We start from the raw sequence: 112,185 nt of genomic DNA on the forward strand, positions 1-112,185 counted from the left end.
TCGAACCGGGCACGGCGGTTCTGAGCCGCAATCCGGCCCGAGACGGGCCCCGGCTGAGCCATGTTATTCCTCTACTTTCTTCTTCCTGCCACGCAGGTTGTCTTATGGCGTACCGCCGGGCATGCTCAGTTGAGCACGCCCGCCTTCACCATCGCCTCGCGCACCGCGGTCCGCGTCGCGTCCGTCACCGGAACCACCGGCAGCCTGACCTCCTCGGAGCAGAGGCCGAGCAGGCTGGCCGCGTACTTGACCGGCGCCGGGCTGGTCTCCAGGAACAGGGCGTGGTGGAGCGGCATCAGCTGGTCGCGCAGCCGCTCGACCGTCGGCCTGTCGTTCGCGGCCCAGGCGGCATGAAGCTGGCTGCACTGGGCGGGAGCGACGTTGGCGGTCACCGAGATGCACCCATGCCCGCCCTGCGCGAGGTAACCGACGACCGTGGCATCCTCGCCGCTGAGCTGGCAGAATTCAGGCCCGATTTCGACGCGGGTTCTTAACGGTCTGGTCAAGTCGGCCGTGGCATCCTTGACCCCGACGATATTGGGAAGCTTCGCGAGACGTGCCATAGTGGCGACCGTCATGTCGATCACGCTGCGACCCGGTATGTTGTAAATGATGATCGGAATTTCTACAGCATCGTGGATCGCCTTGTAATGCTGATACAGACCTTCCTGCGTGGGCTTGTTGTAATAGGGCGTGACGGTAAGCACGGCCTCCGCGCCCGCCTTCTTGGCGTGACGCGTGAAGGCGATCGCCTCCGCGGTCGAGTTGGAGCCGGCGCCGGCGATGACCGGCACCCGGCCGGCGGCCGCCTCGATGCACAGCTCGACGACGCGCATGTGCTCCTCATGGCTGAGGGTCGGGGACTCCCCGGTCGTCCCGACCGGAACCAGCCCGTTGGTGCCCTGGCCAATCTGCCAATCGACGAAGGACTGGAAGGCTTTCTCGTCGACTTTCCCGTTCTTGAAAGGCGTCAAGAGCGCGACGATGGACCCCGAAAACATACCGACCTCCGTACCGGCACAAGAAATAAGGCCGGCACATTAGCCGTAGCGGGCTGGTACGGCAAGTGCGCCCGCCCCGCCCATGCGCTGGTAGTCGGCCTGATGCTGGCCTTGTCCGTCGCGGCCGGTGCCTGGATGCCCGGGGCGGCGGCCGCCGAATTGGACGAACGCGACCTGTCCCTCTACCGCACCGCCTTCAGGGCCGCGGAGAGCGGCCGCTGGGACGAGGCGAAGGCCCTGGCCTCCCAGGCCGGGGAGCCGCTGCCGGCAAAGGCCATCCAGTGGCTCGACATGGCGCGGCCCGGAACCGACGCAAGCTTCGACTCCATCGCCGCCTTCATCAGCGGCAACCCGGAATGGCCGAACCTGAACACCCTGCGCAGGAACGCCGAACTGGCGATGCCGCTCTGGATGCCGGCCGCCGACGTGAAGGCCTGGTTCGAGACCCATCCGCCGCTGACCGGTGGCGGCACCTTGCGTTATGCCACGGTGCTGCTGAACGACGGCAAGACCGCGCAGGCCGCCGAACTGGTGCGCGAGCGCTGGGTGGCCGGCGGCTTCGGCCTGACCGAGGAGCAGGATTTCCGCTCGCGCTTCGGGGACCTGCTGCGTCCCAGGGACCATCTGGCCCGGTTCGAAAGGCTGATGTGGGACAACGAGGAGTCGGCCGCCCGCCGCATGCTCCCCCTGGTCGGCAGCGGGTATCAGGCGCTTGCCGAAGCCCGGTTCCACCTGGCCGGCATGAAACGGGGCAATGTCGACGCCCTGATCAACAAGGTGCCGCCCAGCCTGCGCAACGATCCCGGGCTGCTCTACGAGCGCGCACGCTGGCGGCGGCGGAAGGACCTGGATGCCGGCGCGCTGGAGATCCTGTTGGACAAGCCGGCCGAACTGGGGCGGCCGGCGGCGTGGTGGACCGAGATGCACATCCTGGCCCGCCGGTCGATCGAGCGCGGTGCCTACGCCGAGGCCTACCGCATCGCCTCCAGCCACGGGCAGGCGGACGGACTTCCGCTCGCGGAAGCCGAGTTCCTGTCGGGGTGGCTGGCGCTGCGCTTCCTCGACAGGCCGCAGCAGGCGCTGAAACATTTCGAGCGGCTGTACGCCGGCGTCAGCGCGCCGATCAGCCGGGCGCGAGGTGGTTACTGGGCCGGGCGCGCCGCCGAGGCGATGAAGCAGCCGGACGCGGCGCGCGGATGGTACGGACTGGCGGCCCAGCACGTGACGACCTTCTACGGTCAGCTTGCACAGCAACGCCTGCGCGCACCGTCCGCCGGCGCCCTGCCCGCGGAAGCGCGGCCATCCGCGGAAGCGGTCGCGGCGTTCGGACGGCGGGAATTGCCGAGGCTGGCCCGGATGTTGAACCGAATCGATCCGGTCGCCGACCGGGAGGGGATCTTCGTCCGACGGATGGGGTCGAACGCCAAGACGGCGGAGGAGTACGCCCTGGTCGCCGGGCTGGCGCGCGAAATCGGCCGTGCCGACCTGGCGGTGGCCGTCGCCAAGCAGGCGGTACAGGACGACATCACGCTGGCCGATGCCGGTTATCCCGTCGTCGCCATGCCGCAGCTCGGTTGGCTGGAACCCGCGCTGGTCCATTCCCTGATCCGGCAGGAAAGTACCTTCAACCAGAACGCGATCAGCTCTGCGGGCGCCCGGGGCCTGATGCAGCTGATGCCCGCGACCGCCAAGCAGGTCGCGAGCCAGTTGGGCATGGAGCACACCAACGGCCGGCTGACGGCCGACCCGGAGTACAACATCGCCCTGGGCAGCGCCTACATGAGGGAGTTGCTGGACCGCTTCAACGGCTCCTACATCCTCGCCATCGCGGGGTACAACGCCGGGCCCGGCCGGGTCCGCGAATGGCTCCAGACCAATGGCGATCCACGGGCGGAAGGCGTGGACGTGGTCGACTGGATCGAGTTGATTCCGATCTACGAGACGCGCAACTATGTCCAGCGGGTGATGGAAGCTCTCCACGTCTATCGCGCCCGCATGAACGGCGGCACGGCGAAGCTGCTGCTGGAGGAGGATCTGAGACGGTGAAACCATGCTGACCGGCATTTCGGCCTGCGTCTTCGACGCCTACGGAACCCTGCTGGACGTCCGGTCGGCGACCGGACACTTGGCGGGAGAGCTGGGAGACAAGGCCGACCAGGTCGGCGCCGTCTGGCGTACCCGACAACTCGAATACACCTGGCTGCTGAGCCTGATGGGAGAGCATCGGGACTTCTGGCAGGTCACGGGCGATGCGTTGGACTACGCGCTGGACGCCGCCGGGATCCAGGACGAAGGGCTGAAGCACCGGCTGATGGAGCGGTACCTGTCGCTCGACTGCTATCCGGACGTGGCCCCGGTCCTGACGGACCTGCGGCGGGCCGGATTGAGGACCGCCATTCTGTCGAACGGAACGCCCGGCATGCTGGCTGCGGGTGTCGCGAGCGCCGGGATCGCGGACGACCTTGATGCCGTCCTCTCGGTCGAGGAGGTCGGCATTTACAAGCCGCACCCGTCGGTCTATCAGCTCGCCTGCGACAGGCTTGGGCTGGCTCGCGAGCAGATCTGCTTCGTGTCGTCGAACGGGTGGGATGTCGCCGGGGCCGCGTATTTCGGCTTTCGGACCGTATGGCTGAACCGGCTCGGCCAGACGGGTGACCGGCTTCCCGGAACCCCGAAGCTCGTGATGCGCGGCCTGGAATCCCTGCCCGGCCTTGTCGCCCGCAGGAATACCTGAACAATCCCGCCGTCTTCCGTCACCAAGGGTTCGCCTATGTCTTCCGCATCCCCGCCCCCCGATGTCGGCCACCTGCCCGGTTATTCCGACGTCGTTGCCGCCGCCGAGCGGCTGGCCGGGCGCGCCGTCGTCACGCCGCTGCTGGAATCCCCGCTCCTGAACGATGCCTTGGGATGCAGGCTGCTGGTCAAGGCCGAGGTGCTTCAGCGCACCGGCAGTTTCAAGTTCCGGGGCGCTTTCAATCGCATCAGCCTGATCCCCGAAGCGGAACGCTTGCGGGGCGTGGTGGCCTTCTCGTCCGGCAATCATGCCCAGGGCGTGGCCGCCGCGGCCAGGTTGCTCGGTATCGCGGCGACCATCGTGATGCCATCGGATGCGCCCGCGATCAAGGTCGCAAACACCAGGGCCTGGGGCGCGCAGATCGTTCTGTACGACCGCTGGACCGAGGACAGGGAAGCGATCGGTGCGCGAATCTCGGCGGAGACGGGCGCCACGCTGGTCCGGCCGTACGACGATCTCCATGTCATGGCCGGCCAGGGCACGATCGGCCTGGAGCTGGCCGACCAGGCGGCAACTGTCGGCGCGCGGCCCGACATGGTGCTGGCGCCCTGCGGAGGCGGCGGAATGATCGGCGGAATCGCGCTGGCCTTGGCCGGAAGGCTGCCGGAAGCTGCGGTCCATGCCGTCGAGCCGGAGGGATTCGACGATACGCGGCGGTCGCTGGCGGCCGGCAGGCGCCTCTCCAACGATCCGGGCGCCGCGTCGTTCTGCGATGCGCTTCTGGCTGCCCAGCCGGGGGAGTTGACCTTTGCGGTCAATGCGGCGCATCTGGCGGGAGGGATCGCCGTCACCGATGCCGAGGTCTGCCGCGCGATGGCGGTGGCGCGGGACCATTTCAAGCTGGTCGTCGAACCTGGGGGCGCAGTGGCTCTGGCGGCGGTGCTGGCCGGCAGGATATCCGCGTCGGGCAAGACGGTCGCGGTCGTTTGCTCCGGCGGCAATGTCGACCCGCTCGTCTATGAAAGGGCCCTGGCTGCCGCCCATGGCGCTGCCGGCTGAGGATGCAGGGCGGGGACCATCGGTCTCCCGCCCCTTGCCACGGTCCTGATCCGGGAGGTCAGTCCGCGGCTTCGATCCGCTCGCGGTCGTTGGCGATGACCCAGGTCGTCACCAGGTCGGCCATCATTCCGGTCCTGCCGCATTTCGGGCATTCGGCCGCCAGCGCCGGACGACGCTGAACGAACGGACCCCCGTGGGCGCAACCGCAGTCAACCAGATAGCCGCCGGGGCGGCGTTCGATGATTTTCATTGCATTTCCTCCATCCGGGAGCACCAACGGATGAGAGATCGATTCCGATCCAATTCCCGGATGGCTAAACCGTCAGTACGTATGCTTACAGACCTAATCGCTCTCCCGTCCTGCCGGGCGAACGTCCATATTCTTCGAACCAGAACGGCTTTCCGGCAGGCGATTTGCGTCATGGACGATACCAAGAGCACGAATGTCAGCCCCTATCTGCTGCGACCGCTGCGAAAGCTCGAGGAGGTCATGGCCATGCGCCACGAGGACCAGCAGGGGAAGACCACCCGACGGCTGCCACCCATGACGCGCGACGGGCGCTATGTTCTGATCCTCGGGGGGAAAGGCTGAGCTGGGCCTCCGGTACTTCAGCAGGGCCGGACGGTATTAAAAGGTTCATTTGCCTTATGTTCCAGCACCGAGTATCCGCACCCGATCCGTTGAGACGATCTCCAGCGAAGGGTGATGGGCGGTGAGTTACGAAAAGTACGAGCGGATTGCTCCTCTTTACGACGTGCTGGACAAAGCCTACGAAGTTTCCTGGAAGCGGCGGCTGCGCAATGATGTATTCCGCGACGCCGGCGGGCTGATACTGGATGCCGGTGCCGGTACGGGATGCAACATTCCCTTCTATCCCAGGAACGCGCGGGTCATCGGCGTCGACAACAGTCCCGGCATGCTGGTCAGGGCCAGGAAGCGCGCAGCCAAGGAAGGCGTCAGCGCCGAATTCCTGGAAATGGATCTCACCAGGACCAGGTTTCCTGACGACCATTTCGACGTCATCGCGGCGACCTTCGTGTTCTGCGTCCTGCCGGAGGAGCTCCAGCTCCCGGTGCTGCGAGAGATGCACCGCATCTGCAAGCCGACCGGAACGATCCGCATCCTGGACTACACGATGTCGAAGAAGGCGCCGGTCCGCCTGATGATGCGCGTCGTCTCTCCCTGGCTGAACTTCGCCTTCGCGGCACGCTACACCGCGCAGTACGAATCCTATCTTCCGGAAGCCCGGCTGGCCCCGGTGAGGAACGACTTCGTCATGGGGGACGTCGTGAAGTTGCTGGTCCTGAGCCCGGAAGGGAAGCAGGGCGAAGACGTGTCCCAGCGGGAGTTCGCGGCCCTGCGGCGCGGGTGATACCTGCGGCATTCACTTGTCGGCTTCTGCTTTCGGGACGATCGTGCCGATCGCCCGTAAAGCGCATGGTCATCGCTCGGCCAGGGACGGAGCCGCCTGCCGGAGAATCCTGGAAACCGGCAAGTGGACCGTCACGCGCGTGCCGACACCGGGGGTGCTGGCGATCAGCAGGCGCCCGCCATGCAGCTCGACCAGCGAGTTCGTGATCGGCAGACCCAGTCCAGTCCCCTCGTATCTCCGGCTCAGGCTGGATTCGATCTGGGTGAACGGCTCCAGCGCCATGTCGATTTCGGCTTTCGTCATCCCGATCCCCGTATCGGCGACGGCGATGTCCAGACCGCCATCGGGCGCCGCAGCGGCGGAGACCGTGACGCTGCCTCCGCGCGCCGTGAACTTGACCGCGTTGGACAGCAGGTTCAGCAAGACTTGCTTCAGCTTCATGGCGTCCACCAGGACGTGGGGCAGGTTCTCCTGGATCTCCAGCGTGACCCGGACGTCGGCGCTCTCCGCCCGGCCGATGACGACCCTGATGGACGCCGCGAGGATCTCCGCGATATCGCCGATGTCCTCGTAGAGCTCCATCTTCCCGTCCTCGACCTTGGAATAGTCCAGGATGTCGTTGATCACCCTCAGGAGATGACGCCCCCCGTCGCGGATATCGCGCGCATATTCGGTGTAGAGCGGCTGTCCGGTCGGGCCGAAAGCCTCGTCGGCTATGATCTCGGAGAATCCGATGATCGCGTTCAGGGGCGTGCGCAGTTCGTGGCTCATGTTCGCCAGGAACTGGCTCCTGGTACGGTTCGCGAGTTCCGCCTGCTCCTTTGCCTGGCGCAAGGCCGCCTCGGCCCGCCGCTGATCGGAGATGTCCCGGGCGATCAGCAGGACCAGGGGATCCAGTTGGCCGCCTATCGGCACACCGCATGCCTCGACGCACACCGGGGTGCCGTCGAAACGGGCGAGCCAGATCTCGCAGGGGGCGATCTGCTCCCCGACGAGAAGCGCGGCTTCGATACGATCCCGGATCTCCTGCGACGTGACGCCGTCCACGAGATCCAGCACCGGGCGGGCGAGCAGTATATCGGCCGATGCTGCGCCCACCATGCGGATTCCGCTGCCGTTGATGTAGTCCACCCGCCCGTTGCGGCTGATCAGGATCAGTTCCGGCATGGCTGCGACGATGGAGACATAGATATCGTCAGCCGGCAGGCCCGGTTCCGGAGCGGTCGTCGCCGGGGCTGCTGCCCGGCTCATCTGCCGCCGCAGCCGGAACTGTAATGCCATGGCCGCCGTCGCGATCGCGGTCAGGATGGTGATGAGCGCGGCCGCGAAGGCATCGAGCACGCCCAGGGCCGCCAGGCCGAGCGTCGCCCCGACGGAAACGCAGAGGATCAGGACCCCATGGAGCGCTGCGCGGCGGACGGTACATCCAAGAGGGCCGACAGGAACCGTCTCCATCGAAGTGCCGTCCTTCAAGCTTCACAATGGGACCTGCCAATCCTGCGCCCGACAGGTTGATAATTTACTAAGTGTCGGAAATTTGTTTCATTTAAAGGTGGAAAGTCGTTCTATCAGCTCCCGTTTGACGATTTCCGCACGGTCGTTGGTCACTTGGCAGGTTCCGGCCGCCGCATGACCGCCGCCGCCAAATTCGAGCATGAGCGGGCCGACGACGACCGGCGACGTGCGGTCGAGGATCGACTTGCCCACCGCAAAAACGGTGTTCTGCTGCTTCACGCCCCAGAGGACATGCATGGAGATCCGGCAATCGGGATAGAGCGCGTAGACCATGAAGCGGTTCCCCGCATGGATGGTCTCCTCCGACCGCAGGTCCAGGACGACGAGATCCTGGTGAACCGCCGCGATGCGGGCGACCTGCTGCCTGAAAAGCTCCTCCTGGGCAAAGTAGAGTTCGACCCGTTCGGCGACGTCGGGCAGCGCCAGGATGCCGTCGATGCCGTGGTCCCGGCAACGGTCGATCAGTTCCATCATGAGTTGGTAGTTGGAGATCCGGAAATCCCGGAACCTTCCGAGTCCCGTCCTCGGATCCATCAGGAAGTTCAGCAGGGTCCAGCCGGTCGGGCGCAGGATGTCGTCGATCCCGTAGTCGGCCGAATCGGCTTGGTCGACCGCCGTCATCATCTCCTCGGAGATCCCGGTGAACCTCCCTGCCCCGCCGTAGTGATCGTAGACCACGCGGGCCGCCGAGGGCGCCTTGGGGTCGATGACATGGTTGGGATGCTGGCCGACGCGCCTGGTCTCGCTGAGATGGTGGTCGAACGCCAGATGGACGCCGGCCACGTACGGAAGGTTGGTCGTGATGTCCAGGGGACCGATGGAGATCACCCCGTCCTGCATGTCCTTGGGATGGACGAACTTGATGTCCTCGATCATGCCCAGTTCACGAAGGAGGACGGCGCAGACGAGACCATCGAAGTCGCTTCTGGTGACCAACCGGAACTTCCGTCCGTCCATCCTGCACCCACCCGTCAAATCCTATGGAGTTAGCCCTTATTATCACTTCCGCCGGCACGGTCAAGGCGTGGCCGGTCCTGCCCTTCCCCGATCACGTTGCAATCCCCGGGCGGCTTTGCTTCTATCGCTGGCCGCGTGGCCTTACCCTCCGTACGGATCAGCCGACACCGTGACCGCCATTTCCTCCAGATCCCCGACGCGGCCCCCAGTGCCTTTCGTGCTTTGCGCCGACGACTACGGTTTGTCCCCGGGGGTCAGCTCTGCGATCCGCGATCTGATCGACCGCGGCAGGCTGTCCGCTACCGGTTGCATGACCGTGACCCCGTTCTGGAAGGATCACGCGACTTGGCTGACCCCCTATGTCGACCAGGTGGACGTGGGGCTGCACCTGACCCTTACGGACCAGCAGCCGATCGGCGCCATGCCCCGCACCGCCCCCGGGGGCCGGCTGCCCTCTCTCGGCGCGCTGATGCGGCTGGCCTACAGCGGCCGCCTGGATGCCGGCGAGGTGGATGCCGAACTGAACCGCCAGATCGACGCCTTCGAATCCGCGCTGGGCCGGTCGCCGGCCTTCGTCGACGGCCATCAACACGTCCATCAGCTCCCCACCATTCGGGAAGCCGTGATCCGCGCCTTGACCGGACGGCTGAAGGAGAAGAAGCATTTGGTGCGCGAACCATACTTAAGATCGTGCCACGACAGCGCCTCATCTATCGCCGCGCGAGGCATAGCGATCCCTAAAACCTTTTTCGTTTCAATGTTATCTGGAGGCTTGCGGAAACTTGCGCGCAAGCATACGATTGCCACCAACAAAAGCTTTCGGGGAGTTTATGAATTCTCCAGACCCGTACCCTTCGGTACGATGATGGACCGCTTCGTCGAGGATTTGCCAGCACCTCGGGCAGGCATCGCGCTGGTGATGTGTCACCCCGGCATTCCTGATGATGCCTTGAGAGCGGTCGATCCGGTGGTCGAGCAGCGCCGGGTCGAGTACGAGTGGCTGGGCGGGCACGGATTGCCCGCTCTGTTGAGCAAGCGGAACCTGCGTCTGAGCAGGTTCCGGGAGTAGGATCCGCTTGGACTCGGCGGCAATGGCATCAAGGGGTCTTCTGGTAAAAGGGAACGCCGGTCAGTTGAAGTTGCTGTGATGCAGGGTCCAGACATGGCTCTGCAATGCGGTCCGAACCCGCCTGAACTCATCCTGGATCTGCAGCATTTTCTGGTTGCCTTCTTCCCGAAATCCACGCGTCGGCATGTCGCGACATCGGGCCAGAAGCTTGACCAGGCGAATCGCCCCTATGTGGGTGGAGCTGCTGCCCAGGGAATCGGCGTGCTCCCGGAAGCTGACCACGTCCCCTTCGTTCAATGCCTTGACCATCGCATCGATCAATTCGGCACCATCGGTGAGGAAAACGGAGATGACGTCCTCCAGAAAGCCATTGTCGGGGTCCAGCGACTGGAGCGCGTCCAGCGCATCCTCGTCGATGCAGGGCTCCGCGACGGTGGAAAACCGGGGATGGGCCGAAATCGACGCGACCACGCCGGTCTCCAAGGCCTCGCGGGCACTCAACGATGCCGCGCCGAGACGATCGACCGCTTCGAGCAGCCGGAACTCCTCGACCGGTACTGGAAGCACCTCGTTCATTCCGGCTGCGATGCAGCGCTTGCGGGCCGGATCGGTCAGCCCGGGGACCAGCCCTACGATCGGCAGATGCGCATCCTCCGACCGCATGAAGCGGTACATGCGGACGAGGTCGAGGGCATTGGGGTCCCGCAGTTGGAGGTCGAGCAGCATCACGTCGAGGCCACCCTTGTGCAGCAGGTCGAGCGCCGTGTTTCCGTCCTCGGCGATCAGCAGGGTATGCCCGGCACGTTCGAGCAGTCGGCGAAGGCTCCGCAGGCCGAACCGGCTGTTCTCGGCGAGAAGGATCCTGAACCGCCTTCTCGGGGGGCCGATGGTCCGACCGAGGAAGGAGCCGGCGATAAAGGCCGACTGGGCAGGCAGCAGCAAAAGCCCCACCGCGACTCCGACGATCAGGAACGGCGTCTCGGACAGCACGCCGGTGAAGGCCGCCACCACGGACAGCCCGGCGACGCCGCCGGCCGACGCCAGGATCAGGCCGGCCCTGCCATCGCCGAGGCCGCTGGCGAGCGCGATCCCCAGGTAGCAGAACATCCAGACCTGCATCGGCGGACCGCCCAGGCACAGCAGCGCGGTCACGCAGACAAGGTCGGCACAGGCGGCGCAGATGCGGCGCCTCCGACAGGCCTGCCTGCGTCGAAGCAGATCGATCAGGATGATCCAGCCGCCGAGAGAACCGGCCTGGAGGATCAGCATCGCGGCTTCCAGCCGCTCGACCTCCGGAACCGGCGAAACCGCCATGACGCCGGCGGCGTAAAGCATCATGACGGTGAGTCCCACGATGCGCAGGATCGCCAGGACGACCTCGTCGACGCACCGGAACATGATCTCCCGCCACGCATCGCGCAGGGCGCGCCGCCATGCGATCCATCCGGTCCCGACCGGTCCCGCCGCCAGCAACGCGACCGTCAGGATCGGCATCAGCAGGGACTCGACGCCGGAAAGGGCGTGGAACGCCAGGGCCGCGGACAAACCCAGCACGGCGGAGCCGAATGAAATCACCAGGCCCCGGACCCGGCCCGGAGGAGGCGCAGGCAGGTCGAGTTCGCCATCGGGGCCGATGGTCTGGTCCGGGATCTGCCCGGTCATGCCTTTTCTCCATCGCCGGTGCGGGCACAGGCGGTCACGTCCATCGACACGGTGACGATCCGCACGATGGTGCCGGCCCGGTCACGCACGGGTGTCTTAAGCGTAACCAGGGTGCGGCACACGCCGTCGGGCATCTCGACCTCCTCCTCGAACGGCGTCATCGGTTCGCCTCGGGCGGCCACGCGCCGATCCAGCGCCATGGCACGCGCTCCGCCGTCGCGCGGCAGCAGATCCGCAGGGGATCGCCCGACCGCCCGTTCCGCAGTAACTCCCAGTGCCGCCGCATAGGTACGGTTGACATACTGGTACCTTCCATCCGGCCCAGTAGCGGAGACCATGGCCGGCACTGTGTCCAGTACTTCGACGAGGTCGCGACAACGAGCCACGGTTGCGCGCACTCCCTGGCCACGTAGGAGCAGGTGCTGGCGTCTCAACGTCAGCAGAGTCCGCACCCTGGCGCGGAATTCCAGCGGGTCGACCGGCCCCAGGAGAAAGTCGTCCGCCCCTGCTTCCAGCGCCTGGCGGCGCAGCCTGGCATCGTCGAAGGCGGTGACGACGACGACGGGCACATGGGTGCGATCCGGCTGAGCCCGGAAACGGCGGATGAAGGCGGCGCCGTCCAGGACCGGCATCTTGAAATCGGTGATGCAAAGGTCCGGACAGTTGGATGCGGTCCAGTCCAGGGCCTCCACCGGATCGGCAAAGGCGTGGACGATGATGTCAGCGGCCAGCGATCCGGCCAGCTTTGAAAGGATCTTCAAATTGATGCGGCGATCGTCCACGACGACGACGATGGGCATAGGTGCGCAATGGGCTCGGGGCGACTCATGGAACTAGCGCGCGACACCCCATAACCGACACTGCGGCATCGCTCAGCATGCACCCTACCCAATCATTCTTGACGGGAAGTTACCAATCCGTGGACACGTAATGATAATGGAACGAACCTATAGAAGGCAGGTTCTCTCCGCTGCGCGCTCCAGTTCCAGGTCACGCAGCTTGAAACGCTGGATCTTGCCCGTTTCAGTTCGTGGCAGGGCGGTCATGAACTCGACCGCGCGCGGGTATTTGTAGCGGGCGAGATGTTTTCTCACGAAGGCCTGAAGTTCCGCTGCCAGTTCGGGGCCGCCCCGCACGCCGTCGGATGGAACGACGAAGGCCTTGGGGACGGTCCCTCGCCGATCGTCGGGAGAAGCGACCACCGCGCACTCGCGCACGGCGTGATGCTCCAGCAGCACCTCCTCGACCTCGATGCCGGAAATATTGTATCCGGAGGAAACGATCATGTCGTCGGTGCGGCCCCGGTACCAGAAATAGCCGTCGTCATCGACCAGGAAGGCATCTCCCGGCAGGTTCCAGCCATGCTGCACGTATTCGGCTTGGCGGGGATCGTCCAGGTAGCGACAGCCCACCGGGCCACGGATCGCCAAGCGCCCCACCCGCCCGGCCGGAAGCGGACGGAAAGTCTCGTCCACGACCATGGCCTGATATCCCGACAGGGGCTTGCCCGTTGCGCCGGGGCGCAGCGCATCGGGCGGGTTTGCCATGAAGGTATGCAGCATCTCGGTTGAGCCGATAGTATCGATGATGGGCAGGCCGGTTGCTTCGAACCAGGCATCGAAGGTCCGGCGGGGCAGCGCCTCTGCTGCCGAGATACAGGCGCGCAAGGTGGGAAATGCCCGTCCGCGCCCCAGGTCGGCCATGGCGCGATAGCCGGTCGGAACCGAGAAGATCAGGGAGACGCCGTGTTCGGCCATCGCGTCGAGCAGCGCCTCGGGCGTCGCTGTCTCGACCAGGACACTGACGGCCCCGAGCCTCAGCGGAAACAGGACCGCCGCACCGAGGCCGTATGTGAAAGCCAGGGAGGACCCGGCGCAGAACACGTCATCGGGTCCGGCATTCAGGATCTCGCGCGGCAGCCCTTCCGTGACGGCCATCAGGTCGCGCTGGAAATGGACGACGGCCTTGGGGCTCCCTGTGGTTCCGGACGTGAAGGCGATCAGGCAGACATCGCCGGCGTCGGTCGCGAAGGCCTCGAATCCGGGCGGCTGCTCCGCCATCCGTTCCGTCAGCTCGCCGAACGGCAGCACCACCGGCCCGGCGCCCGTCGCGGCATCCAGGGCGGCCAACTCCGGCAGTAGCCGATCGTCGCACAGCGCCAGCCGGGCTTCGGCCTTGGCGCAGATCACGCCGAGCTCGCGGCTGCGCAACAGAGGCATCGTCGGAACGACGACTCCACCGGCTTTCGCGACCGCCAGCCAGCAGGCGACCAGCATCGGCGAATTCGGAGCGCGCAGCAGGACGCGGTTGCCGGCAACGAGGCCGAAGCCGCCGGTAAGCACCGAGGCGATGCGATCGATCCGGTCAGCCAGTTCGGCATAGGTGGTCACCCGTCCCGACTCAGCTTCGATCAGGCATGGCCGGGAACCGCGCCCCTCGCGCACATGGCGGTCCACCAGTTCGACGGCGATGTTGAGCGGACCCTCGAAGCGGTATCTGGGCTGGTCGAAGAGTAATTCCGGCCACTGGTTCCGCGGCGGCAGCCGGTCGCGCGCGAACGCGTCGAACCGGCCGGCGTTGCCGCGTCCGGCATCGGGAGTGGGCGAATCGCCTCTGCCGCTCGTCTGGGACATGACTGGTCGTACCATGCAGGGATGGCGGTCGGCAACCGGACCCCGGAGCGCCGGTTGCCGCTGGCTATCTGCCCATATAGTCGTCGATTTCCGTCTGCTGCATCACGTGGGTGGTGCCATGGATGATGCCGTTCGCCACCTGCATGATCTTGTGAAGCATTTCGACGGAGGTCGAGCAATCGAAGCGCAGCCGGTCGGAATCGTCGGCGGCGATCGCCGCCTCCATTCGGCCGAGCGTGAACAGGATCACCGCATCCATCTGCGCGATCGTCGCCTCGAACGGGGAGCGGAACTTGTTCGGAACATGGTCGTAGGCCTCGATCGCCAGTTCCTTCTCGGAGAAGCCGCTGTCACGGAAATGCTGCTGATAGGACTTGGGATGCCAGGCCCGGCAGTCCTCGACCATGTCGGGCATATCCGGAACCATTTCGATCAGCATGACGATCTCGTTGAAATGGTTCAGGTAATCCGTGGCAAGCAGGGTCTTGCCGGAGATGTTCGCGTCGCGGACGCGGTCGCGCCATGCCACGAAGTCGTGAAGCTCGTGTTCCGGAATGCCCTGGAGAATCTGGGCGTCGATTTCTTCTTCAGACATAGGCAAATCCGGCTTGACAAAGAAATACTGCAAAAGCCCAAAGATACATCAACCTTGACAGGTACGCGACGGTACTAAACCCGGCGCGATCGCAATGATATCCCATGGACACTACCAGAAACCATCGGCAAACCGGTGGGATTTGCTAGCCGGAATGACAGAGGAACGACGAAAAGAGCCGCCCGCGGGCATAGGACCCGCGTGGCGGCTTCGCAGTGGCTGGCGGTTCAGGGAGGAATCACACCATTGCACTGGGAACACGCCTTTGCCTGCCAAGTTCCGAAGAATTCTTCAGCCTCGAACCGTTTCAGGATGAAGGGCATTTCGGTCTCTTCGGCTTGCAGAACACGAGCAGACTCGGTGTCCGGCAGGAAAAGAAAGGGTGCGTCGCCAGATGCCTGACGGCCGCACCCTAGGTCGGGAACACTTGCCTCACCCTCAGCTAGGGCTCATTAACCTTATTCCGCAATCCCTTGCAGTTTGGTTAACGACACCGCCGCTCCCGGCATCCCTTGCAGGCTTGCCGTCGGAGCTGCCCCCGATCCGCCGGTCAGTGGCCGTGCCCGTCCCCATCGGTCGCGGGATCCAGGAACCGGTGCATGTGGACGATGAAATAGCGCATGTGCGCGTCGTCGATGGTGGCCGCTGCGGCACCGCGCCAAGCCTTGTAGGCCTCGGCGTAGTTCGGAAAGATGCCGACGATGTGAAGCTTGTTCGGATCGACGAACTCGGTCGAGTCCGGGCTGACCAGCTGTCCGCCGAAAACCAGGTGAAGCAGTTGCTTGTTGGGCACCGAGAGCCTCCTTCTACTCAGATCGGGAGGGCGGTCCGGTCCAGTGGTCCGCCAACGGCCGCGAATCCGCCGGCAGAGCCGCCATGGCGCCCGATGACCGCCCGCTGGCCGCGCTATAGCATGGCTGAACCCGTGATGCCCGAGCTATACGAATCCCGCGGCGGCCATACGATGGAGCTGCGGCGAGATGCCGCTGAAGCTGCGCTTTCCTCGGGAGAGGGGCTGCACCTGTTTCATCCCATGGTCATCGGACGGGTCCGCTCGACACAGGGCATGGCACGCCCCTCGAGGACCGCGTCCAGCCGCGCCAGCCCCGCTTCCCAGGAATGGTATGCCTGGACCCGGGCGCGGGCGGCGCGCCCGACCGCCGTCCCCAGCGGCGGGTACAGGGCGGCAAGCACGGCCTGGGCGACGTCCGCTGGCTCCGCGGCAAGCCAGAGGTCCTGCTCGATCTGGTCACGGAAGGCGCCGAGCGCGCCCGGCGTCGCCACGACCGGCCGTCCCATCGCCATCGCCTCCAGCACCGGACGGGGATTGGGCAGGCTGAAGGGGGCGACCACGACGGCGGCGTGGGCGAGCCAGGGGCGCATGTCGCGGACACCGGTCGCAAGGGTGACGCCGGGGCAAGCCGTGGGCGGTGGAAACCCGGAGCCGAGATCCCGGGTAGCCAGGATCAGCCGGCAATCGGGCGCCGCGGCGCGTACGCGGGGCAGCACCTCGACGGCGAACCACTTCGCGGCATCGACATCGGCCGGCCCATCCAGCGCACAGGCCATCAGGATCGAGCGGCCGCCGAACGGCAGCGGCGGCGGGTAGCGGCCATCGTTGGGCGAGAAGCGGACGGTGTCGATGCCGTCGGGAACATGATGGATCCGGCCGGCGACCTCGGGCAACAGCCGTCGGAGCTTGGCGACCGCGGGTGCCGAGTTCAGAAGGCTGGCATCCCAGGAGGCAAGGCGGTGCTGGTCCAGCAGCAGCATCGCGCGCAGTTCCCGGGTCCGGAGCCAGCGCCAGATCCCCTGGGCGGGCCGCCACTGCTCCGTCGCCGACTCCCCTCCCCAGGGGTTGCCGTCGATATCCGAACGGTCGAGGACGCGCCGCGCCGGCAGGTCCGGACGCATCAGGGCGTATGGCGCCATGGCGGCACAGAGCGCCAGGACGCGGGTCGGACGGCGCTCGCTCCAGATCCGCTCTACCCAGATCGACAGCCCGGCATCCCTGCCCGGCCGCAAGGGCCGGTTGAACCCGAACAGGCCTGCCGGGCCCGGTCCCTTGGCTGCCGGTGGGCAACCGCGGGCAAAGAAGACGCTGTGGCAGAACTGGCGGACGAAACCCTCCTGCCGCCGATCGATCGAGTCGTCCGCGAAGCAGCCGAGATGGACCCGATAACGTCCCGAAAGATACCGCAGCATACGCCAGGCGCGTGGCGAGGCACCGGATTGCTCCGGGTGCGGAATGTGGGGAGTGAGAAGCAACAGGTCCTGCATCGCGATGGGATAACCCACCGCTCTGGGGCATGGTTCCGGGACTGGAACGAACACTTTCGAGCCACCGGCACACTGCTCGCAACGGCAGTCCATGGGCACGACCTTGACAACCGTTCCGCGTCCTTCGACTCTCCGCGCTGAAATCAATAAAACCCATTGCGAGGTATATCAATCATGCGGAAGAGCAGCATTGCCGCCGTTGCGGCCATCGTCGGTGCGCTCCTGGTCGGGACCGCTATCCTGTCCGCCGGCGTCCAAGCCGCCGACGATCCGGTGAAGGTCCGCAAGGAAGGCTTCGACGGCAACAAGAAGGCGATGGGAGCCATCAAGAAGATCCTGGAGGATGGTGCCGACCTGGGAGGCGCCGCCGCCCCCGCGCAGTCCCTCGCCTCCTTCGCCAAGCAGGTGCCCGGGCTGTTCCCGGCCGGGTCCGACAAGGGCGACACGAAGGCCAAGCCGGCGATCTGGACCAGCCCCGCCGACTTCACCGCGAAGGCCCAGGCGTTCGAGACGGAAAGCGCCAAGCTCGTCCAGGTGATCGCATCCGGAGAGAAGGCGGCGGTTCAGAAACAGTTCGGTGCGGTCGGCGGCACCTGCAAGGCTTGCCACGACGCATACCGGGCGGAATAGCCCCTAGTCCCGACCGGACCGCCGCCGGGGGGCTGCCTCGCGACGCTGGCCGGTCAGGCGACCGTCACCAGCGTCGCGACCAGCGCCACGGCCAGAGCGGCGATCAGGGCGGCCGGCAGCAGCCCCGCTTGACTTGGCGGGTCCACGGTGATTCCGTCCGGGACGATCTTGCGTCCCGTCAGCATCGGCCGGACGAGATTTTCCCCGCGAAGGAGCAGATATCCCGCGATGACGGCGACGTGTACCGCGATCATCGCCAGGATCAGGTTGAATGCCAGACGGTGGACCGTGCTGAGCAGTTTCACCACGGCAATTCCGGCATGGGGGACCAGCGGCCCGTCGACCAGGATGTCGTCGCTGGTGAAAAGGCCGCTCCCCGCCTGCACCGTCAGGACCAGGAGAAGCGCCGCGACCATCCATCCGCCCAAGGGGTTGTGTCCGAGAACAGGGCGGGGGTGCGTGCCGGATGACCGCAGCTCGCGCAGATGCTCGAAGGCCGCCGCCGGCCCCTTCAGGAAATCGCTGAACCGGGCGGACCTGCTGCCGACGAAGCCCCAGGCCAGACGGAACAGCAACAGCGACAGTATGAAATAGCCGCTGACGAAATGAACACGCATCCAGCCGAGTTCGCCGCTTGCCCAGGAGGTGCCGACCGCCGCCACCAGAAGCCAATGAAACAGCCGGACCGGCAGGTCCCAGACGGCCACGGAACGCGCCCGGGCGCTCTTATCATACTCCTTCATGATGACTCCCTGGCATGCTACGGTAGGTCCGTTGATGATGCGGCGCGAATGGTTGACGGCCGGCGGTGGCATTCGCCGGCCGCGCGGTTATCGGGGCGATCATAGGGCCGATCGAAATCCCGCAAAGGAAGAACAACAGCGGCCAATCGCCTCTGTCGGCAATGCAACGGCGGGCACTATCCCGAAAGACTTAACCTTTCGCGCAGCAGACAACATCGTTTGCCGCACTACTCTTTATGCTCGCTCAAAAATGAGGCCGGGGACTACACTTGCGCAGTCGGCTTGAATTCGTTCCGCGCGCGGGATAAACAGACACCATCCCTTCAAGGAACGGAAGGGGACCTGCGGAGGATATATGGAAGCGCAAGCCCGGAGACTGATGGCTCAGTTGCCGTACATGCGACGCTACGGGCGCGCGCTCACCGGCTCCACGTCGCGCGGCGACGATCTGGTTACGCGTGCGGTGGAAGCCGCGCTGGCCGACCCCGAGCGCTACCACCTGGAAGGCGACGAGGAAACGGTGACGCGGCGCCGGCTTTACGCGCTGCTCAACGATCTGTTCGATACCGAACCCGCATTGTCCGAGGCGCCGGAGCCTGGGCACCCGATCGAGGCGGCGCTGAGCAGCCTTCCGGAACTCGAGCGCCGCGTCTTCCTGCTGGTCAGCCTGGAAGAGTTGTCGACGACGCAGGCGGCGGAGGTGATCGGGGTGCCGGTGGAGCAGGTGCGGGAGGCTCTCGGCAGGGCGCAAAACGCCATGCGCGAGCAGTTGGTCGCGAACATCCTGATCGTAGAGGACGACGCGATCATCGCCTACGACCTGACCGAAACCGTTCTGGCCATGGGCCACAAGGTCTGCGGCACGGCTGCAACGATGGAAGAGGCGCTGGCGACCGCCGCTGCCAACCAGCCCAGCCTGGCGCTGATGGACCTGCGTCTGGCGCATGGCGGGAGCGGCATCACCACGGCCCAGGCCCTGCGGGAATCGCGGGCGCTGCCGATCATCTTCGTCACGGCTTTCGCCGAGGAACTCAAGCAGCGGGGCCTCGACTACCTGGGACCGGTCATCAAGAAGCCCTTCACCCGCGAGCAGATCGAGCGGGCGATCACCCAGGCGGTGTTCACGCCGCGCCCGGGCGACGCCAAGTCGACCCTGGCCGGCCGATCGGTCGGATAGCCTCACTCCGTCAGTGATCGTGATCGCACCGTTCCGGCAGCGGCGCCGGGGCCGACAATGTGCCTGCGAAGTATCCTTTCACCGCGGCGACCGGGTCGGTCTCCGACGTCAGGACGGCCTGGATACCCCGGTTCGCGCATTTCCGGATGAACTTCTCCCGGGCATTCCCCGTGATGACGACGGTGACCTCGTCCAGCGGGTGCGCACCTTCGCCCTCGAACACGTGGAAGATCTGGTCTTCCGCCAGGAACAGATCCTTGACCTTGACCGGCTCCGTTCCCGCCTCGCCCTCGTAGACGAGGAAGCTCCGGCACCGGCCGGCATGGGGAGTGATGGTCTCCAGATCGAGGCTGGTAAGGGCGAAGCGCATGCTCGGGAACTCCTGATACGACGACTGTCCCCGAACATGCGACGGCCGGCGGCCCGGCATCATTGAAGTGCCGCAACCACCGGCCTGCATGTCGATTTGCCGCAGAGGCCGGCTTACTGACGGATCATTCCGAGGATCTCGTGGGCCGCTTTCGGAATGTTGGTCCCCGGACCGTAGATCGCGGCGACACCGGACTTCAGCAGGAAATCATAATCCTGCGGCGGGATGACGCCGCCGCAGACCACGATGATGTCGTCCGATCCGGCCTTCTTCAGTTCCTCGACCAGCGCCGGGACCAGCGTCTTGTGGCCGGCTGCCTGGCTGGACACGCCGATGACGTGCACGTCGTTCTCCACCGCCTGCCGGGCCGCCTCGTCCGGGGTCTGGAACAACGGCCCGACATCGACGTCGAAGCCGATGTCGGCGAAGGCTGTGGCGATTACCTTGGCGCCGCGGTCGTGTCCGTCCTGGCCCATCTTGACCACCAGCATGCGGGGACGCCGCCCCTCCTCCTCGGCGAAGGCCTTGACCTCCTGCTGGATCGTGGCGAAGCCCTCGTCGCCCTCGTAGGCGGCGCCGTAGACGCCGCTGACAGAGCGGATCACCGCCCGGTGCCGGGTGAAGACGGATTCGAGCGCGTCGGAGATCTCGCCGACGGTCGCCCGCGCCCGGGTGGCCTTGACCGCGAGGTCGAGCAGGTTGCCGCTGCCGTCCTTCGCCGCCTGGGTCAGCGCGTCGAGCGAGGCCCGCCACGCCGCCTCGTCGCGGCTGGCCCGGATCCGCTGGAGCCGGGCGACCTGCTGCTCGCGGACCACGGTGTTGTCGATGTCCAGCACGTCGACCTTTTCGGGGTTGGCGACGCGGTACTTGTTGACGCCGACGACCACTTCCTCCGCCCGGTCGATGCGGGCCTGGCGCTTGGCGGCGGCCTCCTCGATCTTCAGCTTGGGCATGCCGCTCTCGACCGCTCGAGTCATGCCGCCCAGCCCCTCGACCTCGTCGATCAGGGCCTGGGCATGGGACGCCAGCGAATTGGTCAGCGCCTCGATATAATAGGAGCCGCCGAGCGGATCGACCACGTGGGGAATGCCGGTCTCCTCCGCGATGATCAGCTGCGTGTTGCGCGCGATCCGGGCGGAGAACGGCGTGGGCAGGCCCAGCGCCTCGTCATAGGCGTTGGTGTGCAGCGACTGGGTGCCGCCCAGCACGGCGGCCATGGCCTCCACCGTGGTGCGGATGATGTTGTTGTAGGGGTCCTGCTCGGTCAGCGACACGCCGGAAGTCTGGCAGTGGGTGCGCAGCGCCAGCGAGCGCGCATCCTTGGGCTCGAAATTCTTCTGCATCAGCCGGGCCCACAGCAGGCGGGCGGCCCGCAGCTTCGCGATCTCCATGAAGAAGTTCATGCCGATGGCGAAGAAGAACGACAGGCGCGGCGCGAACTGGTCGACCTTCAGCCCCTTGGACTTGGCCGCGCGGACATATTCCAGCCCGTCGGCCAGGGTGAAAGCCAGCTCCTGCACCGCGGTCGCCCCGGCCTCCTGCATGTGGTAGCCGCTGATCGAGATCGAGTTGAAACGCGGCATGTTCAGCGCCGTGTACTCGATGATGTCGGCGACGATCCGCATGCTGGGCGCGGGCGGGTAGATGTAGGTGTTGCGGACCATGAACTCCTTGAGGATGTCGTTCTGGATGGTCCCGGCCAGCTTGTCCTGGCTGACGCCCTGCTCCTCCGCCGCGACGATGTATCCCGCCAGGACCGGCAGCACCGCGCCGTTCATGGTCATCGAGACTGTCATCTTGTCCAGCGGGATGTCGGCGAACAGGATCTTCATGTCCTCGACGCTGTCGATCGCCACCCCGGCCTTGCCGACGTCGCCGACCACGCGCGGATGGTCGCTGTCATAGCCCCGGTGGGTCGCCAGGTCGAAGGCGACGGACAGCCCCATCTGTCCAGCCGCGAGGTTCTGCTTGTAGAACTTGTTGCTCTCTTCCGCGGTGGAGAAGCCTGCATACTGGCGGATCGTCCAGGGCCGGTGCGAATACATTGTCGCGCGCGGCCCGCGCGTGAACGGCGCGAAGCCCGGCAAGGTTTCCAGCTCCAGCCCGGCGAGGTCGTCGGCGGTATAGAGCGGCTTGACCGGGATGCCTTCCGGCGTGTCCCAGACCAGCGTGTCGGGCGAGGCGCCGCCGGTGTCCTTGGTGGCGAGCGCGGTCCAGTCGGCCAGCGTCTTCTTGGGGAAATCGACCATGGGACAATCCTCCGGGGCGGGCTAAGCGTCTTGTTCGACGGTGTCTTCGGAACGGTATCGTATCAGAACAGGCGGTGGGCCATGCGGTCACGTGCCGCAGCATGCAGGGACGCGCCCCCTGATGGAGGCGCGTCCCCGTGCCCGATCAGCCCCGGTTCTGTGACCGGCGTGCGACCACGGTCCAGGCGGCGTGCATCAGCGCGGCACCCAGGGCGGTCTTGAGAAGCGTCGCGGCGACGAAGGGCGTCAGGCCGACCGCAACGGCCTTGTCCATCCCGAACAGCACGGCGAGCCAGGCGACGCCGGGGATGAACAGCAGGGCATGCCCGATCGACATGGCGGCCACCGCCTTGACCGGGCTGCGGTCCCAGCCGCGCTCGGCCAGCCAGCCGATCAGGCCGGCGGCCATGACGAAGCCGACCAGGTAACCGGCGGTCGGTCCGGTCATGTAGGCGAATCCGGCGCCCGTGCCGGCGAACACGGGCAGGCCGGCCATGCCCTCGGCCAGGTAAAGCAGGACGGTCGCCATGGCGAGCCGGCTGCCATAGGCCATGCCGAGCATCATGATGACGAGGCTCTGCATCGTCATCGGGACCGGCCAGAACGGCACCTGGGCCTTGGCCGAAAGGGCCAGCAGCAGGCTGCCGGCAAGGGCGAACCCCGCGGCGCGGATCAGGCTTCCGCCGGGCGCCAGGGTATCGAGCAGCGTCGGGTGGGTCGGAGAGAACGACTTCATGTCACTGTCCTTCGGGGGAGCGCGTTCAGGCGAACTCGATGATGATCTGGTCCACGGCGAGGCTGCTGCCCGGAGCCGCATGGATCTTCGCCACCTTGCCGTCCTGCTCGGCGCGCAGCAGGTTCTCCATCTTCATGGCCTCGACCACCGCCAGTTCCTGGCCGGCCTTGACCTCCTGTCCCACTTCGACCGCGACGCGGGCGAGCAGGCCCGGCATGGGCGACAGCAGGAACTTGGACATGTCGGGCGGCAGCTTGACCGGCATCAGGTCGGCCAGCTGGGCAGCCCGGGGGCTCAGCACCTGCGCCTTCATCTCCGCCCCGGCATGGATCAGCCGGTAGCCGGTGCCGATCCGGTCCAGCTGGATCGACAGGGGCCGGTAGTTGACCGTGCCGGTCCACAGCGGCTGGCCGATCTCCCAGTCCGAGCGGACCTCGAACCGCTTGCCGCCGAAGACCACGTCATAACCGTCGTCGACCGGATCAACCGTGCAGGGATGGTTGGTCCGCTCGGTCCGCACCACCCAGTCCCGCGCCACCTTGTGGCGGGCTCCCGGCATCTGGCCGCTGATGGTGGCGGCCCGCTCCTCCACCTTGCGCTGGACGGAGGCGGCCACCGCCATCAGCCGCTCGTTCGTGTCGGTGTCGAGCGACAGGCCGTGGAAGCCGTCGGGGAATTCCTCGGCGATGAAGTTGGTGGTCAGCCGGCCCTCGACGAACCGCGAATGGTTCATCAGCGCCGACAGGAAGCTGATGTTGTGTGCCACGCCGCGGATCTGGAACTTGTCCAGCGCTTCCCGCATGTGGTGGATCGCGCTGTTGCGGTCGGCGCCCCGGCTGATCAGCTTGGCGATCATCGGGTCGTAGAACATGCTGATCTCGCCGCCGTCATAGACGCCGGTGTCGACGCGGGTATGCGCGTCCTCCGCCGGCGGGACGTAGCGGGTCAGGCGGCCGGTGGACGGCAGGAAGCCGCGGGTCGGGTCCTCGGCATAGACGCGGGCCTCGATCGACCAGCCGTTCAGCTCGACGTCGCTCTGCTGGAGCTTCAGCTTCTCGCCGGCGGCGACGCGGATCATCTGCTCGACGAGGTCGAGGCCGACCACCAGCTCGGTCACCGGGTGCTCGACCTGGAGCCGGGTGTTCATCTCCAGGAAGTAGAAGTTGCGGTTGGCGTCGACGATGAACTCGACCGTGCCGGCCGACTTGTATTCCACCGCCTTGGCCAGGGCCACCGCCTGCTCGCCCATCGCCTTGCGGGTCGCGGGGTCGATGAAGGGGCTCGGCGCCTCCTCGATGACCTTCTGGTGGCGGCGCTGGATCGAGCATTCGCGCTCGCCCAGGTACAGCGTATTGCCGAAGGCGTCGCCCAGCACCTGGATCTCGATGTGGCGCGGCTGCTCGATGTATTTCTCGACGAAGACGCGGTCGTCGGCGAAGCTGGAGCGCGCCTCGTTCCGGGCGGAGCGGAAACCTTCCCGCGCCTGGTCGTCGTTCCAGGCGACGCGCATCCCCTTGCCGCCGCCGCCGGCCGAGGCCTTGATCATCACCGGATAGCCGATGTCCTTGGCGATGCGGACCGCGTCGTCCTCGTCCGGGATGACGCCCAGGTAACCGGGGACGGTGCTGACGCCGGCCGCGTGGGCCAGCTTCTTCGACTCGATCTTGTCGCCCATCGCCGCGATGGCGCGGACGTCGGGGCCGATGAAGGTGATGCCGTTGGCCTTGAGCGCCTCGCAGAACTCCGCCTTCTCCGACAGGAAGCCGTAGCCGGGATGGACGGCCTGGGCGCCGGTGCGCTTGCACGCCTCGATGATGCGGTCGGCGACCAGATAGCTCTGTGCGGACGGCGCCGGTCCGATCAGGACCTTCTCGTCGGCCATCTCGACATGCAGCGCCGCGGCGTCCGCCTCGGAATAGACGGCGACGGTCTTGATGCCCATGCGCCGGGCGGTCTTGATGACGCGGCAGGCGATCTCACCACGGTTGGCGATAAGGATCTTGGAGAACATGGTGGTCGCGCCTTCAGAGCGGGAGGTTGTCGTGCTTCTTCCAGGGATTCTCGAGCTGCTTGTTCTTCAGCATGGCGAGAGCCTTGGACACGCGGCGCCGGGTTCCGTGCGGCATGATCACGTCGTCGACGTAGCCCCGGCTGCCGGCGACGAACGGGGTGGCGAACTTCTGGCGGTATTCCTCGGTCCGCTGCTCGATCTTCTCCGGGTCGCCGATGTCGGAGCGGAAGATGATCTCCACCGCGCCCTTCGGCCCCATCACCGCGATTTCGGCGGTCGGCCAAGCATAGTTGACGTCGCCGCGCAGGTGCTTGGAGGCCATGACGTCGTAGGCGCCGCCGTAGGCCTTGCGGGTGATCACGGTGACCTTGGGCACCGTCGCCTCGGCGTAGGCGAACAGCAGCTTGGCGCCGTGCTTGATGATGCCGTTGTATTCCTGGGCGGTCCCCGGCAGGAAGCCCGGAACGTCAACGAATGTCACGATCGGGATGTTGAAGGCGTCGCAGAAGCGGACGAAGCGGGCGGCCTTGATCGCGGACTGGATGTCCAGGCAGCCGGCCAGCACCATCGGCTGGTTGGCGACCACGCCGACCGTGCCGCCGTTGATGCGGCCGAAGCCGGTGAGAATGTTCTTGGCGTAGTCGGGCTGGATCTCGAAGAAGTCGCCCTCGTCCACGACCTTCAGGATCAGTTCCTTCATGTCGTAGGGCTTGTTCGGATTGGCCGGAACCAGCGTGTCCAAAGAGAAGTCGTCGCGATTGCCGGGATCGGCGGTCACGCGGACGGGCGGCTTCTCGCGGTTGGACAGCGGCAGGAAGTCGATGAAGCGGCGGGTCTGGAGCAGCGCCTCGACGTCGTTCTCGAACGCCAGGTCGGCCACGCCCGACTTGCCCGTGTGGGTCATGGCGCCGCCCAGTTCCTCCGCCGTGACGACCTCGTGGGTGACGGTCTTCACCACGTCCGGCCCGGTCACGAACATGTAGGAGCTGTCCTTCACCATGAAGATGAAGTCGGTCATGGCCGGGGAGTACACGGCGCCGCCGGCGCACGGACCCATGATCAGGGAGATCTGCGGGATTACGCCCGAGGCCATGACGTTGCGCTGGAACACCTCGGCGTAGCCGCCGAGCGAGGCGACGCCCTCCTGGATGCGGGCGCCGCCGCTGTCGTTCAGCCCGATCACGGGGGCGCCGACCTTGAGCGCCTGGTCCATCACCTTGCAGATCTTCTCGGCATGGGCTTCCGACAGGGAGCCGCCGAACACGGTGAAGTCCTGCGAGAACACGAAGACCAGCCGCCCGTTGACGGTGCCGTGGCCGGTGACGACGCCATCGCCCGGCACCTTCTGCTCCTGCATGCCGAAGTCGGCGCAGCGGTGCTCGACGAACATGTCCCATTCCTCGAACGAGCCCTCGTCGAGCAGCAGGTCGATGCGTTCGCGGGCGGTCAGCTTGCCTTTGGCATGCTGGCCTTCGACACGCCGTTCGCCACCGCCGGCCCGCGCCGCGGCGCGCATCTGTTCGAGCTTTGCAAGGACTTCCTGCATGATCCGTCGTTTCCCCCGTTCAATCCACGCCCGCGCGCCCCGGGCCGGTGCGTCGCGCAACCGCGCTCCACGCCGCCGCAACCCATGCGCCTGAGCCCCGCCTTCGGCACCCGAGAGCAGCAGCGCACCTTATTTGCATCCTTGGCAGGGTTGCAATGATTGTCCCGGAACAAAAGAGCGAACTTGCAAAAAGCTTCGCCGAAAGGGATGATAAGACTGCGAAGTTTGCGAATTTTCGGCATAGATTAGTATGCAAAAGAAGCTTTTTCTCGGCTACAAGCTGCGCCGGCTGCGCGAACAGCGCGGATTGACGCAGGCGGCACTTGCGAAACTGCTGGAACTGTCGCCGAGCTATCTGAACCAGATCGAGAACAACCAGCGTCCCTTGACGCTGCCGGTGCTGCTGCGAATCGGGACAATCTTCGAGATCGACCTCGCGACCTTCGTCGAGGACGAGGAGGCCCGGCTGGTCTCCGACCTGCGGGAGGCGCTCGCCGACCCCCTGTTCGCCGGCGGGCCGATCGGCATGTCGGAGCTACGGAACGCTGCCGCCGCCTCGCCGGAGCTGGCGCGGCGTTCGCTGGTACTCCACCAAGCCTACCAGAAGCTCCAGGAGCGGGTCCAATCGCTGGCCGAGACCCTGTCGAGCCACGAGCGCGGGCAGGCGCTGGCCGGGCCGCAGTTCCCGTACGAGGAGGTACGGGACTATTTCCATTATTCCAACAATTATGTCGGCCCGCTGGACGAGGCTGCGGAGAAGCTGTCGGAGCAGGAGGGCTTCCGCCCGGCCGACATGCAGACCGACCTGATGAACCACCTCAAGGCCCGCCACGACGTGCGGATCAGGATCGTCGCCGACCATGACGGCGAGACGGCGATGCGGCGCTACGACTCGGCGAGCGGCACGCTGTTCCTGTCGGCCCTGCTGAGCGGGCCGAGCCGGGCCTTCCACTTGGCGCACCAGATCGCGCTGCTCGGCCAGAGCGAGACCATCGAGCAACTGATCGCCGAGGCGAACTTCACCACCGAGGATGCCAAATCGATCTGCCGCGTCGGGCTCGCGAACTATTTCGCCGGCGCGCTCGTGATGCCGTACCGCGCGTTCGCCGCACAGGCCAGGGCGGTCCGCCACGACATAGAGCAGCTCCAGAGCCGCTTCGCGGTCAGCTTCGAGCAGGTCTGCCACCGGCTCAGCACGCTCCAGCGACCGGGAGCTCGCGGCGTGCCTTTCTATTTCGTCCGGGTGGACATGGCAGGCAACATCACCAAGCGGCACAGCGCCACGCGGTTCCACTTCGCGCGGTTCGGCGGCGCCTGCCCGCTGTGGAACGTCCACGAGGCCTTCGCCCAGCCGGGCAAGATCCTGGTCCAGCTCGCCCGCATGCCGGACAACGTCGCCTATATCTGCGTCGCCCGCAGCGTGACCAAGCGGGCCGGCGCCTACCTGAAGCCGAGCCGCCAGTTCGCCATCGGCCTGGGCTGCGAGGCCGCCTACGCGCCGGAAGTCGTCTATTCCGCCGGGCTCGACATCAGCAATGCCGACGCCGCCGTGCCGATCGGGGTGAGCTGCCGGATCTGCGAGCGCGAGGACTGCCAGCAACGGGCATTCCCGCCGATCGGAAGCCACCTGACGGTGAACGAGCATCACCGCAGCTTCGTCCCCTACCTGTTCACCCAGGCGGGCGAGGACGATGCGGGGGCGGTCACGGGAGCGGCGGTCGAGGGTGTGGGATGACCAGCCGGCCCGTCGGGCGGCGGCAGCGTCGGAATGGGGCTTGACCGTTCCTGGAGGGCATGTCACCGTCGTCCGCATGAACAGCTCCATCGTCACAGCAGCGCAGCGTTGGTGGTGGCCCGTGTAACCGGGCGGCCAACCCTCATGAATTGACGATCGTTGTGATCGACATCGAGGCCGCCACGGGTTCCGGGCGGCCTTCGTCTTTTCAGCGAGAGGACGTGGAAGTTCCGTTCGGTCTCCGTCGCGGCGCCTGACACCGCGAGACCAGAATGGAAGCCACGACCATGACCGAGCCCCAGAAGCCCCTCACCTACCGCACGCGCGGCGGCATACAGGTCGAGCGCCGGCTGATTCCGCAACCCTATGAGAACGCCGTCGAGCCCCTGGTCGACGCGCTGGAGCGCCGGCGCGGCGTGCTGCTTTCTTCCAGCTTCGACTATCCCGGCCGCTATACACGCTGGGACCTGGGTTTCGTCGATCCGCCGGTGATGCTGACCGCCCGCGACCGCACCGTCCGGATCGAGGCATTGAACCCGCGTGGCCGGGTGCTGCTCCGTGCCATGGCCGACGCCCTGGCTGACCTGCCGGCCCTGGAGCGGCTGGAAACGGTCCCCGGCCTGATCCTGTGCCGCGTGCGGGAAGCGGCGGCGGGGTTTCAGGAGGAGGAACGCAGCCGCCAGCCCTCCGTCTTCTCCGTGCTGCGGGCGGTCTCCCGCCTGTTCGAGTCGCCGGATGACCACAGGCTGGGCCTGTACGGCGCCTTCGGGTACGACTTGGCGTTCCAGTTCGAGCCGATCCGGCGCCGGCTGGAGCGGGCCGGCGACCAGCGCGACATGGTGCTGTACCTGCCCGACGAGGTGCTGGTGGTGGACCACGTCACGGCCACCGCGACGATCCACCATTACGAGTTCGCGGCGGCGGGGGAGCGAACCCACGGTTTGGCCCGGACGACCGCCCCGTCCCCCTATGACGGCTCGACGCCGGACGGTGCCGCCGAACAGCCGGAATGCGACCACGGGCCGAATGAATATGCGGATGCGGTGGAGCGGGCGCGCGGAGCCTTCAAACGGGGCGACCTGTTCGAAGTCGTGCTGAGCCAGGTCTTCGCGGAACCCTGCCCCAACGGCCCGGCCACCCTGTTCCGCCGGCTGCGCCGGGCCAACCCGTCGCCTTACGGGGCGCTCGTCAACTTGGGGGACGGCGAGTTCGTGGTGGCGGCGTCGCCGGAAATGTATGTCCGCGTCGAGGGACGGCGGATCGAGACCTGCCCCATCTCCGGCACCATCGCCCGGGGCGCCGACCCGATCGCCGATGCCGCGCAGATCCTGGCCTTGCTGAACTCCGCCAAGGATGCTGCCGAACTGACCATGTGCACCGACGTGGACCGCAATGATAAATCGCGGATCTGCGAGCCCGGTTCCGTGCGGGTGATCGGCCGTCGGCAGGTCGAGCTCTATTCCAGGCTGATCCATACCGTGGACCATGTCGAGGGAACCTTGCGCGAAGGGTTCGACGCGCTCGACGGCTTTCTCAGCCATACTTGGGCGGTCACGGTGACCGGTGCACCGAAGCGGCGAGCCATGCAGTTCGTCGAGGACAACGAGAAGTCTCCCCGCCGGTGGTACGGGGGCGCGATCGGCTGCCTGACCTTCGATGGCGGCATGAACACCGGGCTGACGCTGCGAACGATCAGGCTCCATCGCGGGATGGCCGAGGTCAGGGTCGGCGCCACGCTGCTGTTCGACAGCGATCCTCAGGCCGAGGACGCCGAATGCCGGCTGAAGGGCTCGGCCCTGTTCGACGCCATCCGGCGACCGGCCGGGAACGGAGCGCCCGCAGGCGCCCCCGCGACGCGGCCGGGTGCCGGGAAGCGGGTGCTGCTCGTGGACCACGAGGACAGCTTCGTCCACACCCTGGGCAACTACTTCCGGCAGACCGGCGCCGAGGTGACCACCCTGCGCGCCGATGCCGCACGGGCCGGCCTGTCGGCGCTGAGTCCCGACCTGCTGGTGCTGTCGCCCGGTCCGGGCAGGCCGGCGGACTTCGACGTCTCGGCGACCCTCGGCGCGGCCATGGATCTCGGCATACCGGTGTTCGGCGTTTGCCTGGGCCTGCAGGGCATGGTGGAGCATTTCGGCGGGCGGCTCGGCGTGCTGGATCAGCCGATGCACGGAAAGCCGTCGCGCGTGCGGGTGACGGGCGGCCGGCTGCTCGCCGGGTTGCCGGCTGAATTCGGCGTCGGGCGCTATCATTCCCTGTTCGCCGAACCGGGCGCCCTCCCCGGCGATCTCGAGGTGACGGCCGTCAGCGAGGACGGCGTCGTGATGGCGATCGAGCACCGGCACCGGCCCCTGGCCGCCGTACAGTTCCACCCGGAGTCCATCCTCTCGGTCGAGGGCGACGTGGGGCTCCGCCTGATCGGCGCGGTGATCCGGGACCTGTCCGCGGACGGGCAACACATGGATAAAAACTCAACCGATAGGCATACACCTTCTGGACTAGAGGAAAGGATGGCCTGTACAGTCTGACGGACCGCGGCGGCGGGACCGTCCCCGCCCCACGTTCGATACCCCGAGGATCGGCCCAGGCAGGATCTACGACGTGAGCAGGCAGGCGGTACAATTCGCCCCGTCGACTTTCGAGGAGCGGGGCACGGCGGTGTCCTTCACCACCCCGATGCTGTCCCAGACCAGGATCAGGAAGGACGATCGGGACCGGCTGGAAATCCTTGTGCCGAGCTTTTCCGCCGGCAAGGGCATCTATGTGATTCCCTGGAAAGCCGTGCCGGAAATGGTGTCGATGACGGTGCATGACCGCTGCCTGCACCGCCTGATCGTCAAGGAGCCGGTCTGTTCGCCGAACGAGGTGCGGACGGCGTCACTGCGTGTGGCGCGGACCGGCCTCGCCGGCCCTCCGGCCGCGGCGGCTGCCGATGCCGCCCTTCGGGAGGACGAAAACCACCGCACCCTGGCGAACTACATGCTGATCGTCGGCATCCTGGAAGCGGTCGGGCTGGACAGCGCCGACATCCTGACCGCCGGCCTGGATACCGACCAGGGCCAGCTTCTGGCGCGGGGCCTGATGGCGCGGGCGGCGGCAAGCCTGAAGCTGGCGCCGACCGAGCTTTTCGCCCGGGTCGAGGAGCTGAGCGACGCGATCTGCCCGATCGGCCTGGAACGGGCGCCGAAGCCGGGGCGGCTTCGCCGCCGCGTCGCCGACCTTTCGGCCTGCCGGGACAGGATGGCGGAATGGTCGCGGACCGCGCCCGAGGAGAGCGCTCCGGTCGCCCGGTTCTGCGCCGACGTCGCGGGCCTGACCATCGATCTCGGCCGCGAGGTGCTCGGTGCCTTCAACAAAAAGCTGAGGGACATCGAACCCCTGCTGTCCCACTGGCACAAGGAGATGCCGCATATCCGCAACCTGTCGATCCGGCTGGCCTGGCTGCTCGACGGATGGGAGTACGTGGTGGCCCGTTGGGCCGAATCCGAAGACAAGGAACGGCAGGAGCAGTGCGAGGCGATGGAGGACATCTTCCGCGTCCTGCCGCTGGTTCCGACGCGGGAGGCGACGACCGACCTGCATGCAGAGAAGGCCAAGGTGGCGCGGACCCAGCGCCGGACGGTCCGCCCCTACGAGGACTGGCGAACCGGGGAACGGGACCTGGACATGATCCAGCGCATCGAGCGGGTCAAGGCGAAGGCGGCATGACAAGCCAGAAGACCGACCTGAAGGACCTGGAGAAGCGGCTGCTCGACGTGCCCGCCGCGAAGTTCCGGGAGATCGTGAAGCTGCTGGAGCAGGTCCGGGAGCGGCCGGAGGTCGAGGACACGCTGACCACGATCCGCCCGCGCCTCACCCAGGTCCGGCCCCAGCGGCGCCCTACCCTGACCCGCCTGATGTGCCTGCCCTTCGAGGACGTGCTGGACGGCGGCGGGCGGGTCGGGAGCATCGGCGGCGTCCAGCGGCGGGCGATCATCCCGATCTGGCGGATCGTGGAGAACGGCATCGATCCGAAACTGCTGAACCTGCTGCAGCACAACAGCGCCGCGACCGATCCGGACGATGCGGCGGGGCATCAGGCCATCGGCCGGCAATTGTGGCGGGCCGCCGCGGAGGTGCTGAAGCGCCGCCTCGACCTGCCCGAACCCCCGGCCGGCGACATACCCGCGACCACCCTGCGCCGCGACGTCGAGTCGGTGATGCCCTTCCTCGACTGCGCCGAGGCGATCGAGGAGCTGAAACCCCTGCTGCCGGAAAAACCGATCACCTACCTGTCGGCCACCGACATCGCGGTGATCGAGCACCAGATCCAGATGGTCGCCAGGAGCGATCCGGGACGGCCGCTTCAGGTCCTGCTGGTGGTCGCCGGCCGGCTGGCCAATCCGGCTTCCCTGCTCCAGCGGCTGGAGGACATGGATTTCGGTAAGCATGCCCGGGCGCAGAAGCCGCTGATCATTGCCCGGCTCGGATCGATGGTGGTCAGGAACCTGGAGGAACGGTCCCACCACCTGACGGGCGACGCGACCTTGTCGACGCGGCCGGGCGACGCGGTGACGCTGGCCGAGAGCCTGATCGACGGCCTGATCTCGGCCGGCAGCGCCCTCGACTCGGCCTACGACGACTCCGTCGCCAGCCGCCTCCAGACGGTGCGCGGCGCCGTGCGGGGATTGATCCAGTCCGGCGTCATAGACGCCGCGCCGGGCCGGATCCTGCCGGCCGCCCTGGAAGGGGAACTGTCGATGGACCGGCTCGAGCAGGCCGAGGACCATGCCCGAGCGCTCCGCCGCTGCACCCGGATCGCCGCTCCCCTGGGGCTGGGCGGCATGGTCGAAAGCACGCTGAAGATGATCGAGGAGGAGTTGGAGCGCAGCGCCGGCTTGCTGATCCAGGAACTCGAGTCAGGCGGGACACACCACGCCGAGGCGGTGGTGGCGGGATCGCGCCTGTTCGGGGCGATCCGGATGATCGAGCTGGTCGGCGGCTCCAGCCGCGCCGACATGCTGCTGACGCGCGGCTCCCGGGCCCTGGAGTGGCTTGGCCAGAAGGCGATGGCAGCACCTTAGCGGCGGCTCATCCGCGCCAGAAGTTGGGGTTCATCAGGACGATCACGGTGAAGAACTCCAGCCGTCCCAGCAGCATCCCGGCGGTCAGGATCCACTTGGCGCTGTCCGGCAGCGGAGCGAAGTTGCCGACCGGGCCGATGATGGCTCCCAGGCCGGGCCCGACATTCGCCAGCGCCGTGGCGGCACCGGAAAGGGCGGTGATGAGGTCGAGCCCGGCGGCACCGAGCGCGATGGTGAAAACCAGCAGAAACGCCATGAACATGAAGCCGAAGCTCATCACCGACAGCATGATGTCGTTGTCGACCACCTTCTCGTTATAGGTCATCGGCATCACGCGGTGAGGGCTGTAGAGCCGGATGAGCTGTTTCTTCAACACCAGGAACAGGATCTCGAACCGGAAGATCTTGATGCCGCCGGCGGTCGAACCGGTGCAGCCGCCGACCAGGGTGAGCACCAGGAACGCCGCTATGGCAAGCGGTCCCCAGCTGTTGTAGTCCGCCGATGCGAAGCCGGTCGTGGTCACCACCGAAACGACGTTGAACGTCGCGAGCCGGACACCGTCGTACCAGCTCAAATCCTCCCTCAGGGACAGCCATGTGCCCATCGCCACCGAGACAACGGTCAGGAAGCCGATGTACCAGCGCACCTGGGTGTCGCGCCAGATCGCGCCGGGATCCCCCTTGGCGAAGCTGAGGAAGCGGACGAAAGGCATGCCGCCGGCGAGCATGGCGATGATCAGCACCCATTCGATCGCGTCGCTCTCCCAGGCGGTGATCGAAGGGTCGCGGGTCGAGAAGCCGCCGGTGGAAACGGCCGCCATCGCGTGGGTCACCGCGTCGAACAGCGTCATGCCGCTGAACCGAAGGGCCACGGTCGTCATGACCGTCATGGTCAGGTAGACCCAGCCGATCCAGATCGCAAGGTCGGACGCCCGCGCCACCACCTTGTCGGACCGGTCCGACGACTCGGAGCGGAACAGCTGCATGCCGCCGACCCGCAGGAACGGCAGGATGGCGATGCCCATGGCGACGATGCCGATGCCGCCCAGCCACTGGGTCAGCGCCCGCCACAGCAGCAATCCGGGCGGCAAGGTGTCGAGCCCGGCGATCACCGTCGACCCCGTCGTCGTCAGGCCGGACATGGCCTCGAAATAGGCGTCGGTCGCACTCAGGTTGATCACAGAGAACATGAAGGGAAGAGCCGAGAACAGGCAGACGATCACCCAGCTCAGGGTCGTCAGGAGAAAAGTCTGCCTGAGATTCAGCGTTATGGTCGGCGTCCAGTTGGTCAGCAGCAGCAGGACGCCGAAGAACAGCGTCAAGGCCGAGGCGGTGCCGAATACTTTCCAGTCCGAGCTTCCGGCGGCGAGGTCGACCAGCATCGGGGCCAGCATGGCGACTGCCAGGATGGTGATGAGGCTGCCGATCACGTAGAAGACGGGCCGAACGTCAAGCGCGGCCATGAATTTCGATTCTCCTGCCGATCCGCATACCTGTCACGTGGCGCCAATCCATCACGCCTTCGGTTCCTTGTAAAGACCGCTTGGGATGGCGCACTTTGTCGCCCGCAGTCGAGCGCTACCCTCGGCCTTCGTCGCGGACACGGCGCAGCACCCAGGCGCGGTCCTTGTAGGCGAGGTGGAGATCCTCCTGCCCGAGCACCCGCCCCATTTCCGAGGCCAGGTCGTTGAGCAGGATGCAGATCGATTCGTCGTCCAGATCGCCGCTGTAGAGCGGCAGGGCCTCGCCCGTGAAGATCGCCACGGGTTCCCGATCGCTTCCGGCGGTGCCCTTGCTTCCAGCCCCCGGCCAGGCATAGACCACCTCGCCGCGGGTGAACATGCCGGACAGGAACGGCTGCCCCGCATCGGCGCGACGCTTCATCCAGTCGTGGGCGACCCGTACCGCCTGCTCGATGTCGTAGATCCTGCCGGACCGGCTCCACCCCTCCCGCAGCCCAAGCGTGATCCGGAAGTCGCGCCGTTCCCCGGCCGATCCGGCAACGGTTTCGAATTGCCAGGTGCCGCCGCCGGGTTCCGGCGGCCGTTCCCTATCGGTCATGGTTTTCCCTTTCCCCGCCGAAACACCGGCCCGGCATGACGATCCGCCGGTCCGCGATACCTTGAGTCATTCCAGGGAGAACGTCAGACGATAGCGTGTTCCGGGCGGCGGTTCCAGGTCGAGCCGGCCCGAAATCTGCCGGACGAGGCGATCGACCAGCATGATGCCGAGGCTTGACCGCCGCGGCGCCGGCGTGAAGCCGGGGCCGGTGTCGGCCACGCGCAACACCACGGCATCGCCCTCCCGCGACAGGCTAACCCTGACCTCTCCGGTGGCACCACCGGGAAACGCATGCTTGAAGGCGTTGGAGATCAGCTCGTTGGCGATCAGCGCCAGGGGCACGGCGGCATCCATGCTGACCGGCACGGGCTCGGCCGCCTCCACCACGCTGACCACCCGATCCTCGGGCAGCCCATAGGCGTCGTGAAGGTTGGCGGTCAAGGTCCGAAGCACCTCGGCGAAGTCGATGTCGGCCAGCGTGGTCGAACGATAGAGCAGCTCGTGGATCGTGCTCATCGCCGAGACCCGGTTCAGGCTTTCGCGCAGGGCATCGACCCCGGTCTCGTCGCGCAGGCGGCTCGCCTGCAACCGCAACAGGCTAACCACGACCTGAAGGTTGTTCTTGACCCGGTGATGAACCTCCTTCAGCAGCACCTCGCGCTCGTTCAGCGCCGCGACCAGCTCCTGGTTGGCCTGCAGGATTCCGGCCTCGACCCGTTTCTGCTCGGTGATGTCGTGGACGACGAGAACCGCTCCGTCGACCCTGTCGCCGCTCAGGATGGGCGCTACGGAGCACAGCACGTCCACCCTGGAGCCGTCGCGCCGGAAGAAGACGTCCTCGTGTTCGCGGAGCGTGCTGCGGGTCGAGAGGATCCCGTTGAGCGGACACTCCTCGATCGGAAACGGGCGGCCGTCCGGGTATTGGTAATGCAAGGCGTTGTGCAGGTCCTTGCCGACCAGTTCCTCGGCCGGCCAGCCGAACATGCGCTCGGCCGCCGGGTTGACGAACGAAACCCGGCGCTGCGCGTCCATCAGGAACAGCGCCTCGGCGGCGTTGTCGGTGATCGTCCGCATCAGCCGGAGCTGGCGGCGCGCCTCCTCCTCCGCCTCGAAGCGTTCGGTGATGTCCACGCAACTGCCTGTATAGCCGCCGAAAATCCCTTCCGGCGTGAAGCGCGGTTTGCCGGTGTTCAGCATCCAGCGCCAGACGCCGTCCTTGCGGCGCATGCGGAACTGGATCTGGAACGGGCGCCGGGCCTGGAAAGCCTCGAACGCCGCATCCAGCTGGCCTTTATCGTCGGGATGGAGGATTTCCAGCCAGCCTTCGCCGACCTCCCGCTCCAGCGCGCGGCCGGTGAAGTCCAGCCAGGCACGGTTGAAATAGACGCCGCGCCCGGCGGTCTCGGACATCCAGATCAGGACCGGAGCGCTGTCGGCGAGAGCGCGGAACCGCTCCTCGTCAGGCCCCAGCACGTCGCTCATTTTGCCGGTGTCTCGCTGGGTTCGGATTGTTGCGCCTCGGCCTCCTCCGCCGATGCCTCCTCTGCCGGCTGGCCATGGTCGGCGGGATCGATCGCCGCCAGTTCGGCCGCGGTCGGCGCATCAAGGGGCACGCCGTCCTCCAGGGGTTCGGGGATCGGATCGAACTCGGGCATGGCCAGCCGCTCGCGGGCGGACTCGGCGCTGGTCCAGACCGCCCCGTCATGGAGTGCCGTCAGCAGGACGAGGCTGCGCCCCGCGGCGGTGATCTCGCCGTCCGTGTCGAGCAGGGACGGCTTCTTGCCCGGGTGCGCGGTGTCGAGCAGGGATTGCCAGCCGACCACTCCCGGCACGGCGGGCATCTTGAACGGCAGATCCTCGTGGTAGGAGTTGATCACCAGCATCAGGATGTCGCCCGGCTTGCCCTTGGCCTGCTGCTGGAGCCCGCGGGCGACCCGTCCGTCGAGCAGCATGCCGACGCAGCGGGCCAGCGGGTCCTGCCACTGCTCCGAGCTTTTCTCGACGCCGGCCGGCGTGATCCAGGTGATGTCCTTGAACCCCAGCTCCTTGTCCTGGTGACCGTGCAGGAATTTCGGCAGGCCCAGCAACGGGTGTGACTGGCGGAGAGCCACCACCTCGCGGACGAACTCGATCAGATCCTGGTCCTGCTCGTCGATCTTGTCCCAGTTGATCCAGCCGATCTCGCTGTTCTGGCAATAGACGTTGTTGTTGCCGCCCTGGGTGTTGCCGAACTCGTCGCCGGCCAGGATCATCGGCGTTCCCTGCGAGAACAGGAGCGTCGCCAGCATATTGCGCTTCTGCCGCTCCCGGAGCGCCCTGATCTCGGGATCGTCGGTCTGCCCCTCGACACCGTGGTTCCAGCTGTGATTGTTGGAGTGGCCGTCGTTGTTGTTCTCCCCGTTGGCCTCGTTGTGCTTCTCGTTGTACGAGACGAGGTCGTTCAGGGTGAAACCGTCATGGGCGGTGATGAAGTTGACGCTCGCCCACGGCCTGCGGCCGCGCTTCTCGAAGAAGTCGCTGGAGCCGGTCAGGCGCGACGCCACTTCCGGCAGCTTGCCCTCGTCGCCCTTCCAGTAGCTGCGGATGGTGTCGCGGTAGCGGTCGTTCCACTCCGCCCAGCCAGGCGGGAACTCGCCGACCTGATAACCGCCGGGGCCGATGTCCCAAGGCTCGGCGATCAGCTTGACGCGGGACAGGATCGGGTCCTGGCGGCAGGCGTCCAGGAATCCGCCGCCCTGGTCGAAGCCGTGGGGCTCGCGCCCCAGGATCGTCGCCAGGTCGAAGCGGAAGCCGTCCACCCGCATCTCGGTCGCCCAGTAGCGCAGGCTGTCGGTCACCATCTGGAGGACCCGCGGATGGGACACGTTGAGCGTGTTGCCGGTCCCGGTATCGTTTATGTAGTAACGCGGGTCAGGCGCCAGGCGATAGTAGGAAGCGTTGTCGATGCCCTTGAACGACAGGGTCGGGCCGCGCTCGTTGCCTTCGGCGGTGTGGTTGTAGACGACGTCCAGGATCACTTCGATGCCCGCGTCATGGAAACGGGCGACCATCTCCTTGAACTCGCCGATCGTCCCCGAAGCCGAATAGCGCGGTTCCGGCGCGAAGAAGCCGATCGTGTTGTAGCCCCAGTAGTTCCGCAGGCCGCGTTCCAGCAGGTGCCGGTCGTCCAGGAAGGCGTGGACCGGCAGGAGCTCGATCGAGGTGATCCCGATGCTGCGGATGTAATCGACCACGTCCTGGTGGGCGAGGCCGGCATAGGTCCCCTGGAGCTGCGGCGGCACCGCGGGGTGGCGCATCGTGTAGCCGCCGACATGGGTCTCGTAGAAGATCGTCCGCTCCCACGGAATCCGCGGCGCCTGGGTATGGCCCCAGGTGAAGGCGGGATCGACCACGCGGCACTTCGGCATGCCCGGCGCGCTGTCGCGCCGGTCGAACGACAGGTCGTCGCGCGGCGAGCCGATGCGGTATCCGAAATGGGCGTCCGACCAGCGCATATGGCCGACCAGCGCCTTGGCATAGGGATCGAGCAGAAGCTTGTTCGGGTTGAAGCGGTGGCCCGCGGTCGGTTCGAAGGGGCCATGGACGCGATAGCCGTAGACGGTGCCCGGCCGGGCGTCGGGAAGATAGCCGTGCCAGACCTCGTCCGTGTATTCCGGCAGCTCGATGCGCTCCAGCTCCCTCTTGCCGTCCTTGTCGAACAGGCAAAGTTCGACCTTGGTGGCGTGAGCGGAAAACAGGGCAAAATTCACACCCAATCCGTCCCAGGTCGCACCCAGGGGGAAGGGAAGACCTTCCTGGATGCGGGACCGGCGGACGGTATTGACGACAGGCGGCGTTCTGCTCACGGATCGGCCTCGATGGAAAGATTGGGAAATCTCAGGTTCGACATTTCGTGACGAGAGAACAACCGAAGTGCCCGCAAGGTCCCGCCCAACAAGTCGGCTGCGCTGATTTTCTTCTCAAAGCGTTATTGCATTGAGCCCCAGCCGAAGTAACCGAGGCCAAGGAAGTCAGAATGCAGGACGGCGCGACCCGCGTGAACGAAGAAGAAGGCACCATAGTCGACCCGCCCGCCGCCGCCGAACAGGCCGGGCTGGTCTATGTCTCGGACGAGGAACCGGGAATCCGGCGGCGGAAGTCGGGCAAGGGGTTCAGCTATCGGAAACCCGACGGTGGCGTCCTGAAGGACAAGGCGGACCTGGATCGGATCAAGTCGCTGGCGATCCCGCCAGCCTATACGGACGTCTGGATCTGCCCAGACCCGAACGGACACATCCAGGCGACCGGCCGCGACGACCGGGGCCGCAAGCAGTACCGTTACCATCCCCGCTGGCGGGAGGTGCGCGACAGCACCAAGTACGAGCGGATGCTGGAGTTCGGCCGGGCGCTTCCCGCGATCCGGGAACGCATAGCGGCCGATATGGGCAAGCGCGGGCTGCCGCGCGAAAAGGTGCTGGCGACCGTCGTCCACCTGCTGGAGAACACCCTGATCCGCGTCGGCAACGCGACATATTCGAAGGAGAACAAGAGCTTCGGCCTGACCACCCTGCTGGACCGCCACGTGGAGGTGGACGGCGGCAAGATGCGATTCGAGTTCAAGGGCAAGAGCGGCAAGGTCTGGAACCTGCAGGTCAAGGACCGCCGGATCGCCCGCATCGTAAAGTCCTGCCAGGACGTGCCGGGCCAGCACCTGTTCCAGTATCTCGACGACGACGGCACCCGGCACGGCGTCACCTCGCAGGACGTGAACGACTATCTGAGGGAGATCAGCGGGAAGGATTTCTCCGCCAAGGATTTCCGGACCTGGGCCGGTACCGTGCTGGCGGCGCTGGCGCTGGCCGAGTTCGAAAGCTTCGACACCAAGGCTGCCGCCAAGCGGAACCTGCGCGCCGCCATCGAACGGGTCTCCGCCCGGCTCGGCAACACGCCGGCGATCTGCCGGAAATGCTATATCCATCCCCAGGTGCTCGACTGCTATCTCGAAGGGGATCTGGTCACCCAGTTGAAGGATCAGGTAGAAGACGACCTTCGCTCCGGCCTCGACGCCCTCAAGCCGGAGGAAGCGGCCGTGCTGGCCTTTCTCCATCGCCGCCTCGAGCGCGAAGCCGCCTGATCCGGAGTTTCCTGCTTGTCCCCTCCCGCCCCGCGCGCCGTTCCCGCGGCCGGATCTCCGGCCGCCTCCTCCGCTCCCGAGGACCGCCCGGACAACCGGCTGGGAATCCTCTGCATGGTCCTGGGCATGTCGCTGTTCACGCTGAACGATGCGATGGGCAAGTGGCTGGTGGAAATCTATCCGGTGCCGATGATCCTCGCCGTCCGAAGTGCCGCGTCGCTCCTGATCCTGGCCCCGCTGATCCTCCGCGCCGGTCCGCTCCAAGTCATGCGGACGGACAAGCCGATCGCCCACCTCGTCCGGGTCGCGCTGATGATCGCCGAGGTCGCCCTGTTCTACCTGTCGGTCCGGGTGCTGCCGCTCGCCGACGTCATGACGATCTACATGGCGGCGCCGCTGTTCGTGACGGCGCTGTCCGTGCCGTTGCTGGGCGAGAAGGTCGGCGCCCGGCGCTGGTGCGCGATCGCCGTTGGATTCGCCGGGGTGCTCATGGTGCTGAGGCCGACCGGCGACATCCTGAGCGTCGGCGCGCTGGCGGCGCTGGGCGGCAGCTTCACCTTCGCCCTGATGCTGATATCGACGCGTTCGCTGCGGGGAACCGGCGGGTTGACGCTGCTGGTGTACCAGACGCTGGGTGTCGGGGCTGCGGGCGCCGTCGCCATGCCGTTCTACTGGATGCCGCCGACATGGCCGCACCTGGGCCTGCTCGGCATCCTGGGCGTGGTTGCGCTGGCCGCTCATGCCCTGGTCAACCGGGCGCTGAAGATAAGCCCCGCCGCGGTCGTCGTGCCCTACCAGTACACTTCGCTGGTCTGGGCGCTGGCGCTGGGCTGGATCATCTGGGGCGACGTGCCCGACCTGTGGATCGCGGCGGGGGCGGCCCTGATCGTCGCCAGCGGACTGTTCGTCTTCCACCGGGAACAGCGGCTCGCCGCGGCGCCGGACCTCAGCTCCGAAGCCGGCGCAACGTCACCAGGCCGCCGGTCACCGGATCGTTGAGCCGGGCGGTATCCTCGTCCACCACGGTGATCTCCAGCCCGATCCCGAGCGCTTCGGGGAGGACCAGCACGTCGTTGCCCTCGACCGAGTATTCCACCCGCTGGCTCACCCCGAAGGCGGTCATGCTGGACCGCCGGAACTCGTAGGTGCCCAGGACCAGACCGGGAGCCATCGGCGACGACAGGGTCCAGCGCCCGAGCAGCGGGTTCGGCTCCAGGCTGGCGCAGGAGGCCGTCAGCAGCAGCCCCACGGACAGGAGGACCCGCAGCGGGATCTTCTTCAGAGAGAATCGGGTCAATCGCGTCACCTTTCGAAACCGGCCACCGGAGCCCACAGGACGTCTGCGATCTCCTCCGCCCCGGTGCATAGCAGCACCAACCGGTCGAACCCCAGGGCAATTCCCGCACTCTCAGGCATGCCGAACGCCAGCGCCGCCATGAAGTCCGGGTCGATCGGATAGCGGGTGCCGTAGAGCCGCTCCTTGAGGTCCATGTCTGCCTCGAACCGGGCTCGCTGGACGGCGGCATCGGTCAGTTCCCCGAAGGCGTTCGCCAACTCCAGGCCGCAGGCATAGAGCTCGAACCGCTCTGCGACGCGCGGATCGTCGGGCCTGGGACGGGACAGCGCCGCCATGGACACGGGATAGTCCGTCAGGAAGGTCGGCCGCTCCATGCCGAGGTTCGGTTCGATCAGGTCCAGGGAAATACGGAAGAATATGTCTTCCCAGCTGTCCCCGGGATGGGCGGGGATCCCGATCCGTTCCGCCTCGCGGGCCAGCAGCTCGGTGTCGGGTGCCCGCGGGTCGGGCGCGGTCGCGAGCAGGTCGATGCCGGCGTGGCGGTCGAAGGCGTCGGCGACGGTCAGCACCTCCCATGGGGCGAACGGATCGCAGTCCCGCCCGCGCCACTCGAACCCCTCGCGCCCTCCGGCCCGCGCCGCCGCGCGGACGAGGGCGGTGCAGTCCTCCATCAGGTCGCGGTAGCCGGCCCCTGCCCTGTACCACTCCAGCATAGTGAATTCCGGGCTGTGTGTTCCAGACCGCTCGCCGTTGCGGAATACCTTGGCAAGCTGGAACAGCTTCGGCACTCCCGCCACCAGCAGCTTCTTCATGGCGAATTCGGGGCTTGTGTGGAGATAGAGGGTGCGCCGGTCGTCGGGGTTGGGTCCGACAAGCTCGGTCGAGAACGCGATCAGGTGAGGCTCCAGCCCGGGCGACACCTGGAGGGCCGGAGTCTCGACCTCGATAAAGCCCTGCCCTTCGAACCAGGCCCGCAGCCTGGAGGCGATCAGCGCCCTGCCTTCCAGGAACGGACGCCGCCGGGCGAAACTGTCGGGATGCCACCATTCCATCGCGGTGCTCTTCCATTCTCGGCTACAGATGACACAGATAGCCTCGGATATGTGGGAGCGACAGAGGACTCTGCCGGGTCAGCGGTCCGGAGCAGCCGAGGACCGCTAAGAAAAAGGGCGGCCCAAGCGGGCCGCCCAAGGCGATTGCATCGATACAAGTATATTGAACGACCGGATCAGAAGTCCATGTCGCCCATGCCGCCGCCGGGCATGCCGGCCGGGGCGGGCTTCTTCTCCGGCTTGTCGGCCACCATCGCCTCGGTGGTGATCAGCAGGCCGGCGACCGAAGCGGCGTCCTGCAGCGCGGTGCGGACGACCTTGGTCGGGTCGATCACGCCGAACTGGAACATATCGCCGTATTGGTTGGTCTGGGCGTTGTAGCCGAAGCTGGTGTCGGTCTGCTCGATCAGCTTGCCGACCACGATCGACCCGTCGACGCCGGCGTTCACCGCGATCTGGCGCGCCGGAGCCTGCAGGGCGCGGCGGATGATCTCGACGCCGACCCGCTGGTCGTCGTTGGCCGGCTTGATCGCGTCGAGCGCCTTGGTGGCGTAGAGCAGGGCCACACCGCCGCCGGCGACGATGCCTTCCTCGACCGCGGCGCGGGTCGCGTGCATCGCGTCGTCGACGCGATCCTTGCGCTCCTTCACCTCGACCTCGGTGGCGCCGCCGACGCGGATCACCGCGACGCCGCCGGCCAGCTTGGCCAGCCGCTCCTGCAGCTTCTCGCGGTCGTAGTCGCTGGTGGTCTCCTCGATCTGCTGACGGATCTGGGTGCAGCGGGCGTTGATGTCGTCTTTCGACCCGGCGCCGTCGACGATCGTGGTGTTCTCCTTGGTGATGACGACGCGCTTGGCGGTGCCCAGCATGTCGATCGTCACGTTCTCCAGCTTGATGCCGAGGTCTTCGCTGATGACCTGGCCCCCGGTCAGGATGGCCATGTCCTCCAGCATCGCCTTGCGGCGGTCACCGAAGCCCGGAGCCTTGACCGCGGCGATCTTCAGGCCGCCGCGCAGCTTGTTGACCACCAGGGTGGCCAGCGCCTCGCCCTCGACGTCCTCCGCGACGATCACCAGCGGACGGCCGCTCTGGACGACCGACTCGAGAACCGGCAGAAGGGCCTGCAGGCCGGAGAGCTTCTTCTCGTGCAGGAGGATGTAGGGATTCTCCAGTTCCGCCTGCATCTTGTCCGCGTTGGTGACGAAGTAGGGGCTGAGATAGCCGCGGTCGAACTGCATGCCCTCGACCACTTCCAGCTCGGTCTCCAGCGACTTCGCCTCCTCGACGGTGATGACGCCCTCGTTGCCGACCTTCTCCATGGCGCGGGCGATCATCTCGCCGATCTCGCGTTCGCCGTTCGCCGAGATCGTGCCGACCTGGGCCACCTCGGCGTTGGTGTTGATCTTCTTGGAGGAGGCCTTGACCGCCTCGACGACGGCTTCGACCGCGAGGTCGATGCCGCGCTTCAGGTCCATCGGGTTCATGCCGGCCGCGACCGACTTGACGCCCTCGCGCACGATCGCCTGGGCCAGGACGGTCGCGGTGGTGGTGCCGTCACCCGCCAGGTCGTTGGTCTTGCTGGCGACCTCGCGCACCATCTGCGCGCCCATGTTCTCGAACTTGTCGGACAGCTCGATGTCCTTGGCGACCGTCACGCCGTCCTTGGTGATGCGCGGTGCGCCGAAGCTCTTCTCCAACACCACGTTGCGGCCCTTCGGGCCCAGCGTCACCTTGACGGCATCGGCCAGAATGTCCACGCCGCGCAGCATCTTGTTGCGCGCATCAATGCTGAACTTGACTTCCTTGGCAGCCATGTTCGTAAACCCTGATTGGAAATGTTGAGGCTGGAAACTTCAGGTCTGGATCGCGCGGCGCCGGTCAGGCGGCCTTGGCGGCGACGGGCGTCCCGTCGAGCACGCCCAGCAGATCCGATTCCTTCATGATCAGGTAGTCGACGCCGTCGATCTTGACCTCGGTGCCGGACCACTTGCCGAACAGCACGCGGTCGCCGGCCTTGACGTCGAGCGCATGGACCTTGCCGGACTCGTCGCGGGCGCCGGGGCCGACGGCGATCACTTCGCCTTCCTGCGGCTTCTCCTTGGCCGTGTCCGGGATGATGATGCCGCCGGCGGTCTTGCTTTCCTGCTCTACCCGGCGAACCACCACGCGGTCATGCAGAGGACGGAACTTCATCGCGGAATCTCCTCCAAATCCAGAACCGGGCCGGTCTCGCCGGCCCACAAAACATGGGATCAATGGACCCCGGCCGAGGGTGTGCGGCACGCGCTGTTAGCACTCTCGCCCGAGAAGTGCCAACTAGCTAATTGAAGCCGGAATCCGTTTCAAGAGGGTTTTTGCGGATTTTTTCGACGCCGCCGCACAGGCTGGCAGCAGCCCCCGCCGTCGGCTGCTAACTTACTGATTATAAAGGATGATTTCGCTTGCCAGGCAAATTGTCCAGCGGCACACTCGGACGAAGATCAAGATGTCGGGAGTCCCACCGGTCGCAACCACGGAGGAGATCTGCATGGCAAGTTTGAGTCTTCAGCTGCGTGACTATCGCCTGACCGTCGCCGAGATCCTGTACCATATGCCGGACCATCCCGGTCTCCTGCAGAGCTACATCTGGCAGGACCTGGACATAGCCCCCCGCTACCCCGTGCTGCGCAAGTTCCTGACCTTCTGGGAACGCGAGCTGGATGGCAAGCTGCACTCCGTGAAGGTCGCGTCCAACTCCATCATCACGCCGAGCGAATGCCGCTTCGTCGATGCGGAATTGAAGCTGCACTGAGCGCCCGACGCGCCGCCGCGCCGGCCATCGGCGCGGCGGCCGATCCGGCTCCGGTCCTTCCGACCGGAATCGCATTGCAAATCCCGAAAGAGCTATTTATTCCAGCGGCTGAGCATTGACAGCGGGACGCGGGCACAGCAACCTCCCCACACCATGTTAATGATCTACGGCACGTGCGTCGCGCTGTCGGGTTTCGGCGTCCTGTTGCGGGGACCCTCCGGCAGCGGCAAGTCCGATCTGGCGCTGCGCCTGATCGACGGCGGTGCTCGTCTGGTCGCGGATGACCAGGTCGAGTTGACCCTGGACGCGGCGGGCCGCGTGATGGCCCGGGCTCCGAAACCGCTTGCCGGGCTCCTGGAAGTCCGGGGCATCGGCATCCTGCCGGTCGATGCCGTTCGCGCCTCCCCGGTCGGGCTCGTCGTCGACCTCGCGGCCGACGACCGGATCGAGCGCCTGCCGGAGGTCGAGACCTGCCTGCTGCTCGACCGTCCGATTCGCCGTGTCACCCTCGCCCCCTTCCATGCCTCGACGCCGGCCAAGGTGAGGCTTGCAGCGGCACGCCTCAGGGCGGGCGCACTCGAGCCGGTGCCGGACCTCCCATGACGACTTCAGTTTCCGAGGGAGGGGCCGCCGGCGACCTTTCCGAAGATCCGGCCCGGGAACCACCCCCGGACGCGACAAGGCCCCGCACCGTCGCCATCGTCACCGGCATGTCGGGGGCCGGCCTCTCCACCGCCCTGAAATGCCTCGAGGATCTCGGCTACGAGGCGGTGGACAATCTGCCGATGAACATGGTCGACGCCCTTGTCGAGCAGGGCGACCTGCTGTCCCGGCCGGTGGCGATCACGGTCGATGCCCGGACGCGGCATTTCAGTTCCGACGCGCTGATGGCGCGGATCGAGGCTCTGGCCGCCCGCCCGGACCTGGCGGTGCGGCTGATCTTCCTGGAATGCGCCGACGAGATCCTGCAGCGCCGATACACCGAGACGCGGCGGCGCCATCCGCTCGCCGTGGACCGCCCGGTGGCCGACGGCATCCTCCGCGAACGGACCCTCCTCGCCCCGCTCAAGGAGCGGGCGGACGTCACGATCGACACGTCCCTGCTGTCGATCCACGACCTGCGCCGCATCCTTGCCGGACACTTCAAGCTGAGCGCCGAGCCGACGCTCCATGTTTTCGTCACGTCGTTCTCGTTCCGCCAGGGCGTTCCGCGCGAAGCCGACCTGGTCTTCGATGTACGATTCTTAACCAATCCCCACTACGATCCGCGCCTGCGGCCCCTGACCGGGCTGGACGCACCGGTCGCCGCGAGGGTGGCGGAGGATCCCGATTTCGAAGCCTTCTTCAGCCATCTGACCGACCTGTTGCAGCCGCTCCTGCCGCGCTACAACCAGGAAGGAAAGAGCTACCTGACGATCGCGATCGGCTGCACCGGCGGCCGGCATCGGTCGGTCTTCGTGGCGAAGTCACTGGCCGAATGGCTCGGCGGCCAGGGTTACAAGGTAGGGCTTACGCACCGCGACCTTGAACGGAGCGGCACCCGGCAGGGATGACGCTGAAAATGACAAGCCGGCGCTCAGATCGGTTGGATAGAAGGAAGTTCGATGATCGGAATGGTTCTTGTAACGCACGGGCGTCTCGCGACCGAATTCATCGCGGCACTCGAGCACGTCGTGGGAGAGCAGGAGCAGGTCGCCGCGGTCTGCATCGGTCCCGATGACGACATGGAGCAGCGCCGGCTCGACATCCTGAACAGCGTCGCGGAAGTCGACGACGGCAGCGGCGTCGTCCTGCTGACCGACATGTTCGGCGGCACTCCCAGCAACCTCGCCATCAGCGTGATGGACAAGGCCAAGGTCGAGGTCATCGCCGGCGTGAACCTGCCGATGCTGATCAAGCTCGCCAGCGTCCGACGCTCCGAGAAGCTGGCGGATGCGGTGCTCGCCGCCCGCGACGCCGGACAGAAATACATCAACGTCGCTTCGACGCTGCTGTCCGATAATTGAGCCCGAGGACTTGAACATGTCGGCATCCGGCACCGAGAATGCGTCCGGCGGCAAGGCCCCGGACGCCTGCGACACCGTAACCATCTGCAACCAGCGCGGCCTGCATGCCCGGGCGGCGGCCAAGTTCGTCAAGCTGGCGGCCCAGTACGACGCGGAAGTCGAGGTCGAGCGGAACGACATGATCGTGTCCGGCCAATCGATCATGGGCCTGATGATGCTTGCGGCCAGCCAGGGCTGCACCGTCACCCTGCGCGCCTATGGGAACCAGGCGGAGCCGGCGATCACGGCGCTGGTGGACCTGATCGGGCGCAAGTTCGATGAAGACTGACCGGAATTCCTCCAAGCCGCCGGAACCGCCGGATAACAGGATCCCCGGAACCTCCCCCGTCGTGCATGCGTCGCCCGAACGGATGCTGCGCGGCCTGGGCGTCTCCTCCGGCATCGCCGTCGGTCCGGCCTACGTGGTCGACAGCGGAACGCTCCAGGTGCCCGAATACCAGATCGCCGAGGACCAGGTGGAGGCGGAGCGGGCACGGTTCGTCGAAGCCACCGGCAAGTCCTGCCGGCAGATCCGGAAGCTGAAGGAGAAGGCGTCGCTTCTGCCGGAGTCGGCGGCGGAGGACGTGGGATTCCTGCTCGACGCCCATCTGGCCATGCTCTCCAACTCCCGCCTGACGCGCGGCGTGGAACGCCGGATATCGAACGACCGGATCAACGCGGAAGGTGCCGTCCAGGCGGAGATCGCCGCCCTGGCGCACAGCTTCGCGGAGATGAACGACACCTATATCTCCGCGCGCATCGCGGACGTGCGCGAGGTCGGCGCCCGGCTGATCCGGGTGCTGATGCAGCGCAAGTTCCAGGCGTTCTCACAGGTTCCCGAAGGCAGCATCATCATCGCGGAGGAACTGACCCCCGCCGACACCGCCCTGATGGACCCGCGCCGGATCGGCGGCTTCGCGACCGTGCTGGGCGGGGCCGAGGGCCATACCGCGATCATGGCGCGGTCGCTCGGCCTGCCCGCGGTGCTGGGCGTCGCCGGACTGATGCATGGGGTTCGCACCGGCGACCGGGTGGTGGTGGACGGCATCTCCGGCCGGGTGTTCGTCAATCCGGGTTCGGCGACCCTGAACGGTTTCCAGTCGCGCCAGCAGGATTTGGCAAGGGAACGGGAGGCCTTGAAGCGCCTGCGCGACCTGCCGGCGGTGACCCGCGACGGCACGTCGATCGTGCTGAACGCGAACATCGAGATGCCGCGCGACGTCGAAGGCGCCATGAACTGCGGTGCCGCCGGCGTCGGCCTGCTGCGGACCGAGTTCCTCTACATGAACCGGGACGACCTGCCGGACGAGGAGGAGCAGTACGAAAGCCTGAAGGGCATCGTCGAGGGCATGCAGGGCCGCACCGTGACCGCGCGCACCCTGGACGTCGGGGGCGAGAAGCTGGCGACCTCGCTGGGCGGCCACTTCGCGGACTGCGCCAACCCGGCGCTGGGGCTGCGTGCCATCCGGCTGTCCCTGCGGGAACCGAAGCTGCTGGAGACCCAGCTCGCGGCGATGCTACGGGCGGGCGCCCACGGCCCCATCCGCATCCTGCTGCCGATGATCTGCACCGTCTCGGAGGTGCGGAAGGTTCGCGAGATCCTGATCCGCGTCGCCAACCGGCTGAAGCGGCGCGGCGTGCGCATCGCCGATCCGCTGCCGCCGCTGGGCGTGATGATCGAGATCCCGGGCGCCGCCCTGTCGGCCGACGCGCTGGCGACGACCTGCGATTTCTTCGCGATCGGGACCAACGACCTGACCCAGTACACCCTGGCGATCGACCGCGGCGACGAGCAGGTGGCCCACCTCTACGATCCGCTCCACCCCGCGGTGCTGCGCCTGATCCAGTTCTCGACCGAAGCGGCGCTGCGGGCGCGCATTCCCGTCAGCGTATGCGGCGAGATCGCGGGCGATCCCCGCTATGCCGCCCTGCTCCTGGGCTTCGGCATCCGCGAACTGTCGATGTCGCCCGGATCGCTGCTCGCGGTCAAACGCCGGATCCGGGCGCTTGACCTGGTGGAGGCGACCCGCCGGGCCAGGGTCATCATGGAGCAGAGCGACGCGGGCCGGATCGCGATCCTGCTCGACGATTTCAACGCGCTGGCGTGACCGGCGAGGCGCGGAGCAGGGTCACCCCTGGTTCGCCGTCCCCGACGCGCCGATCCTCCGGGTCACGCCGATCAAGGCCGTCAGCAGCAGGATCGCGCACCCGGCCGCAAGGGCGAGGCCGGTAGCCTCGACTCCGTCTGACAGATGGAGCCCAACGGTCGCCAGGAAGATCAGGTCTGCCAGGAACGCGGTTCCCAGCAGGAGTTGCAGGGCCGTCCCTATCGTGCGAGCCGGGATGGCCGGCTGTTCCGGCTGGTGCTTCGGCTGCGTCATGGCATCGGCTCCCACATAGGCCCCGGGGATCATCGCTGGATCGTCCCGGTGCCATCACGGCGATTCGGCCGAACCCTGCGATCCCGCAACTGCGAAAATTAGCCCTTGGTTATATTCCTTTCGGCTTGCCGGTCCAGAAATTTCTTCGCGCAGGTCGATCCGCCATCGCAACGATACCGTAACTGCCGCGCATCCGTTCCATGCGGCAGGCCGCCGCAACTTTCTACCGCACACCCTTGCCGCACATTGTTGCAGACATAAAGATATCTTTATGCTTGCCCGCGAGAGCCGCTCTTGATAAACCCTGCGCAGTCACTCGTACCGCAGTTACCGCAAGGAGTTTTCCAGATGGCCGTCGCCAGTGGTTTCACTGATTACAAGGTCAAGGACATCGAGCTCGCCGGCTGGGGCCGCAAGGAAATCGCGATCGCCGAGACCGAGATGCCCGGCCTGATGGCTCTGCGCGAGGAATTCGGCGACTCCAAGCCGCTCAAGGGCGCGCGGATCGTCGGCTGCCTGCACATGACGATCCAGACCGCCGTGCTGATCGAGACGCTGACCCACCTGGGCGCGACCGTCCGCTGGTCCTCGTGCAACATCTTCTCGACCCAGGACCAAGCCGCAGCCGCCATCGCCGCCGTTGGCATTCCCGTGTTCGCCTGGAAGGGCGAGACGGAGGAGGAGTTCTGGTGGTGCATCGAGCAGACCCTGCGCGGTCCCGACGGCTGGACGCCGAACATGATCCTGGACGATGGCGGCGACGTCACCCAGATCATGCACGAGAAGTATCCGGAGATGCTGGACGACGTCCGCGGCCTGTCGGAAGAGACGACCACCGGCGTCCACCGCCTCTACGACATGGTCAAGGCCGGCACGCTGAAGGTGCCCGCGATCAACGTCAATGACAGCGTCACCAAGTCGAAGTTCGACAATCTGTACGGCTGCCGCGAGAGCTTGGTGGACGGCATCAAGCGCGCCACCGACGTGATGATGGCCGGCAAGGTCGCGGTGGTCTGCGGCTACGGCGACGTGGGCAAGGGATCGGCCGCCTCGCTGCGCAGCCAGGGTGCCCGCGTCCTGGTCACCGAGATCGATCCGATCAACGCGCTCCAGGCCGCCATGGAAGGCTATCAGGTCACCACCATGGACGACGCCGCCCCGGTGGGCGACATCTTCGTGACGGCGACCGGCAACGTGGACGTGATCACCCAGGATCACATGCGCCAGATGAAGGACCGGGCGATCGTCTGCAACATCGGCCACTTCGACAGCGAGATCCAGATCGACTCCCTGCGCAACTACACCTGGGAAGAGGTGAAGCCGCAGGTCGACGAGGTGGTGTTCCCCGACGGCAAGCGGCTGATCGTCCTGGCCAAGGGCCGGCTGGTCAACCTCGGCTGCGCCACGGGCCACCCCAGCTTCGTGATGTCCGCCAGCTTCACCAACCAAGTGCTGGCCCAGATCGAGCTGTGGCAGAACCACGCCAAGTACGAGCGCAAGGTCTATGTGCTGCCCAAGCACCTGGACGAGAAGGTCGCCCGTCTGCACCTCGGCAAGATCGGCGTGAAGCTGACCGAGCTGACCGAGAAGCAGTCGGCCTATATCGGCGTCCCGGCCGCAGGCCCGTACAAGCCCGACCACTACCGGTACTGATACGGCAAGGGCCGGCCCGGCAAGTCCGGGCCGGCCCTCGTCCGGGACGGAGCGGGCGCCTACGGCGCCCGCTCCGCAGCCCTGTCGCCGCGCGTCAGATCCACTGGCCGCCGTCGACGGTCTGAAGATCGGGCAGGCCGGCGAGGTCGACGTAGCCCGACAGTTCGTCGGCGATCGCATCGACATCGACCGTCCGCAGCACCTGGCTGCCGTCGCGCAGCGTGTCCACCCAGGCATCCGGCAAGGGTTCGCCGGTCCGGACATGGTCGAACAGGTCGTTGAAGTCGAGGCCCTGGGTCTCGGCCACCACGTAGTCGATCAGCGAGGCAAGCGAGTCCATGCCGGACGCCCCGGCCACTTCGCTGCCCGGGACGGGTGTCGCGGTATCCGGATCGATCAGGTCGAGCTTCACGTTCTCGCTCCCGATTTCCACTGTCTGCACGACCGGGGATGACAGCCCGCCCCCGGAGAACGTCACCGCGTAGGTTCCGGGCTGGGCCGCGATCTCGTAGCCGCCGGCCGTGCCGGTGAGATCCGTCAGGGTGATCGGCTCGGCCGATCCCATCAGGGTCGCGCTAACATTGATGCCGCCCCTTCCCTCTCCCGGCGTGTAGAAATCGTTCCCGTCCAGGTCGTCATAGGCGACGCCGGTCAGGAACAGGTCGTCTCCGGTCTTTCCGAAGTTCTCGGCGACCATCAGGGTGTCGTAGCCCTGGAACTCACCGGTGATGGTGGCGGTGCCGATCTCGCGGAAATCATCCTGAAGGATGTTCTCGCGATGGCCTGGGCTCAGAAACAGCGCGTCGTTCTGCCGGTCCACCGACTCGACCGGGTCCTCTGCCTGTCCGATGGAGCCCCGCCACGAAATGTTCTCACCCCAGCGCCAGTTGCCGGTGAACTCGTAGCCGGCGTCGGCCATGCGCATGCCGGGACTGCTGCCATCGGCGCCCGTGTGCGAGAACACGTCCCTGTCCAGCATCCACTCCGCGTGCCCGCGCGCCGCTTCGGTCAGTTCAGGATCGAAGGCGAGCGGCTGCTTGGGTACCGTGCTGATCTGTCCCTCGGAAAGCCCCTGGTTGATGTCGATGCCCAGGCGCGCGGCTTCCGCGGTCGGATCCAGTCGTGCCCGGTTGATCAATTCGATCAGGTATTGATCGAGCGCGGTCGGCTCGGTCATCTCGTCACCTCAAATAAACACCCTCTGACAGAGACAAATAGGCCGCAGAATATGGAAAGTACCGTTACAATTATGGGCCACCGTCCGGATCCAGTTCCCCCGGGCAACGCATTGTCGGACCGGCCTACGATCCATCTTGCTGACTATTACTAGAAGTCTGCACAGTGTTTCTTATGACGTTCGGCGGAGCGTTGACGCAGGGTGTCGGCGTCGGCCTTCGGCCGAGGCCGACCTACGATAAATCAATCAAAGCCGCTGTGCCGAACCACTGGCGGACGCATCGACCATACGATCCAGACAGGCCAGCAAAGCCGACCGGAACGGCGTGATGCTCTTGTAACGCGCGGTGTCGTCGGGCAAGGCGCGGACCGCGGCGGCCAGTCGGGCGGTCTCCTGCGGCCGGCCGGCCAAAGCCTCGACCGGCCGCTGATAGGTCCGGATCGTGAAGAGGACGGCGCCTGTCCGGGGCAGCCGCCGCAGGGTCTGCCGTTCGACGCGCAGGAAGACGCGCGCCCCGGCATTCTCCGCGGTGATGCTCGGGTCTGTGTCGCGCCGTCCGTGCCCCACCGGCTGGAACAGCGTCGGATCATCCGTCAGCGACCAGTTCAGCCGCCAGACCGGACGATCCGGCGTCATCAGCCCGAGGAACCGGTCCACCGGCCTGCCCAGGCGCTCGGCATAGGCCGGTACCGGGGCATGGATGCCCAGCATGGGCAGGCCCAGCTTGTCGGCAAGCCTCCAGCGGTTCGGGAAGCACAGGACACCCGCGGTCAAGCGGAGTTCGCCTTCCACGTCCTGAAGGATGCAGAGATCCTCCTGCACCAGGCGTCCGGCGATCTCCAGCGGGTCGGACAGTTCGCCCTCGACCAGCCAGCGATCGCCGGTGACGTGGTTCAGCAGTTCCGGGCCGGTTCGCTGGAAATGTTCGGGAAACCGCTCAGGCAGGAATCCGGCGAGCTGGTCCAGCACCTCGCGGCAGGCCTCGGTCGCCTCCAGCCGCATCGCCAGGACGTCGTCGCGCCGCTCGGCCAGGAGGCGGTCGCGCAGGGCGATTTCCGAGGCATAGTTGCCGTCGATCTCGATCCAGTCAGCCGGTTTCAGGGCCATCAGGCCCATCGCCATGCGGAACGGCCCCTCGGCGAACGGCAGGTAGTCGGGAACGCTTTCCGCGGTCATTCGGCGCGCGCGGGCTCCTTGGGGTCGGCCTCGTCGGGGATCTGGTGCTTCATGATCACCGGCATCTGAAGCCCGCTGAACACCAGGGTCAGCGGCAGGATCCCGAACACCTTGAAATTGACCCAGGCGTCGGTCGTCATGGTTCGCCACACCACCTCGTTGAGCACGGCCAGGATAACGAAGAAGCAGGCCCAGCGCACCGTCAGGATGCGCCAGCCCTCCTCGCTCAGGTTCAGCACCGTCCCGAGCAGCGGTTTCATGACGTTGCGGCGGAGCGCCAGGCTGGTGAACAGCACCGTCGCGAACAGAAGGTTGACCACCGTGGGCTTCAGCTTGATGAACAGGTCATCGTCGAGCCACAGGGTCAGGCCGCCGAACAGCAGCACGAAGAAGCAGCCGACCAGGGGCATGATCGGCAGCTTGCGCTCCAGATGCCAGGACAGCAGCACGGCCACGGCCGTGGCCGCCATGAAGGCGCCCGTGCCGACCATGATGCCGGCCTGGGAATTGGTCACGAAGAAGACCGCAAGCGGCCCCGCTTCGATCAGGAGTCTGGTCAGTTGGTTCACGTTTCCTACATAGCGGCGGCGCGTCGGCTCTCAAAGAGAAAACAGCGTGCCGGCGGCGAAGGATGCCCGGCGCGCGCCCAGGCACGCCGGGTCCTCGCATCCGTTACATCCGGTCGCGGTCGCCGCGCGGGCCGTCGCCATGGCCATGCCCGTGCCCATGTCCGTGACGCGGTCCGTGGCCGAACTCGCCGAAGCCGCCCGGCCCGTGGCGCATCATGCGCTCCATCATCTCGTCGGCGGTCTTCTTCTGCTCGTCGGAGAAGCCGGCGTAGAGCTGGTCGAGCGCGGGGCGGATCTGGCGGACCTGTTCGAGCCGGGCCGTCATCATCTCCTCCATCCGCTTTGCCCGTTCCGGCAGGGTCGCGGGCCGGGTGAAGGCCTCGGGGTTCTCGCAGCGCTGCTTCATCGGTCCTTCGCTGTTCCTGACCGCCTGGGCGAAGCTGTCCCAAGCCGCGCGCTGAGCGTCGGTGATCTTCAGGCGGGTCTCCGCGAAGGCCAGCATGCCGGCGATGCGGGCGTCCAGGTTCTCGCACATCCGCTCGAAGCGCGGGCCGGGACCACCGGGGCCGCCAGGGCCGCCGCCGGGGCCACCGGGACCGCCCTGGGCGAAGACCGGCACGGCTGCCGCGAGCATGGTGCCGAGCACGGCGGTTGCCAAAACGGTACGCTTCATCTTGTATCTCCATCTGTCCTGCGAAGCGGGTCGTCGCTTCGATGACCTGAAGATGGGGCGCGACCTTTGCCGTTTGATGTCTCCGGCAAGGGCATTTGGTAACGCTGTGTAACCGGCGGCGCCGCTGTAACGATCCGTTACAACAATTACCTTACCCCTTCGACCAGCCCTGAACGAAGATGCCGGCCATGGACAAGCAGCCCCACCTCCTCGTGGTCGACGACGACCGGGAAATCCGCACCCTGATCTCCCAGTTCCTCAGCAGGCACGGCTACCGCGTGTCGAGCGCCCGGGACGGGGCGGAGATGATGCAGGTGCTGGAGACGTCGCGCATCGACCTGATCGTGCTCGACCTGATGATGCCCGGCGAGGACGGGTTGGCGCTGTGCCGACGGTTGCGCGCCCAGCCCGGGGCGGCGGGCGCCGTCCCCATCATCATGCTGACCGCCATGGGCGAGGAGACGGACCGGATCGTCGGGCTGGAGATGGGAGCAGACGATTACCTGGCGAAGCCCTTCAACCCACGCGAGCTGCTGGCCCGCGCCAAGGCGGTGCTTCGCCGTTCCACCGGCCTGCCGGTCGGCGCGGCGGCGGAGCCCGCCAGCCGCGGCCTGACCTTCGAAGGGTGGCGGCTGGACGTCGCGAAGCGGGAGTTGTGGTCGCCCGACGGCGTGCTGGTCCAGCTCAGCGCCGGCGAGTTCGACCTGCTGGTCGCCTTCGTCGAGCATCCCCAGCGGGTGCTGAACCGCGATCAGCTGCTCGACCTCGCGCGCGGGCGCACCGCCATGCCGTTCGACCGCAGCGTCGACGTCCAGGTCAGCCGGCTGCGCCGCAAGATCGAGCCGGATCCGAAGGAGCCCACCCTGATCAAGACGGTGCGCAGCGGCGGCTACATCTTCACCCCGACCGTCACGAAGGCCTGACATGTGGGAGCCTTTCAAGCGGCGGTTCCTTCCGGCGGGGATCGCGGTCCGGCTCGGTCTGACGGTGCTTATGGCGCTGGTGCTGACCCAGGCGGTCAGCGCGCTGGTGTATGTGACCGACCGCGGCGAAGGCCATCCGCGCCATGGCCCGCGGGAGATGGTCGAGCGGGTGGCGGCCATCGTCCGTCTGGCCGACGAGACCCCGCCCCAGTTCCGGCCGCGGGTGGTGCGCGCGGTGGATGCTCCCGGCCTGGAGGTGGAGTGGCGGCCCAGGGCGCCGGAAATCCGCCAGAACCAAGTGGGCTTTCCCCTGGACGGCTTCCGCCGGAGGCTGCGCAACGCGCTGGAGGACCCGGCGCGGGAGATCCTGATCGAGGTGCGGAACGGCCCGCCCAGCCCGGGCCCCCTGGCGCCGATCGAGGCGCGGCTGTTCGGCAACGTCATGCAGATGGCGCTGCCCCTGTCGGACGGCACTTGGCTGGTGTTCCGGTCCGACCCCGACCGGGACGGCCCGTTCCGGCTGATCCGCTTCGGGTTGTGGATGGGACTCGTCGGACTGGTCATCTTCGGCTTGTCCCTGTGGGCCGGACGCCGGCTGAGCGCCCCGCTGAAGCGGTTCGCCGAGGCGGCCCAGCGGCTGGGCGTCGACGGCGAGGCGCCGCTGCTGCCCGAGGCCGGGCCGCGCGAGTTGCGGCAGGCGACCCGCGCCTTCAATCAGATGCAGACGCGCCTGCACCGGTTCGTCGAGGACCGGACCCAGATGCTGGCCGCGATCAGCCACGACCTGCGCACGCCGCTGACCCGCCTGAGGCTGCGCGCCGAGTTCGTCGAGGACCCGGAGCAGCAGCGCAAGATGCTGGCCGACCTGGAGGAGATGGAGGCGATGATCGCCTCCACCCTCGCCTTCGCCCGCGACGACGCCCGCAAGGAGCCGCGTGTCCCGATCGACCTCGCGGCGCTGCTCCAGAGCCTCGTCGACGACCTCGGGGATGCCGGGTACACGGTCGAGTATTCGGGGCCGGAGCACAGGACCGTCGCCTGCCGCCCGGTCGCGCTGCGGCGCGCGATCGGCAACCTGATCGACAACGCCCTGAAGTACGGCGGCTGTGCCCGGGTGGCGCTGCTGGACCATCAGGAGGACGGGCACGTCGCGATCCGCATCGACGACGACGGGCCGGGCATCCCGCCGGAGGAGCAGGAGAAGGTCTTCGCCCCCTTCTACCGGCTGGAACGGTCGCGCAGCCGCGACACCGGGGGCACCGGCCTCGGCCTGTCCGTCGCCCGCACGATCGCCCGGGCCCATGGCGGCGACGTCACCCTGTGCAATCGGCCCGGCGGCGGCCTCAGCGCCACCCTGATGCTGGCCGAGGCGTAATCCCCCCGGCCGAGCCCAAATCCGAAAGCGGCACTACCGCTTTATTTCGAGCCGGGTGATGCTGGTCACAGGGCATGCGCCGGTATTGCGGCAGGCTGCTTGCAGTTGATCCAAGAGGCTCTTCCATGACGATGAAGTTGGGTACCGTTTCCCTGCTGGCCTGTTGCATCCTGGTTTCGGCCTGCACGCTGAACCATGCCGAGCGCCGTGCCGCCACGGGCGGCGCGCTGGGCGCCGGGGCGGGTGCCGCGGGAGGCTACCTGTTCGGCTACGATCCCCTCGGCGGCGCCCTGGTCGGCGGTGCCGGCGGCGCTCTTCTGGGTGCCCTGACCACGCCCGACGGCGGCCGGGAGGTCCATCACCATCACCACCACGGCAAGAAGAAGAAATGGCGCCGGTACGACGACTGACGCCATCGGCTCAGCCGGCCGACCGCCGCGCCACCTGGCCTATGGCATAGGCCGCGGCGTTGATGGCCAGGGTCAGGGCAAGCAGGAGGATGCCGAGACCCAGGGCCAGGGGCAGGTCGCCGCGGCCGGTCTCCAGCGTGATCGCGGTGGTCATGGTGCGGGTGACGCCGGCGATGTTGCCACCGACGATCAGCACCGCGCCGACCTCGGCGCTGGCCCGGCCGAAGCCTGCGAGCACCCCCGTGACCAAGCTGAAGCGCGCGTCCCACAGCAGCGTCGGGATCGCGCGCCGCCGCGTGGATCCCAGCGAGCGCAACTGCTCCTCGTACTCGCCCCACATGTCTTCGACCACCTGCCGGGTGATCGATAGGACGATGGGGGTCACCAGCACCGTCTGGGCGATCACCATGGCGGCCGGGGTGAACAGCAGGCCCAGGTCGCCGAGCGGACCGGACCGGGACAGCATCAAATATACCAGAAGCCCGGCGACGACGGGCGGCAGCCCCATCAGGGCGTTGAACAGGACGATGACGAACCCGCGCCCCGGAAACCGCGCGATCGCCAAGGTGGCGCCCAGCGGCAGCCCGATGAGCATGGCGATTCCCACCGCAGTCAGGGTGACGCGCAGCGACAGCAGCACGATCTGGGCCAGCCGGTCGTCGAAGCCCAGGATCAGGCCTGCGGCGGCGGCGAAGGCGTCGATCACGTCCTGCATCATGAAAGCCATCAGGGTTTCCGGAGGGACGGCATGGTAGCCACCTCGCCGGCCCGCGACAACTCCCCTGCCTGCCCCGTCGCGATTGACCGGCGCGCCCAAGTTCCCTAGGGTCGCCGCTTCCAAACTATATTTCGAACGGTGAAGTACGATGTCTGGCGAACAGGAACTGGCATTGCAGGCCAAGGCGTGGCCCTTCGAAGAAGCGCGCAAGCTGATCGCGCGCTACAAGGGCAAGACGCCGGCCAAAGGCTATGTCCTGTTCGAGACCGGATACGGACCGTCGGGCCTGCCGCATATCGGCACCTTCGGCGAGGTCGCGCGCACGACCATGGTGCGCCGCGCATTCCAGCTCATGGCGCCCGACATGCCGACCCGCCTGTTCGCCTTCTCCGACGACATGGACGGGCTGCGCAAGGTCCCGGACAATATCCCGAACCAGGAGATGGTGCGCGAGCACCTGGGCAAGCCGCTCACCAAGGTGCCCGACCCCTTCGGCAAGTTCGAGAGCTTCGGCCACCACAACAACGCCATGCTGCGGGGATTCCTCGACAGCTTCGGGTTCGAGTACGAGTTCCAGTCCGCGACCGACTGGTACGGATCGGGCCGGTTCGACGAGGCGCTGCTGACGGTGCTGCGCAACTACGACGCCGTCATGAAGGTGATGCTCCCGTCGCTGCGCGAGGAGCGGGCTGCGACCTACAGCCCGTTCCTGCCGGTTTCCCCCACCAGCGGCCGCGTGCTCCAGGTGCCGATCCTGGAGCACGATGTGGACGCCGGCACCATCGTGTTCGAGGACGAGGACGGCAAGAAGAAGGAGGCTCCGGTCACTGGCGGTCATTGCAAGCTGCAATGGAAGCCTGACTGGGGCATGCGATGGCACGCGCTGGGCGTCGATTACGAAATGTCCGGCAAGGACCTGATCCCGTCGGTCGAACTGGCCGGGAAGATCTGCCGCATCCTGGGGTCCCAGCCGCCGGAGGGCTTCAATTACGAGCTGTTCCTGGACGACAAGGGCCAGAAGATCTCCAAGTCCAAGGGCAACGGCCTGTCGGTCGAGGAGTGGCTGCGCTACGCCCCGCCGGAGAGCCTGTCGCTCTACATGTTCCAGAAGCCGCGCGTCGCGAAGCGTCTCTATTTCGACGTGATCCCCCGGGCGGTGGACGAGTACCTGGCCTTCGTCTCCAAGTTCCCGCAGGAGGAGCCGGCCCGCAAGCTGGAGAACCCGGCCTGGCACATCCATGGCGGCCATCCGCCGGAGGCGCGCAGCGACCTGAGCTACAACATCCTGCTGAACCTGGCCGGCGTGGCCAACGCGGAGAGCAAGGACGTGATGTGGGGCTTCATCACCCGCTACGCGCCCGAAGCCAATCCCGAGAGCGCGCCGTTCCTGGACCGGCTGGTGCAGTACGCGGTCAACTATTACCAGGACTTCGTCAAGCCGACCAAGCGGTACCGCGCGCCGACCGACCAGGAGCGCGCCGCGATGCAGGAGCTTCTGGACGAGCTGGGCCGGCTGCCGGAAGGCGCCAAGGCGGAGGAGATCCAGTTCCAGGTCTACGAGATCGGCAAACGCCACGGCTTCGCCGACCTGAAGAGCTGGTTCCAGGCGCTCTATGAGGTTCTGCTGGGGCAGACCACGGGTCCGCGCATGGGCAGCTTCATCGAGCTGTACGGCATCGGCAACACGCGCGACCTGATCGCCCAGGCGCTGGAGCGGCAGATCGAGCCGCAGCCCGCGGATTGACGGACCCTGGGGTCGAGGACGGGGTGAAGGGCGGGCCTCGGTCGGCCCTTCACATCCGCGGGGGCTGGCCCACATAAGTATTCTACCCTTATGATGGGCCAGTTGCCACGGCATCCCCCCATTCCGGAGTCTTGTATGAGCACCCTCGCCGTAACCGACGACATCTTCTTCAACCGCGCCGGGCTCGACCGGTCACGCACCGAATCGATCGTGTCGGAAGCATTGGCGGGTGCCGACGACGGCGAACTCTTCCTGGAATACAGCCAGTCCGAAAGCCTGGCCTGGGACGACGGCAAGCTGAAGAGCGCCAGCTTCGACACCAGCCAGGGTTTCGGCCTCAGGGCCATCTCCGGCGAGTCGACCGGCTACGCCCATGCCTCCACCCTGTCGGAAGACGCCATCCGCCGCGCGGCCGAGACCGTCAAGGCGGTCCATGCCGGCCACAGCGGCACCATGGCCGAGCCGCCGACCGGCACCAACCGGGCGCTCTACGAGGCGATCAACCCGCTGGCCCTCGTCGATTTCGAAACCAAGGTCAAACTGCTGTCGGACATCGACGCTTACGCGCGCGGCCGTGACCCCCGGGTCCGGCAGGTTTCGGCCTCGATCGGCGGCGAGTGGCAGGCCGTCCAGATCATCCGGGCCGACGGGCTGCGCGTTTCCGACGTCCGCCCCCTCGTCCGCCTGAACATCTCGGTCGTGGTCGCCGACGGCGACCGCATGGAGAGCGGCGGACACGGCGTCGGCGGCCGGACCAGCTACGAGGCTTATCTGGACCCGGCCGCATGGCAGGGCCAGGTGGACGAGGCGCTCCGGCAGGCCCTGGTCAATCTGGGGTCGATCGCGGCGCCGGCCGGCGAGATGACGGTGGTGCTCGGCAACGGCTGGCCCGGCATCCTGCTGCACGAGGCGATCGGCCACGGCCTGGAAGGCGACTTCAACCGCAAGAAGACGTCGGCGTTCGCCGGCCTGCTCGGGCAGCGGATCGCGGCTCCGGGCGTGACCGTGGTCGACGACGGAACCATCGAAGGCCGGCGCGGCTCGCTGACGGTCGACGACGAGGGCACGCCGAGCCAGTCCACCACCCTGATCGAGGACGGGATCCTGGTCGGTTTCATGCAGGACCGCATGAACGCCCGCCTGATGGGCGTCAAGCCGACCGGCAACGGCCGCCGCCAGAGCTTCGGCCACCACCCGATGCCTCGGATGACCAACACGGTGATGCGCTCCGGCGACAAGACGCCGGAGGAGATCATCCGCTCGGTCAAGAAGGGGCTCTATGCCGTGAACTTCGGCGGCGGGCAGGTGGACATCACTTCGGGCAAGTTCGTCTTCTCCGCCTCGGAGGCCTACCTGATCGAGGACGGCAAGGTCGGCCCCGCCGTGAAGGGCGCCACCCTGATCGGCAACGGCGCCGACGCGCTGACCAAGGTCAGCATGATCGGCAACGACATGGCGCTGGATCCGGGGATCGGCACCTGCGGAAAGGAAGGCCAGGGCGTGCCCGTCGGCGTCGGCCAGCCCACCCTGCGGATCGACGGCCTGACGGTCGGCGGCACCGCGGCGGCCTGATCCAGAAACCTCTCCAGCCGCATCGCTCCCCCGAGGGGGCGCGGCGCGGCGGTGGGCGCATCTCCCCTCACGCCGCCGTCGCTCGGGGCAGTTCCGCGTTCTTGATCATCCTGTCCACCAGTTCCCGGGTGCTCCCGGTCGCCCCGCAGGTCGGGCACTCCACCGATATGCTGTGGCGCGGAGCGGTGAAGTCGTGGCCGTTCGGGCAGGTGATGCGGAAGCTGCTTTGTTCGCGTGCAACGATCTTCATGACGTCACCCCCTTCGGGCCGGATGCTGGTTGCCTGTCATCATACCGTCACGCGCTCATGGCGCGGTGCGGCATGTTCTCACAGAGTATCATGCTGCGCTGCCACATCGACGGCGCGAAGCGGGAACGGGGGACGCGGACGGCTACTCCCTTCCTGTCAGCCGGACGGGCAAACGTCCGGTTCACGAAATCTGCATGAAAATGAAATCCGGTGCTGGACAGGCTCCGGAATTTTTCCTACAAGCACGCCCCGACGGCGACGCTTCAGGCCAAGCCGGACCGGATGCCCAGGTAGCTCAGTTGGTAGAGCAGGGGACTGAAAATCCCCGTGTCGGCGGTTCAAATCCGTCCCTGGGCACCACCTCCCTACCGACAATCCCGCAGGAATTCGAAGGCGCCCTCGATCACCGAGCGCGGCATGTATTTGCGTGCGGTGGCAATCGGGAGAACGTGCTGACAGGATCACGCTGGCCTGCGCGCCCCGCCACTTCTCCCCTGGACAGCCCCAGCGATCTTTTCTATAAGCACCTCCCTGCCCCACCGCAGCACGGCGTCCTTGGCCGATGCGGATCACGGCGGCGCCCAGGTAGCTCAGTTGGTAGAGCAGGGGACTGAAAATCCCCGTGTCGGCGGTTCAAATCCGTCCCTGGGCACCATCTTCCATGCACCCTGACAGCGATGCCTCGATCCCCATGCGGAAGACCCGCGTGGTCGAGCCGTGCATGCCCCTATGTGGCCCGCACCGAAACCTCCCTGCCCTTTTGATCGGCTTCAAAGTCCGTCAAACAAACGCTGATCGGACATTCGTTTGCAATCTTAACGAAAATTATTCTGGTATGCGCCTTAACTGGTCCATTGTTGCGCATAGGCTCTGGAATCTTTCATTTTCATACACGAAGAGGCTGGCAATCCCTTTGAGAGTGTGTATGCTTCTCTCGTTATAGTCTGAAAGACATGGAGCACGTCACATGGTGAACGAGAATCACATTCAGGCTCTACGCGACCGCCATGCCTCCCTCGACCGACAGATAGAGGCCCTCCAGAAGCAGCCGGGCTCCGAAGACATCGACATCAAAAAACTTAAGTTTGATAAACTCAGGGTAAAGGACGAATTGGCGCGGCTTTCCCGCCACTGAGGAGAAGCACAGGCTTTTCTTCTGCCCTGCGGTCGCCCGGCGAGCGCTAGGCGCCGGTCCGCCGCAGGGCGTTTTACCGCTATTTCACCCACCCGTTCTCCACGGCGAACTTCACGCCCCTTCAGGTTCCCTCAGGATCACGCCGCTCCCGTGCGCGGCCCCAGTACTCCCGACCGAAACGCCATCAATCCAACCGCAGCCGCCAAGATTCCAAGGGAGCCCGGCAGCCCCAGCCCTTCGGCGACGAAGCCGACCAGCGGCGGTCCCGCCAGGAACCCGAAATAGCCGGCCGTCGTCACCGCGGCTATGGCGGAACCCGGCGCCATTCCCGGCGTCCGGCCAGCCGCGCTGAACAGGATCGGCACGATGTTGGCGAGGCCCAGCCCGACGAGGCCGAAGCCCACGACCGCGGCCATGGGATGGTGCAGCAAGAGCGCTCCGCCCAGGCCTGCCGCTGCCAGCAGCGATCCCCACCGGACCATCGCCACCGGACCGAAGCTGGCAACCATGCGGTCGCCGGTCAGCCTTCCGATCGCCATGGCGGCGGAGAAGACGGCGTAACCGGCCCCGGCGAACGCGGCGTCGGTACCGAGGTCGAGCTTGAGATAGACCGCCGTCCAGTCCGACATGGCGCCTTCAAGCATCAGGATGAAGAAGCCCATGGCGCCGAGCACCAGCAGCCGTCCGCGCGGCAGCACGAAACGCGGTCCGCCGCCCGTGCTGATATCGACCTCGTGGGGCAGCAGGAAGCGCGCGGAGCCGAGCACCAGGATGAGGCCGCCGGCCGCCGCCGCGGTCACATGGGCTGCCGGCGTCAGTCCGAGCGGTAGCAGGGCGACCGCGCTCCCCGCCCCGACCAGCCCACCGATGCTGAACAGCGCGTGGAGCGACGACATGACGGGTCGCCCGATGTTGCGCTCGACCGCCACTCCGTGGGCATTCATCGCGACGTCCATCGCGCCGTTGAACGCCCCGAACAGGATCAAGGCCACGATCAGGGCCGGAAAACTGGAAGCCAGCAGCAACGGCGGCGTCGCGAGGCAAAAGAGGAACGCCGCGGTGAGCGTGACGACCCGGCTGCCATGCCGCGCGATCAGCCACCCGGCGATGGGCATGGACACGAGGGACCCACCGGCAATTCCCAGCAGCGCGAGCCCCAGCGTTCCGGTGCTCAAGCCGAGTTTCTGCTGAACCGTCGGGATATGGGGAACCCAGCTCGACAGGGCGGCGCCGTTGACGAAGAAGATCACGGCGACCGCGATGCGGGCCTGCGCCGGTCGCGATCGGTCCGCCACGGCAAGTTCCTGGACCATAGCCACTCCATCTGGCAAATTTAGCTAAATAATGGGGATCCAGGAAACTGAATTGACAAGCATCAAGACGTCTGGTCCGTCGGGATGACCGAAGTGGTCGACGCGGGAAGATTGCTGGATATCTGCACGACAACGAACAAAGCGCTTCTAAGACAGCATCCTCTCGGAGGCTGTACCACTTATGTCACGACTTCTCCATCCGATCTCGTGGCAGATAGGCGCGAAGAAATGCCTCTACGGCATCCGAAACGTTCCGGTCGAGTTCATCCCGCGCGAAATGATCCTTCACGCCGAACAGCACGCTGAAATGCACGGGGGTCTGCAGCATCCCGATGAAGTGCTCTGCCGCTCGCCAGGGATCGGCGATGTCAAGTCGGCCGCGCGCCGCCGTCTTGGCCAGGTAGCAACTGAGGCTCTGCCTCATCTGGTTGGGGCCGGAGTTGAAGAAGATCCGGCCGAGATCGGGAAACCTCGTGGACTCCGCCACGACGACGCGGAAGATGGCGACGGCCGGTGCCGACAGGAGCAGGTCCAGGAAATTGCGGCCGATCTCGCGGAGAGCATCGTCGACCTCCTTCTCCTCCACGCCGGGCGCCCACAGCAGGCTCTGCTGCGTCCGGCACTCGTGGCTGACGATGGCGGCGAACAGTTCCTCCTTGCCGGAGAAATGCGCATAGAGGGTAGCCTTGGAGACGTTCGCCACCCGGGCGATGGCATCCATGCTGGTCGCGCCGAATCCCTGGCTCGTGAACAGCGTCTTGGCCGCGGACATGATCTGGGCAGGCTTCTGCCCTTGGCGGGCTTCGGGGTGCTGGTCCTCAACCGCCGTCATGGGCATGGCATGGTCTCCCGCAGGAAAGATTCATGCCCTAAACTAAACCGTTCAGTTTTGCGTTGACAAGCTCTATCCTTCTGCTCACTTTTCGAATGACCAAAGTGAACTGAACCGTTCAGTTCGATAGTGCCACGCCAAGCCCTGCCGATCCGGGGAACGGCGTTCTTTGAAAGGTTACGGATGATGCGCAGGTCGGTTCTGGTCGCGGCGGCTCTCCTGGTGCTGGCGGGCGGCGGCTATTTCGGCTGGCAGTGGTGGACGGTCGGGCGCTTCCTGGAATCGACCGACAACGCCTATGTGCACAGCGACATCTCGATCGTCAGTCCGAAGATCGCCGGCTACGTCGCCGACATCCGCGTCATCGAGAACCAGGAGGTATCGGCCGGCGACATCCTCGCCGTGATCGACGATTCCGAATACCGGGCACAGGAAGCGCAGGCCGACGCGGCGGTGGAAGCCGCGGAGGCCGCCATCGGCAGCATCGACAGCCGCATTATCCTCGAGCATTCCATGATCGTGCAGAGCCGGGCGACGGTCGCGGGCGCCGAGGCCGACCTGCACCGCGCCCGGCAGGATTACGACAGGGTGAAGAGCCTGGTCAGCGGCGACACGGTCAGCCGCCAGCGGTACGACACGGCCGAGGCCGACCTCCGCAAGGCCGAGGCGGCGCTGAACAAGGCCACCGCCGGCCTGGCTGCGGAGCACGACCAGCTCGGCGTGCTCCAGGCGTCGCGCAAGGAGGCGGAGGCGAAGCTCAGGCAGGCCGAGGCCAACCTCGACCTGGCGCGGGACAACCTGGGCCATACTGTGATCCGCGCGCCCGTCGCCGGCGTGATCGGCAACAAGGGCGTCCAGCTGGGCCAGTACGTCAAGGCGGGTTCCTCTCTTCTCGCCGTCGTGCCCCTGCCCGACGTCTATGTCGTCGCCAACTTCAAGGAGACCCAGCTCGCCGGCATGCGGCGCGGCCAGCCGGTCGACCTGTCGGTGGATGCCTTCCCCGGACGGGTGCTGCGCGGCACCGTCGAAAGCTTCGCGCCGGCCAGCGGTGCCCAGTTCAGCCTGCTGCCGCCGGAGAACGCGACCGGCAACTTCACGAAGGTCGTCCAGCGCATTCCCGTCCGCATCGCGGTCCCGTCCGACAACCCGCTGTCGGGCCTGCTCCGTCCCGGTCTTTCGGTGGAGGTCTCGGTCGATACCCGCGGCGAGGGGACCGGGCCGCTGGCGGCGGGGGGGATCTTCGGAACAGCCGCCGCGGCCGAGACGGGACGCAAGTGATGGCGGCCGGAGCCGCGGGGGTCCGGCCCGTCACGGCGAAGGACTGGATCGGCTTCTTCGCCATGGTCGTGGGCATGTTCATGGCGATCCTGGACATCCAGATCGTGTCGAGCAGCCTGGCGGAGATCCAGGCCGGAGTTTCGGCGAGCGCCGACGAGATCAGCTGGGTCCAGACCTCCTACCTGATCGCGGAGGTCATCATGATCCCGCTGTCCGGCATCCTGGCGCGCGTCATGTCTACCCGCTGGCTGTTCGTCGTTTCGGCGATCGGCTTCACCACCATGAGCATCGCCTGCGCCTTCGCCTGGAACATCGAATCGCTGATCGTCTTCCGGGCTTTGCAGGGGTTCCTCGGCGGCGCCATGATCCCGACCGTGTTCGCCACCAGCTTCTCGCTGTTCCCGCCGGACCGGCGCGCCGGCGTGTCTGTCATGATCGGCCTGGTGGCGACGATGGCGCCGACCCTTGGGCCGACCCTCGGCGGCTACCTGACGCAAAGCCTGTCCTGGCACTGGCTGTTCCTGATCAATGTCGGGCCCGGCCTGGCCGTGTCCGCCTTGGCGTGGAGCTTCGTCGATGTCGACAAGCCGGACCTGGGCGTGCTCAAGGGCTTCGACTTCCCAGGCCTGGTGTTCATGGCGCTGTTCCTCGGAACGCTGGAATTCGTGGTCGAGGAAGGCCCGCGCAACGACTGGTTCGAGGATCACGCCATCGCGACGGCGGCGGCCGTGTGCGCCGTCAGTGCCGTGCTGTTCTTCCGCCGGGTCTTGACATATCACAATCCGATCGTCGGCCTGCGCGCGTTCAAGGACCGCAACTTCGCGATCGGCTGCCTCTTCAGCTTCGTCATCGGCGTCGGTCTCTATGGCGCCGTCTACATCATGCCCCTATTCCTCGACCGCATCCGCGGCCTGAACAGCCTTCAGATCGGCATGGTCATGTTCGTCACCGGCATGTTCCAGTTCATGTCGGCGCCGGTGGCCGGCATGCTGTCCAGGAAGATGGACCTGCGGCTGATGCTGGCGCTGGGTCTCGGGATGTTCGGCTTCGGCGTCTACCTCAATTCCATCCTCACGGCCGAGTCGGATTTCTGGGAGCTGTTCGTGCCGCAGGCGGTCCGCGGCTTCTCCCTGATGATGTGCTTCATCCCGATCAACACGCTGGCGCTCGGCACCCTGCCGCCCGAACAGCTCAAGAACGCGAGCGGCCTATACAACCTGATGCGGAACCTGGGCGGGGCGATCGGGCTGGCCGCGATCAACACGGTGCTGATCGACCGCTTCGCCCTCCATATGTCCCGGCTATCCGACAACGTGACCACCGCCCGGCCGGGCGTGCAGGACATGCTGGACGGCCTCTCCGGCCAGCTGTCCGGCGTCATCGCGGGCGATCCCGACCGGGCCGCGCTGAAGATCATCCACGGCCTGGTCGAGCGGGAGGCGATGGTCCTGACCTTCAGCGACTGCCTGCTGCTGATGGCCTGCGTCTTCGCCGCCGCGTTCCTGTTCATGCCGCTGGTCCGCAAGCCGCGCGCCGCCGTGGAAGGCGGACACTGAGGCTGCGCCGGCGCCGCATGCTTCATTCCGCCGCAAGACAAGCTGCGCGAAAGTGGTAGTATGCCGGCCACTCACGCCGTTCACTTATAGTTAATTTTCTTAACGCTATAAGTCAGCAGCACCAAGCCGATATTCGCCGAAGCAGAACCCCAGGTAAGCCGTGCGACTATTCACGGCCCGCCGTGGTCTACTTCACAGGCAGATGACCTGTTCAGGGCCAGGATGTCGGCAGCGGTCCGATGGACACGCCATCGGGCACCGGCATTCTTTCGGAGATGAAGTGTTATGGCACAGTCCGTGACCCGCGCGCTCCAGGCGATCAAGCGCTATGTGCGGGATCCCGACCAGATCGATCAGGCGATCCTTGCCTCGATCAACATCACGCTCTGTCTTGCCTCCGGCGGCGACGACCGCGTCGCGGAAGGCTTCAACAACGATATCCTGACCAACGGCAAGCGGTTCCGCGCCCGCTCGTGACCGGATCGGGCACCCGGTGGCGCGGCAGGGCCACCCGTTCCGCTCGGCGCTCGATGGACGGCACCGGCCCTGACGCGGTGCAGCACTGATCCCGCACTGCGGTCGGGAAAAAAATCCACCGCTGGCACAAATGGTCGCGGCTCTCTCCGCCCGAATGCGGTTTCATCGGCAACGATGCCCATAATGTCGCCACACTGATATAATAGCCTGCAAAACCTTTCGAGGCGTTCCAGTCCCGGTCAATGGAATCGGCATGATCTGCCGATCAAGCCCTGAACTGGGTCGATTTCTTCCCGCATCGTGGAAAGAAACGAACACCCGCCAGTGAGGCGGTGGCTTCACAGGACTGCCTCCGCCCTGTTCGGATACTTCACAACCGCAACGGCTCACATCTCTGCAGTTTGGTACCCGTCCCCGCGAAGTCCGGCTGGACAATCATCGGATGCACGCATCATGCTGCACCGCGATGCCGCAGTGCGGTCGAAGCGGGCGGGTGCCGTTGACTCGGTGGGACCGGCGGCGTAAATCAAGCACGCAAAATAAGAATCCGGGTTTTCGCACAGCCGCGCGCGTCAAGTTGCGGCAGCCCAAGCGAGGATGTCAGATATGTCGAACGGCAGTCGGCCGCTTTCACCCCATCTGCAAATTTACCGACCACAGATCACGTCCGTCCTTTCGATATCGCACCGCGTGACCGGCATCGGGCTGACTGTGGGCACGTTCCTGCTGGTCTGGTGGCTGCTCGCCGCCGCCGCGGGGCCGGAGAGCTACGCGCGCGCAGCCGGGTTCATGGGATCGTTCTTCGGCCTGCTGCTGCTGTTCGCCTGGACCTTCGCGATGTGGTTCCACTTCTGCGCCGGCATCCGGCATCTGGTCTGGGACACCGGCTACGGCCTGGAGCTTCCCCAGGTCTATCTCGGCGGCTGGATCGTCGTCGGGGCCTCCGCCGGCCTCACGATCCTGACCTGGATCGCCGCCCTGATCGCGTGGTGAGGAAGACAGATGGCTAACACAAGCTCCAATCCCGGCCTGCGCACCCAGCTCGGCCGCGTCCGCGGCCTCGGTTCGGCCAAGGCCGGCTCGCATCACTGGATGATGTCGCGGCTGACGTCGATCGCCCTGATCCCTCTGACCCTGTGGTTCGTCTTCGGGGTGCTGAGCATTATCGGCGACGGCCATGCCGCCGCCGTCCAGTGGCTGCAGTCGCCCTTCTCCGCGATCATGATGGTCCTGTTCGTCGGTGTGACGTTTCACCACACAGCCTCCGGTATCCAGGTGGTCCTGGAAGACTATGTTCATAACGAATGGGTGAAGGTCGTGGCGATCGTCGCGGCGAAGTTCCTGTGCTTCGTCCTGGCGGTGGCCGGCATCTTCGCCGTTCTCAAGATTGCATTCGGAGGCTGAGGCAGCGATGGCGAGCGCCTATCAGATTATCGACCACACCTACGACGTCGTCGTCGTGGGAGCCGGTGGGGCCGGCCTGCGGGCCACCTTCGGCATGGCGGAAAAGGGCCTGAAGACCGCCTGCATCACCAAGGTGTTCCCGACGCGCAGCCACACGGTCGCGGCGCAGGGCGGCATCAGTGCGGCGCTGGGCAACATGGGTGAGGACGACTGGCGCTGGCACATGTACGACACCGTCAAGGGGTCCGACTGGCTGGGCGACCAGGACGCCATCGAGTACATGTGCCGCGAGGCGATCCCCGCGATCATCGAGTTGGAACATTACGGCGTGCCCTTCTCGCGCACGGCGGAAGGCAAGATCTACCAGCGCGCCTTCGGCGGCATGACCACCAAGTTCGGCGAGGGGCGCGCCTACCGCACCTGCGCCGCCGCCGACCGGACCGGCCACGCGATCCTGCACACCCTGTACCAGCAGTCGCTGAAGCACGAGGCCGAGTTCTTCATCGAGTATTTCGCGCTCGACCTGATCATGGACGAGGACGGCGTCTGCCGCGGCGTCATGGCCTGGAACCTGGACGACGGCACGATCCACCGCTTCCGCGCCCACATGGTGGTGCTGGCGACCGGCGGCTACGGCCGCGCCTATTTCTCCTGCACCTCGGCGCACACCTCCACCGGCGACGGCAACGCCATGGTGCTGCGGGCCGGGCTGCCGCTCCAGGACATGGAGTTCGTGCAGTTCCACCCGACCGGCATCTACGGCGCCGGCTGCCTGATCACCGAAGGCGTGCGCGGCGAGGGCGGCTACCTGACCAACTCGTCGGGCGAGCGCTTCATGGAGCGCTATGCCCCGTCGGCCAAGGACCTGGCGTCCCGCGACGTGGTCAGCCGCTCGATGACGATCGAGATCCGCGAGGGCCGCGGCGTCGGGGCCAACAAGGACCATATCCACCTGCACCTGGAACACCTGGACCCGGCGGTGATCCACGAGCGGCTGCCCGGCATCGCCGAGACCGCGAAGATCTTCGCCGATGTCGACGTCGCCAAGGAGCCGATCCCGGTGCTGCCGACCGTCCACTACAACATGGGCGGCATCCCCACCAACTACCGCTGCGAGGTGGTCCGGCCGACGCCGGAAAACCCCGACCAAGTGGTTCCGGGCCTGATGGCGATCGGCGAAGCCGCCTGCGTGTCGGTCCACGGCGCCAACCGGCTGGGTTCCAACTCGCTGCTCGATCTGGTGGTGTTCGGCCGGGCCGCCGCCATCCGTGCGTCGGAGATCATCGAGAAGGGCGCGTCCCATCGTTCGCTCCCGACGGACAGCGCCGACCTGGCGCTGGAGCGTTTCGACCGCCTGCGGCACGCCAAGGGCGAGATCCGCACCGCCGACCTGCGGGCCGAGATGCAGCGCAACATGCAGAACAACTGCGCCGTCTTCCGCACCGGGGAGGTGCTGGAGGAAGGCGTCCAGCTGATGCAGGCGGCCTGGGCGAAGCGTCCGCACGTCAGCATCACCGACCGTACGATGGTCTGGAACTCGGACCTTGTCGAAGCCCTCGAGCTTGACAATCTTATGTATCAGGCGGTCGTGACCATGAATTCGGCCGCGAACCGCACGGAAAGCCGCGGGGCCCACGCCCGGGAAGACTATCCGGACCGCGACGACGAAAACTGGATGAAGCACACGGTGGTCAGCATCGACGAGAGCGGCAAGACGACTTTCGAGTTCCGTCCCGTCCATCTCTACACGCTGACCAACGAAGTCCAGGTGTTCCCGCCGAAAGCACGCGTGTACTGACCTGACGGGCCAAAACAAGGCCGGGGCGGCATCGGCCGTTCCGGCTCCGGGCCGCGGCTGGCGGCGGGCAAGGTATTCGAGGATTTGATACGATGGTTGAGTTCGCGCTACCCCGCAATTCGCGGATCACGCCGGGCAAGAGGGTCTCGAACGCTAAGGGCGCCAAGCGCGCCAAGAATTTCAAGATCTACCGGTGGAACCCCGAGGACGGCCAGAACCCGCACCTGGACGAGTTCGAGATCGATCTCGACAAGTGCGGACCGATGGTGCTGGACGCCCTTATCCACATCAAGAACGACATCGACGGAACGGTCGCCTTCCGGCGGTCCTGCCGCGAGGGCATCTGCGGCTCGTGCTCCATGAACATCGACGGCGTCAACACGCTCGCGTGCCTGAAGCCGATTGAGGAAGTGAAGGGCGACGTCGCGATCTACCCGCTGCCGCACATGAAGGTGGTCAAGGACCTGGTCCCCGACCTGAGCCAAGTGTACGCGCAGTACACTTCGATCAAGCCGTGGCTCCAGACCCAGTCCGCCACCCCGCCGGACCGCGAGCGGCTACAGAGCCCGGAAGAGCGCGAGAAGCTGAACGGCCTCTACGAGTGCATCCTGTGCTTCTGCTGCACCACGAGCTGCCCCAGCTACTGGTGGAACGGCGACCGCTATCTCGGCCCGGCCGTCCTGCTCCAGGCCTATCGCTGGATCGCGGACAGCCGCGACGAGATGACGGGCGAGCGGCTCGACCAACTCGAGGATCCGTTCCGTCTGTACCGCTGCCACACCATCATGAACTGCACCCGCACCTGCCCCAAGGGTCTCAACCCCGCCAAGGCGATCGCGGAAATCAAGAAGCTGATGGTCGAGCGGCAGTAAGGCCGGAAGCTTCACCCCGGCACGGTATCCCGCGGCGCCAGCGCCGTCCCCGCACAAGGGCGGGGACGGCGCTGGCGCTGTCATCTTTAAGGCCCTCTTCCGGGGCTTTCGCGGGAAACCACTTTGTGGCGGGTTTTTGTCGAATGGGCAGTATCGTTTTCCCGCGCATCGGCCTATTGTGCGCCCGCGCCGGGAAACCGCTTGACCCGCGTGGTTCCGGCGATCACTTATCACCCCGGAATCTCCTGAACGGACCAAAGGACTTATGGCAAAAGAAGATCTGATCGAATTCTCCGGCACCGTCATGGAACTGCTCCCGAACGCCATGTTCCGGGTCAAGCTGGACAACGACCACGAAGTGCTGGCGCATACCTCGGGCAAGATGCGCAAGAACCGCATCCGCGTGCTCGCGGGCGACCGGGTGAATGTGGAGATGACCCCGTACGACCTCAGCAAGGGCCGCATCACATTCCGCTTCAAGTAACCTGCCGCGTTGGACAGACCGTGACTCCGATGTCATGAAGGTTCCGCCGGCAAACAACACGCTGGTGCTTGCTTCTGCCTCGCCCCGGCGTCTAGACCTGCTGCGCCAGATCGGAATCGACCCGGCCAGCATCGACCCAGCAGACCTCGACGAAACTCCGCTCCGCGACGAGCTTCCCGCCCAGCATGCCGCAAGGCTCGCTGCCGAGAAGGCTGCCGCGGTGGCGTCGCGCCATGCCGGCAGTTTCGTGCTCGCGGCGGATACGGTGGTGGCTTGCGGTCGCCGCATCCTGCCCAAGGCCGAGACCGAACAGCAGGCCCGCGCCTGCCTGAAGCTGCTTTCCGGCCGCCGGCACCGCGTTTATGGCGGCGTCACGCTGGTGCTGCCCGACGGACGCATCCTCGACCGGGTCGTCCAGACCGCCGTCACCTTCAAGGTGCTGAGCTTGGAAGAGACGGAAGACTACATCGCGTCGAACGAGTGGCAGGGCAAGGCGGGCGGCTACGCCATCCAGGGACGCGCCGCGGCGCTGGTCCGATGGATCGGCGGATCCTACAGCAATGTCGTCGGACTGCCGCTGTTCGAGGTTTCCAGCATGCTGCGCGGCGTGGGCTTCGTCCCTTCATCTCCTCCCCCCGTTCCCACGTGACGGACCCGTCCCGGGGCATCGAGATCCTGATCGACCGCGCCGGGCCACTGCTGCGGGCCGCAGTGGTCGAGGGCGGACGGCTGACCGATCTCCATGTCGACAGCGCCGACCGGCCGAGCCGGCTGGGCGAGGTGGCGCTGGGCCGCGTGGACCGGATCGTCACCGCCCTGAACGGCGCCTTCGTGGATATCGGCGGCACTGCCGGCCTGCTGAACAACGCCGACCTGCGCACGGCAGCCCCCACGAGCCGGAAGGCAGCGCGCGCCGGAACCACCCTTCGGGCCGGCCAGCCGGTACTGGTCCAGGTCAAGGCGGAGCCCGGCGGCGGCAAGGGTCCATCCCTGACCATGGACGTGACCCTGCCCGGCCGGTTCCTGGTGATGACGCCCTTCAAGCCGGGCATCTCGATTTCCCGCCGCTTGGCGCAGGGCGACGCGCGGGGCCGGCTTTCCCAGATGATCTCCGAGATCACCGGCGGTCTGGGCGGCGGCTGGATCGTCCGCGGCAGCGCCCTCGGCACGGACGCGGACACTCTGGCCGCCGAAGCCGAAAGCTTGGCCGTGGCATGGCGCGGCCTGGAGCGACAGGCGACCGCCATGCCCCCGGCCACGCTCCGGCCCGGCCCCTCGGCAGCGATCCGGGCGGTGATCGAGAACGGCGGCCGACCGGTCGCCGGGATCACCGTCTCCGAACCGTCGCTACGCGACGAACTCGCTGCCTGGGCGCCCGACCTGGCCCCGCTGATCCGGGTCGAGCCCGACGCCCTGTTCGACCGCTACGACCTCGAAGGCGAATTGATCCGCCTGACCGAACGGCAGGTCCCGCTGTCGGGCGGCGGCAGTCTGGTGATCGACCGGACCGAGGCGCTGACCGTGATCGACGTCAATGGCGGGGAGCGCCCCAACGCCCTGGCCACCAACCTCGACGCCGTCGCGGAAATCGCCCGGCAACTCCGCCTGCGCAATGTCGGCGGCATCGTCATCGTGGATTTCATCAACATGGCGTCGCGCGCCGATGCGGAACGGATCCTCGACGGTCTTACCCGGGCCACCGCCGACGACCCGGCCAGCGTCAATGTCTACGGCATGTCGAAGCTGGGCCTGGTCGAACTCACCCGCGCCCGCCGGGGGCCGCCGCTCGCCGACCTGACCGGCCGATAAGCGCGGCCTACCGGCCGGGCCGTCAGCCGAACACGATGCCTTGCGCCAGCGGCAGCGCGTCGGAGTAGTTCACCGTCGCGGTCTGCCGGCGCATATAGGCCTTCCAGGCGTCCGAGCCCGACTCGCGCCCGCCCCCGGTTTCCTTCTCGCCGCCGAAGGCGCCGCCGATCTCGGCACCGCTCGGGCCGATATTGACGTTGGCGATGCCGCAGTCGCTGCCGGCGGCGGACAGGAACCGCTCGGCCTCGCGCAGGTCGGTCGTGAAGATACAGGACGACAGCCCCTGCGGCACGTCGTTCTGCAACGCGATCGCCTCGTCGAGACCGTCGTAGCGCAGTATATAGAGGATCGGGGCGAAGGTCTCGTGCCGCACCGTGTCGGTCTGTCCCGGCATCTCGACCAGCGCCGGCTCGACATAGAAGGCGTCCGGGAACTCGTCGGTCAGCACACGCCGGCCGCCGGTCACGATGCCGCCTTCGGCGGCGGCGCTTTCCAGCGCGCGGGCCATGCCCTCGAATGAATCGCGGTCGATCAGGGGTCCGACCAGCTTGGACTTGTCCAGCGGGTTCCCGATGGGGATGCCCGCATAGGCCTGCCGAAGCCGCGGAACCAGCGTGTCGTAGATGTCGGAATGGACGATCAGCCGGCGCAGGGTGGTGCAGCGCTGCCCTGCCGTGCCGACCGCGGCGAACAGGATGGCACGCACCGCCAGTTCCAGGTCGGCCGAGGGCGTCACGATCATCGCGTTGTTGCCGCCGAGCTCCAGGATCGAGCGGGCGAAGCGCTGGGCGAGGCGGGGTCCGACCTCGCGGCCCATGCGCGTGCTGCCGGTGGCGCTGACCAGTGCGATCCGCGGGTTGTCCACCAGCCGCTCGCCGATCTCCCGGCCGCCTACCAGCACCGAGGACAACCCAGCGGGAGCGTCGCCGAACCGCGCCACCGCGCGCTCGAACAGGGCTTGGCAGGCGAGCGCCGTGATCGGGGTCTTCTCCGACGGCTTCCAGACCACCGGATCGCCGCAGACGATGGCCAGCGCGAAATTCCACGACCAGACCGCGACCGGAAAGTTGAAGGCGGAAATCACGCCGACGGCACCCAGCGGATGCCATGTCTCGCTCATCCGGTGGCCCGGACGCTCCGAGGCGATGGTCAGCCCGTAGAGCTGGCGGGACAGGCCGACGGCGAAATCGCAGATGTCGATCATCTCCTGCACTTCGCCATAGCCTTCCTGGATCGACTTGCCGCACTCCAGGGTCACCAGGCTGCCCAGCGCCACCTTGTGGGCGCGCAGCTCCTCGCCCAGCAGGCGGATCAGCTCGCCGCGCCGGGGAGCGGGCACCAGCCGCCACGCCTTGAAGGCTTCCGCCGCGGCGGCGATCTTGGCATCCGCCGTCTCGGGCGTGTCGTCCTTCAGCCGGCCGATCTCCGTGCCGTCGATCGGGCTGCGGACGATGCGGGTGCCGCCCTGAAGCAGCTCCGCGTCCAGGTTAAGGGCGGCGGCGATTTCCCGCAGGTTCATGGTGTCGGCTCCTCGTTTTACTCAGGCGTGGACGCCACCCTAATACCTGTTAACCAGGTTCTCCAGATACTCCTGTCGGCCGGAACGGGGTTCCGGTTTCAGGTTCTGGTCGCGGGCCAGCTTGGCCAGATCGCCCAGCCCGACCCGGCCGTCCAGGATGTCGGTTCCCAACCCCTCGTTCCAGCCGGCATAGCGGTCCGCGACATGGGAGGCCAGCTTGCCCTCCAGGATCATCCGCTCCGCCATCAGCAGCCCGCGCGCCAGCGTGTCCATGCCGCCGATATGGGCGATGAACAGGTCCTCCGGGTCGATGGACTGCCGCCGCACCTTGGCGTCGAAGTTGAAGCCGCCGGTGGTCAGCCCGCCGGCCGACAGGACATGGTACAGGGCCAGCGCCGCCTCCCGGTCGTCGTTGGGAAACTGGTCGGTGTCCCAGCCGTTCTGCGGGTCGCCGCGGTTGATGTCGAAGCTGCCCATCAGGTCGTTGGCGATCGCGTAGACGACCTCGTGCTCGAAGGAGTGGCCCGCCAGCGTCGCGTGGTTGACCTCCAGGTTCAGCTTGATCTCGTTCTCCAGCCCGTACTTCCGAAGAAAGGCGTGGACCGTCGCGGCGTCGTGGTCGTACTGGTGCTTGGTCGGCTCCATCGGCTTCGGCTCGATCAGGATCGTGCCCTTGAAGCCGATGCGGTGCTTGTGCTCGACCACCAGGGACATGAACCGGCCGAGCTGGTCCAGCTCCCGCTTCATGTCGGTGTTGAGCAGCGTGTCGTACCCTTCCCGGCCGCCCCACAGCACATAGTTCTCGCCGCCCAGGCGGTGCGTCATCTCCAGCACGCGCGCGACCTGCGCCGCGGCGAAGGCGAAGACCTCCGGGTCGGGGTTGGTCGCCCCGCCGGCCATGTAGCGCCGGTGCGAGAACAGGTTGGCGGTCCCCCACAGCAGCTTGACGCCGGTGCGGTCGATGCCGTCCCGTATCAGCTCCTCGATCCGGGCGAGGTTGGCGTCGCCCTCCGCGATGGTCTCCCCCAGCGGGGCCACATCGGCGTCGTGGAAGCAGAAGAACGGCACGCCCAGCTTCTCGAAGAACTCGAACGCAGCGTGGAGCTTCAGTTTGGCGTTCTCCATCGTGTCCGCCGCCTGCCAGGGGCGGTCGAAGGTCCCGGAGCCGAACATGTCCACGCCGGGCCAGCAGAAGCTATGCCACCAGCAGACCGCGACCCTCAGATGGTCCTCCATCCGCTTGCCCAGCACCATGCGGTCGGGTTCGTAGTGGCGGAACGCCAGGGGATCGTCGGATTCGGGTCCCTTGAAGGGGATGCGGCCGATCTTCTCGAAACAGGGCGCGGTCATGGCGAAGGCTCCGGCGGATCAATGGGTCGAAAGGGCTGTCCAGGCCGCGTTGTTGCGGCTGGAATCCACGGCGGCGGAGATGAAGCGGACCCCGCGCACGCCATCGGCGACGGTAGGCACCAGCAGCGAGGCCGGATCAGGCTCGCGGCCTTCGATCCGTGCCGCGACCTGTTCGGCGATGTCGCTGTAGATCTGCGCGAAGCCTTCGAGGTAGCCCTCGGGATGGCCTGCGGGAATCCGGCTGGCATGGGCCGCGGCGGGGCCGGAACCCGGGCCGTTGCGGGTGACCAGCTGCGGCGGCTCTCCGAACCGGGTGACGCGCAGGTGGTTGGGCTGCTCCTGGTGCCATTCCAGCCCGGCCTTGTCGCCGAAGACCCGCAGGCGCAATCCGTTCTCGTGGCCGGGCGCCACCTGGCTCGACCACAGCATCCCACGTGCCCCGCTGCTGAAACGCAGCAGCATGTTGACGTTGTCGTCCACCCGCCGTCCCTCCACGAAACTGGACAGATCGGCGGCGATCTGGGTGCAGTGGAGGCCGGTGACGAACTCCGCCAGGTTGAAGGCGTGGGTGCCGATATCGCCGATGCACCCTCCCCCGCCGGTCTGCGCCGGGTCGGTCCGCCAAGCGGCCTGCTTCTGGCCGGTCTCCTCCAGCGAGACGGTCAGCCAGTCCTGCGGATACTCGACCTGGATGACCCGGACGGTGCCGAGCCCGCCTTCGGCCACCAAGGCGCGGGCGTGCCGGACCATTGGGTAGCCGGTGTAGTTGTGGGTCAGCGCGAACAGCCGTCCGCTCGCCTCCGCCGCTGCGGCCAGATCCTCGGCCTGGGCCACGGTCGCGGTCATAGGCTTGTCGCAGATGACGTGGATGCCGGCATTCAGGAAGGCCCGGGCGGCGGGATGGTGCAGATGGTTGGGCGTCACGATCGCGACGGCGTCGATGCCGTCAGGGCGCCCCGCCTCGGCCCGCGCCATCTCGGCGAAGTCGGAATAGGCGCGGTCGTCCGCGATATGGAGATCGGCGGCGCTGTCCCGCGCCCGCTGGGGATCGCTGGAAAGGGCGCCCGCGACCAGTTCCCACCGGTCGTCCAGGCGCGCGGCGATGCGGTGGACCCCGCCGATGAAGGCGCCGCGCCCACCGCCCACCATGCCGAGCCGGAGCCGACGCTTCGGCGCCCCGCCCTGCCTGCCTTCGATCGTCATGGCTGTCCTCCCGCCCGGTCGAGGCCGAGCATGCGGCGGTTTGCGGCATCGTCGGTGCCGGCCTCGGCGAAATCGTCGAAGGCCCGCTCGGTCACTTCGATGATGTGCGCCTCGATGAAGGCCGCCCCCTCGGCGGCACCCTGCTCCGGATGCTTCATGCAGCATTCCCATTCCAGCACGGCCCAGCCGTCGAACCCGTACTGGGTCAGCTTGGAGAAGATACCGGTGAAGTCGACCTGCCCGTCCCCCAGGGAGCGGAACCGCCCGGCCCGGTCGATCCAGGGCTGGAAGCCGCCATAGACACCCTGGCGCGGCGAGGGGTTGAACTCGGCATCCTTCGCGTGGAACATCCGGATCCGCTCGTGGTAGACGTCAATGTAGCCGAGATAATCGAGCTGCTGGAGCACGAAATGGCTCGGGTCGTACAGGATATTGCAGCGGGGATGTCCGCCGACCCGCTCCAGGAACATCTCGAACGTCACGCCGTCGTGCAGGTCCTCGCCCGGATGGATCTCGTAGCAGAGATCGACGCCGGCCCGGTCGAACTCGTTGAGGATCGGCAGCCAGCGCTTCGCCAGCTCGTCGAACGCCGTCTCGACCAGTCCCGGCGGCCTCTGCGGCCAGGGATACAGGTAGGGCCAGGCGAGCGCCCCGGAGAACGTCGCGTGCGCCGTCAGCCCCAGGTTGCCGGAGGCCTTGGCCGCCAGCTGGAGCTGCTCGACCGCCCACTGCTGGCGCGCCGCGGGGTTGCCGCGCACCTCCGGGGCCGCGAAGCCGTCGAACGCCAGGTCGTAGGCGGGATGGACGGCGACCAGCTGGCCCTGGAGATGGGTCGACAGCTCGGTCAATTCCACGCCCGCCTCGTTCAGGATGCCCTTGATCTCGTCGCAATAGGCCTTGCTCTCCGCCGCCTTGGCGAGGTCGAACAGGCGGGCATCCCAGGATGGGATCTGGACGCCCTTGAAGCCATGCTGCGCCGCCCAGCCGGCAATGCCGTCGAGGGTGTTGAACGGTTCGGCGTCTCCCGCGAACTGGGCGAGAAAGATTGCCGGTCCCTTGATCGTCTTCATCTGGTCGGGTCCTCCCGGGGATGGAGCGGACTGTCCGCGAAGCGAAGCCGCTTGGCGCCGTGCCGCTGAATCGGCAACGGACGCAGGGAGGGAGCGTTACGGAAATGGCTCTGCTGGCGCGGGGCTAGGCGCGGCACTGACGTTTCTCCCTCCCGTTCGATGGGGCGGCGACTTGTTTGCGCTCGGTCTCAAATTAGATAGACCATCGAACAAAAATCAGCGTAGCCTAGAGTTTAGGCATGGTCAAGCAGGCGAGGAGAACATCGCCGTGTCAGCCCGGGTCAACTCGGCACTGATTCGCCAGATCAACCTGGCGCGCGTCTTTCACGCCTTGCGGGAGCATCCGGAAAGCTCGCAGCGGGATCTCGGAAAACTTACCGGCCTGGACAAGGCGACGGTCTCGACGGTCGTCGGCCAGCTGCAGGACCTTCGGCTGGTCGAGCGGTCGGAACAGAGCAAGGCGCGCCGGGTCGGCCGGCCGGAGACCGCGCTGTCGATCCCCCGCAGCGCCGGCGTGCTGGTCGGCGTGCGGCTGGAGCCGGCCACGATCCGGGTCGTCACCACCACCCTGACCGGCGAGGTGCTCGGGCACTGCCAGCTTCCCGGCAGCCTGGACATGAAGGCGGCGTTGGTCACCCTGCGCGAGGCGGTGGACCGGGAGATCGCGGAAATCGGCGAGACCTGGTCGTCGGTCCGAGCTCTGGGCGCCGGCATACCGGGGCTGATGGACCGGGACGGGAACCTGGTGCTGGCGCCCAATCTCGGCTGGCGGGACGTGCCGATCCGCGCCATGCTGGAGGAGATCTTCGACTGCCCGGTCGATGTCGACAACGACACCAAGGCCGCCGCCATCGCCGAACGCCTGTTCGGGCTATGCCGGAAAACCGAGGATTATGTCTATCTCACCGGTGACTCCGGGGTCGGCGGCGCCTTGGTGCTGGGCGGCCGCGTGTATCGAGGCTCCGGCGGCTTCGCCGGGGAAATCGGGCACACCAAGATCTCGCCGGAGGGGCGGCTATGCGGCTGCGGCCGGCGCGGCTGCCTGGAGACCTATGTGTCGGAAGCCGCGATCCTGCGCACCTTGGCGGAGCGGGGAATAGACGCCGCCGACATCCGCGCCGTGGCCGACCTGGCGGCGGCCGGCCGGCCCGAAGTCCGGGCGTTGCTGGAAGAAGCCGGTCACCTCCTGGGCTTCGCCTTGTCGAACATCGTCAACATCCTCAATCCGGGCCTGATCGTGCTCGGCGGCAACCTCGCGGTCGTCGGCGCCCATATCGTGCCGAGCCTTGAGCGGGCGCTCTCCGAACATGCCCTCAGCCCGGCGGCGGCCGGCGTCAGCGTGCGTATTTCGCCGCTGGGGGAGGATGCCGTCCCGATGGGCGGCATAGCCCTGGCCCTTGACGGCTTCCTGGCCCCTCCCCGCCTCTCGATCGCGCGCGGCTGACGCCGGGCGTCACACCGCCATGACCGGAACATGGGCCGGCACGATCAGTTCGGCCTCCGTCGCCGCCAGCACCTCCGCGACGGACACTCCCGGCGCGGTCTCCCGCAGCTCCGGCCCCGCGTCGGTGAAGCCGATGACCGCCATGTCGGTCACCACCAAGCTGACGCGCCGCACCGACATGAGCGGCATGGTGCGTTCCCGCAGGATCTTCGGAGCGCCCTCGGCGGTGTGGGTCATCGCGACGATCACACGCTTCGATGGCTCAAGCCCCCCGGTTCAGCTGGTAATCCACCAGAGCGCCCGGCGTGCGGACGCTGTCGGGCGGGATCACGCCGATCGGGACGATGTCCTCGGCATCGACGATCACCACGTCGGCGGCCATCGCCATGATCGGGTTGAAGTTCTGGGTGGTCAGCGAATAGGCAGATTGCAGGCATAGTCCGCCTGCTTGGCATGGACGATCGCGAAATCGGCGCGCAGCGGGGTCTCCAGCAGGAAAGGCTCGCCATTCACCTCGATCCGAGTCTTGCCCGCCTCGACCGCCGTACCCAGGCCGGTGCGGGTCAGGATGCCGCCCAGGCCGAAGCCCCCGGCGCGCACCCGCTCGGCCAGCGTGCCCTGCGGCACCAGCTCGTCCATGATCCGCTCCGACGTGCCGACACCCATGAAGCCGCCGACCATCAGGCTGGCTCCGTCGGGAATCCGGGCGACCGCATCCTCCAGCTTGATGCCCTTCATGGTCACGCCGCCTCCGACCGGTCACCGCCCGATAGCACTTCGGACATGCGGGCGGCCACCTCGAACGCGCGCTCGTCGTCGCGCCCGTCGCTGTCCAGCTTCAGGATGTCCTCGATCTCCCGCTCCGCCAGGGCCACGCTGTAGCGCACCTCGCCGTCGACCACGTTCTTCTCCGTGATGACGATCTCGTAATCACCGGCTTCGGCGCGTCGGGATGGCGCTCGGCCACCGCCCGGACGAAGACCTGCTCGGCGCGGCAGACGTCGATGATGGTCTGGCCGGGCTCCGGCTCGGGGAAGAAGATCACGAAATAGACGGGATGGCCGGCACGCAGCGCCACGCCGACCTGGCTTTCCATCTTGGAGCCGCCGATGCCGGCACCGTGCCCGGCCCGGGGATCCACGATGATGTAGGGCCGGGCCGCGGCGTCGATCTCCAGCCCGGCGGGCGGGCGGATCTGCACCAGCGCGTAGTTGACCGGCCGCTCCATCAGGCGACCGTCGACGACGATGTCGTACTCGAACGCCAGGACCGGCGGCAGCCCCTTGCGCTCCATCTCCACGAAGCCACTGCCGCGCTTCCGCAGGATGTCTCGGGTCGGCTACGGTTCAGGTGGATTTGAATGACATCGTATCTATCGCGGCTTATTGCCACGGCAATGCCCGATGCCGTCAGTGGAGCCTTTCCGGATCGGCGTCGAAATCGGTCTCGATCTCCGCTTCCGGATCGTTGGCCTCGACCCGATAGACCCCGCCCAACCAGCGGTTCAGGTCCACGTCGGCGCATCGGGGCGTGCAGAACGGTTTGTACTGTGGATCGGCCGGCCGGCCGCAGATCGGGCAGGCCGGGAGCCGGCGGGGCTTTTGGGAAATCTCGCTCATGGGGTGAGAAATTGTTATGCCCGGCGGGGATTCCAAGACGGCCGGTTCACGCGCCGGCCCGGAGTTCCAGCATGGCCTCCCGCGTCCGGGGCCATGGCTGCGGCAGATTCATCGCTCGCGCCAGTTCCAGCAGCAGGGGCGGCCGCAGCCTCGCCAGCGCCAGCGCCTGGGCGTCCCCCAGGACGTCTGGCGCCGTTCCCCGGATCAGCGTCATGCCCTCATGCAGGATCGCGATGTCGTCCGCCCAGGCATAGGCCAGGTCGACGTCGTGGGTGGAGAGGACCAGCGTCATTCCCCGCGCCGCAAGCCCGTCCAGGACGGCCATCAGGCGCGCAACGCCGTCGGCGTCCAGCCCGGCGGTGGGTTCGTCCAGCAGAAGCACCTCCGGCCGCATCGCCAGGGCGCCCGCTATGGCGACGCGCCGCTTCTGGCCGAAGCTGAGCATGTGTGTCGGGCGGTCGGCCAGATCCGCGATGCCCAGGTCGGCCAAGGCACCATCCACCCGCCGGCGCACCTCCGCTTCGGGCAGATCCAGGTTGAGCGGCCCGAAGGCGACGTCGCGGGCGACCGTCGCGGCGAAGATCTGGTCGTCCGGATCCTGGAGCACCAGGGCCACCCGGCTGCGCCAATCGCGGAGCGAGCGGCGGTCGTATCCCGCCGGAGACCCATCGAGCAGCACGCGCCCGCCGCGCGGCTTCAAGGTGCCGTTCAGGTGCAGGAACAGGGTCGTCTTGCCGCAGCCGTTCGGCCCCAGCAGGGCCAGCTTGCGCCCGCGCCCGACGGCGAGGTCGAGGCCGCGCAGCGCCTCGATGCCGCCGGCATAGTCGTAGCGGAGCGCCTGCGCCTCCAGGATCATCCGCCCCTCCGCACCAGCAGCGCCGCCGACGCGATGCCGAGCGGCAGCGCCGCCCCCGCCAGCAGGCGCCACGCAGAGGGCACGCGCTCGTCGGCCGGCTGCGGCAGGTCGCCGCCGAGCCCGCGCGCCGCCATCCCGATCTCCAGCCGACGGCCGCGGGCGAGGGAGCGCTGGAACAGGCTTCCCGCCAGCCATCCGGCTGAGCGCAGGCTACGCCGGGGACCGTCGTAGCCGAGGCGGCCGATTTGGGCCTGCCTTCCGGTGGCGGCGCAGTCCAGGAAGACAAAGATCAGCCGGTAGGTCAGCAGCATCAGGTCGCGAACCAGACGCGGCACGCCCAACCGACCCAGCAGCGGCATCAAGTCGGCGACCGGCGTGGTCAGGATCAGGAAGACGAGGCAGGAGGTCGCGGCCAGCGACCGCAGCGTCACCGCGGCCGCCGCCTCCAGCCCGCCGGGTACCAGCCCGACATGCAGGCCGTCCGAAACGTCGACCGCCAGCGCCAGCACCGGCGCACCGGTCAGCAGGAATCCCAGCGGAACAGCGAGCGTGCCGAGAACGGCTCCCGCCGGCACGCCCGCGCCCAGGATGGTCAGGGCCAGCATGGCCGCGATCGACAGCGGCGCCGCGGGCCAGGGCGGCAGGACCAGGGTTACCAGCAGCATGCCGAGCGCGGGCAGCAGCTTTTCCAGCGGATGGAGATCGTGCCAGCGGTTGGTCCAGGCGTGGCGGTCAATCGCCAGCATGGAGCTCCGTCCGGCGATCCTCCGGCCGGCCCTCGCGCCGACCCCGCCGAAGACCGATGTAATAGCCGAGCAACCCTGCGCCGAGCGCTGCCTGCAGCGAGAACAGCAGGCTCTCGATCTCGCCGCTGGGCGGTTCCCACAGGGGCTCGAACCAGGGCTGGTAACCCGCCCGGTCGATCAGGTCCTGCGCCTGCCCGTCCGAGCCGGAGAACTCGGCATTGCCGACGACCAGCAGCGGCAGGACCACGATGGCGGCGGCGGCCAGGAGAAGAATCGCGTTGCGGCCTCTCATTTCGCCCCCATCGCCTTGGTTCCGAACGCCAGCGCCGACAACTCGTCGCGGCTGTACTGGACCAGAAGATTGACCACCACGACCGTCAGGATCCCCTCCACCACCGCGAGCGGAACCTGGGTGATCGCGAAGATCGACAGGAACTTGACCAGCGCCCCGCCGAAGCCGGTCACCGGGTCGGGAAAGGCAAGAGCCAGCTGGACCGAGGTCGTGCAGTAGGTCGCCAGGTTGCCGAGCGCCGCGGCCAGGAAGACCGCGAAGCTCCTGCCCAGGCCGGCGGCCAGCCGCCAGACGCCGTAGGCGACCCAGGGGCCGACGATCGCCATGGAGAAGACGTTGGCGCCCAGCGTGGTCAGCCCGCCATGGGCCAGCAGCAGGGCCTGGAACAGCAGGACGATGGTGCCCAGCACGGCCATGGCGTTCGGCCCGAACAGGACGGCGCCCAGGCCGACGCCGGTCGGGTGCGAGCAGCTTCCCGTTACCGACGGGATCTTCAGCGCCGACAGCACGAAGGCGAAGGCGCCGGACGTCGCAAGCAGCAGCTTGGTCTCGGGATGGTCATCGACCACGCGCCTGATCCGGCGGACGCCGGCGACGACGAACGGCGCCGCGGCCACCATCCAGGCCGCGGCATGGAGAGGCGGCAGGTAGCCTTCCATGATGTGCATTGAACTGATAACCCCCTTTTTCGACAAAAGGAGGTGCATGGATGAAGCGCCCACTGAGCACGGCGACAAGGATGACGCCGACCTGGCTGGCCTTCCTCCCGGTGCACCCCGCCCGGACATACGGCTCTTCCGGTGACGGCAGGTCTCCTGGCTCGCAGGTCCCGGTCGGACGCCGATGCCTTCCCGGCCCTTAACGGGCCAGTGGCTTGATGCCGGCGCAGACTCGCTGCTTACAGTTGCGGGGGCAGCCACGGATTAGGTCCCCTGGGGGGTCCGCCGCACCGTGTTCCCTATTAATCCCCCTCGACTCTCGCTCGGGGGAACCTGTCACCGGGAATGAAGCTAGAGGGCAAAGCGTCCGCCCGTCAAGCTTCCGTGTCTCACCCGCCGCCCCCCGCCCGGCGGAGTCAGCGCCGCAGCAGGACCGATGCCGCCTCGTCCCGGGCTTCCCACCCTGCCCGTTCCAACTCGGGATCGATATGCTCCTCGACCGGCAGGCCGACGCAGAGATAGGCCACCAGGGACCAGGTGACCGGCACGTCGAGCGCCTGCCGGACGATTTCCGGATCGAGGATCGACACCCAACCCGCGCCGATGCCGTGCGCCCGCGCCGCCAGCCAGAAGGTGTAGACGGCGGTGACCGTCGAGTAGCGCAGCATCTCCGGCATGGTGCGCCGGCCGAGGCCGTGGCCGCGCGTGGTCTCGTCGTCGTTGAAGACGGCGATCTGCACCGGCGCGTCGTTCAGGCCGGCCAATTTCAGCGTCGCGTAGAGCTGGGCGCGCTCGCCCGTGTAACCGCCCAGCGCCTCGGCGTTGCAGCGTTCGAAAGCGTTGCGGACCACGGCACGGCGCCCGGGATCGTCGACGCGGACGAATCGCCACGGCCTGCTGTAGCCGACCGACGGCGCCAGCGCCGCGACCTGGACCAGCCGCTCGATCAGGGCATCGTCGATGGGATCGGTCCGGAAACGGCGCACGTCGCGGCGCCAGCGGAACAGGTCTTCCAGCCGCTCCTGAAAACCCACATCGAAAGTCGGGACTTTCCTCATGCCGGGAAGATGAACGAGCCGAGGGCGTCGCGCAAGCGCGCCACCCCTGCGGCATCGGGCGGCAGGCCGAACCTCAGCCAGTCCGGCCGCGCCTCGAACGGGCGGACCAGGATCCCGGCCCGGCCAAGATGCTCGAACAGCGCGGCGGCATGGGTGGTGCGGGTCAGGCGGTAGAGATCGGTCCCGCCAACGTTTTCCAGCCCGTGGGCACCGAGCAGGCCGTCGAGGTCGCGCGCGGCCGAGGCGAGGCGGCTTCGGGTCTCCCCGATCCAGTCACTGTCGGTCAGCGCCGTGGCGCCGACCTCCAGCGCCGGTCCGGCCACCGCCCAGGGTCCCAAGTGATCCTCCAGCGCCGACACCAGGCGGGGAGGGCCGAGCGCGAAGCCGAGGCGAAGCCCGGCGAGCCCGAAGAACTTGCCGAAGGATCGGAGGACGCAGAGCCCTGGGCGGCCGGCGGCCGAGGCGACGCTGATCGTCGGCGCCACGTCGGCGAAAGCCTCGTCCACCACGAGCAACCCTCCCCGCGCGGCCAGCCGTTCGGCAAGCGCCAGGAGCCGGTCCGGATCGACCTGCCGGCCGTCCGGATTGTTGGGGTTGGTCACTATGAGGCAGGCGGCGTCGGCGGCCTCGTCGAGCGTTTCGCACACCGCGACGTCGTGGCCGGCGAGGCTCCAGCAGCGGGCGTGCTCGGCATAGGTGAAGCCCAGGATCGCCGCCCGGCCCCGCGGCATCAGCCGGGGCACCGCCTGGATCAGCGCCTGAGACCCCGGCGCCGCCACGATGGCGGCGGGTTCCGCGCCGAGATAGCGGCCGGCGGCGGCGAGCAGCCGGTCGAGCGCGTCCCGGTCGGGCAGGCGGGTCCAGGCATCCGGACTCGGCGCGGGCACCCGGATAGGCCAGGGATTGATGCCGGTGGACAGGTCAAGCCACCTCTCCTTCGGGCGGCCGAATCGGGCCTCGGCCCGGGCGAGGCCGCCGCCATGGTCTCGGACCCGTTCCGGAACCGGCGCATTGTGGATTGACGCTGATGCGGGGGGACCGTAAGACTGCTGACCCATGGACATTGGTTCCTTTGCGTCCCCGTTCGGGCGCGAGGTGAAAAGGGAACACGGTGCGGCCGGGCTGTAAAGCCGTATGCCAAATCCGTGGCTGCCCCCGCAACTGTGAGCAGTGAGTCGGTTCCGATTTCACGCCACTGGCCCAGATCGCGGGCCGGGAAGGCAACGGCCCCGACGGCGACCTGCAAGCCAGGAGACCTGCCGGTGTCGCTCGCAACAACAAGGGACCGGGCGGGGTGCACCGGTGAGAGAGGAACGATGAACGCGATCGCCAAACCCTCCCAGGGGCCGGCACAGGCTTCTTCCGAAAAGCTCGGCGTCATGCTGTGCGGCCACGGCAGCCGGGACACCGGCGCCGTGCAGGAGTTCGCCGTCGTGGCCGGCCAGCTCCGCGCCAAGCTGCCGTTCGACGCGGTGGAGTACGGCTACCTGGAATTCGCCAAGCCGATCATCCGCGACGGCCTGGACAAGCTGCGCGCCAAGGGCGTGACGAAGGTGCTGGCGATCCCCGGCATGCTGTTCGCCGCCGGCCACGCGAAGAACGACATTCCCTCGGTGCTGAACGCCTATCAGGCGCAGAACGAGGGCATGACCATCCATTACGGCCGCGAGCTGGGCATCGACCTGAAGATGCTGCGGGCCGCCGGCGACCGGGTGGCCGAGGCGCTGGCCCTGGCCGGCGGCGACGTGCCGCGCCATGAAACCCTCCTGATGGTGGTCGGCCGGGGCTCCTCCGATCCGGACGCCAACTCCAACGTGGCGAAGGTGACCCGCATGCTGTGGGAGGGGATGGGCTTCGGCTGGGCCGAGACGTCCTATTCCGGCGTCACCTTCCCGCTGGTCGAGCCGGGGCTGGAGCACGCGGCGAAGCTGGGCTATCGGCGCATCGTGGTGTTCCCGTATTTCCTGTTCACCGGGATCCTGGTCCGGCGGATCTACGATTACGCCGACGCCGTGGCGGCGCGCCACCCGAACATCGAATTCATCAAGGCCGGCTATCTCAACGACCACCCGATGGTGCTGGAGACCTTCTCGGACCGCGTCACCGAAATCCTCCAGGGCACCGGCAACATGAACTGCCAGATGTGCAAGTACCGGGAGCAGGTCCTGGGCTTCGAGGCCGAGGTCGGCCTGCGCCAGGAAAGCCACCACCATCACGTGGAAGGCATCGGCACCGGAGAGGCGCACGGTCATGACCACGGGCACCACCATCATGACCACGGGGATCATCACCACGCCCACGGCCATGGGCATTCCCACGGACATGATCACGCGCATGGTCACGGCCATTCCCACGACCATGGCGGCGCCGGGCACCATCACCACCCCTACCCCCACGCCGACCATCCGCTGGGGCCGAGAAGCATGACGAAGCAGGCTCGCGACTGATCCGGTGATGGACTATCTGCGTGACCCGGCGGAGATCTACCGCCGCTCCTTCGCGATTATCGCGGAGGAGGCGGACCTGTCCGGCCTGCCGCCCGATGTGGCCGAGCTGGCAACCCGCCTGATCCACGCCTGCGGCATGGTCGATCTGGTCCGCGACCTCGCCTGGAGCCCGGACGTGATGTCGGCCGGCCGGGCCGCGCTGGCTGCGGGAGCCGCCGTCCTGACCGATGCCCGCATGGTGGCCTCCGGCATCATGGCGTCGCGCCTGCCGGCCGGCAACCCGGTGCTGTGTACCCTGGCCGAACCTGCCGTGCCGGCCCTGGCCGCCGGGCTCGGCACTACCCGGTCGGCCGCCGCCCTGGATCTCTGGCTGCCGCACATGGAAGGGGCGATCGTCGCGATCGGCAATGCCCCGACCGCCCTGTTCCGCCTGCTGGAACTGCTGGATGCCGGAGCGCCCCGCCCGGCGGTGATCCTGGGTTTTCCCGTGGGTTTCGTCGGCGCCGCCGAATCCAAGGCCGAGCTGGCCGCCGATCCGCGCGGCGTTCCCTTCATCACCGTCCGCGGCCGGCGCGGCGGCAGCGCCATGGCGTCGGCCTCGGTCAATGCGCTCGCGATCGGGGCTTCGGCATGACAGGCTCCGCCGGGGCGTGGCTGTCCGTCGTCGGCATCGGCGAGGACGGACTGGACGGCGTGTCTCCGGCCGGCCGCCGTTTGATCGATGCCGCCGAAGTGCTGATGGGCGGTGAGCGCCACCTCGCCATGATCCCCGACGACGGGCGCGAGCGCCTGGCCTGGCTGTCCCCCTTCAGCGAGGGGATCGAGCGGCTGTTGGACCTGCGCGGGCGCAGGGTCTGCGTGCTGGCGAGCGGCGACCCCTTGGACCACGGCGTCGGCGCCACCCTGGCACGCCGGATTCCGGCCGGCGAGACGATCGTCGTCCCGGCGCCGGGAGCCTTCGCCCTCGCCTGCGCCCGGATGGGCTGGCCCCGGGCGGAGGTCGAAACCCTGTCGCTCCACGGCCGTCCGGCGGCCTTGCTCCATGCTTATGTCCAGCCCGGCGCCCGCCTGCTGATCCTGTCCGAGAACGGCGCGACGCCGGGAGTGATCGCCGGCCTGCTGCGGCAGCGCGGCTATGGCGGCAGCCGGATCACCGTGCTGGAGCACCTGGGCGGGCCGCGGGAGCGGTGCCGCGAGTGGCGCGAGTCGGAAGTCTACGCCGACCTGAACACGGTCGCGGTCGAATGCGTCGCCGATCCCGGAGCGCCGCTGCTGCCGCGGACGCCGGGATTGCCGGACGAGGCGTTCCGCCATGACGGCCAACTGACCAAAAGGGAGGTCCGGGCGGCGACGCTGGCGGCGCTGGCACCGGTTCCCGGACAGCTCCTGTGGGACGTGGGGGCCGGATGCGGCTCCATCGCCCTGGAATGGATGCGCCATCACCCCGCCTGCCGCGCCGTTGCGATCGAGCCGCGCGGCGACCGCCTGGCCCTGATCGCGGCGAACGCCGAGGCGCTGGGCTGTCCCCGTCTCGCCATCGTCGAGGGCAAGGCGCCGGCGGCCCTGGCCGGCCTGTCCGCGCCGGACGCGGTCTTCATCGGCGGCGGCATCACGGCGCCAGGATTGTTCGAGACCTGCTGGGAAGCGCTGCCCCCCGGCGGCCGGCTGGTCGCCAACGCCGTCACCATCGAGGGCGAGCAGGTGCTGACCGGGGCCTATGCCCGGCTGGGCGGCAGCCTGACCCGAATCGCGATTTCCAGGGCCGAACCCGTCGGCCCGTTTTCCGGCTGGCGTCCCCTGATGCCGGTCACCCAACTGGCGCTGAACAAGATATGAGCGGAACCCTCTACGGCCTGGGTGTCGGGCCGGGCGACCCGGAACTGATCACCCTGAAGGCCTTGCGCCTGCTGCGGTCGTCCCCCGTCGTGGCATACCCGGCGCCGGAGCATGGCGATAGCCTGGCCCGCGCCATCGTCGCCGGCCACCTGCCCGGCGGGCAGACTGAAGTGGCGATCCGCATGCCCATGCTGGTCGAGCGCTTCCCGGCGCAGGAAGTCTACGACCGCGCGGCGGCTGATCTGGGCGGCCATCTGGCGGCCGGGCGCGATGTCGCCGTGCTGTGCGAGGGCGATCCCTTCTTCTACGGGTCGTTCATGTACCTGTTCGGCCGCATGGCGGAACGTTTTCCGGTGCAGGTGGTGCCGGGCGTCTCCTCGCTGACGGCCTGCGCCGCCGCCCTGGGGGCGCCGCTGGCAGCCCGGAACGACGTGTTGACCGTAATCCCGGCCCCGCTTTCGGCCGACCTGCTGCGCGAGCGGCTGGCCCAGACCGACGCCGCCGCGATCATGAAGCTGGGGCGGCATTTCGCCAAGGTGAGAGGCGTGCTGGAAGACCTGGGCTTGTCCGGCCGGTCGCGTTACGTGGAGCGTGCCACCATGGCGAACCAGCGGCTGCTGCCGCTGGACCAGGTGGACGCCGATTCCGTTCCCTATTTCTCGATGGTGCTGGTCCACCGCCGGGGTGAGGCCTGGGCATGAGCGCACCCGTCTTCGTCGTCCTGTCGCAATCCGGGTTCGAGGTCGCTTCCGGCGCCCGGACCGTCCTGCCCGGCGCCGAGATCCACGGGCTGGCCCACCGGGTCGCCGGGGCGGACAGGAGTTTCTCCGCAACCCTCGACCATCTGCGGGCGCTGTTCGCGGCCGGCACGCCGATCATCGGCGTGTTCGCCGCCGGCATCCTGATCCGCGCGCTGGGTCCCGTCCTGTCGGACAAGCGCGCCGAACCTCCCGTGCTGGCTCTGGCGGAGGACGGCAGCGCGGTCGTCCCGCTGCTGGGCGGCCACCACGGCGCCAACGACATGGCGCGGAGGCTGGCGGCGGCGCTGGGCATCGAGCCGGCCATCACGACCGCCGGAGACCTGAATTTCGGCGTGGCCCTGGACGAGCCGCCGGCAGGCTGGCACCTCGCCAACCCGGAGGACGCCAAACCTTTCACCGCCGCCCTGATGGCCGGAGCACGGGTCAGGCTTGAGGGCACCGCCCACTGGCTGACCGCCGCCCGCCTTCCCTTCTCGGCCGACGGCACCCTGACGCTGCGCGTCACGGAACAGGCCGAGGCCGGCTCCGAAACCTGCCTGGTCTATCATCCTCCGGTGCTGGCGGTCGGCGTCGGGTGCGAGCGCGGCGCTTCGGCGGAGGAAGTGACGGCGCTGGTGCGCGAGACCCTGGCCTCCGCCCGCCTCGCCGAGGGGGCCGTGGCGGCGCTGTGCTCGATCGACGTCAAGATGGACGAGCCGGCGATCCACGCCGCCGCCGCCGTTCTTGGTGTCCCGGTGCGCTTCTTCGACGCCGCCCGGCTGGAGGAGGAGGCTCCACGGCTCGCCAATCCGTCCGACCTGGTGTTCCGCGAGGTCGGCTGCCATGGGGTCGCCGAAGGGGCGGCGCTGGCGGCGTCGGGCGGAACGCTGCTGGTGCCCAAGCGGAAGTCGGCGCGGGCGACCTGCGCCGTCGGGCTGGCGCCGGCGCCGCTCCACGCCGACACCATCGGGCGACGCCGCGGACGGCTCTCGGTCGTCGGCATCGGGCCGGGCAGCGACGGCTGGCGCACGCCGGAGGCCGACCGCTGGCTGGCGAGCGCCACCGACCTCGTCGGGTATCATCTCTATCTCGATCTCCTCGGCGAACTGGCGGCCGGCAAGCGGCGGCATGGCTATGAACTGGGGGCCGAGGAGACGCGGGTGCGCGTCGCCCTCGACCTCGCGGCGGAAGGCCGCGACGTGGCCCTGGTCTCCAGCGGCGATGCCGGCATCTATGCCATGGCGACGCTGGTGTTCGAACTGGTCGAGCGCGAGAGGCGCGCCGACTGGGCGCGGCTCGACATCGCGGTCACGCCCGGGATCTCAGCGCTCCAGGCCGCCGCGGCCCGGGCCGGCGCCCCGCTGGGCCATGACTTCTGCACGATCTCCCTGTCGGACCTGCTGACCCCCTGGCCGGTGATCGAGCGGCGGATCCGCGCCGCCGCCGAGGGCGATTTCGTGATCGCCGTCTACAATCCGGTGTCGCGCCGGCGCACGGAGCAGCTTCCGGCCATGAAGGCGGTCCTGCTGGAACACCGTCCCGCCGCCACGCCGGTGATCCTGGCCCGCAACCTGGGCCGGCCGGGCGAGACCATCGCGGTGACCACCCTGGCGGCGCTGGACGTGGCCGACGTGGACATGCTGACCCTGGTGCTGATCGGCTCCAGCGAGACCCGCGCGGTGCCGCGCGGCGACGGCGGCACCCGGGTCTACACCCCCCGCGGCTATGCCGCGAAACATCCGGACGAAAGACCCACATGACGGTTCACTTCATCGGCGCGGGTCCCGGCGCTCCCGACCTGATCACGATCCGCGGGCGCGACCTGATCGCCCGCTGCCCAGTCTGCCTCTATGCCGGGTCGCTGGTACCCCCCGAGGTGGTGGCCTATGCGCCGGAGGGCGCCCGGGTGGTGGACACCGCCCCGCTGACGCTGGACGACATCCTGGCCGAGATCGAGGCCGCCCACGCCGACGGCAAGGACGTGGCGCGGGTCCATTCCGGCGACCCCTCCCTCTACGGCGCGATCGGCGAGCAGATCCGCCGCCTGGATGCGCTGGGCATCCCGTACGACATCACCCCGGGCGTGCCGGCCTACGCCGCCGCCGCCGCCCTGCTGCGGACCGAGCTGACGCTGCCGGAGGTCTCCCAGACCGTCATCCTGACCCGCACGGCCATGAAGTCGTCGCCGATGCCGAACGCGGAGACGCTCGACATCCTGGGCCGGTCGGGCGGAACGCTGGCGATCCATCTGTCGATCCGCAACATGACCAGGATCGTCGAGGAGCTGTCGCCCCATTACGGCGCCGATTGCCCGGTCGCGGTGGTCTACCGGGCGACCTGGCCGGACGAGCTGGTGATCCGCGGCACGCTCGCCGACATCCGGGAGAAGGTGCGCGAGGCGAAGATCACCCGCACCGCGCTGGTGATCGTCGGCCGTGTCCTGGCGGCGGAGGATTTCCGCGACAGCGCGCTCTACGACCCGGAGCATGTCCATGTGCTGCGGCCCGAGCGCAAGGTCCGGTGAAGCCACTCCAGCGCTTCCTCCGCGGTGCGGGCGCGGGGTCCGGCCGGCGGCGCGGGACGGCGGACCATGATGACCGGGATTCCGAATTCCCGCGCGGCGGTAAGCTTCGGCTGGCTGGCGCCGCCGCCGCTGTTCTTGGCGACCACGACGGTGATGCCGTGGTCCGCCAGCAAGGCCCGTTCGGCATCCAGGTCGAAGGGGCCGCGCCCCGTCACCAGGGCGATGTTGGGGCCCGGCGGTTCCTGGGAGTCGATCACCCGCGCCAGGAACCAGGCGTCGGCGCGCGACGCGAAGGGACCGAGTTCCTGGCGGCCGACGGTCAGGAACGCGCGGGCGCCGCTCGGCACCGCCGCCACGGCGGCCTCCATGCCGCCCACCTCTATCCAGCGGTCAGCGGGTCCGGCCACCCATTCCGGCCGCACCAGCGCCAGCCGGGGCACGCCGGTCTGCCGGCAGGCCTCCTCCGCATGGCGGGAGATCGTGGCGGCGAAGGGGTGCGTGGCGTCGATGACGGCGGCGACCGCATTCTCCCTCAGATAGGCCGCCAGCCCCTCCGCCCCGCCGAATCCGCCGATGCGGACTTCTCCCGGCAGGGCGGCCGGCGCGCGGGTGCGGCCGGCCAGCGAGGTGACCACCGGCATTCCTTCCAGGCTGCGGGCCAGTTCCGCCGCCTCCGTCGTGCCGCCGAGGATCAGGACCTTGCCGGGAACGGTCGAGACGAAGCCGGCGCGTCCTTCCAGTCCGCCCTTGCGATCGAACACAAGCACTTCCACGTCGGTGCCGCAGTCTCTCAACGTGTCGAGCGCCACCGCCCGCGCGCGGGCCGCGATGAGGTCGGCAAGCGGAAGGCCGGCGGCGACCGCACGGGTCAGCACCTGGTTCGCGGTATTGGAATGTCGGGTGCGTTCGATCTCGTCGGGCGAGGCGCCCAAATCGGCCATTCGGTCGGCAAGCCAGTTGAAATCGACCTGACTGCGGCCCGAGTGAAGGTCCAGGAAACCCTGGGCCATTTTAGACAACTTACCGAAACCGCCCGCGATCGTCAAGCGCGGCACGGGATGGCGGCGCAGATACTTCAGCATTCCTCCGGCGAAATCCCCCATGTCGAGCAGCGCCAGGTCGGACAGCCCATGAAGCCGCTGGACTGCCTGCTCGGAGGTGGAGCCGGTCGAGCCCGCGACATGGCCGATCCCGTTGGCCCGCGCCACGTCGATGCCCCGGTGGATGGAGTGGATCCAGGCCGAGCAGGAGAACGGCACCACGATGCCGGTAGTGCCCAGGATCGACAGCCCACCGACAATGCCGAGGCGGGGGTTCCAGGTCTTGAGCGCGATGTCGCCGCCGCCCGGAATCGAGACCTCGATCACCACGTCGCCCGCGTCGCCGTGGGCCGCCGCCAACTCGGCCACGGCCTCCGACATCATGCGGCGGGGAACGGGGTTGATCGCCGGCTCGCCGGGCGGGATCGGCAGACCCTCCTTGGTGACGGTCCCGACGCCCTCGCCGGCGCGGAACGTGATGCCGGACCCGGGAGCGCCGCGGCCGACGGTCGCGATCACCAGGGCGCCGTGGGTCACGTCGGGATCGTCGCCTGCATCCTTGACCACGCCGGCGGCGCAGCGATCGGGGCCGCGCGCCTCCCAAGCGAGGGCGAAGGCAGGTGTTTCCCCGCCCGGCAGGCGGATCGTCACGGGGTCCGGGAACTCGCCGGTGAGCAGCGCCGCGTAGGCCGCGCGGGTGGCGGCGGTGGCGCAGGCTCCGGTCGTCCAGCCACGGCGCAGGGGACGATCGGGGACGTCTTCCGGTTGGTCGGTCATGGCGTGGCTTATAGACGCGGTGTAAAGTGGCGGCAATGATCCCCTCATCCTCACCCCTCCCCTTCCCCGAGTTCGAACCCGGCTGGGTCTGGCTCGCGGGCGCCGGTCCGGGAGACCCCGGCCTGCTCACCCTCCATGCCTGGCACGCGCTGCGCCATGCGGACGTGATCGTCTATGACGCGCTGGTCGGGCCGGACATCCTGGGCATGGCCCGGCCCGAAAGCCGGCTGGAGTTCGCCGGCAAGCGCGGCGGGCGGCCATCGCCCAAGCAGCCCGACATCTCCCGGCGGCTGGTCGAACTGGCCCGGCAGGGCCTGCGCGTGCTGCGCCTGAAGGGCGGCGATCCCTTCGTGTTCGGGCGCGGCGGCGAGGAAGCGCTGATGCTGGTCGAGCACAAGGTGCCGTTCCGCGTGATCCCGGGCATCACCGCCGGGATCGGCGGCCTGGCCTATGCCGGCATCCCCGTGACCCACCGCGACCGGAACCACGCCGTGACCTTCATGACCGGGCACAGCGCCTCCGGGCTGGTGCCGGACACGATCGACTGGACCGCCGTGGCGCGCGGCTCGCCGGTGATCATCATGTACATGGCGCTGAAGCACCTCGCCCTCATCGCGGACCGCTTCATGGAAGCCGGGCGCCCGCGCGACCAGGCGGTCGCGGTCGTGACCAACGCGACCCTGCCGAACCAGCACGTGCTGGAGACGACCCTGGAGCGCGCGGCATCGGACGTGGCGGAGCACGGCATCGAGCCCCCGGCCATGGTGGTGGTCGGAGACGTGGTGCTGCTCCGGCCGGCGCTGGACTGGCTGGGCGCCCTGTCCGGCCGCGTCCTGACCACCAGCGGCGTGGCTGGCTGAGGCCGTGGCGGCACCGGGGCTCGTGCTGGCGGCTCCCGCCTCGGGCAGCGGCAAGACCGTCACGGTCCTGGCGCTGCTGAGGCATTTCAGCCGGTCCGGCGTGGCGGTGGAATCGCGGAAGGTTGGGCCGGACTATATCGACCCCCTGTTCCACGCGGCGGCCAGCGGCAGGCCCTGCCTCAACCTGGACCCCTGGGCGATGCGCCCGGGCACGCTGGCCCGGCTGGCGGAGGCCGACGCGGAGCTGCTGGTGGTCGAGGGGGTCATGGGCCTGTTCGACGGCGCGGCGGACGGCTCCGGCTCGACCGCCGACCTGGCGGCGCAGGCGGGATGGCCGGTCGTGCTGGTGGTGGATGCCAAGTCCCAGGCGCAGTCGATCGCGGCGCTGGTCCATGGGTTCGGCAGCTTCCGGCGGGACGTGACGGTCTCGGGAGTGATCCTGAACCGGGTCGGCAGCGCCCGGCACGAGGCCCTGCTGAGGACCGCCCTGGAACCGCTCGGCGTCCCGGTATTGGGCGCCCTGCCGAGGCTGGAGGCGCTGGAACTGCCGGACCGCCACCTGGGGCTGGTACCCGCCGGGGAGCATGTGGGGCTGGACGCCTTCCTCGACCGGGCGGCGGATGCCGTGGCCCGGCATGTGGATACCGCGGCCCTGCGCCGGCTGGCCCGCCCGGCGGCGTTCCCGGCGGAGGCAGGGGGTGCGCCGCTGGCGCCGCCCGGACAGCGCATCGCGGTGGCCCGCGACGACGCCTTCGTCTTCGCTTACCCGCATCTGCTGGCGTCCTGGACGAAGCAGGGCGCCGAGCTGGTGCCCTTCTCCCCCCTGGCGGACGAGACGCCGGACGCCGGGGCCGACGCGGTCTTCCTGCCCGGGGGCTATCCGGAACTTCATGCCGGGCACCTTGCCGCGGCGGGGCGGTTCCTGGACGGCATCAGGGCCGCAGCCGAACGCGGGGCCGTGGTCTATGGGGAGTGCGGCGGCTACATGGTGCTGGGCAGGGTGCTGGAGGATGGTGACGGCGTCCGGCACGCCATGGCCGGGCTGCTGCCGCTTGAGACGTCCTTCGCCAAGCGCCGGCTGCACCTGGGCTACCGCGAGGCGGTGGCGCCCTTGGCGACCCCGTTCGGCCCCGCCGGCACGGTGCTGCGCGGGCACGAGTTCCACTATGCCAGCATCACGGCGGAGGAGGCCGACCCGCCGCTGTTCAGGGTCCGCGACGCGCGGGGCGACGACCTCGGCGGCATGGGCGCCCGGCGCGGCACGGTGATGGGATCGTTCCTCCATGTGGTGGATGCCCGGGAATGAACCAGGACGCCGTCCTCCTTCTAGCCCTGGCGATCGACGCGGCGTTCGGCGAGCCGGCCTGGATCTACGCCCGTCTGCCCCATCCCGTGGTCCTGTTCGGCCGGCTGGTCGGCCTGCTGGACCGGACGCTGAACCGCGATGGCTGGAGGCCGGCGGCGCGACGGCTTGCGGGTGTCGTGGCGGTGCTGGCGCTGCTGGCCGTGACCGCCGGCCCGGCCTGGCTCGCCAGCCTGGCTTTCGAGGCCATGCCGCTCGGCTGGGTCCTGGAAGCCCTCCTGGCGAGCACGCTGATCGCGCAGCGGAGCCTCTACACCCATGTGGCGGCGGTGGCATCGGCGCTGGAGAGCGAGGGGCTGGCGGGCGGGCGGCGGGCGGTGTCCATGATCGTCGGGCGCGACCCGGAAAGCCTCGACGAGCATGGCGTCTGCCGTGCCGCCATCGAGTCTTGCTCGGAGAACTTCTCCGACGGCATCGTGGCGCCGGTGTTCTGGTTCGCGGTGTTGGGGTTTCCCGGTCTGGTCGCCTACAAGGCGATCAACACGGCGGACAGCATGATCGGCCACCGGACCCCGCGCCACCGGGCTTTCGGCTGGGCGGCGGCGCGGCTGGACGATCTGGTGAACCTGATGCCGGCGCGGCTGGCCGGCCTGTTCATCATCCTGGGCAGCGCCATCGCCCTGCGCGGCAAGCGGTTGCGGCGCGCCCACGCCGCCTGGAAGACCATGCTGCGCGACGCCGGCAAGCACAAGTCGCCCAACGCGGGCTGGCAGGAAGCCGCCATGGCCGGCGCGCTGGGCCTCGCGCTGGCAGGGCCGCGCCGCTACGGGGCCGTCGTGGTGGACGATGCCTGGATGGGCGAAGGCGGCCGGCGGGAGGCGACCTTGGACGATATCCGCCGGGCGCTCCGCATCATGGCCGCCGCGTGCGGCCTTCAGGCCGGGCTGATCGCGACGCTGGCGTTCCTGCTATGAGCCGGGCGGATCACAGGGCGAGCAGCGCGTCCAGGTCCAGGTGGGTTTCCAAATGGCCGGCCAGCGCGTCCAAGGTGGCTTCTACCGTGTCCTCGTAGTTCAGGCCGGTCGCGGCCCGGTCGCGGATGCCGGCGAGGAAGGCGTGGCGGAAACCGTCGGCGGAGAACATTCCGTGGACGTAACAGCCGCCGATACGGCCGTTCGGGGAGACGGCGCCCTCGGGGCGGCCGGACAGGTCGAGCATCGGGTGATCCAGCGCGGGGCCTGTGGTCCGGCCGATATGCATCTCGTAGCCGAGCAGTTCCGCTCCGCTGGCGAGGTGCCGGCCGGCCACCTCGACCAGGGTCTTGGGACCGTCCAGAACCGTTTCGAGATCGAGAAGACCGAGGCCGTCCACGGCGCCGGGAGCCCCCTCGGTGCCCGCCGGGTCGTCGAGGCGGCGGCCCAGCATCTGGAAGCCGCCGCAGATCCCGAGCACGTGCCCGCCCCGGCGGACATGGGCGGCGAGGTCGATGTGCCAGCCCTGGGCGCGGAGGAACTCCAGGTCGGGGATGGTCGCCTTGGTCCCCGGCAGGATCACGAGGTCGGCGTCGCCCGGCAGCGGCTGGCCCGAGGGGATCATCTCGACCGTGACGTCGGGTTCCGCGCGCAGGGGATCGAGGTCGTCGAAATTGGCGATCCGGGAGAGTTGCGGCACGGCGATCCGGATCGCGCGGCCCTCGGCTGATCGCCGCGAGGACAGGGCCAGGGCGTCCTCCGGCGGCAGCCGGTCGGCCTCGGCGAACCAGGGAACGACGCCGAGGCTGGTCAGGCCGGTATGCTCGTGGATGATCCGCAAGCCGTCGTCGAACAAGCTGGTGTCGCCCCGGAACTTGTTGATCAGGAAAGCCTTGAGCCGCGCCCGTTCGGCCGGCGGCAGGACCGCGCAGGTGCCGACGATGCCGGCGATCACGCCGCCGCGCTCGATGTCGCCGATCAGGACGACGGGCAGGTCGGCGGCCTCGGCGAAGCCCATGTTGGCGATGTCGCCGGCCCGCAGGTTGACTTCCGAAGCGCTCCCCGCCCCTTCGACCAGGATCAGGTCGGCGTCGCGGCCCAGGCGATGGAAGCTTTCCAGCACGGCGGGCATCAGCTCGCCCTTGCGGGTCTGGTACTCGCGGGCCCTCATGGCGCCCACGACGCGGCCCTGGACCACCACCTGGGCGCCGATGTCGGTCTGGGGCTTGAGCAGCACCGGGTTCATGTCGGGAACCGGAGCCACCCGGCAGGCCCGCGCCTGGAGCGCCTGGGCGCGGCCGATCTCGCCGCCGTCCGCCGTGACGGCCGCGTTGTTGGACATGTTCTGCGGCTTGAACGGCCTGACCCGAAGGCCCCGGTTCGTGAAGGCGCGGCACAGCCCGGCGACGATCATGGACTTGCCGACGTCGGAGCCGGTGCCCATGAACATGATTGCCCTGGTCAAAACTCGATGCCCGCCTGGGCCTTCACGCCGTCGCGGAAGGGGTGCTTGACCATGGTCATCTCGGTCACGAGGTCGGCGATCTCCAGCAGCTCGTCCTTGGCGTTGCGGCCGGTCACGATGACGTGGGTGTCCTCCGGCTTGGAGCGGAGGACCTCGATGACTTCCTCCAGCGGCAGGTAGTCGTAGCGCAGCACGATGTTGAGCTCGTCGAGCAGCACCATCTTGTAGGCCGGGTCGCGGATCAGGTTGACCGCCTGGTCCCACGCGGCCCGGGCTGCGGCGATGTCGCGCTGGCGATCCTGGGTCTCCCAGGTGAAGCCCTCGCCCATGGTGTTGATGGTAACCTGGTCGGCGAAACGCTCCAGCACGACCCGCTCGCCGGTCTCCCACTTGCCCTTGACGAACTGAACGATGCCGACCTTGAAGCCGTGGCCGATCCCCCGCATCACCATGCCGAGCGCTGCGGTGGACTTGCCCTTGCCCTTGCCGGTGTGGACGATCAGAAGCCCTTTCTCCAGGGTCTTGGTCGCGATCATGCGGTCGCGGGCGGCCTTCTTCTTGGCCATCTTCTCGGCGTGCCGCGCGTTGATCTCTTCCTCGGTCATGCCTTCGGTCTTCATGGCGTCTCTCCCCGGCTCAGATTCTTCAGCGTATCGTAGGCGGCATTGGACTTCGGACGCCACAAGCCGCGATCCTGGGCCTCGGCCAGCCGCTCCGCCATCTCGCGGAGTGCGGCGGGGTTGGCCCCGGCCATGAAGTCGCGGACCTGGGCGTCGGCCACATAGGCGTCGAACACCGCGTCGAAATGGTGGTCCCGGACGCACCGCGCCGTCGCGGCGAAGGCGAAGAGGTAATCGACGGTCGCGGCCAGTTCGAAGGCACCCTTGTAGCCGTGGCGCATGACCCCGGCGATCCATTTCGGATTGACCACCCGGCCGCGGACGACGCGGGCGATCTCCTCCTCCAGGGTCCGGACGCGGGGGCTTTCCGGGCGGGAGTGGTCGTTGTGGTAGACGGTCGGCGCCCGGCCCGACAAGGTCCGCACGGCGACGCTCATTCCGCCCTCGAACTGGTAATAGTCGTCGCTGTCCAGCAGATCGTGCTCCCGGTTGTCCTGGTTGTGCAGGACGGCCTCGATGGAGCCGAGCCGGGTTTCGAAGAGGGCCCGTTCCGGCGCCCCGTCCACCCCGCCGCCATAGGCGTAGCCGCCCCAGGCGAGATAGGCCTCGGCGAGGTCCTTCTCGGTCTCCCAGCCGCGCTCGTCGATCAGGGCCTGGAGGCCGGCGCCATAGGCTCCCGGCTTGGAGCCGAAGACGCGGTGGCCGGCCCGGCGCCGAGCCGCGGCGGGATCGACGCCAGCCTCCACCAGCGCCGCGGCGTCGGTCCGGACGCGGGCGGCCAGGGGGTTCACGTCGTCGGGCTCGTCCAGGTCGGCGATCGCCCGGGCGGCGCTGTCCACCAGATCCATCTGCGCGGGGAAGGCGTCGCGGAAGAAGCCCGAGACCCGGAGCGTCACGTCCACGCGGGGCCGGTCCAGCACGCCGGCCGGCATGATCTCGAACCCTGTCAACCGGCCCGTGCCGGTGTCCCAGGTCGGCCGGGCTCCCATCAGGGCCAGCGCCTGGGCGATGTCGTCGCCGCCGGTCCGCATGTTGGCGGTCCCCCACGCCGACAGGGCCATGGTGCGGGGATAGTCGCCGTTCTCCTGGAGGTAGCGATCGACCACGCGGGAGGCGGACTTCCAGCCCAGGTGCCAGGCGGCGGGCGTGGGCACGGCGCGGGTATCGACCGAATAGAAGTTGCGCCCGGTCGGCAGGACCTCCGGCCGGCCCCGGGTCGGGGCGCCGGACGGGCCGGGCTCCACGAAGCGGCCGTCCAGCCCGCGCAGCAGGCCTTTCAGCTCGGCGGCGCCGCAGGCGGCGACGGTCGGCTTAAGGTCCGACAGGATGTAATCCAGGACGATGCCGGCACGGGTCCATTCCGGCTCCGCAACGGCATCGCCGGCGACCAGCCGCCGGGCCAGTTCCTCCAGCCGTTCTACGGTGTCGCCGTGGCTGCGCCAGACGCCGCCGGTGTCGAGGGCGGCCGGGCGCGGACCCGTCCAGGGCTCGGCCATGGCGCAGTCCAGCGGGTCGAAGCCGAGCCCCCCGAGCCCCAGGTCCGCCGCCAGCGCCCGGATCAGCGAGGCGTCCCGCCCTTCCCCCTTGCCCCTGGGCAGCCGGGTCAAAGCCACCAGCAGGTCGGTCAGCAGGCCGCCCTCGGGAGCCTCCCCGAAGACATGGAGGCCGTCGCGGATCTGGAGTTCCTTCAGTTCGCACAGGTGGCTGTCGAGCTTCGCCAAGGCCTCCTGCGGCTCGTCGTCCCGGCTGACGCCGCAATCCACGTCCAGGCCGGTCGCGGCGCTGAGTTCAAGGATGCGCTCGCGCAGGACGGCGATGCGGCGCGGATCGACGCCGGCAGCCTCGTAATACTCGTCCACCAGCATTTCCAGCTCGCGGAGCGGGCCGTAGCTCTCCGCCCGGGTTAGCGGCGGGGTCAGGTGGTCGATGATGACGGCGGCGGCCCGGCGCTTGGCCTGGGTCCCCTCGCCCGGATCGTTGACGATGAAGGGATAGAGATGCGGGACGGGTCCCAGCGCCACCTCCGGGAAGCAGTCCTCCGACAGGGCCAGCGACTTGCCCGGCAGCCATTCCAGATTGCCGTGCTTGCCGAAATGCACGACGGCGTGGGCGTCGAACGCCCGTCGGACCCAGGCGTAGAAGGCCAGGTAGGCGTGCGGCGGCACCAGGTCGGGGTCGTGGTAGGTCTTGGACGGATCGATCTGGTAGCCGCGCGCCGGCTGGATCGCGACGGCGACGTTGCCGAACCGGACCGCGGGCAACAGGAACCGCCCGTCCCGCACGTACGGGTCCTCCTCCGCCGCACCCCAGCGCCCCATGACCGCGGTACGCACGGCTTCGGGCAAGGTCGCGAAGAACGTACGGTAGGCATCCAGGGACAGCGTCTCGGAGACCGCGCGCCAGTCCAGCGCCGTCAGGTCGTTGGTCACGCCGGCGCCGATCCGCTCCATCAGCGCGGCGGAATCCGGTGGCGCCCCGGTGACCGCGTAGCCCGCCTCGGCCAGGGTCCGGAGCGACCGCGCAACGCCCGCCGGCGTGTCGAGGCCGACGCCGTTGGCAAGGCGGCCGTCGCGGTTCGGGTAGTTCGCCATGACGACCGCAACGCGGCGCTCGGCTGGCGGCGTCCGGCGCAGCCGCGCCCAGGATGCGGCCAGAGCTGCCACGAAACCGACGCGGTCGGCGACGGGCCGGTAGGACAGGACCCAACTCTCGGTCGCCTCATGGCGCCGGGCCTCCGCCTTGAAGCTGACGGCGCGGGTGATCAGCCTGCCGTCCACCTCCGGCAGAGCCACGTTCATGGCGATGTCGCGGGCGGACAGGCCGGTCGTCCCGCCACGCCACGACGCCTCCGACCCTCCGGAGAACACGACCTGGAGGACGGGGCAGTCCGAGCCGTCGAACGGCGTCGCCGACCGCGCCGCCCCCGGCTGGGACACCGCGAAGGAGGTCGCGTTGAGGATCACGTCGGGCTCCGCCCGCGCCAGCAGGTCGGCGACGATGCCGGCCGCGATCTTCTCCTTGAGGCTGGTGGTCGCGATCGGCAGCGCGTTGACCCCGGCCCCGCGCAGGGCGTCTATCAGCGCATCGATGACGGCCGTGTTGGCCGCCTGCTCCAGCGCGCGGTAGAACAGGATGGCCGCTACGGGAGCTCCCGGCGTCCAGGCCCGGCGCAGGTCGTCCAGTCCAGGCCGGTCGCGGCCCGGCCAGTAGATCCCGGCCCGCATCAGCGGCATCGGCTCCCGCCAACCGTCGCCGCCCCGGCCGATCAGCGACGCCGCGTAGCGCAGCAACCCGGCGGCGTTCTCGACGCCGCCCTGGACGCAGTACTGCCACAGCCGATGGACCGCATCGCCCGGAAGGGTCGAGAAGCGGACCAAGTCCGGGTCGGGCTGGTCGTCGCCCGGCAGAACCGCCAGCGCGATGCCGCCGCGCCGGCAGGCGTCCGCCACCTGCTCGATCCCGTAGGGCCAATAGCGCTCTCCCCCCAGCAGGCGGACCACCACCAGCTTTGCCTTCGAGACGACCCGCTCGACATGGAGGTCGATCGACAGGTTATGGCCGAGTTGGAGCAGGCTGGCGAGGCGCAGGCTGGGGAAATCGGCCCCCAGCCGGTCATGGGCCGAGGCCAGGCAGGCGAGTTCGGTGTCGGCGGCCGACAGGAAGACGATGTCGCCCGCGGTCTGGCCGAGATCGACGGCCTCGCTGCCGTCGGAGACGGTGCCGGGCTGGGCGGCCAGCAGATGCATGGCGGCTCAGCCGCGCAGGATGGATTCGACCGCCGCCCGGTCGAGCCCGCGCTGACCGATCACCACCAGCTCGCTCCGGCGCTCCTCCTCCGGCTTCCAGCGCCGGTCATAGTAGCGCTGGATACGGTCGCCGACGCCCTGCACCACATGGCGCATCGGCTTGCCTGCCACATCCAGGAAGCCCTTGATCCGAAGGATATCGTGGGCGGCGACGGCGGCCAGGATCCGCGCCTCGACCGCTTCCGGCGTCTCCACCGTGCCGAGCCCGATCACGAAGCTGTCGAAATCGTCATGGTCGTGGTCCTCGCCCTCCAGCTCATGGTGGGACGGGCGGCTGTCCAGGTCGTCCTCCGCCGCGGCGCCCAGGCCCAGCAGGACCAGCGGATCGATGCCGCCCTGGACCGACACCACCGTCTTGACGGCGGGGCGCAGGTGCCTGGCGACGGTCGCGGTCACCGCCTCCAGCGTGGCGGCATCGACCCGGTCGGCCTTGTTCAGGACGACCATGTCGGCGCACTGGACCTGCTCCTCGAACAGCTCCTCCAGCGGGCTTTCATGGTCGAGGGAGTCGTCCGCCTCGCGCGCCGCCTGCACGGCATCGGGATCGCTGGCGAAACGGCCGGCGGCGACGGCCTCGGCGTCGATCACGGCGATCACGCCGTCCACCGTCACGCGGGTGCGGATCTCCGGCCAGGCGAACGCCTTGACCAGCGGCTTGGGCAGCGCGAGGCCGGACGTTTCGATCACGATATGGTCGGGCGGCTGCGGCTGGTTCAGCAGCTTCTCGATGGTCGGCAGGAAATCGTCGGCGACGGTGCAGCAGATGCAGCCGTTGGTCAGCTCGACGATGTCCTCCTCCCGGCAGTTCTCGACGCCGCAGCCGGCCAGGAGCTCGCGGTCGACGCCGAGGTCGCCGAACTCGTTGATGATCAGGGCCAGCCGGCGGCCGCGGGCGTTCTCGATCAGGTGGCGGACCAGGCTGGTCTTGCCGGCGCCGAGGAAGCCGGTGATGACCGTCGCGGGGATCTTGGTGCTCAAGGAAGGTTCCTAACGGTTGCTTTTGACGGTCACGGGCAGCCCCGCGACCAGGAGATAGACGCTGTCAGCCACCGCTGCCACCTCCTGGTGGAGCCGGCCGGCATGGTCGCGGAAAGTCCGCGCCATGGCGTTGTCCGGCACGATGCCGAGCCCGACCTCGTTTGAGACGAACACCACGGGGCCGGCCAGGGCCGGCAGGCATTCGACGAGGCCGCGGGTCTCGTGCGCGACGTCGCGCTCCTCCAGCATCAGGTTGGTGACCCACAGGGTGAGGCAGTCGACCAGCACGACCGCGTCGGGCGACGCGAGGCCCGGCAGGATGCCGGCGAGGTCGAGGTGTTCCTCGACCGTGGTCCAGTGCGGGCCGCGCCTGTCGCGGTGCTCGTCGATGCGGCTGGCCATCTCGGTGTCCCATGCCCTGCCGGTCGCGAGATAGATCGGCCTCGGCGCCCGTTCGGCCATGGCTTCGGCGAAGCGGCTCTTGCCCGACCGGGCGCCGCCTAGGACGAGGGTCACGCCGGGCGGCGCCCCCGAGGGGTCTTCTGGAATCGACATCATGCCCCACCTCCGCCGGTGCACCCCGCCCGGCCGTGATTGAAACGACGGCGCTCGACGGCAGGTCTCCTGGCTTCGCGGGTCCATGCGGGCGCCAGCGCCTTCCCGGATGCCGCGGGGCACCAGTGGCTTGAAGTGGACGACACCCGCTCGCCGCTTACAGTTGCGGGGGCAGCTCCGGACTCGGGCGGCTTGGCGCGCCCCCACCGGATTCCCTCTTGGCGGCCCGGCGGCGGCAAGCCGCCCGGCACCATCGAGCGGGCGCACTATCGGCGGCAGGGCCCGGCCCTGTCAATGCTCCCTCTCGGGCACGGGTCGAAAGCGGGATCTCCGGCCGCTCAGGCGGCGGCGAGTCCGGGGCCGGAGCCCCGGGGCCTGGGGCCGGGGATCAGGTCGGGCATAGACGACAGGGCGGTGGCCGAAGGGAGGGCGTCGAAGCGCCGGGTCATCCTCCGCTTGCCCCGAAGGTCATCCTTGGTCACTGCCTCGGCGCGCGGAGCCGGCGGCACGGACACGGGAGCGGCGGCCGGCGCGGGTGCGGGTGCGGGTGCGGGTGCCGGCGCGGATCGTGGGGCGGATTCGGGAGCGGGGAAGCGGATATGATCGAGTTCCTCTTCCGGATCGCAGTCCAGCCGTTCCAGGTCAGCGTCGGGATGGGCGACATCGAGGTGATAGTGATGGGCGATCCGCTTGTCCTGGATGATGCCCTCCAACTTCAGGCGGAATTCCACTGCCTTGAATGCAAGGCCGAAGCTGCTCGCCTTCAGGGCACCGTCGAGGATCTCGCTGACCACGGCGACCGCGTCGTCCAGGCGGAGTTGCCGATGGGCATTGCGGGCCATCCGTATCTGGTCGATGCGCACCCGGATTTCCGGCTGGCGCATCAGCAGGGCGGCGCGCTGCTTGGCGCCGTTGGGCGAGTAGCCGGCCCGGCGGGCCGCCTCCGCACCCCCGACACCCAGGACCATCGCGGCGCAGAACGCCTCCTGGCGCAGGGTCAGGGTGATCGCGGGGGCGGGATCGGGCCGGGCCGAGCCCGCTGCCGGGGATGCTGCGCGGGACGGGGACTGCATGGCACAACTCCTTAGGAACGATGTTCACAGAGAAAGGAATTTATACCGATAGAAGATCCCGCGCAACATTCCCGTCAGCCGACCGGCCGATAGATCTGCGAGCCGCCGGCCCGGAAGCTCTCCGACATCCCGGCCATGCCGGAGGCGGCATACTCCCTCACCTCCTGCGTGATCTTCATGGAGCAGAATTTCGGGCCGCACATGGAGCAGAAGTGCGCCGACTTGGCGCCTTCGGCCGGCAGGGTCTGGTCGTGGAACCGCTCCGCCGTTTCCGGATCGAGCGACAGGTGGAACTGGTCGCGCCAGCGGAAATCGAACCGGGCGCGGCTGAGCGCGTCGTCCCTCAGCCTGGCCGCCGGATGGCCCTTGGCAAGGTCGGCGGCATGGGCCGCGATCTTGTAGGTGACGACCCCGACCTTCACGTCGTCGCGGTCGGGCAGGCCCAGATGCTCCTTCGGCGTCACGTAGCACAGCATCGCCGTGCCGAACCAGCCGATCATGGCGGCGCCGATGCCGCTGGTGATGTGGTCGTAGCCGGGCGCTATGTCGGTGGTCAGCGGGCCGAGCGTGTAGAAGGGCGCTTCGCGGCAGACGTCGAGCTGCCGGTCCATGTTCTCCTTGATCCTGTGCATCGGCACATGGCCCGGCCCCTCCACCATGACCTGCACGTCGTGCTTCCAGGCGACCTGCGTCAGTTCACCCAGCGTCTCCAGCTCGGCGAACTGCGCCGCGTCGTTGGCGTCGGCGATGGAACCCGGCCGAAGCCCGTCACCCAGCGAGAAGCTGATGTCGTAGGCCCGCATGATCTCGCAGATCTCCTCGAACCGGGTATAGAGGAAGTTCTCCCGGTGGTGCGCCAGGCACCACTTGGCCAGGATCGAACCGCCGCGCGAGACGATGCCGGTCACCCGCCGCGCGGTCAGCGGGATATGGGCGAGCCGGACGCCGGCATGGATGGTGAAGTAGTCCACGCCCTGCTCCGCCTGCTCGACCAGGGTGTCGCGGTAGATGTCCCAGGTCAGCTCCTCGGCCCGGCCGCCGACCTTCTCCAAGGCCTGGTAGATCGGGACGGTGCCGATCGGCACGGCGGCATTGCGGATGATCCACTCGCGGGTGGTGTGGATGTTGGCGCCGGTCGAGAGGTCCATCACGGTGTCGGCCCCCCAGCGGGTCGCCCAGACCATCTTCTCGACCTCTTCCGCCACGGAGGAGGCGACGGCGGAATTGCCGATGTTGGCGTTGATCTTGACCAGGAAATTGCGGCCGATGATCATCGGCTCGATCTCCGGATGGTTGATGTTGGCCGGGATGATCGCCCTGCCCTTCGCCACCTCGTCGCGCACGAATTCCGGGGTGACATGGTCCGGGATCGCGGCGCCGAAGGACCGGCCGTCGCGCACGGCGTCGAGCGCCGCCTGCCGGCCGAGGTTCTCCCGGATCGCGACATACTCCATCTCCGGCGTGACGATGCCGCGCCGCGCATAGGCCATCTGTGTCACGGCGGCACCGCCCCGTGCCCGCAGCGGCCTGCGGGCGGGGCCGGAGAACTCCTCCAGGTTGGAGCGTTGGCCCTGGCGCAGGCCGTTGTCCTCCGGCCTGACCGGCCGGCCGTCATAGGCTTCGGTATCGCCGCGGGCCGCGATCCAGCCGGCGCGCAACGGGGGCAGGCCGCGGGCGATGTCGATTTCAGCGGCCGGATCGCTGTAGGGGCCGGAGCTGTCATAGACACGGACCGGCGGTTCGCCGCAGCCGGGCTCCAGGTCGATCTCGCGCAGTGCGACCCGCAGGTCCGGGTACTGGGTGCCCGGAACATGCACCTTGCGCGACGCGGGCAGCGGCCCAGTGGAAACGGTGAAGGTCGGATTGCTGTCTTTCGGCATCGTGATCTCCTGCTTCGAAGGCGAGCGGAGATCCGGAATGCAGCGACGGATATGATGAGACCGGGCGCGGATGCGACCGCGGAGTCCTCGCCCTCTCCCCTTCCTACGCCGGCACGACCCGGATCAGGTTCAAAGGGTCTCCGCGTTGCCGCTAGGCCGACGGAATCTCAGCCCCCTATCGGGGCTCCCCTGGGAATACGCCGATCCTCAGGGCATCGCCGCCGCTTGTCAAGCCGTCCGTCGCCTGAAGTGACCGGTGCCGACGCCTTCAGGGCCGCTTCAGGAAATAGGGCCGGCTGCGGACCGCGACCGGGTCGGACTGGAAGGTCTGGATCGCATTGGCCGGGGTTCCCTCCAACAGGTCCCGCATGACGACGCCCATCGGATGGGGGCTGGCGCCGTATGTCAGCCGCACCCGATCCGCCGGTCCGTCATCGGCGATGAAGAAGGTGTCGAAGGGCCGGGCGACGCTCCAGCGGGAGCCGACCGGCCGGCCCGCGGACACGCCGTACCGGGTCACCGGGGAGATCGTGCCGGGAATCGGGGTCAGTCCGGTGGTGTCGACCAGGACGGTGAAAATGCAGTCGGCCGGGTCGTCGGGGTCGGTGACCCGGAATCCCCAGGTCTGCATCCACTCCGTCTCGGCGGTCGCGGCCCTGCCGTCACGGACAGGATCGGGCGATGGAAGGTTGACCAGGAAGCCGGTCAGGAACATCGGGTCGCCGAACAGTTCCCTGCCGACCGAGACGGCCGCCGGATCATCGCAGGGCACGAACAGGCGGTGGTTTCCCAGCAGATGGGTCTGCTCGTCGCCCATGAGCCACTGGTCGAAGGTGATGTCCGGAACCTCGTCCCAGCGGCCTTCCGGACAGGCCACGATGCTCAGTTCCAGTTCCTGGACGATCCCGGCCGCCGACGGCGACCAGTGTTCGGGCGGCAGGTTCAGCCCGGCCGACCGGAAGGCGCCGTGGACATGGAAGCCGTAGCTGACCGAGGCGTGGTCGCCGAAAATGGCTGGCCGCAGCCCGCTCCCTTCAAAGAGGTCGGTCACCCTGGCGGGATCGACGAGGTGATGGACCACGCAGCTGGACAGCGCGGCTTGATGGAACGGCGGAGCCACCCCCGGCAGGATCGGAGGCAACCGGGTGGGGGTATCGAGCTTCCTGGCTGTGGTCGGCATGTCCTGGCTTCCTGCGGGGATGTGCAAACAGGAGAGATAAAACTTCGGATAGGCAAAACTCCACCCTTTTCTTCCGCGCTCGCATTACCGATCCGAAACCGTTATCCTGTTTGACGAAACCATGGCCGGAATCTAGGGAAACTTCAGGAAGGCCCCGCCACCGCGCCTACTCCGGACGGTGGCGGGACAAGAGCCTACTTCTCGGTTTTCGCGAGGACGTGGAGTGCCTGAGCCCACAGGAAGTATTTGCACGTCGCCAGTTCTTCGATCGTGTCGATCCCGAAGGCTTCCTTGAGTTTGAGCGCGTCGCCCTCGGTGACGCCCGCGAGGGCGGCAGGCGATTGGGACATCAATTGCTTGGGCGTCATGCCCTCATAGGTCTTGTCAAGGATCGCTTTGAGACTCTCGATTGCGGCCATCGCCAGCTCCCTGATAGAAGTTTCGGCACATAGCAAGATCAACCAACAAGCATCCGCACTAACTTTGGATAAGGACACTGATATACATATTGCACAAAAGAAATCCAAGCCAAGAGCCAGAAATCTCATCCCGTTGCGAATGGAACATTCCGCTTAGCCTGCAAACGGTCGGGTTCCGGTGAGGATATTATTTGACTGGCATGGCCCGTCTTTACAAAAATTGGATTAAACCGTATTTTCTCGAAAATGCTTTTTCCGGTTCGGCAGCCGGCGGTCCTCCGTGGAGACCCTCCCTTGATCCGCAAGACGTTTCGACCAGGTGCAACGATCTTCTTCGAGGGACAGCCGGCCGACTGCGCCTATATCGTGGAGCGGGGACAGGTCGAGATCTGCGCCACCCGGGACCGGACCCACATCACGCTGGCGACGCTCGGCCGGGGCGAGATCTTCGGCGAGATGGCCGTACTGGACGACAGCGTCCGGTCGGCCGCGGCCCGGGCGATGGAGGAGACCGAGGTGCTGATCATCCGGCGTGATCAGCTGAAGCGGCGCATCCAGGAAGTGGAGCCGATCGTCGGGCAACTGCTCGGCAGCCTGATCAGCCGGTTCAGGCAGGCGCAGAGCGGCCTTCTCAACGACCTGCCAGGCCGAGACCGGGGGACGGCGAACCATCTGGTGGTATCGGCGCCCACCGGCGGCACCGAGCGCGGCGAATCGGCGCTCAACTGGATACACCGCGAATACGATCTGGAACGCGGCCTCGGCGCCGGGGAGTTCGAACCGTTCTTCCAGCCGATCGTGACGATCGCGGACGGCG

Annotated in this window: 106 protein-coding genes, 2 tRNA genes, 1 pseudogene and 4 riboswitches (2 of these 113 cut by a window edge); of the genes and pseudogenes, 50 read left to right on the forward strand and 59 right to left on the reverse strand. The window is 67.7% G+C overall.

Annotated elements, in window-relative coordinates:
- Positions 1 to 62 carry the 5' end (the start) of an SsrA-binding protein SmpB gene (smpB, locus tag JL101_RS14085; protein WP_201070157.1) on the reverse strand. The gene continues 427 nt to the left of window position 1, outside the view, so the window shows 62 of its 489 coding nt (coding positions 1–62); its start codon is at positions 60 to 62; the stop codon falls past the left edge of the window.
- 63 nt (positions 63 to 125) lie between these two features.
- The gene (gene dapA, locus JL101_RS14090) at positions 126 to 1,001 is read right to left on the reverse strand and encodes a 4-hydroxy-tetrahydrodipicolinate synthase (RefSeq protein ID WP_201070159.1); all 876 of its coding nucleotides are present in this window, start codon (positions 999 to 1,001) and stop codon (positions 126 to 128) included.
- A gap of 102 nt (positions 1,002 to 1,103) precedes the next feature.
- Here dapA and JL101_RS14095 point away from each other — a divergent pair, with 102 nt between their 5' ends.
- Genes JL101_RS14095 through JL101_RS14105 form a run of 3 tightly spaced genes read left to right on the forward strand, consistent with a single transcriptional unit; the run spans position 1,104 to position 4,794 of the window.
- On the forward strand, positions 1,104 to 3,047 hold the full coding sequence (locus JL101_RS14095; RefSeq protein ID WP_203095738.1) for a lytic transglycosylase domain-containing protein: 1,944 nt from the start codon (positions 1,104 to 1,106) through the stop codon (positions 3,045 to 3,047).
- A gap of 4 nt (positions 3,048 to 3,051) precedes the next feature.
- Positions 3,052 to 3,735, forward strand: coding sequence for a haloacid dehalogenase type II (locus tag JL101_RS14100; RefSeq protein WP_203095740.1), 684 nt, complete (start codon positions 3,052 to 3,054; stop codon positions 3,733 to 3,735).
- Between the two features lie 36 nt (positions 3,736 to 3,771).
- Positions 3,772 to 4,794, forward strand: a complete 1,023-nt coding sequence (locus JL101_RS14105; RefSeq protein ID WP_203095742.1) for a threonine ammonia-lyase — start codon at positions 3,772 to 3,774, stop codon at positions 4,792 to 4,794.
- 58 nt (positions 4,795 to 4,852) lie between these two features.
- Here the strand turns inward: JL101_RS14105 and JL101_RS14110 are convergent, their stop codons facing one another.
- Positions 4,853 to 5,044, reverse strand: coding sequence for a hypothetical protein (locus JL101_RS14110; protein ID WP_203095744.1), 192 nt, complete (start codon positions 5,042 to 5,044; stop codon positions 4,853 to 4,855).
- 171 nt (positions 5,045 to 5,215) lie between these two features.
- On the opposite strand from JL101_RS14110, the gene JL101_RS14115 reads away from it, so the two are divergent.
- Together JL101_RS14115 and JL101_RS14120 are read left to right on the forward strand one after the other, a co-directional pair.
- Complete coding sequence (locus JL101_RS14115) at positions 5,216 to 5,386, forward strand: hypothetical protein (RefSeq protein WP_203095746.1); 171 nt, start codon at positions 5,216 to 5,218, stop codon at positions 5,384 to 5,386.
- Positions 5,387 to 5,507: 121 nt separating this feature from the next.
- On the forward strand, positions 5,508 to 6,167 hold the full coding sequence (locus tag JL101_RS14120) for a class I SAM-dependent methyltransferase (RefSeq protein WP_203095748.1): 660 nt from the start codon (positions 5,508 to 5,510) through the stop codon (positions 6,165 to 6,167).
- Between the two features lie 69 nt (positions 6,168 to 6,236).
- Here JL101_RS14120 and JL101_RS14125 read toward each other — a convergent pair whose 3' ends face one another.
- Positions 6,237 to 7,622, reverse strand: a complete 1,386-nt coding sequence (locus JL101_RS14125) for a sensor histidine kinase (protein WP_203095750.1) — start codon at positions 7,620 to 7,622, stop codon at positions 6,237 to 6,239.
- Between the two features lie 87 nt (positions 7,623 to 7,709).
- Entirely contained in the window at positions 7,710 to 8,639 is a 930-nt protein-coding gene (locus JL101_RS14130) for an exopolyphosphatase (protein WP_203095752.1), read from the reverse strand.
- 169 nt (positions 8,640 to 8,808) lie between these two features.
- Here JL101_RS14130 and JL101_RS14135 point away from each other — a divergent pair, with 169 nt between their 5' ends.
- Entirely contained in the window at positions 8,809 to 9,708 is a 900-nt protein-coding gene (locus JL101_RS14135; RefSeq protein WP_228434831.1) for a ChbG/HpnK family deacetylase, read from the forward strand.
- 60 nt (positions 9,709 to 9,768) lie between these two features.
- Here JL101_RS14135 and JL101_RS14140 read toward each other — a convergent pair whose 3' ends face one another.
- The 6 genes from JL101_RS14140 to JL101_RS14165 form a co-directional block, all read right to left on the reverse strand.
- On the reverse strand, positions 9,769 to 11,370 hold the full coding sequence (locus JL101_RS14140; protein ID WP_203095754.1) for a response regulator: 1,602 nt from the start codon (positions 11,368 to 11,370) through the stop codon (positions 9,769 to 9,771).
- Positions 11,367 to 12,170 (reverse strand): response regulator, encoded by an 804-nt coding sequence (locus JL101_RS14145; RefSeq protein ID WP_203095756.1) that lies wholly within the window; start codon positions 12,168 to 12,170, stop codon positions 11,367 to 11,369. The genes JL101_RS14140 and JL101_RS14145 overlap by 4 nt, the downstream gene beginning before the upstream one ends.
- 147 nt (positions 12,171 to 12,317) lie before the next feature.
- The gene (locus tag JL101_RS14150) at positions 12,318 to 14,003 is read right to left on the reverse strand and encodes an AMP-binding protein (protein WP_203095758.1); all 1,686 of its coding nucleotides are present in this window, start codon (positions 14,001 to 14,003) and stop codon (positions 12,318 to 12,320) included.
- A 64-nt stretch (positions 14,004 to 14,067) separates the two neighbouring features.
- Positions 14,068 to 14,598: a hypothetical protein gene (locus tag JL101_RS14155; RefSeq protein ID WP_203095760.1), complete on the reverse strand. Its 531-nt coding sequence runs from the start codon at positions 14,596 to 14,598 to the stop codon at positions 14,068 to 14,070.
- 550 nt (positions 14,599 to 15,148) lie between these two features.
- Entirely contained in the window at positions 15,149 to 15,391 is a 243-nt protein-coding gene (locus JL101_RS14160) for a DUF4170 domain-containing protein (RefSeq protein WP_201070195.1), read from the reverse strand.
- A gap of 233 nt (positions 15,392 to 15,624) precedes the next feature.
- A complete protein-coding gene (locus JL101_RS14165) occupies positions 15,625 to 16,803 on the reverse strand; it encodes a glycosyltransferase family 4 protein (protein WP_203095762.1) in 1,179 nt (392 codons plus the stop codon).
- Between the two features lie 249 nt (positions 16,804 to 17,052).
- On the opposite strand from JL101_RS14165, the gene JL101_RS14170 reads away from it, so the two are divergent.
- Positions 17,053 to 17,508 (forward strand): c-type cytochrome, encoded by a 456-nt coding sequence (locus tag JL101_RS14170; protein WP_211111082.1) that lies wholly within the window; start codon positions 17,053 to 17,055, stop codon positions 17,506 to 17,508.
- Between the two features lie 53 nt (positions 17,509 to 17,561).
- Here the strand turns inward: JL101_RS14170 and JL101_RS14175 are convergent, their stop codons facing one another.
- On the reverse strand, positions 17,562 to 18,251 hold the full coding sequence (locus JL101_RS14175; protein WP_203095764.1) for a cytochrome b/b6 domain-containing protein: 690 nt from the start codon (positions 18,249 to 18,251) through the stop codon (positions 17,562 to 17,564).
- A 379-nt stretch (positions 18,252 to 18,630) separates the two neighbouring features.
- On the opposite strand from JL101_RS14175, the gene JL101_RS14180 reads away from it, so the two are divergent.
- The gene (locus tag JL101_RS14180) at positions 18,631 to 19,428 is read left to right on the forward strand and encodes a PhyR family response regulator anti-anti-sigma factor (protein ID WP_228434832.1); all 798 of its coding nucleotides are present in this window, start codon (positions 18,631 to 18,633) and stop codon (positions 19,426 to 19,428) included.
- Between the two features lie 10 nt (positions 19,429 to 19,438).
- Here the strand turns inward: JL101_RS14180 and JL101_RS14185 are convergent, their stop codons facing one another.
- The 5 genes from JL101_RS14185 to JL101_RS14205 all read right to left on the reverse strand — a co-directional run bounded on the left by JL101_RS14185 (position 19,439) and on the right by JL101_RS14205 (position 26,340).
- Positions 19,439 to 19,798, reverse strand: coding sequence for a NifB/NifX family molybdenum-iron cluster-binding protein (locus JL101_RS14185; RefSeq protein ID WP_203095766.1), 360 nt, complete (start codon positions 19,796 to 19,798; stop codon positions 19,439 to 19,441).
- A 113-nt stretch (positions 19,799 to 19,911) separates the two neighbouring features.
- A complete protein-coding gene (scpA, locus tag JL101_RS14190) occupies positions 19,912 to 22,047 on the reverse strand; it encodes a methylmalonyl-CoA mutase (RefSeq protein ID WP_203095767.1) in 2,136 nt (711 codons plus the stop codon).
- Between the two features lie 145 nt (positions 22,048 to 22,192).
- Entirely contained in the window at positions 22,193 to 22,783 is a 591-nt protein-coding gene (locus tag JL101_RS14195; protein ID WP_203095768.1) for a biotin transporter BioY, read from the reverse strand.
- A gap of 25 nt (positions 22,784 to 22,808) precedes the next feature.
- The gene (locus tag JL101_RS14200) at positions 22,809 to 24,794 is read right to left on the reverse strand and encodes an acetyl-CoA carboxylase biotin carboxylase subunit (RefSeq protein ID WP_203095770.1); all 1,986 of its coding nucleotides are present in this window, start codon (positions 24,792 to 24,794) and stop codon (positions 22,809 to 22,811) included.
- A gap of 13 nt (positions 24,795 to 24,807) precedes the next feature.
- Entirely contained in the window at positions 24,808 to 26,340 is a 1,533-nt protein-coding gene (locus JL101_RS14205) for an acyl-CoA carboxylase subunit beta (RefSeq protein WP_203095772.1), read from the reverse strand.
- Between the two features lie 250 nt (positions 26,341 to 26,590).
- Between JL101_RS14205 and JL101_RS14210 the strand changes: the two genes are divergently transcribed.
- The 4 genes from JL101_RS14210 (at position 26,591) to JL101_RS14225 (ending at position 33,141) form a co-directional block, all read left to right on the forward strand.
- Complete coding sequence (locus tag JL101_RS14210) at positions 26,591 to 28,075, forward strand: helix-turn-helix domain-containing protein (RefSeq protein WP_203095774.1); 1,485 nt, start codon at positions 26,591 to 26,593, stop codon at positions 28,073 to 28,075.
- 287 nt (positions 28,076 to 28,362) lie between these two features.
- Positions 28,363 to 30,606 (forward strand): anthranilate synthase, encoded by a 2,244-nt coding sequence (locus JL101_RS14215; protein ID WP_228434833.1) that lies wholly within the window; start codon positions 28,363 to 28,365, stop codon positions 30,604 to 30,606.
- Positions 30,607 to 30,679: 73 nt separating this feature from the next.
- Entirely contained in the window at positions 30,680 to 31,786 is a 1,107-nt protein-coding gene (locus tag JL101_RS14220; protein WP_203095778.1) for a hypothetical protein, read from the forward strand.
- Positions 31,783 to 33,141, forward strand: coding sequence for a hypothetical protein (locus tag JL101_RS14225; protein WP_203095780.1), 1,359 nt, complete (start codon positions 31,783 to 31,785; stop codon positions 33,139 to 33,141). Before JL101_RS14220 ends, JL101_RS14225 begins: the two co-directional genes overlap by 4 nt.
- 7 nt (positions 33,142 to 33,148) lie before the next feature.
- Here JL101_RS14225 and JL101_RS14230 read toward each other — a convergent pair whose 3' ends face one another.
- The 4 genes from JL101_RS14230 to glgX form a co-directional block, all read right to left on the reverse strand.
- Positions 33,149 to 34,603: a TrkH family potassium uptake protein gene (locus tag JL101_RS14230; protein ID WP_203095781.1), complete on the reverse strand. Its 1,455-nt coding sequence runs from the start codon at positions 34,601 to 34,603 to the stop codon at positions 33,149 to 33,151.
- A gap of 115 nt (positions 34,604 to 34,718) precedes the next feature.
- Positions 34,719 to 35,201, reverse strand: a complete 483-nt coding sequence (locus tag JL101_RS14235) for a hypothetical protein (RefSeq protein WP_203095784.1) — start codon at positions 35,199 to 35,201, stop codon at positions 34,719 to 34,721.
- A gap of 66 nt (positions 35,202 to 35,267) precedes the next feature.
- Positions 35,268 to 36,683, reverse strand: coding sequence for a sensor histidine kinase (locus tag JL101_RS14240; RefSeq protein WP_203095786.1), 1,416 nt, complete (start codon positions 36,681 to 36,683; stop codon positions 35,268 to 35,270).
- Positions 36,680 to 39,046, reverse strand: a complete 2,367-nt coding sequence (gene glgX / locus JL101_RS14245) for a glycogen debranching protein GlgX (protein WP_203095788.1) — start codon at positions 39,044 to 39,046, stop codon at positions 36,680 to 36,682. The genes JL101_RS14240 and glgX overlap by 4 nt, the downstream gene beginning before the upstream one ends.
- 170 nt (positions 39,047 to 39,216) lie before the next feature.
- Here glgX and JL101_RS14250 point away from each other — a divergent pair, with 170 nt between their 5' ends.
- Positions 39,217 to 40,314, forward strand: a complete 1,098-nt coding sequence (locus tag JL101_RS14250) for a DNA topoisomerase IB (protein WP_203095790.1) — start codon at positions 39,217 to 39,219, stop codon at positions 40,312 to 40,314.
- 15 nt (positions 40,315 to 40,329) lie between these two features.
- Complete coding sequence (locus tag JL101_RS14255) at positions 40,330 to 41,313, forward strand: DMT family transporter (protein WP_228434834.1); 984 nt, start codon at positions 40,330 to 40,332, stop codon at positions 41,311 to 41,313.
- Here the strand turns inward: JL101_RS14255 and JL101_RS14260 are convergent.
- From JL101_RS14260 to groES, 4 genes are all read right to left on the reverse strand, one after another.
- A complete protein-coding gene (locus tag JL101_RS14260; protein WP_203095792.1) occupies positions 41,261 to 41,611 on the reverse strand; it encodes a hypothetical protein in 351 nt (116 codons plus the stop codon). The two genes, JL101_RS14255 and JL101_RS14260, sit on opposite strands and share 53 nt — an antisense overlap.
- 5 nt (positions 41,612 to 41,616) lie before the next feature.
- A complete protein-coding gene (gene epmA / locus JL101_RS14265; protein WP_203095794.1) occupies positions 41,617 to 42,663 on the reverse strand; it encodes an EF-P lysine aminoacylase EpmA in 1,047 nt (348 codons plus the stop codon).
- Positions 42,664 to 42,839: 176 nt separating this feature from the next.
- Entirely contained in the window at positions 42,840 to 44,477 is a 1,638-nt protein-coding gene (gene groL, locus JL101_RS14270; RefSeq protein ID WP_203095796.1) for a chaperonin GroEL, read from the reverse strand.
- A gap of 64 nt (positions 44,478 to 44,541) precedes the next feature.
- On the reverse strand, positions 44,542 to 44,856 hold the full coding sequence (gene groES, locus JL101_RS14275) for a co-chaperone GroES (RefSeq protein ID WP_203095798.1): 315 nt from the start codon (positions 44,854 to 44,856) through the stop codon (positions 44,542 to 44,544).
- A gap of 334 nt (positions 44,857 to 45,190) precedes the next feature.
- Here groES and JL101_RS14280 point away from each other — a divergent pair, with 334 nt between their 5' ends.
- From JL101_RS14280 to ptsP, 6 genes are all read left to right on the forward strand, one after another.
- Positions 45,191 to 45,454, forward strand: coding sequence for an usg protein (locus JL101_RS14280; RefSeq protein ID WP_203095800.1), 264 nt, complete (start codon positions 45,191 to 45,193; stop codon positions 45,452 to 45,454).
- 153 nt (positions 45,455 to 45,607) lie between these two features.
- On the forward strand, positions 45,608 to 46,057 hold the full coding sequence (locus JL101_RS14285; RefSeq protein WP_203095802.1) for an HPr kinase/phosphorylase: 450 nt from the start codon (positions 45,608 to 45,610) through the stop codon (positions 46,055 to 46,057).
- Positions 46,054 to 47,007 (forward strand): RNase adapter RapZ, encoded by a 954-nt coding sequence (gene rapZ, locus JL101_RS14290; RefSeq protein ID WP_203095804.1) that lies wholly within the window; start codon positions 46,054 to 46,056, stop codon positions 47,005 to 47,007. The genes JL101_RS14285 and rapZ overlap by 4 nt, the downstream gene beginning before the upstream one ends.
- Positions 47,008 to 47,058: 51 nt before the next feature.
- A complete protein-coding gene (locus JL101_RS14295; RefSeq protein ID WP_201070286.1) occupies positions 47,059 to 47,460 on the forward strand; it encodes a PTS sugar transporter subunit IIA in 402 nt (133 codons plus the stop codon).
- Between the two features lie 16 nt (positions 47,461 to 47,476).
- Positions 47,477 to 47,788: an HPr family phosphocarrier protein gene (locus JL101_RS14300; RefSeq protein WP_203095807.1), complete on the forward strand. Its 312-nt coding sequence runs from the start codon at positions 47,477 to 47,479 to the stop codon at positions 47,786 to 47,788.
- Positions 47,778 to 49,607 carry a phosphoenolpyruvate--protein phosphotransferase gene (gene ptsP, locus JL101_RS14305; protein WP_203095809.1) on the forward strand — a complete coding sequence of 610 codons (1,830 nt, stop codon included), beginning with the start codon at positions 47,778 to 47,780 and terminating at the stop codon, positions 49,605 to 49,607. The genes JL101_RS14300 and ptsP overlap by 11 nt, the downstream gene beginning before the upstream one ends.
- A gap of 21 nt (positions 49,608 to 49,628) precedes the next feature.
- On the opposite strand, the gene JL101_RS14310 is transcribed toward ptsP, so the two are convergent.
- Complete coding sequence (locus JL101_RS14310; RefSeq protein ID WP_203095811.1) at positions 49,629 to 49,880, reverse strand: hypothetical protein; 252 nt, start codon at positions 49,878 to 49,880, stop codon at positions 49,629 to 49,631.
- 348 nt (positions 49,881 to 50,228) lie between these two features.
- Between JL101_RS14310 and ahcY the strand changes: the two genes are divergently transcribed.
- Positions 50,229 to 51,533, forward strand: a complete 1,305-nt coding sequence (gene ahcY, locus JL101_RS14315) for an adenosylhomocysteinase (protein ID WP_203095813.1) — start codon at positions 50,229 to 50,231, stop codon at positions 51,531 to 51,533.
- A gap of 94 nt (positions 51,534 to 51,627) precedes the next feature.
- On the opposite strand, the gene JL101_RS14320 is transcribed toward ahcY, so the two are convergent.
- From JL101_RS14320 to JL101_RS14335, 4 genes are all read right to left on the reverse strand, one after another.
- Complete coding sequence (locus tag JL101_RS14320; protein ID WP_203095815.1) at positions 51,628 to 52,710, reverse strand: CAP domain-containing protein; 1,083 nt, start codon at positions 52,708 to 52,710, stop codon at positions 51,628 to 51,630.
- Between the two features lie 246 nt (positions 52,711 to 52,956).
- Entirely contained in the window at positions 52,957 to 53,886 is a 930-nt protein-coding gene (locus JL101_RS14325) for a heme-dependent oxidative N-demethylase family protein (RefSeq protein ID WP_228434835.1), read from the reverse strand.
- Positions 53,883 to 54,455: a septation protein A gene (locus tag JL101_RS14330; RefSeq protein ID WP_203095817.1), complete on the reverse strand. Its 573-nt coding sequence runs from the start codon at positions 54,453 to 54,455 to the stop codon at positions 53,883 to 53,885. The genes JL101_RS14325 and JL101_RS14330 overlap by 4 nt, the downstream gene beginning before the upstream one ends.
- 103 nt (positions 54,456 to 54,558) lie before the next feature.
- Positions 54,559 to 55,128: a Spy/CpxP family protein refolding chaperone gene (locus JL101_RS14335; protein ID WP_203095819.1), complete on the reverse strand. Its 570-nt coding sequence runs from the start codon at positions 55,126 to 55,128 to the stop codon at positions 54,559 to 54,561.
- A 188-nt stretch (positions 55,129 to 55,316) separates the two neighbouring features.
- Here JL101_RS14335 and JL101_RS14340 point away from each other — a divergent pair, with 188 nt between their 5' ends.
- The 3 genes from JL101_RS14340 (at position 55,317) to JL101_RS14350 (ending at position 57,836) form a co-directional block, all read left to right on the forward strand.
- Positions 55,317 to 56,051 (forward strand): response regulator, encoded by a 735-nt coding sequence (locus JL101_RS14340; RefSeq protein ID WP_203095821.1) that lies wholly within the window; start codon positions 55,317 to 55,319, stop codon positions 56,049 to 56,051.
- Between the two features lies 1 nt (position 56,052).
- Positions 56,053 to 57,426 (forward strand): ATP-binding protein, encoded by a 1,374-nt coding sequence (locus JL101_RS36510; protein WP_203095823.1) that lies wholly within the window; start codon positions 56,053 to 56,055, stop codon positions 57,424 to 57,426.
- A 125-nt stretch (positions 57,427 to 57,551) separates the two neighbouring features.
- Positions 57,552 to 57,836: a hypothetical protein gene (locus JL101_RS14350; protein WP_203095825.1), complete on the forward strand. Its 285-nt coding sequence runs from the start codon at positions 57,552 to 57,554 to the stop codon at positions 57,834 to 57,836.
- Positions 57,837 to 57,846: 10 nt separating this feature from the next.
- Here the strand turns inward: JL101_RS14350 and JL101_RS14355 are convergent, their stop codons facing one another.
- The gene (locus JL101_RS14355; protein ID WP_228434836.1) at positions 57,847 to 58,563 is read right to left on the reverse strand and encodes an ABC transporter permease; all 717 of its coding nucleotides are present in this window, start codon (positions 58,561 to 58,563) and stop codon (positions 57,847 to 57,849) included.
- Positions 58,564 to 58,702: 139 nt separating this feature from the next.
- Here JL101_RS14355 and JL101_RS14360 point away from each other — a divergent pair, with 139 nt between their 5' ends.
- The gene (locus JL101_RS14360; RefSeq protein ID WP_203095827.1) at positions 58,703 to 60,298 is read left to right on the forward strand and encodes a lysine--tRNA ligase; all 1,596 of its coding nucleotides are present in this window, start codon (positions 58,703 to 58,705) and stop codon (positions 60,296 to 60,298) included.
- Between the two features lie 135 nt (positions 60,299 to 60,433).
- Complete coding sequence (tldD, locus tag JL101_RS14365) at positions 60,434 to 61,870, forward strand: metalloprotease TldD (protein ID WP_203095829.1); 1,437 nt, start codon at positions 60,434 to 60,436, stop codon at positions 61,868 to 61,870.
- Positions 61,871 to 61,937: 67 nt separating this feature from the next.
- Here the strand turns inward: tldD and JL101_RS14370 are convergent, their stop codons facing one another.
- Positions 61,938 to 62,120: a hypothetical protein gene (locus JL101_RS14370; RefSeq protein ID WP_203095831.1), complete on the reverse strand. Its 183-nt coding sequence runs from the start codon at positions 62,118 to 62,120 to the stop codon at positions 61,938 to 61,940.
- Between the two features lie 284 nt (positions 62,121 to 62,404).
- Between JL101_RS14370 and JL101_RS14375 the strand changes: the two genes are divergently transcribed.
- The 3 genes from JL101_RS14375 to JL101_RS14385 all read left to right on the forward strand — a co-directional run bounded on the left by JL101_RS14375 (position 62,405) and on the right by JL101_RS14385 (position 63,255).
- Positions 62,405 to 62,480, forward strand: a tRNA-Phe gene (locus tag JL101_RS14375).
- 219 nt (positions 62,481 to 62,699) lie between these two features.
- Positions 62,700 to 62,775, forward strand: a tRNA-Phe gene (locus tag JL101_RS14380).
- Between the two features lie 312 nt (positions 62,776 to 63,087).
- Complete coding sequence (locus JL101_RS14385) at positions 63,088 to 63,255, forward strand: YdcH family protein (RefSeq protein WP_158045044.1); 168 nt, start codon at positions 63,088 to 63,090, stop codon at positions 63,253 to 63,255.
- Between the two features lie 137 nt (positions 63,256 to 63,392).
- On the opposite strand, the gene JL101_RS14390 is transcribed toward JL101_RS14385, so the two are convergent.
- The gene (locus JL101_RS14390; protein WP_203095833.1) at positions 63,393 to 64,550 is read right to left on the reverse strand and encodes an MFS transporter; all 1,158 of its coding nucleotides are present in this window, start codon (positions 64,548 to 64,550) and stop codon (positions 63,393 to 63,395) included.
- Between the two features lie 202 nt (positions 64,551 to 64,752).
- Positions 64,753 to 65,406, reverse strand: a complete 654-nt coding sequence (locus JL101_RS14395; protein ID WP_203095835.1) for a TetR/AcrR family transcriptional regulator — start codon at positions 65,404 to 65,406, stop codon at positions 64,753 to 64,755.
- Between the two features lie 177 nt (positions 65,407 to 65,583).
- Here JL101_RS14395 and JL101_RS14400 point away from each other — a divergent pair, with 177 nt between their 5' ends.
- The 10 genes from JL101_RS14400 (at position 65,584) to JL101_RS14445 (ending at position 75,078) form a co-directional block, all read left to right on the forward strand.
- Positions 65,584 to 66,678 carry an HlyD family secretion protein gene (locus tag JL101_RS14400; protein WP_323374657.1) on the forward strand — a complete coding sequence of 365 codons (1,095 nt, stop codon included), beginning with the start codon at positions 65,584 to 65,586 and terminating at the stop codon, positions 66,676 to 66,678.
- Positions 66,678 to 68,234 carry a DHA2 family efflux MFS transporter permease subunit gene (locus JL101_RS14405; RefSeq protein WP_203095837.1) on the forward strand — a complete coding sequence of 519 codons (1,557 nt, stop codon included), beginning with the start codon at positions 66,678 to 66,680 and terminating at the stop codon, positions 68,232 to 68,234. The genes JL101_RS14400 and JL101_RS14405 overlap by 1 nt, the downstream gene beginning before the upstream one ends.
- Positions 68,235 to 68,519: 285 nt before the next feature.
- On the forward strand, positions 68,520 to 68,711 hold the full coding sequence (locus tag JL101_RS14410) for a hypothetical protein (protein ID WP_203095839.1): 192 nt from the start codon (positions 68,520 to 68,522) through the stop codon (positions 68,709 to 68,711).
- 606 nt (positions 68,712 to 69,317) lie between these two features.
- Complete coding sequence (gene sdhC / locus JL101_RS14415; RefSeq protein WP_203095841.1) at positions 69,318 to 69,704, forward strand: succinate dehydrogenase, cytochrome b556 subunit; 387 nt, start codon at positions 69,318 to 69,320, stop codon at positions 69,702 to 69,704.
- Positions 69,705 to 69,713: 9 nt separating this feature from the next.
- Positions 69,714 to 70,115, forward strand: a complete 402-nt coding sequence (gene sdhD / locus JL101_RS14420; protein WP_203095843.1) for a succinate dehydrogenase, hydrophobic membrane anchor protein — start codon at positions 69,714 to 69,716, stop codon at positions 70,113 to 70,115.
- Between the two features lie 7 nt (positions 70,116 to 70,122).
- On the forward strand, positions 70,123 to 71,913 hold the full coding sequence (gene sdhA, locus JL101_RS14425; protein WP_203095845.1) for a succinate dehydrogenase flavoprotein subunit: 1,791 nt from the start codon (positions 70,123 to 70,125) through the stop codon (positions 71,911 to 71,913).
- Between the two features lie 92 nt (positions 71,914 to 72,005).
- Entirely contained in the window at positions 72,006 to 72,785 is a 780-nt protein-coding gene (locus JL101_RS14430) for a succinate dehydrogenase iron-sulfur subunit (RefSeq protein WP_158045036.1), read from the forward strand.
- A 265-nt stretch (positions 72,786 to 73,050) separates the two neighbouring features.
- Positions 73,051 to 73,269: a translation initiation factor IF-1 gene (infA, locus tag JL101_RS14435; protein WP_037452069.1), complete on the forward strand. Its 219-nt coding sequence runs from the start codon at positions 73,051 to 73,053 to the stop codon at positions 73,267 to 73,269.
- Between the two features lie 34 nt (positions 73,270 to 73,303).
- The gene (locus tag JL101_RS14440) at positions 73,304 to 73,918 is read left to right on the forward strand and encodes a Maf family protein (RefSeq protein ID WP_203095847.1); all 615 of its coding nucleotides are present in this window, start codon (positions 73,304 to 73,306) and stop codon (positions 73,916 to 73,918) included.
- Complete coding sequence (locus tag JL101_RS14445; RefSeq protein WP_228434837.1) at positions 73,915 to 75,078, forward strand: ribonuclease E/G; 1,164 nt, start codon at positions 73,915 to 73,917, stop codon at positions 75,076 to 75,078. Before JL101_RS14440 ends, JL101_RS14445 begins: the two co-directional genes overlap by 4 nt.
- Before the next feature lie 22 nt (positions 75,079 to 75,100).
- On the opposite strand, the gene amaB is transcribed toward JL101_RS14445, so the two are convergent.
- The 4 genes from amaB to JL101_RS14465 are packed head-to-tail and all read right to left on the reverse strand — an operon-like array spanning position 75,101 to position 80,220.
- Entirely contained in the window at positions 75,101 to 76,597 is a 1,497-nt protein-coding gene (gene amaB / locus JL101_RS14450; protein ID WP_203095851.1) for an L-piperidine-6-carboxylate dehydrogenase, read from the reverse strand.
- 39 nt (positions 76,598 to 76,636) lie between these two features.
- Positions 76,637 to 77,947 (reverse strand): xylose isomerase, encoded by a 1,311-nt coding sequence (xylA, locus tag JL101_RS14455; RefSeq protein ID WP_203095853.1) that lies wholly within the window; start codon positions 77,945 to 77,947, stop codon positions 76,637 to 76,639.
- An 18-nt stretch (positions 77,948 to 77,965) separates the two neighbouring features.
- Positions 77,966 to 79,150, reverse strand: coding sequence for a Gfo/Idh/MocA family protein (locus JL101_RS14460; RefSeq protein ID WP_203095855.1), 1,185 nt, complete (start codon positions 79,148 to 79,150; stop codon positions 77,966 to 77,968).
- Positions 79,147 to 80,220: a sugar phosphate isomerase/epimerase family protein gene (locus JL101_RS14465; protein ID WP_203095857.1), complete on the reverse strand. Its 1,074-nt coding sequence runs from the start codon at positions 80,218 to 80,220 to the stop codon at positions 79,147 to 79,149. Before JL101_RS14465 ends, JL101_RS14460 begins: the two co-directional genes overlap by 4 nt.
- A 268-nt stretch (positions 80,221 to 80,488) precedes the next feature.
- Here JL101_RS14465 and JL101_RS14470 point away from each other — a divergent pair, with 268 nt between their 5' ends.
- Entirely contained in the window at positions 80,489 to 81,664 is a 1,176-nt protein-coding gene (locus JL101_RS14470; protein ID WP_203095859.1) for an ROK family transcriptional regulator, read from the forward strand.
- A 9-nt stretch (positions 81,665 to 81,673) separates the two neighbouring features.
- On the opposite strand, the gene JL101_RS14475 is transcribed toward JL101_RS14470, so the two are convergent.
- From JL101_RS14475 to cobD, 11 genes and pseudogenes are all read right to left on the reverse strand, one after another.
- On the reverse strand, positions 81,674 to 81,901 hold the full coding sequence (locus JL101_RS14475) for a hypothetical protein (RefSeq protein WP_203095861.1): 228 nt from the start codon (positions 81,899 to 81,901) through the stop codon (positions 81,674 to 81,676).
- A 25-nt stretch (positions 81,902 to 81,926) separates the two neighbouring features.
- Positions 81,927 to 82,402: pseudogene (locus tag JL101_RS14480) on the reverse strand (CoA transferase subunit A).
- Positions 82,403 to 82,404: 2 nt separating this feature from the next.
- The gene (locus tag JL101_RS14485; protein WP_203095863.1) at positions 82,405 to 82,566 is read right to left on the reverse strand and encodes a hypothetical protein; all 162 of its coding nucleotides are present in this window, start codon (positions 82,564 to 82,566) and stop codon (positions 82,405 to 82,407) included.
- Positions 82,503 to 82,958: a DUF3141 domain-containing protein gene (locus tag JL101_RS14490; RefSeq protein WP_267133566.1), complete on the reverse strand. Its 456-nt coding sequence runs from the start codon at positions 82,956 to 82,958 to the stop codon at positions 82,503 to 82,505. The genes JL101_RS14485 and JL101_RS14490 overlap by 64 nt, the downstream gene beginning before the upstream one ends.
- A 115-nt stretch (positions 82,959 to 83,073) precedes the next feature.
- Positions 83,074 to 83,283 (reverse strand): DNA gyrase inhibitor YacG, encoded by a 210-nt coding sequence (locus JL101_RS14495; RefSeq protein ID WP_203095867.1) that lies wholly within the window; start codon positions 83,281 to 83,283, stop codon positions 83,074 to 83,076.
- Positions 83,284 to 83,329: 46 nt separating this feature from the next.
- Positions 83,330 to 84,139: an energy-coupling factor ABC transporter ATP-binding protein gene (locus tag JL101_RS14500; RefSeq protein ID WP_203095869.1), complete on the reverse strand. Its 810-nt coding sequence runs from the start codon at positions 84,137 to 84,139 to the stop codon at positions 83,330 to 83,332.
- On the reverse strand, positions 84,136 to 84,885 hold the full coding sequence (cbiQ, locus tag JL101_RS14505; RefSeq protein WP_203095871.1) for a cobalt ECF transporter T component CbiQ: 750 nt from the start codon (positions 84,883 to 84,885) through the stop codon (positions 84,136 to 84,138). The genes JL101_RS14500 and cbiQ overlap by 4 nt, the downstream gene beginning before the upstream one ends.
- Positions 84,872 to 85,177: an energy-coupling factor ABC transporter substrate-binding protein gene (locus JL101_RS14510; protein WP_203095873.1), complete on the reverse strand. Its 306-nt coding sequence runs from the start codon at positions 85,175 to 85,177 to the stop codon at positions 84,872 to 84,874. Before JL101_RS14510 ends, cbiQ begins: the two co-directional genes overlap by 14 nt.
- Entirely contained in the window at positions 85,174 to 85,845 is a 672-nt protein-coding gene (locus JL101_RS14515) for an energy-coupling factor ABC transporter permease (protein WP_203095875.1), read from the reverse strand. Before JL101_RS14515 ends, JL101_RS14510 begins: the two co-directional genes overlap by 4 nt.
- Positions 85,846 to 85,965: 120 nt before the next feature.
- Positions 85,966 to 86,189, reverse strand: a riboswitch (cobalamin riboswitch).
- 63 nt (positions 86,190 to 86,252) lie between these two features.
- Positions 86,253 to 86,870, reverse strand: coding sequence for a 5,6-dimethylbenzimidazole synthase (gene bluB / locus JL101_RS14520; protein ID WP_456115333.1), 618 nt, complete (start codon positions 86,868 to 86,870; stop codon positions 86,253 to 86,255).
- A gap of 20 nt (positions 86,871 to 86,890) precedes the next feature.
- On the reverse strand, positions 86,891 to 87,952 hold the full coding sequence (gene cobD, locus JL101_RS14525; RefSeq protein ID WP_203095879.1) for a threonine-phosphate decarboxylase CobD: 1,062 nt from the start codon (positions 87,950 to 87,952) through the stop codon (positions 86,891 to 86,893).
- Positions 87,942 to 88,172, forward strand: a riboswitch (cobalamin riboswitch). (Overlaps the previous gene by 11 nt.)
- A gap of 38 nt (positions 88,173 to 88,210) precedes the next feature.
- Between cobD and JL101_RS14530 the strand changes: the two genes are divergently transcribed.
- From JL101_RS14530 to cobM, 6 genes are read left to right on the forward strand one after another with little or no spacing between them, the layout of a single operon-like run.
- Complete coding sequence (locus JL101_RS14530; RefSeq protein ID WP_228434838.1) at positions 88,211 to 89,341, forward strand: sirohydrochlorin chelatase; 1,131 nt, start codon at positions 88,211 to 88,213, stop codon at positions 89,339 to 89,341.
- Between the two features lie 7 nt (positions 89,342 to 89,348).
- Positions 89,349 to 89,975 (forward strand): precorrin-8X methylmutase, encoded by a 627-nt coding sequence (locus tag JL101_RS14535; RefSeq protein ID WP_211111084.1) that lies wholly within the window; start codon positions 89,349 to 89,351, stop codon positions 89,973 to 89,975.
- Complete coding sequence (cbiE, locus tag JL101_RS14540; RefSeq protein ID WP_203095883.1) at positions 89,972 to 91,177, forward strand: precorrin-6y C5,15-methyltransferase (decarboxylating) subunit CbiE; 1,206 nt, start codon at positions 89,972 to 89,974, stop codon at positions 91,175 to 91,177. The genes JL101_RS14535 and cbiE overlap by 4 nt, the downstream gene beginning before the upstream one ends.
- On the forward strand, positions 91,174 to 91,878 hold the full coding sequence (locus JL101_RS14545) for a precorrin-2 C(20)-methyltransferase (protein WP_203095885.1): 705 nt from the start codon (positions 91,174 to 91,176) through the stop codon (positions 91,876 to 91,878). The genes cbiE and JL101_RS14545 overlap by 4 nt, the downstream gene beginning before the upstream one ends.
- Positions 91,875 to 93,677, forward strand: coding sequence for a precorrin-3B C(17)-methyltransferase (cobJ, locus tag JL101_RS14550; RefSeq protein WP_203095888.1), 1,803 nt, complete (start codon positions 91,875 to 91,877; stop codon positions 93,675 to 93,677). The genes JL101_RS14545 and cobJ overlap by 4 nt, the downstream gene beginning before the upstream one ends.
- On the forward strand, positions 93,674 to 94,441 hold the full coding sequence (gene cobM / locus JL101_RS14555; RefSeq protein ID WP_203095890.1) for a precorrin-4 C(11)-methyltransferase: 768 nt from the start codon (positions 93,674 to 93,676) through the stop codon (positions 94,439 to 94,441). The genes cobJ and cobM overlap by 4 nt, the downstream gene beginning before the upstream one ends.
- Here the strand turns inward: cobM and JL101_RS36790 are convergent.
- Positions 94,390 to 96,258 (reverse strand): cobalt-precorrin-5B (C(1))-methyltransferase, encoded by a 1,869-nt coding sequence (locus JL101_RS36790; RefSeq protein WP_323374658.1) that lies wholly within the window; start codon positions 96,256 to 96,258, stop codon positions 94,390 to 94,392. The genes cobM and JL101_RS36790 overlap by 52 nt on opposite strands.
- A gap of 35 nt (positions 96,259 to 96,293) precedes the next feature.
- Between JL101_RS36790 and cobA the strand changes: the two genes are divergently transcribed.
- From cobA to cbiB, 3 genes are read left to right on the forward strand one after another with little or no spacing between them, the layout of a single operon-like run.
- Positions 96,294 to 97,118, forward strand: coding sequence for a uroporphyrinogen-III C-methyltransferase (gene cobA, locus JL101_RS14570; RefSeq protein WP_203095893.1), 825 nt, complete (start codon positions 96,294 to 96,296; stop codon positions 97,116 to 97,118).
- A 4-nt stretch (positions 97,119 to 97,122) separates the two neighbouring features.
- Entirely contained in the window at positions 97,123 to 98,424 is a 1,302-nt protein-coding gene (locus tag JL101_RS14575; protein WP_228434839.1) for a cobyrinate a,c-diamide synthase, read from the forward strand.
- On the forward strand, positions 98,421 to 99,395 hold the full coding sequence (gene cbiB, locus JL101_RS14580; protein ID WP_203095895.1) for an adenosylcobinamide-phosphate synthase CbiB: 975 nt from the start codon (positions 98,421 to 98,423) through the stop codon (positions 99,393 to 99,395). The genes JL101_RS14575 and cbiB overlap by 4 nt, the downstream gene beginning before the upstream one ends.
- Before the next feature lie 10 nt (positions 99,396 to 99,405).
- Here the strand turns inward: cbiB and JL101_RS14585 are convergent, their stop codons facing one another.
- The 9 genes from JL101_RS14585 to JL101_RS14625 form a co-directional block, all read right to left on the reverse strand.
- On the reverse strand, positions 99,406 to 100,842 hold the full coding sequence (locus JL101_RS14585) for a cobyric acid synthase (protein ID WP_203095897.1): 1,437 nt from the start codon (positions 100,840 to 100,842) through the stop codon (positions 99,406 to 99,408).
- An 11-nt stretch (positions 100,843 to 100,853) separates the two neighbouring features.
- Positions 100,854 to 101,477 carry a cob(I)yrinic acid a,c-diamide adenosyltransferase gene (gene cobO, locus JL101_RS14590; protein WP_228434840.1) on the reverse strand — a complete coding sequence of 208 codons (624 nt, stop codon included), beginning with the start codon at positions 101,475 to 101,477 and terminating at the stop codon, positions 100,854 to 100,856.
- Positions 101,474 to 105,223, reverse strand: a complete 3,750-nt coding sequence (cobN, locus tag JL101_RS14595; RefSeq protein WP_203095899.1) for a cobaltochelatase subunit CobN — start codon at positions 105,221 to 105,223, stop codon at positions 101,474 to 101,476. The genes cobO and cobN overlap by 4 nt, the downstream gene beginning before the upstream one ends.
- A gap of 6 nt (positions 105,224 to 105,229) precedes the next feature.
- The gene (gene cobW / locus JL101_RS14600; protein ID WP_203095901.1) at positions 105,230 to 106,261 is read right to left on the reverse strand and encodes a cobalamin biosynthesis protein CobW; all 1,032 of its coding nucleotides are present in this window, start codon (positions 106,259 to 106,261) and stop codon (positions 105,230 to 105,232) included.
- Between the two features lie 9 nt (positions 106,262 to 106,270).
- Positions 106,271 to 106,819, reverse strand: a complete 549-nt coding sequence (gene cobU, locus JL101_RS14605; protein ID WP_407697320.1) for a bifunctional adenosylcobinamide kinase/adenosylcobinamide-phosphate guanylyltransferase — start codon at positions 106,817 to 106,819, stop codon at positions 106,271 to 106,273.
- A 39-nt stretch (positions 106,820 to 106,858) separates the two neighbouring features.
- A riboswitch (cobalamin riboswitch) is annotated at positions 106,859 to 107,086 on the reverse strand.
- A gap of 68 nt (positions 107,087 to 107,154) precedes the next feature.
- The gene (locus JL101_RS14610; protein WP_203095903.1) at positions 107,155 to 107,889 is read right to left on the reverse strand and encodes a terminase small subunit; all 735 of its coding nucleotides are present in this window, start codon (positions 107,887 to 107,889) and stop codon (positions 107,155 to 107,157) included.
- 74 nt (positions 107,890 to 107,963) lie between these two features.
- Positions 107,964 to 109,769 (reverse strand): phosphomethylpyrimidine synthase ThiC, encoded by a 1,806-nt coding sequence (gene thiC / locus JL101_RS14615; protein ID WP_203095905.1) that lies wholly within the window; start codon positions 109,767 to 109,769, stop codon positions 107,964 to 107,966.
- A gap of 82 nt (positions 109,770 to 109,851) precedes the next feature.
- Positions 109,852 to 109,970, reverse strand: a riboswitch (TPP riboswitch).
- Positions 109,971 to 110,037: 67 nt separating this feature from the next.
- Positions 110,038 to 110,949: a hypothetical protein gene (locus tag JL101_RS14620; protein ID WP_203095907.1), complete on the reverse strand. Its 912-nt coding sequence runs from the start codon at positions 110,947 to 110,949 to the stop codon at positions 110,038 to 110,040.
- A 194-nt stretch (positions 110,950 to 111,143) separates the two neighbouring features.
- Complete coding sequence (locus tag JL101_RS14625; RefSeq protein WP_203095909.1) at positions 111,144 to 111,368, reverse strand: hypothetical protein; 225 nt, start codon at positions 111,366 to 111,368, stop codon at positions 111,144 to 111,146.
- A 294-nt stretch (positions 111,369 to 111,662) separates the two neighbouring features.
- On the opposite strand from JL101_RS14625, the gene JL101_RS14630 reads away from it, so the two are divergent.
- A protein-coding gene (locus JL101_RS14630; RefSeq protein WP_203095911.1) for an EAL domain-containing protein crosses the window boundary here: on the forward strand, positions 111,663 to 112,185 show its 5' end (the start). The gene runs 674 nt beyond the window's last position; the window shows 523 of its 1,197 coding nt (coding positions 1–523); its start codon is at positions 111,663 to 111,665; its stop codon lies beyond the right edge, outside the window.

Source organism: Skermanella rosea (assembly GCF_016806835.2).
In the GTDB taxonomy this organism is placed as follows: domain Bacteria; phylum Pseudomonadota; class Alphaproteobacteria; order Azospirillales; family Azospirillaceae; genus Skermanella; species Skermanella rosea.

Excerpts from the sequence above, each read along its gene's own strand:
- JL101_RS14535 (WP_211111084.1), top strand. The coding sequence starts at position 89,349 with ATGGACTATCTGCGTGACCCGGCGGAGATCTACCGCCGCTCCTTCGCG.
- JL101_RS36510 (WP_203095823.1), top strand. The coding sequence starts at position 56,053 with ATGTGGGAGCCTTTCAAGCGGCGGTTCCTTCCGGCGGGGATCGCGGTC.
- JL101_RS14495 (WP_203095867.1), bottom strand. The coding sequence starts at position 83,283 with ATGAGCGAGATTTCCCAAAAGCCCCGCCGGCTCCCGGCCTGCCCGATC.
- cobD (WP_203095879.1), bottom strand. The coding sequence starts at position 87,952 with ATGGGTCAGCAGTCTTACGGTCCCCCCGCATCAGCGTCAATCCACAAT.
- JL101_RS14100 (WP_203095740.1), top strand. The coding sequence starts at position 3,052 with ATGCTGACCGGCATTTCGGCCTGCGTCTTCGACGCCTACGGAACCCTG.
- JL101_RS14145 (WP_203095756.1), bottom strand. The coding sequence starts at position 12,170 with ATGCCCATCGTCGTCGTCGTGGACGATCGCCGCATCAATTTGAAGATC.
- JL101_RS14475 (WP_203095861.1), bottom strand. The coding sequence starts at position 81,901 with ATGACCCACACCGCCGAGGGCGCTCCGAAGATCCTGCGGGAACGCACC.
- JL101_RS14510 (WP_203095873.1), bottom strand. The coding sequence starts at position 85,177 with ATGAGAGGCCGCAACGCGATTCTTCTCCTGGCCGCCGCCGCCATCGTG.
- JL101_RS14125 (WP_203095750.1), bottom strand. The coding sequence starts at position 7,622 with ATGGAGACGGTTCCTGTCGGCCCTCTTGGATGTACCGTCCGCCGCGCA.
- JL101_RS14545 (WP_203095885.1), top strand. The coding sequence starts at position 91,174 with ATGAGCGGAACCCTCTACGGCCTGGGTGTCGGGCCGGGCGACCCGGAA.
- JL101_RS14325 (WP_228434835.1), bottom strand. The coding sequence starts at position 53,886 with ATGACCGCGGAAAGCGTTCCCGACTACCTGCCGTTCGCCGAGGGGCCG.
- JL101_RS14530 (WP_228434838.1), top strand. The coding sequence starts at position 88,211 with ATGAACGCGATCGCCAAACCCTCCCAGGGGCCGGCACAGGCTTCTTCC.
- sdhD (WP_203095843.1), top strand. The coding sequence starts at position 69,714 with ATGGCTAACACAAGCTCCAATCCCGGCCTGCGCACCCAGCTCGGCCGC.
- JL101_RS14240 (WP_203095786.1), bottom strand. The coding sequence starts at position 36,683 with ATGAGCGACGTGCTGGGGCCTGACGAGGAGCGGTTCCGCGCTCTCGCC.
- JL101_RS14225 (WP_203095780.1), top strand. The coding sequence starts at position 31,783 with ATGACAAGCCAGAAGACCGACCTGAAGGACCTGGAGAAGCGGCTGCTC.
- JL101_RS14410 (WP_203095839.1), top strand. The coding sequence starts at position 68,520 with ATGGCACAGTCCGTGACCCGCGCGCTCCAGGCGATCAAGCGCTATGTG.
- JL101_RS14175 (WP_203095764.1), bottom strand. The coding sequence starts at position 18,251 with ATGAAGGAGTATGATAAGAGCGCCCGGGCGCGTTCCGTGGCCGTCTGG.
- JL101_RS14230 (WP_203095781.1), bottom strand. The coding sequence starts at position 34,603 with ATGGCCGCGCTTGACGTTCGGCCCGTCTTCTACGTGATCGGCAGCCTC.
- ahcY (WP_203095813.1), top strand. The coding sequence starts at position 50,229 with ATGGCCGTCGCCAGTGGTTTCACTGATTACAAGGTCAAGGACATCGAG.
- JL101_RS14440 (WP_203095847.1), top strand. The coding sequence starts at position 73,304 with ATGAAGGTTCCGCCGGCAAACAACACGCTGGTGCTTGCTTCTGCCTCG.
- cbiQ (WP_203095871.1), bottom strand. The coding sequence starts at position 84,885 with ATGCTGGCGATTGACCGCCACGCCTGGACCAACCGCTGGCACGATCTC.
- JL101_RS36790 (WP_323374658.1), bottom strand. The coding sequence starts at position 96,258 with ATGACCGACCAACCGGAAGACGTCCCCGATCGTCCCCTGCGCCGTGGC.
- JL101_RS14370 (WP_203095831.1), bottom strand. The coding sequence starts at position 62,120 with ATGAAGATCGTTGCACGCGAACAAAGCAGCTTCCGCATCACCTGCCCG.
- infA (WP_037452069.1), top strand. The coding sequence starts at position 73,051 with ATGGCAAAAGAAGATCTGATCGAATTCTCCGGCACCGTCATGGAACTG.
- epmA (WP_203095794.1), bottom strand. The coding sequence starts at position 42,663 with ATGGAATGGTGGCATCCCGACAGTTTCGCCCGGCGGCGTCCGTTCCTG.
- JL101_RS14405 (WP_203095837.1), top strand. The coding sequence starts at position 66,678 with ATGGCGGCCGGAGCCGCGGGGGTCCGGCCCGTCACGGCGAAGGACTGG.
- JL101_RS14515 (WP_203095875.1), bottom strand. The coding sequence starts at position 85,845 with ATGCACATCATGGAAGGCTACCTGCCGCCTCTCCATGCCGCGGCCTGG.
- JL101_RS14155 (WP_203095760.1), bottom strand. The coding sequence starts at position 14,598 with ATGTCTGAAGAAGAAATCGACGCCCAGATTCTCCAGGGCATTCCGGAA.
- groL (WP_203095796.1), bottom strand. The coding sequence starts at position 44,477 with ATGGCTGCCAAGGAAGTCAAGTTCAGCATTGATGCGCGCAACAAGATG.
- JL101_RS14105 (WP_203095742.1), top strand. The coding sequence starts at position 3,772 with ATGTCTTCCGCATCCCCGCCCCCCGATGTCGGCCACCTGCCCGGTTAT.
- JL101_RS14620 (WP_203095907.1), bottom strand. The coding sequence starts at position 110,949 with ATGCCGACCACAGCCAGGAAGCTCGATACCCCCACCCGGTTGCCTCCG.
- JL101_RS14430 (WP_158045036.1), top strand. The coding sequence starts at position 72,006 with ATGGTTGAGTTCGCGCTACCCCGCAATTCGCGGATCACGCCGGGCAAG.
- JL101_RS14115 (WP_203095746.1), top strand. The coding sequence starts at position 5,216 with ATGGACGATACCAAGAGCACGAATGTCAGCCCCTATCTGCTGCGACCG.
- JL101_RS14490 (WP_267133566.1), bottom strand. The coding sequence starts at position 82,958 with ATGGAGCGCAAGGGGCTGCCGCCGGTCCTGGCGTTCGAGTACGACATC.
- cobJ (WP_203095888.1), top strand. The coding sequence starts at position 91,875 with ATGAGCGCACCCGTCTTCGTCGTCCTGTCGCAATCCGGGTTCGAGGTC.
- thiC (WP_203095905.1), bottom strand. The coding sequence starts at position 109,769 with ATGCCGAAAGACAGCAATCCGACCTTCACCGTTTCCACTGGGCCGCTG.
- JL101_RS14180 (WP_228434832.1), top strand. The coding sequence starts at position 18,631 with ATGGCTCAGTTGCCGTACATGCGACGCTACGGGCGCGCGCTCACCGGC.
- cobN (WP_203095899.1), bottom strand. The coding sequence starts at position 105,223 with ATGCATCTGCTGGCCGCCCAGCCCGGCACCGTCTCCGACGGCAGCGAG.
- JL101_RS14110 (WP_203095744.1), bottom strand. The coding sequence starts at position 5,044 with ATGAAAATCATCGAACGCCGCCCCGGCGGCTATCTGGTTGACTGCGGT.
- JL101_RS14250 (WP_203095790.1), top strand. The coding sequence starts at position 39,217 with ATGCAGGACGGCGCGACCCGCGTGAACGAAGAAGAAGGCACCATAGTC.
- JL101_RS14340 (WP_203095821.1), top strand. The coding sequence starts at position 55,317 with ATGGACAAGCAGCCCCACCTCCTCGTGGTCGACGACGACCGGGAAATC.
- JL101_RS14095 (WP_203095738.1), top strand. The coding sequence starts at position 1,104 with ATGCTGGCCTTGTCCGTCGCGGCCGGTGCCTGGATGCCCGGGGCGGCG.
- xylA (WP_203095853.1), bottom strand. The coding sequence starts at position 77,947 with ATGACCGCGCCCTGTTTCGAGAAGATCGGCCGCATCCCCTTCAAGGGA.
- JL101_RS14130 (WP_203095752.1), bottom strand. The coding sequence starts at position 8,639 with ATGGACGGACGGAAGTTCCGGTTGGTCACCAGAAGCGACTTCGATGGT.
- JL101_RS14585 (WP_203095897.1), bottom strand. The coding sequence starts at position 100,842 with ATGTTCATGGGCACCGGCTCCGACGTCGGCAAGTCCATGATCGTCGCC.
- JL101_RS14140 (WP_203095754.1), bottom strand. The coding sequence starts at position 11,370 with ATGACCGGGCAGATCCCGGACCAGACCATCGGCCCCGATGGCGAACTC.
- JL101_RS14335 (WP_203095819.1), bottom strand. The coding sequence starts at position 55,128 with ATGAAGCGTACCGTTTTGGCAACCGCCGTGCTCGGCACCATGCTCGCG.
- sdhC (WP_203095841.1), top strand. The coding sequence starts at position 69,318 with ATGTCGAACGGCAGTCGGCCGCTTTCACCCCATCTGCAAATTTACCGA.
- cobO (WP_228434840.1), bottom strand. The coding sequence starts at position 101,477 with ATGAAGACCGAAGGCATGACCGAGGAAGAGATCAACGCGCGGCACGCC.
- JL101_RS14465 (WP_203095857.1), bottom strand. The coding sequence starts at position 80,220 with ATGAAGACGATCAAGGGACCGGCAATCTTTCTCGCCCAGTTCGCGGGA.
- rapZ (WP_203095804.1), top strand. The coding sequence starts at position 46,054 with ATGACGACTTCAGTTTCCGAGGGAGGGGCCGCCGGCGACCTTTCCGAA.
- JL101_RS14355 (WP_228434836.1), bottom strand. The coding sequence starts at position 58,563 with ATGGCTTTCATGATGCAGGACGTGATCGACGCCTTCGCCGCCGCCGCA.
- groES (WP_203095798.1), bottom strand. The coding sequence starts at position 44,856 with ATGAAGTTCCGTCCTCTGCATGACCGCGTGGTGGTTCGCCGGGTAGAG.
- JL101_RS14280 (WP_203095800.1), top strand. The coding sequence starts at position 45,191 with ATGGCAAGTTTGAGTCTTCAGCTGCGTGACTATCGCCTGACCGTCGCC.
- JL101_RS14610 (WP_203095903.1), bottom strand. The coding sequence starts at position 107,889 with ATGCAGTCCCCGTCCCGCGCAGCATCCCCGGCAGCGGGCTCGGCCCGG.
- JL101_RS14205 (WP_203095772.1), bottom strand. The coding sequence starts at position 26,340 with ATGCAGGAAGTCCTTGCAAAGCTCGAACAGATGCGCGCCGCGGCGCGG.
- JL101_RS14235 (WP_203095784.1), bottom strand. The coding sequence starts at position 35,201 with ATGACCGATAGGGAACGGCCGCCGGAACCCGGCGGCGGCACCTGGCAA.
- JL101_RS14300 (WP_203095807.1), top strand. The coding sequence starts at position 47,477 with ATGTCGGCATCCGGCACCGAGAATGCGTCCGGCGGCAAGGCCCCGGAC.
- cobU (WP_407697320.1), bottom strand. The coding sequence starts at position 106,819 with ATGATGTCGATTCCAGAAGACCCCTCGGGGGCGCCGCCCGGCGTGACC.
- JL101_RS14285 (WP_203095802.1), top strand. The coding sequence starts at position 45,608 with ATGTTAATGATCTACGGCACGTGCGTCGCGCTGTCGGGTTTCGGCGTC.
- JL101_RS14385 (WP_158045044.1), top strand. The coding sequence starts at position 63,088 with ATGGTGAACGAGAATCACATTCAGGCTCTACGCGACCGCCATGCCTCC.
- JL101_RS14395 (WP_203095835.1), bottom strand. The coding sequence starts at position 65,406 with ATGCCCATGACGGCGGTTGAGGACCAGCACCCCGAAGCCCGCCAAGGG.
- cbiE (WP_203095883.1), top strand. The coding sequence starts at position 89,972 with ATGACAGGCTCCGCCGGGGCGTGGCTGTCCGTCGTCGGCATCGGCGAG.
- JL101_RS14310 (WP_203095811.1), bottom strand. The coding sequence starts at position 49,880 with ATGACGCAGCCGAAGCACCAGCCGGAACAGCCGGCCATCCCGGCTCGC.
- JL101_RS14460 (WP_203095855.1), bottom strand. The coding sequence starts at position 79,150 with ATGACGATCGAAGGCAGGCAGGGCGGGGCGCCGAAGCGTCGGCTCCGG.
- JL101_RS14500 (WP_203095869.1), bottom strand. The coding sequence starts at position 84,139 with ATGATCCTGGAGGCGCAGGCGCTCCGCTACGACTATGCCGGCGGCATC.
- JL101_RS14195 (WP_203095768.1), bottom strand. The coding sequence starts at position 22,783 with ATGAAGTCGTTCTCTCCGACCCACCCGACGCTGCTCGATACCCTGGCG.
- cobA (WP_203095893.1), top strand. The coding sequence starts at position 96,294 with ATGATCCCCTCATCCTCACCCCTCCCCTTCCCCGAGTTCGAACCCGGC.
- JL101_RS14360 (WP_203095827.1), top strand. The coding sequence starts at position 58,703 with ATGTCTGGCGAACAGGAACTGGCATTGCAGGCCAAGGCGTGGCCCTTC.
- amaB (WP_203095851.1), bottom strand. The coding sequence starts at position 76,597 with ATGAACCTGCGGGAAATCGCCGCCGCCCTTAACCTGGACGCGGAGCTG.
- JL101_RS14400 (WP_323374657.1), top strand. The coding sequence starts at position 65,584 with ATGATGCGCAGGTCGGTTCTGGTCGCGGCGGCTCTCCTGGTGCTGGCG.
- JL101_RS14200 (WP_203095770.1), bottom strand. The coding sequence starts at position 24,794 with ATGTTCTCCAAGATCCTTATCGCCAACCGTGGTGAGATCGCCTGCCGC.
- JL101_RS14150 (WP_203095758.1), bottom strand. The coding sequence starts at position 14,003 with ATGTCCCAGACGAGCGGCAGAGGCGATTCGCCCACTCCCGATGCCGGA.
- cbiB (WP_203095895.1), top strand. The coding sequence starts at position 98,421 with ATGAACCAGGACGCCGTCCTCCTTCTAGCCCTGGCGATCGACGCGGCG.
- JL101_RS14185 (WP_203095766.1), bottom strand. The coding sequence starts at position 19,798 with ATGCGCTTCGCCCTTACCAGCCTCGATCTGGAGACCATCACTCCCCAT.
- JL101_RS14165 (WP_203095762.1), bottom strand. The coding sequence starts at position 16,803 with ATGCTGCGGTATCTTTCGGGACGTTATCGGGTCCATCTCGGCTGCTTC.
- JL101_RS14210 (WP_203095774.1), top strand. The coding sequence starts at position 26,591 with ATGCAAAAGAAGCTTTTTCTCGGCTACAAGCTGCGCCGGCTGCGCGAA.
- sdhA (WP_203095845.1), top strand. The coding sequence starts at position 70,123 with ATGGCGAGCGCCTATCAGATTATCGACCACACCTACGACGTCGTCGTC.
- JL101_RS14625 (WP_203095909.1), bottom strand. The coding sequence starts at position 111,368 with ATGGCCGCAATCGAGAGTCTCAAAGCGATCCTTGACAAGACCTATGAG.
- dapA (WP_201070159.1), bottom strand. The coding sequence starts at position 1,001 with ATGTTTTCGGGGTCCATCGTCGCGCTCTTGACGCCTTTCAAGAACGGG.
- JL101_RS14350 (WP_203095825.1), top strand. The coding sequence starts at position 57,552 with ATGACGATGAAGTTGGGTACCGTTTCCCTGCTGGCCTGTTGCATCCTG.
- scpA (WP_203095767.1), bottom strand. The coding sequence starts at position 22,047 with ATGGTCGATTTCCCCAAGAAGACGCTGGCCGACTGGACCGCGCTCGCC.
- cobM (WP_203095890.1), top strand. The coding sequence starts at position 93,674 with ATGACGGTTCACTTCATCGGCGCGGGTCCCGGCGCTCCCGACCTGATC.
- JL101_RS14170 (WP_211111082.1), top strand. The coding sequence starts at position 17,053 with ATGCGGAAGAGCAGCATTGCCGCCGTTGCGGCCATCGTCGGTGCGCTC.
- tldD (WP_203095829.1), top strand. The coding sequence starts at position 60,434 with ATGAGCACCCTCGCCGTAACCGACGACATCTTCTTCAACCGCGCCGGG.
- JL101_RS14295 (WP_201070286.1), top strand. The coding sequence starts at position 47,059 with ATGATCGGAATGGTTCTTGTAACGCACGGGCGTCTCGCGACCGAATTC.
- JL101_RS14215 (WP_228434833.1), top strand. The coding sequence starts at position 28,363 with ATGACCGAGCCCCAGAAGCCCCTCACCTACCGCACGCGCGGCGGCATA.
- JL101_RS14320 (WP_203095815.1), bottom strand. The coding sequence starts at position 52,710 with ATGACCGAGCCGACCGCGCTCGATCAATACCTGATCGAATTGATCAAC.
- ptsP (WP_203095809.1), top strand. The coding sequence starts at position 47,778 with ATGAAGACTGACCGGAATTCCTCCAAGCCGCCGGAACCGCCGGATAAC.